This window comes from Rhodosalinus sp. 5P4 (assembly GCF_041365695.1).
GTDB lineage: Bacteria > Pseudomonadota > Alphaproteobacteria > Rhodobacterales > Rhodobacteraceae > Rhodosalinus.
In genome coordinates, this window is sequence record NZ_JBGFSJ010000001.1 from 165,814 (window position 1) to 254,223 (window position 88,410).

General features: G+C 70.0%; 86 protein-coding genes, 3 tRNA genes, 1 pseudogene and 1 riboswitch (1 of these 91 only partly in view). Of the genes and pseudogenes, 51 read left to right on the forward strand and 39 right to left on the reverse strand.

Annotated features, from left to right (window positions below):
* Together AB6A69_RS00795 and AB6A69_RS00800 are read left to right on the forward strand one after the other, a co-directional pair.
* Window positions 1-135, forward strand: partial view of an adenylosuccinate synthase gene (locus tag AB6A69_RS00795; protein ID WP_371054768.1) — the 3' portion only. It extends 1,158 nt beyond the left edge of the window; 135 of the gene's 1,293 nt are visible here — the last part of the coding sequence; its start codon lies beyond the left edge, outside the window; it ends in the stop codon at window positions 133-135.
* Window positions 135-371, forward strand: coding sequence for a DUF2842 domain-containing protein (locus tag AB6A69_RS00800; protein WP_371036626.1), 237 nt, complete (start codon window positions 135-137; stop codon window positions 369-371). Before AB6A69_RS00795 ends, AB6A69_RS00800 begins: the two co-directional genes overlap by 1 nt.
* Window positions 372-378: 7 nt before the next feature.
* On the opposite strand, the gene AB6A69_RS00805 is transcribed toward AB6A69_RS00800, so the two are convergent.
* The gene (locus tag AB6A69_RS00805; RefSeq protein WP_371059264.1) at window positions 379-2,898 is read right to left on the reverse strand and encodes a hypothetical protein; all 2,520 of its coding nucleotides are present in this window, start codon (window positions 2,896-2,898) and stop codon (window positions 379-381) included.
* 141 nt (window positions 2,899-3,039) lie between these two features.
* On the opposite strand from AB6A69_RS00805, the gene AB6A69_RS00810 reads away from it, so the two are divergent.
* Complete coding sequence (locus tag AB6A69_RS00810) at window positions 3,040-3,738, forward strand: thiamine diphosphokinase (protein WP_371059265.1); 699 nt, start codon at window positions 3,040-3,042, stop codon at window positions 3,736-3,738.
* On the opposite strand, the gene AB6A69_RS00815 is transcribed toward AB6A69_RS00810, so the two are convergent.
* From AB6A69_RS00815 to AB6A69_RS00830, 4 genes are read right to left on the reverse strand one after another with little or no spacing between them, the layout of a single operon-like run.
* The gene (locus AB6A69_RS00815) at window positions 3,659-4,600 is read right to left on the reverse strand and encodes a DMT family transporter (RefSeq protein WP_371059266.1); all 942 of its coding nucleotides are present in this window, start codon (window positions 4,598-4,600) and stop codon (window positions 3,659-3,661) included. The two genes, AB6A69_RS00810 and AB6A69_RS00815, sit on opposite strands and share 80 nt — an antisense overlap.
* A 40-nt stretch (window positions 4,601-4,640) precedes the next feature.
* Window positions 4,641-5,579, reverse strand: coding sequence for a DMT family transporter (locus AB6A69_RS00820; protein ID WP_371059267.1), 939 nt, complete (start codon window positions 5,577-5,579; stop codon window positions 4,641-4,643).
* Window positions 5,580-5,586: 7 nt separating this feature from the next.
* Entirely contained in the window at window positions 5,587-6,960 is a 1,374-nt protein-coding gene (locus AB6A69_RS00825; RefSeq protein WP_371059268.1) for an L-serine ammonia-lyase, read from the reverse strand.
* Complete coding sequence (locus AB6A69_RS00830) at window positions 6,960-7,664, reverse strand: glutathione S-transferase family protein (protein ID WP_371059269.1); 705 nt, start codon at window positions 7,662-7,664, stop codon at window positions 6,960-6,962. Before AB6A69_RS00830 ends, AB6A69_RS00825 begins: the two co-directional genes overlap by 1 nt.
* 176 nt (window positions 7,665-7,840) lie before the next feature.
* On the opposite strand from AB6A69_RS00830, the gene rpiA reads away from it, so the two are divergent.
* The 7 genes from rpiA (at window position 7,841) to AB6A69_RS00865 (ending at window position 15,688) form a co-directional block, all read left to right on the forward strand.
* Window positions 7,841-8,629 (forward strand): ribose-5-phosphate isomerase RpiA, encoded by a 789-nt coding sequence (rpiA, locus tag AB6A69_RS00835; protein ID WP_371054775.1) that lies wholly within the window; start codon window positions 7,841-7,843, stop codon window positions 8,627-8,629.
* Between the two features lie 25 nt (window positions 8,630-8,654).
* Entirely contained in the window at window positions 8,655-10,013 is a 1,359-nt protein-coding gene (gor, locus tag AB6A69_RS00840; protein WP_371036618.1) for a glutathione-disulfide reductase, read from the forward strand.
* 78 nt (window positions 10,014-10,091) lie between these two features.
* Window positions 10,092-11,252, forward strand: coding sequence for an FtsH protease activity modulator HflK (gene hflK / locus AB6A69_RS00845; protein WP_371036617.1), 1,161 nt, complete (start codon window positions 10,092-10,094; stop codon window positions 11,250-11,252).
* A complete protein-coding gene (gene hflC, locus AB6A69_RS00850) occupies window positions 11,252-12,280 on the forward strand; it encodes a protease modulator HflC (RefSeq protein ID WP_371059270.1) in 1,029 nt (342 codons plus the stop codon). The genes hflK and hflC overlap by 1 nt, the downstream gene beginning before the upstream one ends.
* Before the next feature lie 28 nt (window positions 12,281-12,308).
* Window positions 12,309-12,503, forward strand: coding sequence for a DUF2065 domain-containing protein (locus AB6A69_RS00855; protein ID WP_371059271.1), 195 nt, complete (start codon window positions 12,309-12,311; stop codon window positions 12,501-12,503).
* Window positions 12,504-12,706: 203 nt separating this feature from the next.
* Window positions 12,707-14,146, forward strand: coding sequence for a Do family serine endopeptidase (locus AB6A69_RS00860; RefSeq protein WP_371059615.1), 1,440 nt, complete (start codon window positions 12,707-12,709; stop codon window positions 14,144-14,146).
* Window positions 14,147-14,284: 138 nt separating this feature from the next.
* Entirely contained in the window at window positions 14,285-15,688 is a 1,404-nt protein-coding gene (locus AB6A69_RS00865) for a magnesium transporter (protein ID WP_371059272.1), read from the forward strand.
* Here the strand turns inward: AB6A69_RS00865 and AB6A69_RS00870 are convergent.
* Window positions 15,685-16,146: an OB-fold nucleic acid binding domain-containing protein gene (locus AB6A69_RS00870; protein ID WP_371059273.1), complete on the reverse strand. Its 462-nt coding sequence runs from the start codon at window positions 16,144-16,146 to the stop codon at window positions 15,685-15,687. The genes AB6A69_RS00865 and AB6A69_RS00870 overlap by 4 nt on opposite strands.
* A 150-nt stretch (window positions 16,147-16,296) precedes the next feature.
* Between AB6A69_RS00870 and AB6A69_RS00875 the strand changes: the two genes are divergently transcribed.
* On the forward strand, window positions 16,297-16,620 hold the full coding sequence (locus AB6A69_RS00875) for a 2Fe-2S iron-sulfur cluster-binding protein (protein WP_371036612.1): 324 nt from the start codon (window positions 16,297-16,299) through the stop codon (window positions 16,618-16,620).
* Window positions 16,620-17,360, forward strand: coding sequence for an FG-GAP-like repeat-containing protein (locus tag AB6A69_RS00880; RefSeq protein WP_371059274.1), 741 nt, complete (start codon window positions 16,620-16,622; stop codon window positions 17,358-17,360). The genes AB6A69_RS00875 and AB6A69_RS00880 overlap by 1 nt, the downstream gene beginning before the upstream one ends.
* A 115-nt stretch (window positions 17,361-17,475) precedes the next feature.
* On the opposite strand, the gene purD is transcribed toward AB6A69_RS00880, so the two are convergent.
* The gene (gene purD / locus AB6A69_RS00885; protein WP_371059275.1) at window positions 17,476-18,756 is read right to left on the reverse strand and encodes a phosphoribosylamine--glycine ligase; all 1,281 of its coding nucleotides are present in this window, start codon (window positions 18,754-18,756) and stop codon (window positions 17,476-17,478) included.
* 125 nt (window positions 18,757-18,881) lie between these two features.
* Here purD and AB6A69_RS00890 point away from each other — a divergent pair, with 125 nt between their 5' ends.
* On the forward strand, window positions 18,882-19,442 hold the full coding sequence (locus AB6A69_RS00890) for a type 1 glutamine amidotransferase domain-containing protein (protein WP_371059276.1): 561 nt from the start codon (window positions 18,882-18,884) through the stop codon (window positions 19,440-19,442).
* A 37-nt stretch (window positions 19,443-19,479) separates the two neighbouring features.
* Window positions 19,480-21,045: an exodeoxyribonuclease VII large subunit gene (xseA, locus tag AB6A69_RS00895; protein ID WP_371059277.1), complete on the forward strand. Its 1,566-nt coding sequence runs from the start codon at window positions 19,480-19,482 to the stop codon at window positions 21,043-21,045.
* A gap of 6 nt (window positions 21,046-21,051) precedes the next feature.
* Here the strand turns inward: xseA and AB6A69_RS00900 are convergent, their stop codons facing one another.
* The 3 genes from AB6A69_RS00900 to AB6A69_RS00910 form a co-directional block, all read right to left on the reverse strand.
* On the reverse strand, window positions 21,052-22,287 hold the full coding sequence (locus AB6A69_RS00900; RefSeq protein WP_371059278.1) for an META domain-containing protein: 1,236 nt from the start codon (window positions 22,285-22,287) through the stop codon (window positions 21,052-21,054).
* Window positions 22,288-22,382: 95 nt separating this feature from the next.
* Window positions 22,383-22,796 (reverse strand): hypothetical protein, encoded by a 414-nt coding sequence (locus AB6A69_RS00905; RefSeq protein WP_371059279.1) that lies wholly within the window; start codon window positions 22,794-22,796, stop codon window positions 22,383-22,385.
* 73 nt (window positions 22,797-22,869) lie between these two features.
* Entirely contained in the window at window positions 22,870-23,433 is a 564-nt protein-coding gene (locus AB6A69_RS00910; protein WP_371059280.1) for a GNAT family N-acetyltransferase, read from the reverse strand.
* Between the two features lie 122 nt (window positions 23,434-23,555).
* Here AB6A69_RS00910 and ftsY point away from each other — a divergent pair, with 122 nt between their 5' ends.
* The 3 genes from ftsY (at window position 23,556) to AB6A69_RS00925 (ending at window position 26,581) form a co-directional block, all read left to right on the forward strand.
* Complete coding sequence (gene ftsY, locus AB6A69_RS00915; RefSeq protein WP_371059281.1) at window positions 23,556-24,872, forward strand: signal recognition particle-docking protein FtsY; 1,317 nt, start codon at window positions 23,556-23,558, stop codon at window positions 24,870-24,872.
* Window positions 24,873-25,059: 187 nt separating this feature from the next.
* Entirely contained in the window at window positions 25,060-25,962 is a 903-nt protein-coding gene (locus AB6A69_RS00920) for an EamA family transporter (RefSeq protein ID WP_371059282.1), read from the forward strand.
* Window positions 25,955-26,581 carry an inner membrane-spanning protein YciB gene (locus AB6A69_RS00925; RefSeq protein WP_371059283.1) on the forward strand — a complete coding sequence of 209 codons (627 nt, stop codon included), beginning with the start codon at window positions 25,955-25,957 and terminating at the stop codon, window positions 26,579-26,581. Before AB6A69_RS00920 ends, AB6A69_RS00925 begins: the two co-directional genes overlap by 8 nt.
* Before the next feature lie 85 nt (window positions 26,582-26,666).
* Here the strand turns inward: AB6A69_RS00925 and AB6A69_RS00930 are convergent, their stop codons facing one another.
* Window positions 26,667-27,374: a glutathione S-transferase N-terminal domain-containing protein gene (locus AB6A69_RS00930; RefSeq protein WP_371059284.1), complete on the reverse strand. Its 708-nt coding sequence runs from the start codon at window positions 27,372-27,374 to the stop codon at window positions 26,667-26,669.
* 21 nt (window positions 27,375-27,395) lie between these two features.
* Window positions 27,396-28,340 carry a DUF726 domain-containing protein gene (locus AB6A69_RS00935; protein WP_371059285.1) on the reverse strand — a complete coding sequence of 315 codons (945 nt, stop codon included), beginning with the start codon at window positions 28,338-28,340 and terminating at the stop codon, window positions 27,396-27,398.
* A gap of 114 nt (window positions 28,341-28,454) precedes the next feature.
* A riboswitch (SAM riboswitch) is annotated at window positions 28,455-28,533 on the forward strand.
* 62 nt (window positions 28,534-28,595) lie between these two features.
* Between AB6A69_RS00935 and metZ the strand changes: the two genes are divergently transcribed.
* Window positions 28,596-29,777, forward strand: a complete 1,182-nt coding sequence (gene metZ / locus AB6A69_RS00940; RefSeq protein WP_371059286.1) for an O-succinylhomoserine sulfhydrylase — start codon at window positions 28,596-28,598, stop codon at window positions 29,775-29,777.
* 122 nt (window positions 29,778-29,899) lie between these two features.
* On the forward strand, window positions 29,900-30,994 hold the full coding sequence (gene folE2 / locus AB6A69_RS00945; RefSeq protein WP_371054791.1) for a GTP cyclohydrolase FolE2: 1,095 nt from the start codon (window positions 29,900-29,902) through the stop codon (window positions 30,992-30,994).
* Between the two features lie 7 nt (window positions 30,995-31,001).
* On the opposite strand, the gene AB6A69_RS00950 is transcribed toward folE2, so the two are convergent.
* A complete protein-coding gene (locus AB6A69_RS00950) occupies window positions 31,002-31,370 on the reverse strand; it encodes a VOC family protein (protein WP_371059287.1) in 369 nt (122 codons plus the stop codon).
* 96 nt (window positions 31,371-31,466) lie between these two features.
* On the opposite strand from AB6A69_RS00950, the gene AB6A69_RS00955 reads away from it, so the two are divergent.
* A complete protein-coding gene (locus AB6A69_RS00955; protein ID WP_371059288.1) occupies window positions 31,467-32,915 on the forward strand; it encodes a TrkH family potassium uptake protein in 1,449 nt (482 codons plus the stop codon).
* A gap of 22 nt (window positions 32,916-32,937) precedes the next feature.
* On the opposite strand, the gene AB6A69_RS00960 is transcribed toward AB6A69_RS00955, so the two are convergent.
* Window positions 32,938-34,683, reverse strand: coding sequence for a trypsin-like peptidase domain-containing protein (locus AB6A69_RS00960; protein WP_371059289.1), 1,746 nt, complete (start codon window positions 34,681-34,683; stop codon window positions 32,938-32,940).
* Between the two features lie 160 nt (window positions 34,684-34,843).
* On the opposite strand from AB6A69_RS00960, the gene AB6A69_RS00965 reads away from it, so the two are divergent.
* The 8 genes from AB6A69_RS00965 (at window position 34,844) to glmM (ending at window position 45,497) form a co-directional block, all read left to right on the forward strand.
* A complete protein-coding gene (locus AB6A69_RS00965; protein WP_371059290.1) occupies window positions 34,844-35,785 on the forward strand; it encodes a glycine--tRNA ligase subunit alpha in 942 nt (313 codons plus the stop codon).
* Between the two features lie 93 nt (window positions 35,786-35,878).
* Complete coding sequence (locus tag AB6A69_RS00970) at window positions 35,879-36,409, forward strand: DUF6446 family protein (RefSeq protein ID WP_371059291.1); 531 nt, start codon at window positions 35,879-35,881, stop codon at window positions 36,407-36,409.
* Window positions 36,409-38,664 carry a glycine--tRNA ligase subunit beta gene (gene glyS / locus AB6A69_RS00975; RefSeq protein WP_371059292.1) on the forward strand — a complete coding sequence of 752 codons (2,256 nt, stop codon included), beginning with the start codon at window positions 36,409-36,411 and terminating at the stop codon, window positions 38,662-38,664. Before AB6A69_RS00970 ends, glyS begins: the two co-directional genes overlap by 1 nt.
* A gap of 31 nt (window positions 38,665-38,695) precedes the next feature.
* Window positions 38,696-41,302: a putative PEP-binding protein gene (locus tag AB6A69_RS00980; RefSeq protein WP_371059293.1), complete on the forward strand. Its 2,607-nt coding sequence runs from the start codon at window positions 38,696-38,698 to the stop codon at window positions 41,300-41,302.
* 127 nt (window positions 41,303-41,429) lie between these two features.
* On the forward strand, window positions 41,430-42,068 hold the full coding sequence (locus tag AB6A69_RS00985) for a cell wall hydrolase (RefSeq protein ID WP_371059294.1): 639 nt from the start codon (window positions 41,430-41,432) through the stop codon (window positions 42,066-42,068).
* A 100-nt stretch (window positions 42,069-42,168) separates the two neighbouring features.
* Entirely contained in the window at window positions 42,169-43,098 is a 930-nt protein-coding gene (locus AB6A69_RS00990) for a dihydroneopterin aldolase (RefSeq protein ID WP_371059295.1), read from the forward strand.
* Between the two features lie 43 nt (window positions 43,099-43,141).
* On the forward strand, window positions 43,142-44,158 hold the full coding sequence (gene folP, locus AB6A69_RS00995) for a dihydropteroate synthase (RefSeq protein ID WP_371059296.1): 1,017 nt from the start codon (window positions 43,142-43,144) through the stop codon (window positions 44,156-44,158).
* Window positions 44,148-45,497 carry a phosphoglucosamine mutase gene (gene glmM / locus AB6A69_RS01000; protein ID WP_371054801.1) on the forward strand — a complete coding sequence of 450 codons (1,350 nt, stop codon included), beginning with the start codon at window positions 44,148-44,150 and terminating at the stop codon, window positions 45,495-45,497. The genes folP and glmM overlap by 11 nt, the downstream gene beginning before the upstream one ends.
* 3 nt (window positions 45,498-45,500) lie before the next feature.
* Here glmM and AB6A69_RS01005 read toward each other — a convergent pair whose 3' ends face one another.
* Both AB6A69_RS01005 and AB6A69_RS01010 read right to left on the reverse strand, forming a co-directional pair.
* Entirely contained in the window at window positions 45,501-46,046 is a 546-nt protein-coding gene (locus tag AB6A69_RS01005) for a hypothetical protein (protein WP_371059297.1), read from the reverse strand.
* A 56-nt stretch (window positions 46,047-46,102) separates the two neighbouring features.
* Complete coding sequence (locus tag AB6A69_RS01010; RefSeq protein ID WP_371054803.1) at window positions 46,103-47,041, reverse strand: DMT family transporter; 939 nt, start codon at window positions 47,039-47,041, stop codon at window positions 46,103-46,105.
* A 102-nt stretch (window positions 47,042-47,143) separates the two neighbouring features.
* Between AB6A69_RS01010 and AB6A69_RS01015 the strand changes: the two genes are divergently transcribed.
* On the forward strand, window positions 47,144-47,305 hold the full coding sequence (locus tag AB6A69_RS01015; protein WP_371036584.1) for a hypothetical protein: 162 nt from the start codon (window positions 47,144-47,146) through the stop codon (window positions 47,303-47,305).
* A 43-nt stretch (window positions 47,306-47,348) separates the two neighbouring features.
* Here AB6A69_RS01015 and ilvC read toward each other — a convergent pair whose 3' ends face one another.
* Window positions 47,349-48,371: a ketol-acid reductoisomerase gene (gene ilvC, locus AB6A69_RS01020; RefSeq protein WP_371059298.1), complete on the reverse strand. Its 1,023-nt coding sequence runs from the start codon at window positions 48,369-48,371 to the stop codon at window positions 47,349-47,351.
* A 130-nt stretch (window positions 48,372-48,501) separates the two neighbouring features.
* Between ilvC and AB6A69_RS01025 the strand changes: the two genes are divergently transcribed.
* Together AB6A69_RS01025 and AB6A69_RS01030 are read left to right on the forward strand one after the other, a co-directional pair.
* Window positions 48,502-48,957 carry an Lrp/AsnC family transcriptional regulator gene (locus tag AB6A69_RS01025; RefSeq protein ID WP_371059299.1) on the forward strand — a complete coding sequence of 152 codons (456 nt, stop codon included), beginning with the start codon at window positions 48,502-48,504 and terminating at the stop codon, window positions 48,955-48,957.
* The gene (locus tag AB6A69_RS01030) at window positions 48,954-49,409 is read left to right on the forward strand and encodes an Lrp/AsnC family transcriptional regulator (protein WP_371059300.1); all 456 of its coding nucleotides are present in this window, start codon (window positions 48,954-48,956) and stop codon (window positions 49,407-49,409) included. Before AB6A69_RS01025 ends, AB6A69_RS01030 begins: the two co-directional genes overlap by 4 nt.
* Here the strand turns inward: AB6A69_RS01030 and AB6A69_RS01035 are convergent.
* The 3 genes from AB6A69_RS01035 to AB6A69_RS01045 all read right to left on the reverse strand — a co-directional run bounded on the left by AB6A69_RS01035 (window position 49,406) and on the right by AB6A69_RS01045 (window position 51,669).
* The gene (locus AB6A69_RS01035; RefSeq protein WP_371059301.1) at window positions 49,406-50,620 is read right to left on the reverse strand and encodes a UbiH/UbiF family hydroxylase; all 1,215 of its coding nucleotides are present in this window, start codon (window positions 50,618-50,620) and stop codon (window positions 49,406-49,408) included. The two genes, AB6A69_RS01030 and AB6A69_RS01035, sit on opposite strands and share 4 nt — an antisense overlap.
* A 61-nt stretch (window positions 50,621-50,681) precedes the next feature.
* Window positions 50,682-50,930, reverse strand: a complete 249-nt coding sequence (locus AB6A69_RS01040) for a hypothetical protein (RefSeq protein ID WP_371036579.1) — start codon at window positions 50,928-50,930, stop codon at window positions 50,682-50,684.
* Window positions 50,931-51,024: 94 nt separating this feature from the next.
* The gene (locus tag AB6A69_RS01045; RefSeq protein ID WP_371059302.1) at window positions 51,025-51,669 is read right to left on the reverse strand and encodes a pyrimidine 5'-nucleotidase; all 645 of its coding nucleotides are present in this window, start codon (window positions 51,667-51,669) and stop codon (window positions 51,025-51,027) included.
* Between the two features lie 117 nt (window positions 51,670-51,786).
* Here AB6A69_RS01045 and AB6A69_RS01050 point away from each other — a divergent pair, with 117 nt between their 5' ends.
* A complete protein-coding gene (locus tag AB6A69_RS01050; RefSeq protein WP_371054809.1) occupies window positions 51,787-52,434 on the forward strand; it encodes a GntR family transcriptional regulator in 648 nt (215 codons plus the stop codon).
* A gap of 4 nt (window positions 52,435-52,438) precedes the next feature.
* On the opposite strand, the gene AB6A69_RS01055 is transcribed toward AB6A69_RS01050, so the two are convergent.
* Both AB6A69_RS01055 and carA read right to left on the reverse strand, forming a co-directional pair.
* Entirely contained in the window at window positions 52,439-54,358 is a 1,920-nt protein-coding gene (locus tag AB6A69_RS01055; protein ID WP_371059303.1) for a glycosyltransferase family 2 protein, read from the reverse strand.
* An 85-nt stretch (window positions 54,359-54,443) separates the two neighbouring features.
* Complete coding sequence (gene carA / locus AB6A69_RS01060; RefSeq protein WP_371059304.1) at window positions 54,444-55,589, reverse strand: glutamine-hydrolyzing carbamoyl-phosphate synthase small subunit; 1,146 nt, start codon at window positions 55,587-55,589, stop codon at window positions 54,444-54,446.
* Between the two features lie 194 nt (window positions 55,590-55,783).
* Between carA and AB6A69_RS01065 the strand changes: the two genes are divergently transcribed.
* Window positions 55,784-56,242 (forward strand): GatB/YqeY domain-containing protein, encoded by a 459-nt coding sequence (locus AB6A69_RS01065; protein WP_371059305.1) that lies wholly within the window; start codon window positions 55,784-55,786, stop codon window positions 56,240-56,242.
* Window positions 56,243-56,249: 7 nt separating this feature from the next.
* On the opposite strand, the gene AB6A69_RS01070 is transcribed toward AB6A69_RS01065, so the two are convergent.
* Both AB6A69_RS01070 and ctaD read right to left on the reverse strand, forming a co-directional pair.
* Window positions 56,250-56,756 (reverse strand): DUF2244 domain-containing protein, encoded by a 507-nt coding sequence (locus AB6A69_RS01070; protein ID WP_371059306.1) that lies wholly within the window; start codon window positions 56,754-56,756, stop codon window positions 56,250-56,252.
* 117 nt (window positions 56,757-56,873) lie between these two features.
* Entirely contained in the window at window positions 56,874-58,547 is a 1,674-nt protein-coding gene (gene ctaD, locus AB6A69_RS01075) for a cytochrome c oxidase subunit I (RefSeq protein WP_371036572.1), read from the reverse strand.
* 260 nt (window positions 58,548-58,807) lie between these two features.
* On the opposite strand from ctaD, the gene AB6A69_RS01080 reads away from it, so the two are divergent.
* Complete coding sequence (locus AB6A69_RS01080) at window positions 58,808-59,023, forward strand: hypothetical protein (RefSeq protein ID WP_371036571.1); 216 nt, start codon at window positions 58,808-58,810, stop codon at window positions 59,021-59,023.
* Window positions 59,024-59,028: 5 nt separating this feature from the next.
* Here the strand turns inward: AB6A69_RS01080 and lipB are convergent, their stop codons facing one another.
* Complete coding sequence (gene lipB / locus AB6A69_RS01085) at window positions 59,029-59,709, reverse strand: lipoyl(octanoyl) transferase LipB (protein WP_371059616.1); 681 nt, start codon at window positions 59,707-59,709, stop codon at window positions 59,029-59,031.
* 58 nt (window positions 59,710-59,767) lie between these two features.
* Between lipB and AB6A69_RS01090 the strand changes: the two genes are divergently transcribed.
* From AB6A69_RS01090 to AB6A69_RS01105, 4 genes and pseudogenes are all read left to right on the forward strand, one after another.
* Window positions 59,768-59,854, forward strand: a tRNA-Leu gene (locus tag AB6A69_RS01090).
* Between the two features lie 736 nt (window positions 59,855-60,590).
* Window positions 60,591-61,562, forward strand: coding sequence for a Hint domain-containing protein (locus tag AB6A69_RS01095; RefSeq protein ID WP_371059307.1), 972 nt, complete (start codon window positions 60,591-60,593; stop codon window positions 61,560-61,562).
* A gap of 80 nt (window positions 61,563-61,642) precedes the next feature.
* Window positions 61,643-61,882: pseudogene (locus tag AB6A69_RS01100) on the forward strand (toxin-activating lysine-acyltransferase); the annotation flags it as partial.
* A 29-nt stretch (window positions 61,883-61,911) separates the two neighbouring features.
* Window positions 61,912-62,382: a hypothetical protein gene (locus AB6A69_RS01105; protein ID WP_371059622.1), complete on the forward strand. Its 471-nt coding sequence runs from the start codon at window positions 61,912-61,914 to the stop codon at window positions 62,380-62,382.
* Here the strand turns inward: AB6A69_RS01105 and AB6A69_RS01110 are convergent.
* The 5 genes from AB6A69_RS01110 to AB6A69_RS01130 form a co-directional block, all read right to left on the reverse strand.
* On the reverse strand, window positions 62,297-62,917 hold the full coding sequence (locus tag AB6A69_RS01110; RefSeq protein ID WP_371059308.1) for a hypothetical protein: 621 nt from the start codon (window positions 62,915-62,917) through the stop codon (window positions 62,297-62,299). The genes AB6A69_RS01105 and AB6A69_RS01110 overlap by 86 nt on opposite strands.
* Window positions 62,918-63,032: 115 nt before the next feature.
* Entirely contained in the window at window positions 63,033-64,025 is a 993-nt protein-coding gene (locus AB6A69_RS01115) for a fatty acid desaturase (RefSeq protein ID WP_371059309.1), read from the reverse strand.
* Between the two features lie 75 nt (window positions 64,026-64,100).
* Entirely contained in the window at window positions 64,101-64,307 is a 207-nt protein-coding gene (locus AB6A69_RS01120; protein WP_371059310.1) for a cold-shock protein, read from the reverse strand.
* 296 nt (window positions 64,308-64,603) lie between these two features.
* Complete coding sequence (locus tag AB6A69_RS01125; RefSeq protein ID WP_371059311.1) at window positions 64,604-65,410, reverse strand: lipo-like protein; 807 nt, start codon at window positions 65,408-65,410, stop codon at window positions 64,604-64,606.
* Window positions 65,411-65,709: 299 nt separating this feature from the next.
* Entirely contained in the window at window positions 65,710-66,261 is a 552-nt protein-coding gene (locus AB6A69_RS01130; protein ID WP_371036563.1) for a hypothetical protein, read from the reverse strand.
* Window positions 66,262-66,348: 87 nt separating this feature from the next.
* Here AB6A69_RS01130 and AB6A69_RS01135 point away from each other — a divergent pair, with 87 nt between their 5' ends.
* Window positions 66,349-66,765 (forward strand): hypothetical protein, encoded by a 417-nt coding sequence (locus AB6A69_RS01135; protein WP_371059312.1) that lies wholly within the window; start codon window positions 66,349-66,351, stop codon window positions 66,763-66,765.
* A gap of 369 nt (window positions 66,766-67,134) precedes the next feature.
* Here AB6A69_RS01135 and AB6A69_RS01140 read toward each other — a convergent pair whose 3' ends face one another.
* Window positions 67,135-67,752 (reverse strand): class I SAM-dependent methyltransferase, encoded by a 618-nt coding sequence (locus tag AB6A69_RS01140; protein ID WP_371059313.1) that lies wholly within the window; start codon window positions 67,750-67,752, stop codon window positions 67,135-67,137.
* A 296-nt stretch (window positions 67,753-68,048) separates the two neighbouring features.
* Here AB6A69_RS01140 and AB6A69_RS01145 point away from each other — a divergent pair.
* The 3 genes from AB6A69_RS01145 to AB6A69_RS01155 all read left to right on the forward strand — a co-directional run bounded on the left by AB6A69_RS01145 (window position 68,049) and on the right by AB6A69_RS01155 (window position 68,514).
* A tRNA-Asp gene (locus AB6A69_RS01145) sits at window positions 68,049-68,125 on the forward strand.
* 52 nt (window positions 68,126-68,177) lie between these two features.
* A tRNA-Asp gene (locus tag AB6A69_RS01150) sits at window positions 68,178-68,254 on the forward strand.
* A gap of 35 nt (window positions 68,255-68,289) precedes the next feature.
* Complete coding sequence (locus tag AB6A69_RS01155; protein ID WP_371054822.1) at window positions 68,290-68,514, forward strand: RND transporter; 225 nt, start codon at window positions 68,290-68,292, stop codon at window positions 68,512-68,514.
* Here AB6A69_RS01155 and AB6A69_RS01160 read toward each other — a convergent pair.
* The gene (locus AB6A69_RS01160) at window positions 68,498-69,379 is read right to left on the reverse strand and encodes an alpha/beta fold hydrolase (RefSeq protein ID WP_371059314.1); all 882 of its coding nucleotides are present in this window, start codon (window positions 69,377-69,379) and stop codon (window positions 68,498-68,500) included. The two genes, AB6A69_RS01155 and AB6A69_RS01160, sit on opposite strands and share 17 nt — an antisense overlap.
* The gene (locus AB6A69_RS01165; protein ID WP_371059315.1) at window positions 69,376-70,770 is read right to left on the reverse strand and encodes a M20/M25/M40 family metallo-hydrolase; all 1,395 of its coding nucleotides are present in this window, start codon (window positions 70,768-70,770) and stop codon (window positions 69,376-69,378) included. Before AB6A69_RS01165 ends, AB6A69_RS01160 begins: the two co-directional genes overlap by 4 nt.
* 198 nt (window positions 70,771-70,968) lie before the next feature.
* On the opposite strand from AB6A69_RS01165, the gene hemA reads away from it, so the two are divergent.
* The 3 genes from hemA (at window position 70,969) to ispG (ending at window position 74,710) form a co-directional block, all read left to right on the forward strand.
* Window positions 70,969-72,192, forward strand: coding sequence for a 5-aminolevulinate synthase (gene hemA / locus AB6A69_RS01170; RefSeq protein WP_371054825.1), 1,224 nt, complete (start codon window positions 70,969-70,971; stop codon window positions 72,190-72,192).
* A gap of 144 nt (window positions 72,193-72,336) precedes the next feature.
* Complete coding sequence (locus tag AB6A69_RS01175) at window positions 72,337-73,512, forward strand: helix-turn-helix domain-containing protein (RefSeq protein ID WP_371059316.1); 1,176 nt, start codon at window positions 72,337-72,339, stop codon at window positions 73,510-73,512.
* A 70-nt stretch (window positions 73,513-73,582) separates the two neighbouring features.
* Window positions 73,583-74,710, forward strand: a complete 1,128-nt coding sequence (gene ispG, locus AB6A69_RS01180; RefSeq protein ID WP_371036555.1) for a flavodoxin-dependent (E)-4-hydroxy-3-methylbut-2-enyl-diphosphate synthase — start codon at window positions 73,583-73,585, stop codon at window positions 74,708-74,710.
* 8 nt (window positions 74,711-74,718) lie between these two features.
* Here ispG and AB6A69_RS01185 read toward each other — a convergent pair whose 3' ends face one another.
* The 3 genes from AB6A69_RS01185 to AB6A69_RS01195 are packed head-to-tail and all read right to left on the reverse strand — an operon-like array spanning window position 74,719 to window position 77,565.
* A complete protein-coding gene (locus AB6A69_RS01185) occupies window positions 74,719-75,468 on the reverse strand; it encodes a hypothetical protein (protein WP_371059317.1) in 750 nt (249 codons plus the stop codon).
* A complete protein-coding gene (locus AB6A69_RS01190; RefSeq protein ID WP_371059318.1) occupies window positions 75,449-76,207 on the reverse strand; it encodes a DsbA family protein in 759 nt (252 codons plus the stop codon). Before AB6A69_RS01190 ends, AB6A69_RS01185 begins: the two co-directional genes overlap by 20 nt.
* A 35-nt stretch (window positions 76,208-76,242) precedes the next feature.
* Entirely contained in the window at window positions 76,243-77,565 is a 1,323-nt protein-coding gene (locus tag AB6A69_RS01195; RefSeq protein WP_371059319.1) for a M48 family metalloprotease, read from the reverse strand.
* A gap of 56 nt (window positions 77,566-77,621) precedes the next feature.
* On the opposite strand from AB6A69_RS01195, the gene AB6A69_RS01200 reads away from it, so the two are divergent.
* From AB6A69_RS01200 to AB6A69_RS01225, 6 genes are all read left to right on the forward strand, one after another.
* Window positions 77,622-78,779 (forward strand): pyridoxal phosphate-dependent aminotransferase, encoded by a 1,158-nt coding sequence (locus AB6A69_RS01200; protein ID WP_371059320.1) that lies wholly within the window; start codon window positions 77,622-77,624, stop codon window positions 78,777-78,779.
* Window positions 78,780-78,838: 59 nt separating this feature from the next.
* The gene (locus AB6A69_RS01205) at window positions 78,839-80,059 is read left to right on the forward strand and encodes an N-acetylmuramoyl-L-alanine amidase (protein WP_371059321.1); all 1,221 of its coding nucleotides are present in this window, start codon (window positions 78,839-78,841) and stop codon (window positions 80,057-80,059) included.
* Between the two features lie 140 nt (window positions 80,060-80,199).
* Window positions 80,200-82,722, forward strand: coding sequence for a penicillin-binding protein 1A (locus tag AB6A69_RS01210; protein WP_371059322.1), 2,523 nt, complete (start codon window positions 80,200-80,202; stop codon window positions 82,720-82,722).
* Between the two features lie 67 nt (window positions 82,723-82,789).
* The gene (gene prfB, locus AB6A69_RS01215) at window positions 82,790-83,917 is read left to right on the forward strand and encodes a peptide chain release factor 2 (RefSeq protein ID WP_371059323.1); all 1,128 of its coding nucleotides are present in this window, start codon (window positions 82,790-82,792) and stop codon (window positions 83,915-83,917) included.
* 13 nt (window positions 83,918-83,930) lie between these two features.
* Complete coding sequence (locus tag AB6A69_RS01220; RefSeq protein ID WP_371059324.1) at window positions 83,931-85,340, forward strand: amidase; 1,410 nt, start codon at window positions 83,931-83,933, stop codon at window positions 85,338-85,340.
* Window positions 85,341-85,410: 70 nt separating this feature from the next.
* A complete protein-coding gene (locus AB6A69_RS01225; protein WP_371036546.1) occupies window positions 85,411-86,226 on the forward strand; it encodes a DUF2189 domain-containing protein in 816 nt (271 codons plus the stop codon).
* On the opposite strand, the gene AB6A69_RS01230 is transcribed toward AB6A69_RS01225, so the two are convergent.
* The 3 genes from AB6A69_RS01230 to ilvN all read right to left on the reverse strand — a co-directional run bounded on the left by AB6A69_RS01230 (window position 86,223) and on the right by ilvN (window position 88,269).
* On the reverse strand, window positions 86,223-86,438 hold the full coding sequence (locus AB6A69_RS01230) for a hypothetical protein (protein ID WP_371036545.1): 216 nt from the start codon (window positions 86,436-86,438) through the stop codon (window positions 86,223-86,225). The genes AB6A69_RS01225 and AB6A69_RS01230 overlap by 4 nt on opposite strands.
* Entirely contained in the window at window positions 86,435-87,589 is a 1,155-nt protein-coding gene (locus AB6A69_RS01235) for an SRPBCC family protein (protein ID WP_371059325.1), read from the reverse strand. Before AB6A69_RS01235 ends, AB6A69_RS01230 begins: the two co-directional genes overlap by 4 nt.
* 116 nt (window positions 87,590-87,705) lie before the next feature.
* A complete protein-coding gene (ilvN, locus tag AB6A69_RS01240) occupies window positions 87,706-88,269 on the reverse strand; it encodes an acetolactate synthase small subunit (RefSeq protein WP_371036543.1) in 564 nt (187 codons plus the stop codon).
* Between the last annotated feature and the right edge of the window lie 141 nt (window positions 88,270-88,410).

Here is an 88,410-nt window from a genome sequence, read left to right on the forward strand (position 1 = left end):
TGGGCGGATCTGCCCGCGAACGCGATCAAGTATGTTCGCCGGGTGGAGGAGTTGATCGGCTGCCCGGTGGCCCTACTTTCCACGTCTCCCAGGAGGGAAGACACCATTCTCGTCACGGACCCGTTCGCAGACTGATGGAACTGAGTTACAAGGCCCGACGCCGCTGGTCGCTGGTGATCCTCGTGATCGGCCTGCCGCTTTACATCATGGCCGCCGTGACGGTGGTCGGGTGGTTCGAGCGGCCCGGCATCCTGCTGGAACTGGCGATCTACGTCACGCTCGGCGTGGTCTGGGCATTTCCGCTGAAATTCATCTTCAAGGGGGTGGGGCAGCGCGACCCCGACGCGCCCGCCGAGGACGACGACCGGTGACGGGCTGTCAGCCGGCGGCGCGCGCGCCCGGCTGATACGAAATGTCGTCGGAGACGCCGAAGCGGCCGCCGCCGCGCTTCACGATCTTCCCCTCGCGCAGAAGCTGGCCGAAGTGTCGCAGGCCTTCCTCGCGGCTGAACCCGTCGGCCTGCGCATCGCGCAGCTTCGCCATGAGTTGCGGGCGCGAAAAGCCGCCGTCCTCGGCCCCGTGGGCGAGATACGCCGCCGCGGCTTCCAGCAGATCGGGCAGACCGCTCACGCCGAGCTCTTCCACATAGGCGATGAAGCCATTGGGATCCTCCGCTTCGGCCGCCGGTGCGGTGACGCGGCGGGGCCGAATCGGTCCCGCATCCTCGGCCGGTGCGTCCACGCGCTGCTCCGCCACGAGCTTGAGCGGCGCGGGGCGCGATTCCTCGGGGCGCGGCGTGCGGTGGCCGCCGGCGCCGGGGCGGCGCGGGCGCACCGCGTCGGCGAGGTCGGCACGGTAGGCCTCTTCGGGCTGCTCGCTCGCTTCGGCATCGGCGTGCCGCGGCTCGGCGCGCGTCGCCGCCACGGCGGCGCGAAGATGCGCGATCGCGCTGCGCCGGCGGCTCGCCTCGGGCTTGTCCATCTGGCCTTCGGTCTCGTCGAGCAGACGGGTGACCTCGCCGCGGCGTGCGGTCTCGGGCTCGCGGCTCGCGCGCCGGGCCGCCGCGGCCAGGGCGTCCGAAACGCTGTCCGGATCGGTGTCCGCGTCGTCCGCTGCCGGCTGTGCCGGGGGCGTGGCGTCGGTCACCGGTTCGCCGGCCTCGCGCTCGTCCTCTGCGGTCGCTTCCGTGTCGGGCGCCTCCGTCTCGGCGACCGCGGCGTCCTGCCCGGCGCTCGGATCCTCCGCTTCGATCGTTTCCACGACGAGCGCCTCGGAAACCTCGATCTCCTCCTCGTAGGCGATCTCTTCCTCGGCGTCGCCGAGGGGCGCGGCCGTATCCCATCCGTCGAGGTCGTCCTCGTCAGCGGCCACATCCTCGGCATCGGCGACGGCTGTGGGCTCGACAGCGCCTTCCGCGTCGAGTTCCGCCGCGCCGGCCGGGGCGGCGCCAAGCTCGGCCTCGAGCGCGGCGAAGGCCTGCTGCAGGTCCTCGTCGGCGGCGACATCGGCCTCGCTGTCTTCGGTGCTGGTGCCGGGATCCACGGCCGAGACGGTGTCGGCTTCCGGCTCGGGGCGGCGGACGCGCAGCACGCGTGCGGCAATCTGGCCGGTCTCGCCGCTCTCGGCGCGGCGCCCGTCATCGGTGAAGAGGTTCACCGTGTCCTCGCCATCATCCGCGCCGGCCAGGCTGCCCGCCACGGCAGCGCGGATGCGCTGCAACTTCGCTGCGATGCTCTGCGGGTCGGGATGCGTGATCTCGGGGCGCGGGGCCGGCGCGGCCTCGGTCTCGGCCGCCGGTCGGCGGGGCAGGTCCGCGGCCATCGCGGCCGCCGCGGCGGCGCTGGCGGCAAGCGGCGCGCCCGAAAGACGATCCGCCGCCGGGGCGGGCGCGGCGAGCTCGGCCTCGGTCTCGTCATCGGCCTGAGCCGCGGCCTCTGCCCCAGTCTCTGCCTCTGCCTCAGTCTCTGCCTCGACCTCAGCCTCTGCCTCGGGCGTCTCCTCCTCGGCGATTTCCTCCGACGCGGTTTCTTCCGCACCGTGGTCTTCCGCCGCGACCTCGACCTCGGCGATCTCGTCCTCGGCGATCTCGTCCTGCGATGCCTCGGCGTCGACGGCGTCGTGCTCCGCCGCCTCCGCCTCGATGCCGGTGTCCGCGACCTCGTCTGCGGCGGGTTCGATTGCCGCTTCGGGACTCTCCGGCGCGACGGCGGTGAGCGCGTCCGTCTGGGCGAGCGACCCTGCGATCCCGGTCTCGTCCGCGGCCGGGGTGTCGGCGGCCACGTCTTCGGACCGCTCTTCCGATGCGTCGGTGTGGTCATCGAGCGCCTGGGGCTCGGCCCGCGCGGCTTCCTCCTGCGGTTCGGGACGCTCGTCGCCGATCGGCGCACCGGCCTCTTCGGGAGCGGCAGCGGCCGTGTCGTCCACGTCTTCCGCGCTGGCGGTTTCGGCGGGGGCGGGCGTCTCGGTGGCTGCGGGCGATTCAGTGTCGGGTGCGGGCGCTGGCTCCGGCTTGTGGGCGGGGGGCGTTTCGGTCCTCGCGGTCTTCGCCTCCGGGGCCGGCGCTGCCTTCTCTGCCTGTCCGTCGCCGGTCTGCGCGTCCTCGGGGCGAGACGCCTGGGGCCCGGGTCGCCCCTGCGGCGCGACGAGCGACGGGCGCAGCACGATACCGCCCTGTTCCTGACGCGCCTCGACGCGGCGCGAGATCTCGCGCTCGGCGATGCGGGCCAGCATCTCCGCGTCGGGGGTGGGCGGCTCGGCGCCGAAGTAACGGTCGTCAGCGGCAAGGTCTCGGAAATACTCCGCGATCGCCTTCATCGTGTCGAAGGAATCGTCGAACCCTTCGAGCGTGCACGAGAAGGTGCCGTAGGAGACGGTGAGGATCTTGTTACTGTTGACCATGGGATACGCACCCGCTTCATTGCACCAACAACAGACTGTTTACCAAAGGATACCAGTCTATTTTGGCCCGAATCTGTGCCTTGGAGGGTATCATTTCGTGGTCCAAATGTGGCCATTTCAGCGACAGGGGCAGGTCGTCGCGTGAATTCTCTACCGGAGGTTGAAATTCTGCGCTCCGACGGCGCTGTCACGCTTGTGGGCGCGGGCGTTGCGCCCCCCGCGGATATCGCGGCGGCGCTGACGCTGGCGCCCTGCCTCGTGGCCGCGGATGGCGGGGCGGCGCGGGCGCTGGCCGCCGGGGCGGTGCCCGAGGCGGTGATCGGCGATCTGGACAGCCTTGACCCCGCCACGCGCGCCGCGATTCCCCCCGAGCGGCTGCATTGCGTTTCCGAACAGGAAACAACCGACTTCGACAAGGCGCTGCGCCGCATCGCCGCGCCGCTGGTGATCGGCGTGGGTTTCCTCGGCGAGCGGCTGGATCACCTGCTGGCCGCGCAGTCGGTTCTGCTGCGCCGGGCGGACCGGCCCTGCCTTCTTCTGGGCGAGCGCGACGTCGCGTTCCTCTGCCCGCCGCGGCTCGGCCTCGATCTGGCGGCGGACACGCGTGTCTCGCTCTATCCGCTCGCGCCCGTGCGCGGAGAGTCGGACGGTCTTTTCTGGCCGATCGACGGGATCGACTTCGCGCCGGGGGGCATGATCGGCACTTCCAATCGCGCCACGGGCCCGGTCTCGATCCGGATCGAGGCGCCGCACATGCTGGTCATCCTGCCCCGGCGCTGCCTTGCCGTCGCGGCGGCGGCGCTGCAAGCGCCGCTCGCGCGATGGCCCGCTCCCGCATGAGGACGTAAAGCCCGGCCGCCATCGTCACGAGGATGCCCGCCGCCGCCATGCCATCGGGCAGGTCGCGGAAGATCGTCCAGCCGAAGAGCGTGGCGAAGGGGATCTCGATGTACTGCATCGGCGCGAGCGTGGCCGAGGGCGCGAAGCGCAGCGCCCAGGTCATGCACAGATGGGCGAGGGTGCCGAGCACGCCGAGCAGGAGCAGAAGCGACAGCGCCTCGGAGGGCGGCACGACGAGGCCCAGCGCGGGCACGCCCCGCCCGTCCACGAGCGCGAGCGCGGGCAGGAGGAGCGCCGTCGCCATCACGCCCGAGACCGCCTGGAGGCCGAGGGGATCGGTCTGCCGCGCGATCGCGCGGGTCACCAGCATGAAGAGCGCGAAGCCCACCGCGACGCTCACCGGCAGGAGCGCGGGCCAGCCCACCTCCTGGAAGCTGGGGCGGATCACGAGGAGCGTGCCCGCGAAGCCCGCGACGCAGGCGGCGAGGCGGCGCCAGCCGACCCCCTCTCCCATCACGGCCCAGCCGAGAAGGAGCAGGATGAAGGGCATGACGTAGGCGATGGCGATGGCGTCGGCGAGCGGCAGGTGGCGCAACGCCGAGAACATCATGGCGATGCCCGCGATGTGCAGAAGGGTGCGCGCCCAGGCGAGCGCCAGCACCCGGCCCCGCATCCGCCAGGGCCGCCGCCCGACGGCCACGATGGGCAGGAGGATCGCCGCCTGGATCCCGAAGCGCGCCAGCAGCAGCATCCCGAGCGGCACGACGCCGCCGAGGATCTTCGCCACCGCGTCCCCGAGCGGCGCGAGGGCGCAGAAACCGAGCATCAGCAGGATGCCGAGAAGCGGGCGATCGGGCTGCATCCGGCGAGGCTAGGCCGCGCGCCGGGCGCGGGCAAGCGGCTCAGACCGGGGGCAGGGGGCGGCGGCGCAGGCTGAGCGCGCGCTCGCGGGCGAAGACGTAGAGCCCCGAGCCCACGATCACCGCGATGCCCGCCCAGGTGAGCAGCCCGGGGAAATCGCCGAAGATCCAGTAGCCGAGGGCCGTGGCGGCCACGATCTCGAGATACTGGAGCGGCGCGATCGTCGCCGCCGGGGCGAGGCGCAGCGCGAAGCTGATGAAGAGATGCGAGACGGTGGCCGCGACGCCCACGCCGAGCAGCGTCCAGACGGCGAGGCCGTCGATCCGCACCGGGTCGAGCGCGGCGACGCCCGAGCCTTCGAAAAGCAGGAGAACCGGCAGGACCACCGCGCTCGCCGCGACGGCGGTCCTCGCCTGCAGGTCGATCGGGTGGGTGCGCCGCGCCATCGACCGCGTCATCACCATGTAGAAGGCGAAGCAGAAGGCCGTCCCGAGGGGCAGAAGCGCCACGGGCCCGAGATCGGCGAAGCTGGGCTGGATCACGAGAAGCGCGCCCGCGAACCCCACCGCGCAGGCCGCGATCCGCCGCCGTCCCACCTCCTCGCCCAGAAGAAGCCCGCCGAGCAGCGTGAGGATGAAGGGTTCCACGAAGAAGATGGCGATCGCGTTGGCGATGGGCATGTGGCGCAGCGCCTCGAAGAACATGCCCGTGGCCGCCAGCAGGAGGAGCGCGCGCAGCAGGTGAAGGCCCCAGTCGCGCGGATCCGCCCGTGTCGTGAGCCCGAAGACAATGGCGACGGGCACCAGCACCAGCACCTGGAGGCCGAAGCGCGCGGCCAGGATCTGCAGGATCGGCACATGCGACGGCGTCGCCTTGGCGAAGGCGTCCATCATCGGCGCGACGACGGTGAAGCCCACCATGCAGAGGATCCCCGCCAGCGTGCGGTCGGGGCGGATGGCGGGGATGGCGGGACCGGTCATCAGGCCGTCAGCAGTTGGGAACGTTGACGGCGAGCCCGCCGAGCGAGGTTTCCTTGTACTTCTCGCTCATGTCGGCGCCGGTCTGCCGCATGGTCTCGATGCAGGCGTCGAGCGGCACGAGATGCGTGCCGTCGCCCCGAAGCGCGAGGGACGCCGCCGAGACCGCCTTGATCGCGCCGAGACCGTTGCGCTCGATGCAGGGCACCTGCACAAGGCCCTTCACCGGGTCGCAGGTCATGCCGAGGTGATGCTCGAGCGCGATCTCGGCGGCGTTCTCCACCTGCGCGGGGGTGCCGCCCATCACCGCGCAAAGACCGGCCGCGGCCATGGCGGCGGCAGAGCCGACCTCGGCCTGGCAGCCCGCCTCGGCCCCGCTGATCGAGGCGTTGTATTTCACCAGCCCGCCGATCGCGGCGGCGGTCAGCAGGAAGTCCTCCACCCGGCGCTCCGAGGCGCCCGGCACATGGTCGAGCCAGTAGCGGATCACCGCGGGCACCACGCCCGCCGCGCCGTTGGTGGGCGCGGTCACGACCTGGCCGCCGGCGGCGTTCTCCTCGTTCACCGCCATGGCGTAGACGCTCATCCAGTCGTTGATGGTGTGGGGCGGGGTCAGGTTCATGCCCCGCTCGTCCAGCAGTTTTTCGTGGATCGCCTGGGCGCGCCGCCGGACCCCCAGCCCGCCCGGAAGCGTGCCGTCCGCGGCAAGGCCGCGGTCGATGCAGTCGGACATCACCTGCCAGAGCCGCCGCGTCCCGGCGCGCAGATCCTCCGGCCCGCGCCGGGTAAGCTCGTTCTCGCGCTTCATCTGCGCGATGGACTTGCCCGAGGTTTCGGCCATCCGCAGCATCTCGGCGGCGGACTTGAACGGGTAGGGCACGGGCGCGCCCTCGTCGCTGTCCTTGCCTTGCGCCAGTTCGGCCTCGGTGAGCACGAAGCCGCCGCCCACCGAGTAGTAGGTCTCCTGCAGGATCACGTCGCCTTGCGCGTCGGTGGCCATCAGGATCATCCCGTTGGCGTGGCCCGGAAGCGGCGGTCCGAAGTCGAAGCGCAGATCCTCGCGCGGATCGAAGGCGAGCGGCGGCAGGCCCTCGGGCGCGAGCGTGTTGGTTTCGCGGATGCGCTCGAGCGCCGCGTCGGCGGTCTCGCGGTCGTAGCTTTCGGGATCGAAGCCCGCGAGGCCGAGGATCGTCGCGCGGTCGGTCGCGTGGCCCACGCCGGTGTGGGCGAGCGAGCCGTGCAGGCTCCCCTTCACCCCCGCGACGGCGAAGGGCGCCCCGCGGATCAGGTCCAGGAAACGGGCTGCGGCGACCATCGGCCCCATGGTGTGGGAGGACGAGGGCCCGATGCCCACCTTGAACATCTCGAAGACGGAAAGAAACATCAGGTGGCCGATCCTTCCGGTGGCGTTGCGATGCGGGGCGCGGTGAAGGGCAGGGGCCCGAGCCCTTCCGCGGCGATGGCGGCGGCAGCGGCCGGGCGGGCCTCGATCCCGGAGGCCATCGCCCGCAGATGCGGGTAGTCCGCCGGCCGGAACCACCCCGTGCCGCCCACGGGGTAAAGCGCCGACCAGCGTAGCAGCGGCGCCAGATAGAAGTCGAGCGCCGAGGGCGACGCGGCCCCGAGCCAGGGCGGCCGCGTCGCGGCGGCGGCCTCGAGGTGGCCCCAGTGCGCCGCGAGCGCTGCGCCCATATGGTCGCGAAGCGCCTGTCCCGCGGCCGCGTCCTCACCCACGAAGGGCGCCGGGTGGAACAGCATCCTGAGCCCCGCGTGAAGCGTGTTGGACGCGAAGAAGAGCCATTTCAGGAAATCCCCGCGCTCCGGCGCGTCCGGCGCGGGGGCGAGGGCGCCGTGCCGGTCCGCGAGCCACAGCAGGATCGCGGCCGTCTCGAAGATCGCGCCTTGGGGCGTTTCCAGCACCGGGATGAGGCCCGAGGGGTTGAGCGCGCGGTAGGCGGGGCTTTTCTGCGCGCCGCGCGCGCGGTCCACGAGCGCCGTCTCGTAGGGCTGGCCAAGCTCCTCCAGCGCCAGCCGGACGACCAGCGAGGCGTTGTCGGGAGCGTAATGCAGGCGATAGGGCGCGGCCATGGCGGCACCCCTAGAGCATCGCGCGCGGCACGCCTGCCCGAAAACGACCTTTCGGGCCGGAATCCGCGCGCCCTCGCCCGGCGGAAGGCCACCGCGCGGCGGCGCGGCGGCGAAAACCCGCTCGCACCCCGCGGCCGATCCCCCTATAACGGCCGCGCATCTGCACGGAGCCGCCCATGACCGGAGAGCTGTCGCCCATCGACAAGGCCAAGTTCGCCGCCGCGAGACGCGCCGCGGAGCTGGTGGAGGACGGGATGCGCGTGGGGCTCGGCACCGGCTCGACCGCGGCGTGGCTGGTGCGCTGCCTGGGCGACGCGATGCGCGAGGACGGGCTGCGCATCCGCGGCGTTCCCACCTCGACGCGCACCGCCGAGCTTGCCCGGCAGGCGGGCATCCCGGTGATCGGCCTCGACGAGGCGCGCTGGCTCGACATCACCATCGACGGCGCGGACGAGTTCGACGGCGACCTCAACCTCATCAAGGGCGGCGGCGGCGCGCTCCTGCACGAAAAGGTCGTGGCCACCGCCTCGGACCGAATGGTGGTGATCGCGGATATCGGCAAGGAGGTGGAGACGCTGGGCGCCTTCCCGCTGCCGGTGGAGGTGATCCCCTTCGCCTGGCAGACGACCCGGGCGCTCGTCGAGGAGACCCTGATCTCCATGGACGTGCTCGGCCGCGACGTGTCGCTTCGGATGGACGGCGAGGCGGCCTTCGTCACCGACGAGGGTAATCACATCCTCGATCTGCACCTCAAGCGCATCGGCGAACCGCGCCAGCTTGCCATGGTGCTGAACCAGATCCCGGGCGTGGTCGAGAACGGCCTCTTCATCGACATCTGCGACACCGTCGTGATCGGGTTCGGCGACGGGCGCGTGGAGGTGCGCGACCTCGGTTCCGGCACCGTGGAGAGAGAAAGCTTCGATCCGGGCGAGCCCGACAACCTCTTCCGCGACATCAACGACTGAGCCTGACGACCTTTCTGGGGGAACGATGGATTTCGACTACGACCTTTTCGTGATCGGCGGCGGATCGGGCGGGGTGCGCGCGGCCCGCGTGGCCGCGGGCGGAGCCGGCGCGAAGGTGGCTCTCGCCGAGGAAAGCCGCTACGGCGGCACCTGCGTGATCCGCGGCTGCGTGCCCAAGAAGCTGATGGTCTTCGCCTCCGAATTCGCGCCGATGGTCGAGGACGCGCGCGCCTATGGCTGGGACATCCGCGAGAACGGTCTCGACTGGGGCCAGTTCCGCGGAAAGCTCGAGGCGGAGCTCGACCGGCTCGAAGGCGTCTACCGCAAGCTTCTCGCCGGCTCGGGGGTGGAGACCTTCGATCAGCGCGCGCGGCTGGCCGACCCGCACACGGTGGAGCTGGCCGACGGCACCCGCAAGACCGCGCGGCACATCCTGCTGGCCACGGGCGGGCGCCCGCTGCGGCCGGAGATGGAGAACGCCGCGCTGGGCATCACCTCGGACGACATCTTCCACCTCGACCGGCTGCCGCGCTCGATCCTGATCGTCGGCGGCGGCTACATCGCCTGCGAGTTCGCCTGCATCCTGAACGGCATGGGCGTCGAGGTGACCCAGTACTACCGCGGCGCGCAGATCCTGCGCGGTTTCGACGACGAGGCCCGCGGCCTCATTTCCGAAGAGATGCGCCAGAACGGGGTCGATCTGCACATCGGTACCAACATCATCGGGATGGAGGAGGCCGACGGCGGCGTGCGCGTGAAGGCCACCAACGGCACCGAGCGCGTGTTCGAGAAGGTGATGTTCGCCACCGGACGCGTGCCCAACACCGACGATCTGGGGTTGTCCGGGCTCGGGGTGGATCTCGGCCGCCGGGGCGAGGTGCTGGTGGACGCCTACTCGCAAAGCTCGGTGCCGTCGATCTACGCGATCGGCGACGTGACCGACCGGCTGAACCTGACGCCGGTGGCGATCCGCGAGGGCATGGCCTTCGTCGAGACGGTGTTCAGGGGCAACCCGACGCCGGTCGATCACGATCGCGTGGCCACGGCGATCTTCACCCAGCCGGAAATGGGCACGGTGGGGCTGTCCGAGGAGGCCGCCGCGGAGCAGGGGCCGATCGAGGTCTACTGCACGTCGTTCCGCCCCATGCGCACGGCGTTCGCGGGCCGGCCCGACCGTGTGCTCATGAAACTCGTCGTGTGCGCCGACACCCGGCGGGTGCTGGGGTGCCATATCGTCGCGCCGGGCGCGGGCGAGATGATCCAGCTGGCGGCGGTCGCGGTGAAGCTCGGCGCCACGAAGGAGCAGTTCGACCAGACCGTTGCGGTGCACCCCACCGTTTCGGAAGAGCTGGTGACCATGCGGGACCCGGTCCGGAAGGTCTGACGCTCCGGCTTGAAATCCCGCCCGACATGCACAGTTTACACCCAAGACGTCACGGACGCGCAAGCGAGGAAGAAACGTATGGCAGGACATAGCGGCGGCCCCTGGGGGGGCGGCGGTCAAGGAGGCGGCGATCGCGGTGATCGCGGCGAACGCGACAGGAACCAGGGCGGCGGACGCCGCCCCGGAGGACCCGACGACAGACCGCCGATCCCCGAGATCGACGATCTGGTCCGCAAGGGGCAGGAGCAGCTCCGCGTGCTGATGGGTGGCCGCGGTGGCGGCGGCAAGGGCGACGGAAGCGGTGGCGGGGGCGGCCCGGCCTTCAACCGCTCCACGATCATCGTGGGCGCGCTGGCGGCCGTGGGTCTTTGGACGTTTTCCAGCCTCTACACCGTCAAACCGGAAGAACAGTCCGTCGAGCTCTTCCTCGGGCAGTTCCACAAGATCGGCAATCCGGGTCTGAACTTCGCGCCCTGGCCGCTGGTCACTGCGGAGGTCGTCAACGTGACCTCCGAGCGGACCGAGACCATCGGGGCGAGCACGCGGGCCCGCGACGAGGGCCTGATGCTGACCACCGACGCGAACATCGTCGACATCGAGTTCCAGGTGGTGTGGAACATCAACGACCCCGCAAAGCTGCTGTTCAACATCCGCGATCCGCAACTCACGGTTCAGGCGGTCTCCGAGGCTGCGATGCGCGAGATCATCGCGGCCTCGAACCTGGCGCCGATTCTGAACCGCGACCGTGGCGTGATCGCGGACCAGGCCGTGCAGCGGATCCAGAGCGCGCTCGACGACTACGACGCGGGGATCAACATCGTCCGCCTCAACCTCGACCAGGCGGACCCGCCGGCCGAGGTGATCGACGCGTTCCGCGAGGTCCAGGCGGCCGAGCAGGAGCGTGACAGGCTTCAGCGTCAGGCCGACGCCTACGCCAACCGCGTCATCGCCGAGGCGCGCGGCGAGGCGGCGCAGTCGCTCGAACAGGCCGAGGGCTACCGCGCCCGGGTCGTGAACGAAGCCATCGGTGAAGCCAGCCGCTTCCTCGCCGTGGCACAGGAATTCGAGGCCGCGCCGGAGGTTACCCAGCGGCGTCTCTACCTCGAAACGATCGAGCGGACGCTCGGCGCCGTGGACAAGTACCTGATCGACAGCGCGCAGGGCGAGGGAGTGCTGCCCTACCTGCCGCTCGACGAACTGCGCCGGAACGTGCCGGCGAACACCGGGAGGACCAACTGATGCGGAAATCTGCCTTCATCCTTCCGATCCTCGCCGTGGTGCTGGTGGGAATCTGGTCCACGCTCTTCATCGTGGACGAGCGCCAGAAGGCGCTGGTTCTCCAGTTCGGCCAGATCAAGCAGGTGCGCGAGGAGCCGGGGCTCGGCTTCAAGGTGCCGCTGATCCAGGAGGTCGTGCGCTACGACGACCGGATCCTGTCGCTGGATACCGACACCATCGAGGTCACGCCGGCGGACGACCGCCGCCTCGTCGTGGACGCGTTCGCGCGGTACCGGATCAACGACGTGGTCCAGTTCCGCCAGGCCGTCGGCGTGGGGGGGCTTCGCGTCGCCGAGGATCGCCTGTCGTCGATCCTGAACGCCCAGATCCGGGAGGTGCTCGGTGCCGATCAGGTGACGTCGGACCGGATTCTTTCGGTCGAGCGCGCCGAACTCGCGCGTCGGATCCGCGACAACGCGCGCGCCTCCGCCCTCAGCCTTGGTCTCGACGTGATCGACGTCCGGCTGAAGCAGACGAACCTGCCGCAGCAGAACCTCGAAGCGACCTATGCCCGGATGCGTGCCGAGCGTGAGCGGGAAGCCGCCGACGAGATCGCCCGCGGTAATGAGGCCGCCCAGCGCGTGCGCGCCATCGCCGACCGGACCGTGGTCGAGACGTTGTCGGATGCCGGACGCGAAGCGGAGATCATCCGAGGCGAGGCGGACGCCGAGCGTAACCGCATCTACGCCGAAGCGTTCGGCGACAGCCCGGAGTTCTTCAGCTTCTACCGCTCTCTCGCGGCGCTCGAAAGCTCGCTGCAGACGGAAACCTCGACGCTCGTCGTCTCGCCCGACAGCGAATTCATCCAGCCGCTGTTCGACGCGATCCGGGCGGAGGGCATCGTCGGCACGGGCGCACAACTGACCTCGCCGGACGAGCTGCGCGAGCTGGCGCCCGAACGGACGCCGTCCGAGGAGCTGCCGCCCGAGGTGCGCGAACGCCTCGAAGAGGATGCGCAGGCGGCCGAGGAGGAGGGCACCGGCGGCTGATCCGTCGGCCGGCCCGCCGGGGGAAGACATGGAATATCTTCTTTTCGGCCTCGGATTCGCCCTCGCGCTGGAGGGGCTTGTCTACGCGCTGGCCCCCCGCATCGTCGAGGACCTGCTCGCGGCGCTGCGCGCGCTGCCTCCCGAGACCCGGCGGCTGCTGGGTCTCGTTGCCATTTCGATCGGCGCGGTCTTTCTGTGGGTGGCCAGCGCGCTGGGGATGTGACGGCCGCCGCCCACCGGCCCGCAGCGTTCACATCACGGCGAGGGCGGGCTTGAAGGTTTGCGCGCGCGCTTCGCTGCCATACATTAGCTCCAGCAACACGCCTGCCGGTCCGTCGCGCCCCGCGACGGGGCGCTTGCGGCTCACAGGATACCGAACACCAGAAAAGGAGTGCTCCGGTGCAATCAAAGGCAATCCAGACGACGATGCCGGCCGCGCCCGGCATCCTGCGCGGTTTCTGGCTTTTCGTGCTGGCGCTGGCCTTCGCGCTCGCGCAGGCTGTGTCCGCCCAGGCGCGCGGCACGCCCGAAAGTTTCGCCGACCTCGCCGACCAGGTCAGCCCGGCCGTGGTCAACATCACCACGACGACGACCGTCGCCGGAAGCGACGCGCCCCGCATGTTCCCCGAAGGCTCGCCCTTCGAGGATTTCTTCCGCGAATTCCAGGGACCCGGCGAGCCGGCCCCGCGGCGCAGCTCCTCCCTCGGCTCGGGGTTCGTCATCTCCGAGGACGGCTTCGTGGTCACCAACAACCACGTGATCGAGGGCGCGGACGAGATCCTCGTCGAATTCTTCGAAGGTTTCGAGCTTCAGGCCGAGGTGGTCGGCACCGACCCCAATACCGATATCGCGCTTCTCAAGGTCGCGCCGGACGAGCCGCTGCGGCACGTGCCTTTCGGCGACAGCGATGCGGCGCGCGTCGGCGAGTGGGTGATGGCGATGGGCAACCCGCTCGGACAGGGCTTCTCGGTGTCCGCCGGCATCGTGTCGGCGCGCAATCGGGCGCTTTCGGGCACCTATGACGACTACATCCAGACCGACGCCGCCATCAACCGCGGCAATTCGGGCGGGCCGCTGTTCAACATGGACGGCGAGGTGATCGGGGTGAACACCGCCATCCTCAGCCCCGACGGCGGCTCCATCGGCATCGGTTTCGCCATGGCGTCGAATGTCGTGATCGGTGTCGTCGATCAGCTGAAGGAGTTCGGCGAAACGCGGCGCGGCTGGCTCGGCGTGCGCATCCAGGATGTCACCCCCGACATTGCCGAGAGCATCGACGGGCTCGAAGAGGCGCGTGGCGCGCTCGTCACCGACGTGCCCGAGGGTCCCGCCCGCGAGGCCGGGATGGAATCGGGCGACGTGATCCTCGGCTTCGACGGCATAGAGGTGATGGACACGCGGCAACTCGTGCGCGTGGTCGCCAATACCGCCGTCGGCAAGTCGGTGCGGGTCACCGTGCTGCGCGACGGCAAGAGCCAGACGCTCAGGGTGACGCTCGGCCGCCGCGAGACGGCGGAGGGGTCGGTGCCCGCGGCCCAGCCCGGTCCCGAGGAAGAGCCAGCCGAATCGCAGATGCTCGGCATGACGGTGTCGCCGCTGACCGAGGAGCTGCGCGCCCAGCTGGAGCTTTCGTCCGATGCCGAGGGCCTCGTCGTGACGGACGTGGACGTCGAGTCCGAAGCCTACGACAAGGGCCTGCGCGCGGGTGACCTGATCACCGAGGCGGGGCAGGAGCGTCTGACCTCGGCCGAGGAACTCGAGGCGCGGATCGAGGACGCCCGTGACGCGGGCCGCAAATCCCTGCTCCTCCTCGTTCGCCGGGGGAGCGATCCGCGGTTCGTGGCGCTCGGCATCGGTGAAGGTTGACGCCGTCGCCGGATTGACCATGAAAGGGCGCTCCGACGGGGCGCCCTTTTTTCGTTCGGGCGCGGTCGCGGGGCTTGTCATGCGGCGCGCCTTTGCCCCTTCTGGCAGGCAGGGGTGAAGGTGGAGCGCGGGCGCGCGATGGCCGAGAATGGGACGTCTCTGGAATGGCGGCGCGGCGACAGCGCCGAGGTCGCGGCCGCCAACGCGGCCACCGCGCGCAGGCTCGATGAGCTGATCTCGGCCGGCGAGCGCGAGCGCGTGGTCGCCGCGCTCGAGACCTGGGCGCCCTCCGACATCCTCGACTGTTTTCTCGCGCTCCGCACGAAGAACGCGCAGAAGATGCTGCGCTGGCTGTCCGACGATCTCAGCCTGCGGGTCCTGTCGGAGGTCGATCCGCGCTTCAACCATGCGCTTTTCGCGGAGGCCACGCGGGCGAAGTTCGCCAAGCTGCTCGGCCGGCTCACGCTCGACCGGGCCAAGCGCCTTCTCGTGACGCTGCCCACGCGCCTCGCGCTCGAACTCGCCGACAGCCACCCGCAGGCAGAGCGGCTGCGCGAAATCCTCGTGGACAACGACAGCGCCGAAGCGGCGATGAAGCACGGCGCGGTGGTGGCGCGCGACACCGAGACGGTCCACGACGTGATCGAGGACATCCGACGCCGCTCGGACCGGATCGAACGGATCGACAGCCTGCATGTCGTGGACGCGGAAGGCCGGCTTGTCGGTTACATGAAGCTTCGGGACCTGATCCTCAACCACGGCCGCACGCCGGTGTCGGAGGTGATGCGGCGCGATCCGCCCGCGGTCGCGCGGGACACCGACCAGGAGGATGTGCTCGACCTCGCCAAGGCGCAGGGCGAGACGGTAATCGCCGTGGTGGACGAGGCGCACCGGCTGCTCGGCGTCATCGCGCCGCGCGAACTGACCGAGATCGCCCGGCGCGAAGCGCGCGAGGACATCATGCTGATGGGCAGCGTCTCGCCCGAATCGACGGGGTTCGACAGCCCGGGACAGATCGTGCGGCGGCGCCTTCCGTGGCTTCTGACCGGTCTCGCCGGGGCGCTCGTCACCGCGCTCGTGGTGGGCGCCTACGAGGAGACGCTGACCCAGGCCGCCATCCTCGCGAGCTTCATCCCCGTGGTCAGCGCCACGGCCGGCAACGCCAGCATGCAGGCCTCGACGGTGACGATCCAGGCGCTGTCGGAGCACGGCAAGCTCACCGGCGGCTTCGCCGCGCGCCTCGGCCGCGAGGTGGCGGGCGCGGCGATGAACGGCGTGGCGATGGGGCTTGCCGTCGGGCTGCTGCTTTTCGCGGTGTCCTTCGCGGTCCCGATCGAGCGCGCGCCCGCGCTGGTGGCCACGGTCGCCATGTCGCAGGTCCTGGTGATCCTCGTGGCGGGAACGGTGGGCACCATCGTGCCGGTGGCGCTTGCGCGGGCGAAGGTGGATCCGGCCGTGGCGATGGGGATCTTCATCCTCACCCTGAACGACGTGGCCGGGGTGCTCATCCTCTTCGCGATCGCCACGCAGCTCTACCTCTAGCCGGGCCCGCCGTGCGGGCCGCGCCGCGCCGGCGGTGTGCGCGGATCGGCATGGGTGGTGCCGGGCTGGTCGGCCGCGCGGCAGGGCTCCGGCGCGAGAAGCGCGTCGAGCATGTCCGAGATGTCCTCGATCCGTTCGGCGACGACATGGGTGACGCCATGCTCGCGCTGAAGCCGCCCGGTCACCCTCAGAAGCCGCGCCGCGATCACCGCGCGGCGGAAACGCTCGTAGAGCGCGCGCCAGACCACGACGTTCACCACCCCGGTCTCGTCCTCCAGCGTGACGAAGATCACCCCCTTTGCGGTGCCGGGCCGCTGGCGCAGGATCACGAGCCCTGCCACCGTCACCCGCGCGCCCGCGGGCGGCTCGCCAAGCCGCGCCGCCGGCAGCGCCGCGGGGGGGCGCGGCCAGGGCCCGGAAAAGGCGGGCCCGCGCGGGGCAGGGCGCAGCGTCAACATGAGAACGAAAATAGAACATTTGCGCGCCTGCGCAAGCCTGCGCGGTGTCCTGGCCGCGATGCCCCGGCAACGGGGTCGCAAATCGCTCTGGCGTGTCCTAGATCGCTTGGCTAGGAACCCCCGGAGGAATGAGCAAGGGAACGACGCGGCATGGCGAAGATCACCTATATCGAGCACAACGGCACCGAGCACGTCGTCGAGGTCCCGAACGGCCTGACCGTGATGGAAGGGGCGCGCGACAACAACATCCCCGGCATCGAGGCCGATTGCGGCGGCGCCTGCGCCTGCTCCACCTGCCATGTCTACGTCCACCCCGACTGGGTCGGCAAGCTGCCGCCCAGGGAGGACATGGAAGCCGACATGCTCGATTTCGCCTACGAGCCCGATCCCGAGCGGTCGCGGCTGACCTGCCAGCTCAAGGTCTCCGACGCGCTCGACGGCCTCGTGGTGCAGATGCCCGAAAAGCAGATCTGATGCGGCTCGCCGCGGCGCTCGCCTGTCTCGTCGCGGCCGGCTGCGCCGCGGCCGACGGCGGCCCTGCCGGCGATATCGAGTCCGCCCGGTACGAGGGGCCGCTCGATACCTATCCCCATCGCATCATGGGATCGATCCGCGAGAAGGCCGTGCTCGCCGTGACCACGACCGACGGGCATGTGTTGCGGATCGACCTGCGTGACGGGCCCGAACCCGACCATGTGTTCGAGGACACCGCCCCCCGCGTCGCCGATGCCGATGGCGACGGCGCGGCCGATGTGATCGTCGTCGAGACCGACCCGCAACTGGGCGCACAGCTTGCCGTCTATTCGCTGCGGCAGGGGGCGCTCGTGAAGGCGCACGCAACGCCGCATATCGGCACGCGCTTTCGCTGGCTCGCACCGGCGGGCATCGCGGATCTGAACGGCGACGGCGTGGCCGACATCGCCTATGTGGACCGGCCGCACCTCGCCCGCACCCTGCGCGTGTGGAGCTGGGCCGCCGGCGGCCTGACCGAGATCGCCGCGCTTGAAGGGCTCACGAACCACCGTATCGGCGACGAGGTGATCGCGGGCGGCATCCGCGACTGCGGGCAGGGCCCCGAGATCGTGCTGGCCGACGCCGGCTGGCGCCGCCTTCGCGCCGTGACGCTCGCGGATGGGCGTCTCGCCGCCCGCGACATCGGCCCGCTCGCCGATGGCATGAGCTTCGCCGCGGCCCTCGCCTGCGAGACCGGCTAGCCGCGCAACCTCCCCCCGCTCCCGTGCGCGGACGGTTCCCTGCTTCTTCTTGGCAGAAATACTCCGGGGGAGGCGCGCCGGCAGGCGCGGCGGGGGCGGAGCCCCCCGCGCCCTCTCAGCCCGCGCGGCCGCCGCTGAGCGCGCGCCAGCCGATGTCGGATCGCCAGACACCGCCCGGCCAGTCCACGGCGCGCACCATGGCGTAGGCACGCTCGGCCGCCTTGGCGAGTGTCGCGCCGCGCGCGGTCAGGGTCAGGACCCGCCCGCCGGCCGAGACGATGCGCCCGTCGGCGCGCGCTGTGCCGGCGTGAAAGCACTGGTGGAAACTGTCCTCGGGCAGCGCGTCCAGCCCGCCGATGGGCTCGCCCTTCGCGTAGTCGCCGGGATAGCCCTTCGCGGCCATCACCACGGTCATGGCGTGATCGCCCGCCCAGTTGACGCGGGCCGCGCCCAGCCGGCCCTCCGCGGTCGCCTGCATGAGATCGAGCGCCTGCGCGCCGAGGCGCAGCATCAGCACCTGCGCCTCCGGATCGCCGAAGCGGACGTTGAATTCCACGAGGCGCGGCCGGCCCTCCGCGATCATGAGCCCGGCGTAAAGGACCCCGGAATAGGGGGTGCCGCGCCGCGCCATCTCGGCCACCACCGGCTTCACGATCTCCTCGAGGGCGCGGGCCTCCACCTCCGGCGTCACCACGGGCGCGGGCGAATAGGCGCCCATGCCGCCGGTGTTGGGGCCGGTGTCGCCCTCGCCGATGCGCTTGTGGTCCTGCGCGGTGCCGACGGGCAGCACCTCCTCGCCGTCCACCAGCACGAAGAAGGAGGCCTCCTCGCCGGTCATGAACTCCTCGATCACCACCTCGGCGCCCGCCTGCCCGAAAGCGCCCGCGAACATCTCGTCCACCGCCGCGCGGGCCTCGTCGAGCGTCTCGGCAACCACCACGCCCTTCCCGGCGGCGAGCCCGTCGGCCTTTACCACGACGGGCGCGCCGGTGGTCTCGAGGTGCGCCCTGGCGGCGCGGGCGTCGGTGAAGCGCGCCCAGGCGGCGGTGGGCGCGCCGCAGGCATCGCAGATCTCCTTCGTGAAGGCCTTCGAGGCTTCGAGCCGTGCCGCCGCCGCCGACGGACCGAAGACGGCGACGCCCGCGTCGCGCAGCCGGTCGGCGATCCCTGCGGCGAGCGGCGCTTCGGGTCCCACGATCGCGAGGTCGATCGCCTCGCTTTCGCAGAAATTCGCCACCGCTGCGCCGTCGAGAATGTCGAGCGACGCGCAGGTCGCGATCGCCGCGATGCCGGCGTTGCCGGGTGCCACGATCAGCTTGTCGCATTTCGGGTTCTGCATCGCCGCCCAGGCGAGCGCGTGCTCGCGGCCCCCGCCGCCGAGAATCAGGATGTTCATGCGTCGTGCCTCCGCTCGGGTCGCGCCTGATTAGGGGCGCGGCGGGCGCGGAGCAAGCTTGGGCCCGGTTTGCGTGGCGTGTTATCGTATGCTCGACTTCACACCGAACCGAGAGGAGAGACGCCATGTCCGCACTCGACGGCAAGACCATCGCCATTCTCGCCACCAACGGCTTCGAGCAATCCGAACTGGAGGTGCCCCGGGACCGTCTCGCCGCGGCGGGCGCCACCGTGCATGTGGTCTCGCCCGAAAGCGGCGAGATCACCGGCTGGGACGGCGACAACTGGGGCCGCCCCGTCCGCGTGGACCGCGACCTCGCCGGGGCCGACGCCGCGGACTACGACGCGCTGGTGTTGCCCGGCGGCCAGATCAACCCCGACCTTCTGCGGGTCGAGCCGGCGGCGGTGGCCCTCGTCTCGGCGTTCTGGGCGGCCGGCAAGCCCATCGGCGCGATCTGCCACGCGCCCTGGCTTCTGGTGGAGGCGGATGTCGTGCGCGGCCGCCGCGTGACCTCCTACCCTTCGATCCGCACCGACCTGCGTAACGCCGGCGGCGAATGGGAGGAGTCCGAGGTCGTCATCGACCAGGGCCTCATCACCAGTCGCCACCCGGGCGACCTCGACGCGTTCTGCGACAAGCTCGTCGAGGAGATCGGCGAGGGGCGCCACCACGACCGCGCGGCATGAGCTTCCCTTCGCCGGCCGGATCGGGCATGCAGGCGGCATGTCCGATCTGATCGAAGATGACGGGCCCGGAGCGGGGCCGCGCGGCAACGCCCCCGAATTCACGGTGTCGGAGCTTTCCGGCGCCGTGAAGCGTGTCGTGGAAGGGGAGTTTCCCCATGTCCGCGTGCGCGGCGAGGTGGGGCGCGTCTCGCGGCCGCGCTCGGGGCATGTCTATCTCGACCTCAAGGACGAGCGCGCGGTGCTTTCGGGCGTGATCTGGAAGGGCGCTGCGGCGCGGCTCGCCACCCAGCCCGAGGAAGGGCTCGAGGTGGTAGCCACCGGGCGGCTGACGACGTTCCCCGGCCAGTCGCGCTACCAGATCGTGATCGAGGACATCCGGCCCGCCGGGCAGGGCGCGCTCATGGCGCTGCTCGAGCAGCGCAAGAAGCAGCTCGCCGCCGAGGGGCTTTTCGACGAGGCGCGCAAGAGGCGCCTGCCCTACCTGCCCGAGGTGATCGGGGTCGTGACCTCGCCCTCGGGCGCGGTGATCCGCGACATCCTCCATCGCCTGCGCGACCGCTTCCCGCGCCACGTGCTGATCTGGCCCGTGGCGGTGCAGGGCGAGCGCTGCGCGCCCGAGGTGGCGAACGCCATCCGGGGCTTCAACGCGCTGCCCAGGCGCGGGCCGATCCCGCGGCCAGACCTCCTGATCGTGGCCCGTGGCGGCGGCTCCATCGAGGATCTTTGGGGCTTCAACGAAGAGATCGTGGCCCGCGCCGCCGCGGCCTCCGGGATCCCGCTCGTCTCGGCGGTGGGCCACGAGACCGACACCACGCTCATCGATTTCGTCTCCGACCGCCGCGCCCCAACGCCCACTGCCGCGGCGGAGCTTGCGGTGCCGGTGCGGCTCGACCTCGTCGTGTGGCTCGACGGGCAGGGCGGGCGGCTCACCCATGCGCTGACCGCGGGCCTCGCGCGGCGCGGCGAGCGGCTGCGCGACCTCGGCCGCGGCCTGCCGCGCCCCGAAACGCTGGTGGAATATCCCCGCCAGCGGCTCGATACGCTGTCGGACCGGCTGCCCGCGGCGCTCTCGCGCGGGGTGCAGGCCCGGCGTGTGACGCTTTCCGAGGCCGCGGGAAGCCTCAGGCCGGCATTGCTGGCCTCGCGCCTCGACTTCCGCCGGGACGCCTTCGCGGCGCTTGGCCCGCGCCTCGCCCCCGCGCTTGCGCGCCTTGTCGCGGCGCGGCGCGAGGCACTGGGCCGCCGCGCGGACCGGCTGGACCTGCGCCCGGTGCGCGACGACCTCGCCCGGCGGCGCGAGGCGCTGGACAGGGTTGCCCGCCGGCTTTCCGAGGCGGGCGCGGCGGGACTCGCGGCGCGCCGCGAGCGGCTCGCCGCCCTCGACCGGCTGCGCGAGACGCTGGGCTACCGCGCCACGCTGGAGCGCGGCTATGCCGTGGTCCGCGGCGACGGCGCCGTGGTCACGCGCAAGGCGGCGGCCGAGGCCGCGAGCGCGCTGGAGGTTGAGTTCGCCGATGGCCGGCTGCGCCTCGGGCAGGGCCCGAAGCGCGGCGGCGGGAGCAAGGCGAGCGACCCGCCGCCCGAGCAGGGCTCCCTGTTCTAGGCGCGGTCAGCGCCGGGCGAGAATGAGCGTCTCGCCCCCCCCGCGCAACAGCAGCGCGCCGGTTTCGTCGATGTCGAAGCCGTCCACTTTCCCCAGCGCGTCGTAGAATCGCTGTTCCTGGTTCATGACCGCCTCCGCGCAGGCCATCATGGTCCCCGCGACCGGCCCGACGGTCAGCCGCTCTCCGGTCAGTTCGAACTGGCCGGTATAGCGGTTGCAGCCGCCGGTGCCGCTGACGCGGCCCTCCCGGCCGACATGGACGGTCACGCGCGACGAATCGATCAGCCCTTCGCCGGAGATGTCCTCGACCACCCACTCGCGTCCGGTCAGAAGCTCGATCGGCGCACCGCCGCAGCCGCGAAGCGTCTGCTCGCGCGTCTCGACGGTCACGGTTTCGGGATAGGGCATTCCGGTCATGCTGTCGCGGCAGATCGTCTCGGCCACGGTCAGGCGGATGTCGGCCTCGGGCATCGCGTAGCCGAAGGCCCCGTCCGCGATCACGGGATCGGGAAGCTGGGCGGTCACCGATTCGGCGCCCATGCCGGTGGTCAGGGTGACCTGTCCGCCCTGCATCTCCAGCGTCCAGAACGGCTCGTTGCCGCGCGCGGTCCATGCGGGCGCGGCGTCGGGGGGCACGAGCCGGCACTCCGGCAGCGCCTCGCCATCGATTTCGACCATTGCGCTGTCGCCCTTCGTCCAGACCATGGCCGAACCGTCGGCGGCCTCGAACTTCGCGCCGGACGCCGCGCGCACCTGATCGAGCTCGATCACGGCGGTCCCGGTGTCCAGAAGCGCCTTTTCGCCGGCGAAGCCGAGCCGCAGACGCCGGTCGCCGCAGACCATCTCGCTGGTGAATCCCATCGGCGTGTAGGGCCGCAGCATGACCTCGCCCACGTCCACCGGCTCTGCGCCGGGTTCCACGGCCACGGGCGCGCTCAGCCAGCGCGGCGCGCCGTCCACGAAGATCGCCACCCGCAGATCGGCGCGCAGGCCTTGCGGGATGTCCACCGAGAAGGGCAGGGGCACCTGCGCGCCCTCGGTGGCTTCGCGGACGAAGCCCAGGCTTTCGTCGTTGAAGCCGCGCGCCTCCACCGCGATCTCGGCGTCGGGCGGCAGGGCGATGCGCGCCATGTAGGACGCGCGGCCCTCGATCGGGCGGCTGTCCTGCGCCGAGACGGCCGGCGCGAGCGCCGTCAGGGCGAGCGTCAGGCCAAGCGCCGCGACGCGATGAAAAACGGGCATGGAACGTCTCCTTGCGGGGTGATGTGTCATCGGAACGGTGTCCGCCGGGCGCGAGCGTGCCGGCATTCTGTAACGGGCGCGCGACCCCGCGGCCATCAGACGCCCACCTCGGGGCCGAGGCACTGCATCGGCTCGTCGCTTTCCCCCGCCTCGTAGAGCGGCACCGCGGTGTCATCCTCGAAGATCGCGGTCAGCCCGCCGCCCGGTGCGCGGAAGAACTGCCAGCATTGCGGCCCGAGACGGTCATCCTCGTAGACGAAGCAGATGTAGCCGCGCGCGTCCTCGTACCAGCGCCCCTCGATGCACTCGCCGTCGAGGAAGGACCAGACCACCTCGCGGTCGTCCTTGTATTCCTCGACCCCGTAGGCCTGCCCGGACTGACCGTAATAGAGCGTCTTTCCGCGCGTGTAGGCGTCGAACTCCTCGGCGTTCATGGGCTGGGCGGCCGCAAGCGGCGTTGCGGCCAGAAGCGCGGCGCAGATCAGGGCGTGAAGGGTGCGGTACGACATTTTTCGAACCTGCCATGGCGGCGCGGCGATGTTAACCGCTCATTGCAGCCGAGGGCCCGGCATGCGCGGTCCATCAGGGCAGGCGCCGCAGCATGTAGGCCACGCGCTTGCCCGGCAGGAACGCGCCTTCGCCCACCGCGTCGAAGCCTTCGCGCGCGTGAAATGCCAGCGAGGCCGGGTTCGGCGGGGCCACGTTCACCTCGCATGCGATCAGGCTGCGCCCGCTCGCCCGCGTCGCGTCGTAAAGCGCGGCGTAGAGCCGCCGTGCGAAACCGCGCCCGCGCGCGTCCGGATCCACGATCACCCGGTCCACGTAGACGAAAGCGGGATAACGCGCCTTGAACCAGCGGAAATTCGGGCTGTCATAGGCCGCGCCCTCGTCGAAGGCGATCAGGAAGCCCGTGCCGTCCCCGAACGCCGGCGCGGCGAAGGCGGCGGCGCACATCGCCTCGAGGTCCTCGGCGCGAAGCGGCGATGTCTCGGCCTCGTGCATCCGGTTGAGCCGCAGCGCTCTGGCGCGAAGGTCGGGGCCTGCGCCGCGCAGGTCCGACATCGCGGCGGGGGCGGCGGGCGTCTTGCCCGTTGCGGGGGCAGGCGGGTCATCGCGGCGCGGCGCGGTCTTTCCGGTCCTGGTCATCGGTCGTTTCCTCCGTGCTGCGCCGGAACGCTGCCATCCTCGAGGATCATAGGCGGGGCGGCTCTGCCCTTCCATCCCGTCGCGCCAGTGGTTAGGTGAAGAAAAACCGAAAGCGTGCGCGAATGGCCTTTTTCAGAAAGCTCAAGGACCGTCTTTTCAAGTCCTCGTCGAAGATCGACGAGGGGCTCGAGGCCATTGTCGAGGAGGGCGGCGCCGTCGAGCCGGACGCGCCCAAGCCCGCGCCCGAGCATCCGGCCGAGCCCGAGCCGTCGCCCGAGCGCGAACCGACACCGATCCCCTCGCCCGCGCCCGAACCGGAGCCGGAACCGGAGCCCGCGCCGCGGCCCGCGCCCGAAGAGGAGCCCGCGCGCCCGCCCGAGGAGGAGCCCGCCCCGGCCCCGTTCGAGCCGCCCGAAGAGCCGCGCCCGGCGGACCCCGAGCCCGCGACCCCGCCGCGCGAGCGCCCGCAACCGGGCGAGCCGGGGCCCGGGCCGATGCCCGTGGAGATCCCCGGCGACGCGCCGCAGGAAGAGCCGCCGCAGGAAGGCCGCGGTCTTCTGGGACGGCTTCTGGGGCGCCGCGGCGATGCGCCCGTCATGCGGCGCAGCCTCGACGACGAGATGCTGGAGCGCCTCGAGGAATTGCTGATCGCGGCCGACATGGGGGTGGATACGGCCCTGCGCGTCACGGCGAACATGGCCGAGGGCCGGTTCGGCCGGAAACTCTCTGTGGAGGAGATCAAGCGCCTGCTCGCGCAGGAGATCGCCCGCATCCTGGAGCCGGTGGCGAAGCCGCTGCCGATCTACGCCAGGCGCCCGCAGGTGGTTCTGGTGGTGGGCGTCAACGGGTCCGGAAAGACGACGACCATCGGCAAGCTCGCAAGCCAGTTCCGCGCCGCGGGCAAGCAGGTCGTGATCGCCGCGGGCGACACGTTTCGCGCCGCCGCGGTGGAGCAGTTGCAGATCTGGGGCGAGCGCGCCGGCGTGCCGGTGCTGACCGCGCCGGAGGGGTCGGACCCCGCGAGCCTCGCCTTCGACGCGATGACGAAGGCCGAGGCCGAGGGCGCGGACCTTCTGCTGATCGACACCGCCGGGCGGTTGCAGAACCGCCAGGACCTGATGGAGGAGCTTGCCAAGATCGTGCGGGTGATCCGCAAGAAGGACCCCGACGCGCCGCACAACACGCTTCTGGTGCTGGACGCCACCACGGGCCAGAACGCGCTCAACCAGGTCGACGTGTTCCGCAAGATCGCCGACGTGACCGGTCTTGTCATGACGAAGCTCGACGGCACCGCGAAAGGCGGGGTGCTGGTGGCGCTCGCCGACCGCTTCGGTCTGCCGATCCACGCCATCGGCGTGGGAGAGCAGATCGACGACCTCGCCCCCTTCGATCCCGAGGAGTTCGCCGCCGCGCTGACCGGGCTGGACAACTCGGCATGAATGGACGCGCCCGCGGGGGCGCCGCCCCCGCGGCAGGGGCCGCGCAGCCGTCGCCGTCGGCCCCAGACACCTGCCATGCCCGCATGGCCTCTTCGAGTCGCTGCCCCGCACCGCGAACCGGCCCGCCCGCGCCACCGCGCCCGGTGCGCGCCCGGGCAGGGCGGGCGCCCGAAACAGCGCGGCGGGCATGAGCGCGTGGCTCGTCTCGCTCGAGGGCACGGCGGCGGGCGAGACGCTCGCCGCGGCGCTCGCGCTTTTCGCGGCCTTCCTGCACGCGGTCTTCGGGGCGCTTCAGAAGGGCCGGCACGACCCCTGGCTCAGCCGCGGCGCGATCGACGCCGCCTATGCGGCGATGGCCGCGCCCTTCGCCCTTTTCGTCGTGCCCTGGCCCGAGCCGCACATGTGGCCGATCTTCGCCGGCGCCATGGCGATCCACCTGGGCTACAAGATTCTGCAGGCCCTGGCCTACACGCGGGGGGCCTATACGGTGGTCTACCCGGTGGTGCGCGGGACCGGGCCGCTCTTCGCGGTGCTGGGCGCGCTCGTGATCTTCGGCGAGGCGTTCACGCCGATGCAGTGGCTGGGCCTCGCGGTCCTTCTGGCGGGGATCTTCGGCCTCGCCGCCTACAACCTCGCCACCTGGCCCACAGCGCGCGAGACGCTGCCCGCGGCGCTGGGCCTTGCCGTCGCGACCGGGCTCTTCGTGGCGCTCTACACCACCTGGGACGCCTACGGGATCCGCGCCACCGCCGATCCCTTCACCTTCCTCGCCTGGTTCTTCCTGCTCGACGGGATCATGCTGCCGGGCTTCGTCTACCTCTACTGGCGGCGGATGCCGGCGCGGCCCGCGGCCGCGGGCCTGATGCTGCGCGGCGTGATCGGCGGCCTCGTGGCCTTCGGCAGCTTCGGCTCGGTGATGCTGGCCACCCGGCTCGACGACGTGGGCGAGGCGGCGGTGCTGCGCGAGACATCGACGGTCTTCGCCGCCCTCATCGGCTGGCTCGCGCTCAAGGAGACGGTTGGGCCGCGCCGGATCACGCTGATGGCCTTGATCGCGGCGGGGGCCGTGATAGTGGAAGCCAATGGCTGACAACCGCCCCACCGACCCGAAGCCCGTGGCCCCCTGGCTCAAGCAGACGCTGGAACTGGGCCCGCCGCTTCTGTTCTTCGTGATCTACCTGCGGCTCAGGGACGAGGTCTTCACCATCGCCGGCACGGAGTATTCCGGCTTCATCGTGGCGACGGTGGCCTTCGTGCCGATTCTGCTTGCCTCGATTGGGGTGCTCTGGTGGCTGACCGGACGGATGAGCCGGATGCAGGTCTTCACCGCGATCATGGTGGTCTTCTTCGGCGCGCTCACCGCCTGGTTCAACGACGAGCGCTTCTTCAAGATGAAGACGACGATCGTCTACGGCTTCTTCGCGGCGCTGCTCGGGCTCGGGCTTCTGCGGGGGCGGAGCCTGCTGGCCTACGTGCTCTCGGAGGCGCTGCCGATGCGCGAGGAGGGCTGGATGATCCTCACGCGGCGGCTGACGGCGATGTTCGCCGCGCTCGCCGTGGGCAACGAGTTCGTCTGGCGCACCATGTCCACCGACGCCTGGGTCAAGATCGAGACCTTCGGCTTCCCGATCCTGCTTTTCGTCTTCCTCTGGTGGCAGATCATGGCGCTCCAGCATCACATCGAGGACGGGGACGAGGGCGGGCGCTGAAAAAGGGGGGCTGTCCGCCCCCCTCGGGGCGTCGCCCCTCACCCCCCGAGAGTATTTGCGCCAAGAAGAAGGGGCGGGCGCGGCCCTAGCCCTTCTGTCCGAACAGGATCTTCTGCGCCTCGCGGTCGTCGGCGGCGGAGCTGCGCATCTCGGCGGCGAGGTCGCGGCCCGTCCGCACGGCGGGGCGCGCGCCCACCTCCTCGAGCCAGCGCTTCATGTGGGGCTTGTCGTCCAGCGTCTGCTCCTGGCCTTCCCAGAGCGAGGCCCAGGGCCAGATCGCCATGTCGGCGATGGAGTAGAACTCCCCGGCCGCGTAACGGGTCTCGGCGAGCCGGGTGTCGAGCACGCGGTAGAGCCGCGCGGTCTCGTTGCGGTAGCGATCCTTGGCATAGGACAGGTCCTGCGGCGGATCCATGGCGGGCGCGTATTTCAGGAAGTGATGCGCCTGGCCCGCCATCGGGCCGAGCCCGCCCATCTGCCACATGAGCCACTCTTCCACCGCCACGCGCTCGCGCTCGGTGCTTCCGTGGAAGCGCCCGGTCTTGCGGGCGAGATATTGCAGGATCGCCCCCGATTCGAAGACGGAGATGGGCCGGCCGTCGGGGCCTTCGGGGTCCACGATCGCGGGCATGCGATTGTTGGGTGCGATTTTCAGGAACGCGGGGTCGAACTGGTCGCCCTTGCCGATGTTCACGAGCTTGACCTCGTAGGGCAGCTCCATCTCCTCCAGCGCGATGGCGATCTTCCAGCCATTGGGCGTGGGCCAGTAATGCAACTCTATCGGTCGGGTCATCCGGGCCTCCTGTGCTGGCCGTCAGGATGACGTGTTCGGCAGCAATGACAAGGCCGCGTCCCCGTGCGCCGGCGCAAGAAGCCGTGACCATCGGGGTTGCGGGCGTTGGGGCAGCTGGGCGCGGAGCGCTGCGAGCGGCAGGGTCTCGGGGCGGCGGAGAAGTGCGCGGTAGAGGTCGAAGACGCCCGGGCGGAGATAGGCCGACCAGTGGCAGACGCGCCGCGCCGGGGCCGCGACGGGGAAGCCGCGCGCGCGCAGCACGGCGAGGGTGGCCGGGTCGTCGAGCTGGAGCGTGAGCGCGCCGGGCCGGTCACCGAGACCGTGGCCGAGCGTGAGGTCGCCCCGCCGCGGCGGGCCGATCAGCCGCTCGAGCAGGAAATCGAAGAGATCGTTCTCGCGGCTCGTGACGTTGACGATCTCCGCCGCGCGGCCCGCGGGCGTGGCGAGCGCCGCCTCGGCACGGCTGGCGAACTCGGCGCCCGCGAGCAGGATGGCGCGGGTCACGGCCCGCTCGGGCAGCCGGGCAAGGGCTTGCAGCACCACCCGCGCGCCCAGCGAATGGGCGAGCGCGTGGATCGGACGGTGCGGCGCGGTGGCGTGCAGCACCTCGATCGCCTGGGCAAGCGCCGCCCCCGCCCCCGCCGCGCGGTCGTAGGCCTGCCAGATCGTGCCGCGCGCGTTCCAGCCCAGCGCGATGCCGAGCCCTTCCTCGGGACCGCCGGCGCCGAAGCCGAGGCCGCGCGGCCAGCTGAGCGCCTTCCAGCAGTCTCCGCGCTCTTCGAGCGAGAGGATGTGGCCGTGCGGGCAGCGCGCGGGGTGGCCGGGACGGAACTTGTAGCCATGCACCATCACGATGATCGGCCCGCTGCCCGTGCGCGCCGCCTCGGCGAGCAGCGGCCCGGGCGCATCGGCACTCCCGTGCAGGTGCGGCGTCTCGCCCAGTGCATCCAGTCGCAGAAGCGGCATCGCCCATGCCCCACTACATGTTGTGGGCAACGCTTAGGGCGGCCATACGAAACTGGCGTGACGGCGGAGTTACGGATTCGTGACGGTGTTGACGTGCAACAGCGCCGCGGGTAACCGCGGTCCCGTGGCGATTTGTTCACCGGATTGCGGGCCACGCGAAAGATACCGCTAAAGAGGTCAGGACGAAGGGGCCCCCGTTCGCTTGACCGCGCGTGGGGGCTTTTTCGTCCGGGCGAGCCCCGGGGGAGGTGCAGGATGTCGGAGGGCTGGAAGCCGCGCACGCGGCTGGTGCATGGCGGCGCGCGGCGCTCGCAATACGGGGAGGTGAGCGAGGCGCTCTTCCTCACCCAGGGTTTCGCCTACGACAGTGCCGAGGCCGCCGAGGCGCGGTTCCGCGCCGCCGGCCCCGACGAGTTCATCTACGCCCGCTACGGCAATCCGACGGTGGCGATGTTCGAGGATCGCATCGCGGGCCTCGAGAGAACCGAGGACGCCTTCGCGACCGCGAGCGGCATGGCGGCGGTGTCGGGCGCGCTCATGTCGATGCTGCGGGCGGGCGATCATGTCGTGGCCGCCCGCGCGCTCTTCGGTTCCTGCCTTTACGTGCTGGAGGAGGTGCTCGCCCGCTACGGGGTCGAGGTGAGCTTCGTGGACGGCACCGACCTCGATCAGTGGCGCGCGGCGCTGCGCCCCGGCACGCGCGCGGCGTTCTTCGAATCCGTCTCTAACCCCACGCTGGACGTCATCGACATCGCCGCCGTTTCGGACATCGCCCATGTCGCCGGCGCGACGGTCGTCGTGGACAACGTCTTCGCCACCCCCGTCCATTCGCGGGCCGCGCTGCAGGGCGCGGACGTGGTGATCTATTCCGCCACGAAGCACATCGACGGGCAGGGCCGGGTGCTTGGCGGCGTCATCCTCGGAACGCGGGAGTTCATCCGCGGGACCGTGGAGCCCTACATGAAGCATACGGGCGGTGCGCTTTCGCCCTTCAACGCCTGGGTTCTCCTGAAGGGCCTGGAAACCATGGATCTGCGGGTGCGGGCGCAGACCGAGACGGCCGCGCGGCTGGCCGCGGCGCTGGAGGGTCACCCGAAGCTGTCGCGCGTCCTCTATCCCGGCCTCGTCTCGCATCCGCAGCACGCGCTGGCGCAGCGGCAGATGGGCGCAGGGGGCACGATGCTCGCGCTGGAGCTCGCCGGCGGGCAGGAGGCGGCGTTCCGCTTCCTCAATGCCCTCGATCTTGTCGTCATCTCGAACAATCTGGGCGATGCGAAGTCGATCGTCACCCATCCTGCCACGACGACCCATCAGCGCCTGCCCGAGGCGCAGAAGGCCGTGCTGGGGATCACGCCGGGGCTCGTGCGGCTCTCTTGCGGGCTCGAGGACGGCGACGATCTGCTGGCCGATCTGACCCGCGCGCTCGACGCGGCATGAGCGGTCCGGGGGCGGCGTGAGCGCCGGGCGCGGGCCGGAAAATGCCGCGTCGCCGTTGGATTTCCGCCCGCGCCCGTCCTATGTCTTCAGCCGATAGAGGATCTGCCGAAGGGGCGAGCCCGATGAATGTGCATGTGAGCGAGATGGAAACGGCGCCCGACCGCAAGGAGGCCGAGATGGCGCTGGCCCGGCTGCGGCGCTGGATCGAGGACGCGAGCGAGGAAGAGATCGCCGCGCTCGACCCGGCTGTCCTGCGCCTGCTGCCGAACTCCGGCGCCTACCCCGAACTCGCGCGCGACTATCCGGAAGATTTCCGCGCCGACGCGGCCTACAAGGCCACCTTGCCCGATCTTCAGAACGGCCCGGCCGCACTGATCCGCGGCGCGCGGCGGCCGATCCAGCATGTGGGCATCTCCAACTTCCGCCTGCCGATCCGCTTCCATACCCGCGACAACGGCGACCTGACGCTCGAGACGTCCGTCACCGGCACGGTGAGCCTGGAAGCCGAGAAGAAGGGCATCAACATGAGCCGCATCATGCGGAGCTTCTACGCCCACGCCGAGCGGGTGTTCAGCTTCGACGTGATCGAGGCGGCGCTCGACGACTACAAGAGCGATCTCGACAGCCTCGACGCGCGCATCATGATGCGCTTTTCCTTCCCCGTACGGGTGGAGAGCCTGCGCTCGGGCCTGTCGGGCTACCAGTATTACGACATCGCGCTCGAACTGGTGGAAACGGCGGGCCAGCGTCGCCGCATCATGCATCTGGACTACGTGTATTCGTCCACCTGCCCCTGCTCGCTGGAGCTGTCGGAACATGCGCGGCGGGAGCGGAGCCAGCTCGCCACGCCCCATTCGCAGCGGTCGGTGGCGCGGGTCTCCGTCGAACTGACGGGCGAGGGGTGCCTGTGGTTCGAGGATCTCGTGGAACTCTGCCGCCGCGCGGTGCCCACCGAGACCCAGGTGATGGTCAAGCGCGAGGACGAGCAGGCCTTCGCCGAGCTCAACGCCGCGAACCCTATCTTCGTGGAGGACGCGGCGCGGCTTTTCGCCGCCGAGCTGGAGCAGGACGCGCGGGTGGGCGACTTTCGCGTGGTGGCCAGCCACCAGGAGAGCCTGCACAGCCACGACGCGATCTCGGTGCTGACCGAGGGTGACACCTTCGCCGCCGAAAGCCTGGATCCGAAGCTCTTCGCCACGCTGATCCACGCGCGCTGACGCGCGCTCAGCCGCGGTGCCGGCTCATCCACCAGGTGATGCCGCCAACGCGGACGCCGGCGCGGCTGTCGCCCTCGGCCGTGTCCTGCGGCGGTTGCACCTCCTCGGCCCCTGCGGCGAGCGCGGTGCGGTGCGCGGCGGCCGGGTCGGCGACCCAGACATGCACATGCGCCTCGGGCCCGTCCGGGGCCTGGCCGATCATCACCGTGCCGTCGTCGAGGCGCAGCGTCATGTGTCTGATCCCGCCGCCTTCGTGGCGGTGCGCCTCCAGCACCTCCGCGCCGAACACGGCCTTCAGGAAGTCGGCCTGCGCCGCCGCATCGGAGACGATGAGGTAGGGGGCCACACTCGTCTGCCCCTCGGGTTTCCAGTCCATCGCGTGCCCTCCACGGTCCGAGCGTCTCACGAAGACGCGGTGCAGGGCAAGGCGCGCGCTTGACAGCCGCGCGACGGCCCGCCAACGCTCCGCCTCATGTTCGATCTGCGCCCGGTTGGATACGTCATCGGCCTGCTCGTCGCCGTGCTCGGCGCGGCGATGCTTCTGCCGATGCTGGTGGACATCGCCGAGGGGCGCGGCCACTGGCCCGTCTTCGCCCAGAGCGCCTTCGTCACCGGGCTTTCGGGCGGGCTCATCGCGCTGGGCTGCGCCAACGGCGCGCAGGAGCGGCTCTCGATCCAGCAGACCTTCCTTCTGACCACGGGCGTGTGGCTGGCCTTGCCGGTCTTCGGCGCGATCCCCTTCGTCCTGGGCGCCACGGAGGCGCGTGTGGTGGACGCCTTCTTCGAGGCCATGTCGGGGCTTACCACGACGGGCTCGACCGTGTTCTCGGGCCTCGACGGGATGCCCAAGGGCCTGTTGCTGTGGCGCGGCATCCTGCAATGGCTGGGCGGCATCGGCATCATCGTCGTCGCCATGGTCTTCCTGCCCGAGCTTCGGGTGGGCGGAATGCAGATCTTCCGCGCCGAGGCGTTCGACACGATGGGCAAGATCCTTCCCCGTGCCACCGAGATCGCGATGCGCATCTCGACGATCTACCTCGCGCTGACCCTGGTTTGCGCGCTCGCCTACATCGCGAGCGGGCTGAGCGCCTTCGATGCGACCGTTCATGCCATGACCACGATCGCCACGGGGGGCTTCGCCAACTACGATTCGAGTTTCGCCGCGTTCGGCGCGTCGACGCAGTATGTCGCGGTGATCTTCATGCTGCTCGCCGCGTTGCCGTTCGTGCGCTTCGTGCAGTTGACGGCCGGAACCGCGCGGCCGCTCCTTCAGGACAGCCAGGTGCACGCATTCCTCGCCGTCGCGGCGGGCGTCGCGGCGATCCTCGCGTTCGGTCAGGCCCTCGCGGCGGGCAGCCTCTCCGAAGCAACGATCCGTGCCTCGCTGTTCAACGGCGTGTCGCTCCTGACCGGCACGGGATACGCCTCGGCGAACTACATGATCTGGGGAAGCTTCGCGGTGGCGGTGCTGTTCTTCACGGGTCTCGTCGGGGGCTGCGCGGGATCGACCTCCTGTTCGATCAAGGTGTTCCGCTACCAGCTTCTTTTCGCCTCGATCCGGTCGCAGCTCGCGCGCATCCACGCGCCCCATGGCATGTTCACCCCGCGCTACGACGGCCGGCCGGTGGGCGAGGACGTGATCGGTTCGGTGATCGCCTTCTTCGTCTTCTTCATCGTGACCCTCGGGCTGCTTTCCGTCGCGCTGGGGATGACAGGTCTCGACATCACCACCTCGGTCTCGGGCGCGGCGGCGGCGCTGGCCAATATCGGCCCCGGCCTCGGAGACGAGATCGGCCCGGCCGGGAACTTCGCGGGGCTCAACGACGTGGCGAAATGGCTGCTGGCCTTCGCGATGCTGATCGGGCGGCTGGAACTGCTGGCCGTCTACGCGATCCTGACCGTGGGCTTCTGGCGCGCCTGAGGGCGCGCGCGCCGGCCGGCGGTCACTCCCAGCAGCTCACCAGCACGGTCATGTCCATCGCGCGCCGCGTCAGGTCCTCGGGCGCGATCGCCGCCGCCGGCTGCGCCGTGCGCGCCGGGACGCCCGCCGCCTCGATCAGGGGACGCAGGGCGTCCGACCTGGCGGCGAAGCGGACGTCGCCGGGCAGCTGCCGGTCGCCCTCGGCCCGGGGCAGCAGGAGGCCCATCACCGCGCCGGTCTCGTCGAAGACAGGCCCGCCCGCGTCGCCCGGCAGCGCGTCGAGGTCGAGGCGCTTGATCTCCGTCTCGCCCTGAAGCCCGTTCAGCGCCGCGAGCCGGCCGAAGGTCAGCGTGGGCGCGGTGAGTTGGCCGCCGAAGGAGTAGCCCGAGACCGCAACCTCGGAGCGCAGGCGCGCCGACCCGTCGGAGAAGGCCGCGACCTCGGCGGGGGCGAGCGCGGAGACAGGCCGCAGCACCGCCACGCCGAGCGCCTCGTCGAGCGTGACCACCCGCGCGTCGAACTCGCCCTCCAGCGTGATCCGGCCGCAGCCCCGAACGGCCTCGGCGGTGGTGAGCACCGTGCCGCGATCGTCGATGTAGAAGCCCGAGCGCGAGAGCCTCGGCACCCGCACCGCGAGCCCCGAGACAAGGTCCACGGCCTGCGCGTCGTCGCTGCCCGCGCTGGGCGGCAGAACGCCGGCGAGGCGGGTGAAGCTTTCGCGCATCTCCTCGAGCAGGCGCGCGCGGCGCGTCTCGTCGTCCGCCGGCCAGACCAGGGTGAAACCCTTGATCCGTCCGCCCTCGAGCGATGCCTCCGTGTAGGAGACGATCCCGGCGTTCCGGCCTTCGAGCGTGAAGCGGTCGCCCGTCCGCGTGCGCGGCCCTTCGGGCGGCACGATTTCCAGCGTCTGCATGATGTCGAAGAGCCCCGCGAGCGTGTCGCGGTCGCCGGCCTGGCTGATCAGCAGGACGCGCGCGTCCTGCACCTCTCCTGTCGCTTCGTAGTGGGCGAACGGGTATTCATGGCGGTCGAAGGTGACCGCGGCCGTGGGCATCAGCATCTCGATCCCCGCCGTGGCGTCGGCCACGCTTGCAAGGCCCAGCTCCTCGAAGATCGCGTTGTACTGGCCCAGCAGCGCGGCGCGCTGGCGGGTCGTCAGGATGCCCGTGACCTCGTGGCCGTTGGCCGCCTGCCAGTCGGCCATGGCGCCGCGCGTGCCGCGCCCGAAGGCGGCGTCGATCGCACCGCCGTAGAATCCCGCCCAGCGCAACGCCTCCTGCAGTTCCGCGCGCTCCCGGCGGGTGAGCGCGGCCTCGCTCCGGCGTGCCTCGGCCGGGGTTTCCCCGGCGGGCTCCGGCTCCGGCAAGGGCGCGGGCGCTTCAAGGGTGCCCACCCCGTCCGCGCGGGGCAGGGCGGTGGCGGGGGGGTCGCGTTGGATCGCGCCCACGGGCCAGAAGCGCTGCCCGTAATCGGAGCTTCGCGCGATATAGCTGTCGCCGGGGATCAGCCCCGCGTTGCGATAGCGGAAGAGAAGCGTGGAGGCGTCGTCGCGCGGGTAGGGGCCGAGCGTGACCGCGTACCATCCCGCGCCGAGCGCGAAGCCATTCACGTCGGGCAGGCGCGCGGCGTAGGCCCGCGCGCGGGTCTGCGCCTCCTGGAGGCTGGGCAGCGCCTCCACCTGCACGAAGACCCTCTCGGCCTGCTGCGCGGCGGCGGGCCGCAGAAGTCCGATCACGACGAGCGAGAAAACGACGAATACCCTGACCATTACTGCTCTTTTCCGTTGGCTTGCCTGCGATGGAGAGTTTACCGCAACACGAGGCGGTTGCGAGCGGGAATTTCCCGGGCCGGGGCGCGTTTCGCGGGCGCGATTGACCGCGATGCCGCACCGGCATAGGTAAGGCGCGTTCCCGAGGCGCGAGGCAGGCATGGCAGAGGCAACGACGAAGCCGCGCAGCTTCCAGGAGGTGCTCCTGCGGCTGCAGATCTACTGGGCCGAGAAGGGCTGCGCCGTGCTTCAGCCCTACGACATGGAGGTGGGCGCGGGCACCTTCCACCCCGCGACCACGCTGCGCGCGCTGGGGCCCAAACCGTGGGCCGCGGCCTATGTCCAGCCCTCGCGCCGGCCCACCGACGGGCGCTACGGCGAGAACCCGAACCGGTTGCAGCACTATTACCAGTTCCAGGTGCTCATCAAGCCGTCGCCGCCCGACCTTCAGGAGCTCTACCTCGGCTCGCTCGCCGCCATCGGCATCGACATGGAGCTTCACGACATCCGCTTCGTCGAGGACGACTGGGAAAGCCCGACGCTGGGCGCCTGGGGGCTGGGCTGGGAGGTCTGGTGCGACGGGATGGAGGTGAGCCAGTTCACCTATTTCCAGCAGGTGGGCGGGCATGACTGCCACCCCGTCTCGGGCGAACTCACCTACGGGCTGGAGCGGCTGGCGATGTATGTGCTCGGCATCGATCACGTCATGGAGATGCCCTACAACGCCCCCGACGCGACCTTCCCGCTCAGCTACGGCGACGTGTTCCGCCAGACCGAGCAGGAATACAGCCGCTTCAACTTCGACGTGGCCGAGACGGAGATGCTGCTGCGCCATTTCGAGGACGCCGAGACCGAATGCGAGGCGATCCTCGCCCATCCGCAGGAGGATCCGAAAACCGGCAGGCGGATCGTCATGGCGCATCCCGCCTACGATCAGTGCATCAAGGCGAGCCACATCTTCAACCTGCTGGACGCGCGCGGCGTGATCTCGCCCACGGAGCGGCAGGCCTACATCGCGCGGGTGCGCGCGCTGGCGAAGAAATGCGCCGACGCCTTCGTCGCAAGCCCCGCCGGCGGCTGGAGCGCGCCCGATGCCGCGTAACCCCGGGCGGTCACACGGACGGTCCGCTTGCATGGCGCATCCGTCACGCCGTTGCGCCACGGCCGCGTTGTCCTGCCACAGGGAGGTGACCCGGTGACCGGGAAGCTCGTCAGCCTGCTGATCCTCGCAAGCGGCCTGATCGGGGGCGCGGCGCTCTGGTATCTCCAGATTCACGCCTTCTACGACGAGGTGCCGCCCTCGGGACCGGAGGACGTGCGCCTGACTGCCCGGGCAAGCGGCGCGCCAGAGCCCGTGGCCCACGGCGATTTCCGCGCCATCGACTCCGACAGCTCGCCGATCCGCTACCGCGCCTGCTTCACCGTCTCGACGCCGCGCGCGGACCTCGCGGAGACCTACGTCACGATCGAGGACGCCGTGCCGCTCGTCGCCCCGGGCTGGTTCGACTGCTTCGACGCGGGCGCCGTGGGCGCGGCGCTCGAGAATGGCAGCGCCACGGCCTTCCTCGGGGTGGAGAACATCGAATACGGCGTGGATCGCGTGGTGGCCATCTTCGAGGACGGTCGCGGCGTCGCGTGGCACCGACTGAACCGCTGCGGCGAGGAGGTCTTCGACGGCAAGCCCGCCCCCGAAGGCTGCCCGCCCCCACCGCAAGGCGAGACCTGATGCCCGATCTTCTCATCGAACTCTTTTCCGAGGAAATCCCCGCCCGGATGCAGGCCCGCGCGGCCGAGGACCTGAAGGCGCGCGTGACCGACGGGCTGGTGGAAGCGGGGCTCACCTACGCCTCGGCCGGCGCGTTCCGCACGCCGCGCCGCCTCGCGCTTGCCGTGGAGGGGCTGTCCGCGCGCTCGCCGGCCGTCACCGAGACGCGGCGCGGCCCGCGCGTGGACGCGCCCGAGAAGGCGGTGGAGGGCTTCCTGCGCTCCACCGGCCTCTCGCGCGAGGATCTCTCGGTCCAGGAGGACAAGAAGGGGTCCGTCTACGTCGCCCGGATCACCACGCCGGGCCGCGAGGCGGCCGAGATCGTGGCCGAGGTGCTCGAGAGCGTGATCCGCAACTTTCCCTGGCCCAAATCCATGCGCTGGGGCGCGGGCACGCTGCGCTGGGTGCGGCCGTTGCACGCGATCCTGTGCATCCTTTCGGACGAGGCGGGCGCGCAGGCGGTGCCGCTCACGGTGGACGGCATCGCCGCGCGCGACACGACGCGGGGTCACCGCGTGCACGCGCCGGACCCGTTTCCTGTCGTGAATTTCGATGATTACGCGGCGAAGCTGAAGCGCGCGAACGTGATGCTCGACGCCCAGGAGCGCGCCGGGCACATCCGCCACGACGCCGCCAACCTCGCCTTCGCGGCCGGGCTCGAACTGGTGGAGGACCGCGGCCTGCTGGACGAGGTGGCGGGGCTTGTCGAATGGCCCGTCGTCCTGATGGGAGAGATCGGGGCGGAGTTCCTCGACCTGCCGCCCGAGGTTCTGCGCACCTCGATGAAGGAACATCAGAAATTCTTCTCGGTTCGGAACCCGGCAACGGGCCGGATCGAGCGCTTCGTCACCGTGGCCAATGTAGAGGCGCCCGACGGCGGCGCCACGATCCTCGCCGGCAACCGCAAGGTGCTTTCCGCCCGGCTCTCGGACGCGAAGTTCTTCTGGGAGAACGACCTGCGCGTGGCGGAAGAAGAGCACATGCACCCCTGGCTCGACCGGCTCTCCACGGTCACCTTCCATGGCAAGCTGGGCTCCCAGGCCGACCGGGTCGCGCGCATCGCCGCGCTCGCCCGCGAGATCGCCCCGGCGGTGGGCGCCGCGCCCGACCGCGCGGGGGAAGCGGGCGGCATCTGCAAGGCCGATCTCATGTCCGAGATGGTCTTCGAGTTTCCCGAGCTTCAGGGCCACATGGGCCGGCTCTACGCCGAGGCGGCGGGTTTCGATCCCGACGTGGCCGCGGCGGTGGAGGAGCATTACGCGCCGCTCGGCCCCTCGGACGCGGTGCCCGAGGCGCCCGTGTCGGTGGCCGTGGCGCTGGCCGACAAGATCGACCTGCTGACGGGGTTCTGGGCGATCGACGAGCGGCCCACCGGCTCCAAGGATCCCTTCGCGCTCCGGCGCGCGGCGCTCGGCGTCATCCGCATCGTGCTGGCGAACGGTCTTCGATTGAACCTCGACCGCTTCGTCGACGCGCAGCTTCTGCGCCACAAGATCGCGCTCAACCGGGACGACGCGGAGGAAAAGGAGATCGAGGCGCTCGAGGGCATCCTGGACGAGGTCGCCCGTCACGGCGTCTTCGGCGCGGCCTTCCGCACTGTCCTGGGCCGGTTCGACGGGCAGGAGGACGCGCCCTCGACGGAGGACGGATCGCTCCTGCGCACGGTGGGCGATCTCGTGCCCGATCTTTCGACCGACCTGCTGGCCTTCCTTCACGACCGGCTGAAGGTGCATCTGCGGGGCGAGGGGCTGCGCCACGACGTGATCGACGCCACGCTCGCCATGCCGGGTTCGGACGACCTCGCGCTCGTGGTGGCGCGGGCCGAGGCGCTGGGCGCGCTGCTTGAAACCGAGGAGGGCGAGAACCTGCTTCAGGGGTTCCGCCGCGCCAACAACATCCTGACCCAGGCCGAGGACGCGGATGGCGTGGAATACAGCTTCGGCGCCGACCGCAGGCTGGCCGAGGCGCCCGAGGAGACGGCGCTCTTCGACGCGCTCGACGCCGCCGAGGCGGAGATCGGGCGCGCGCTCGCGGCCGAGGATCACGGCGCGGCGATGCGCGCGATGGCGGCGATGCGCCCCGCCGTGGACGCCTTCTTCGAGGCGGTGCAGGTCAACACCTCGAACTCGGTGGTGCGACGCAACCGGCTGAACCTGCTCTCGCGCATCCGCGACGTGTGCCTGCAGGTCGCGGACCTGCGCCGCATCGAAGGCTGAGCGGGCCCTTGCCAGCGCGCGCGCCGGGCGTATGCTGCGCGAGCTACCGGGAGGTGCCGCAGTGCAGCAAGACGAGGCCCGCATCACGGCCGTGACGGCCGACGCGCCGATCAGCGCCCCCACCCACGGGGGGCGCGCGAAATGCCTGCAGCGTCTCGTCCGGCTGGACCTGCCGGTGCCGCACACCGTCGCGCTGGGCTTTGCCGCGGTGCGCGACATCGCCCGTGGCGTGCCGCCCGATACCGCGACCATCCTCGGCCATTTCCCCGAGGACGCGCTGCTCTGCGTGCGTCCCTCGTCGGAGGATCCGGACTGGGGCGGGCCGGGGGCGATCCTCAATATCGGGATGAACGGCGCGCGCCACGCCGCCTTTTCGGAAACGCTTGGCGAGGAGGCCGCGACCTCGCTCTATTTCCGGTTCGTGCAGGCCTATGCGGTGCATGTCGCGCGGCTCGACCCGGACATGTTCGACGAGATCGAAGGCGCGGGCCAGCAGGCGCTGGGCGAGGCGCTGCGGGCCTACGAGGACGAGACCGAGGAGCCTTTCCCGCAGGATCGCGCCGTGCAACTGTCGGCGGTGCTGCGGTCCATGGCACGCGCCTGGGAGGGCACGACCGCGCGGCTTCTGCGCCGCGCGAAGGGGGCGCCCGACGATGCCGGGCTCGGCCTCGTCGTGCAGGAGATGGCCTTCGGCCTCGGCGCGGGCGAGTGCGGCTCGGGCGTGCTGCAGCTCGTGGACAGCACCACCGGCGAGGCCCGCGTCACCGGGCGCTATCTCAGCCAGAGCCAGGGCCGCGAGGCGCTGCGCGAAAGCGACGCCGCGCTCTACCTCGAGCGCGATCCGCGCGGCCCGTCTCTCGAAGAGCGCGCGCCCGAGGTCTTCGCCGAGCTTCTCGCCCATGGCCGGCTGATGCGCGAGAAGCTTCGCGACGAGATGCAGGTGGAATTCACGCTGGAGAACGGGCGGCTCTACATCCTCGACGGCGTGCGGGTCGCGCGCGCACCGCGCGCGGCGCTGCGCATCGCGGTGCAGCTTGCCGAGGAGGGGATCATCTCCCGTCACGAGGCGCTGATGCGCATCGAGCCGCGCGCGCTTTCGGAACTCCTGCACCGCCAGGTGGCGCCCGGCGCGCGCCGCAACCGGCTCGCCCGCGGGGTGGCGGCGAGCCCGGGCGCGGCCTCGGGCCGTGTGGTCTTTTCGGCGGAAGCCGCGCAGGCCGCGGCGGCCCGAGGCGAGGCCGCGGTTCTGGTCCGCCGCGAGACCTCGCCCTCGGACATCCGCGGGATGCACGCGGCGGTCGCGGTGCTGACCGAGCGGGGCGGCATGACGAGCCACGCGGCGGTGATCGGGCGCGGCCTCGGGCTGCCCTGCGTGGTGGGCGCGTCGGAGTTGCGCTTCCAGATGGGCAAGAAGCAGCTCACGGCGCCGGATGGCCGGACGCTGCGCGAGGGCGACATCATCACCGTGGACGGGACGTCGGGCGATGTCCTCGCCGGGGCGCCCGCGATGGTGGAGGCCGCGCTCGACGACGCGTTCCAGACCTTTCTGGGCTGGGCCGACGAGGCGCGCGACATCGGCGTGCGCGCCAATGCCGACACGCCCGCCGACGCGCAGACCGCGCGGAACTTCATGGCGCAGGGCATCGGGCTGTGCCGGACGGAGCACATGTTCTTCGAGGCCGACCGCCTGACGCCGATGCGCGAGATGATCTTCGCCGACACGCCCGAGGACCGGCGTGCGGCGCTCGACCGCCTGCTGCCGATGCAGCGGGGCGATTTCATAGAGCTTTTCCGCATCATGCAGGGTCAGCCGGTCTGCATCCGGCTTTTCGATCCGCCGCTGCATGAATTCCTGCCCTCCGACCGCGCCGGGTTGCGGGATCTCGCCGACGCGCTGGACCTGCCGCTGTCGGACGTCACACGGCGTGTGGAGGCGATGGGAGAATACAACCCCATGCTGGGGATGCGCGGGGTGCGGCTCGGCATCGCCGTGCCCGAGATCTACGAGATGCAGGCGCGCGCCATCTTCGAGGCGACGGTGGAAGCCAGCCGCGAGGGCGCGCCGGTCGTGCCCGAGATCATGATCCCGCTGGTTTCGGCCAAGCGCGAGGTGGAACTCGTCAAGACCCGGGTGGATTCGGTGGCCGCGGCGGTCTCCACGGAAAAGGCGGCGCGGTTTAGCTACCGCCTCGGCGTCATGGTCGAGACGCCGCGCGCCTGCCTGCGGGCGGGCGACATCGCGCAGCACGCGGCCTTCCTGAGTTTCGGGACGAACGACCTCACGCAGATGACCTACGGGCTGTCGCGCGACGATGCCGGGCGCTTCATGTCGGCCTATGTCGAACAGCGCGTCTTCGCGGAGGATCCGTTCCACGTGCTCGACGTGGATGGCGTGGGCGAGCTTCTGAGCATCGGCGCCGAGCGGGGCCGCGCCGCGCGGCCCGACGTCACGCTGTCGCTCTGCGGCGAGCATGGCGGCCATCCCGAATCGATTGCCTTCTGTCGGAAAGCCGGTTTCGATTACGTTTCCTGCTCTCCCTTCCGTGTTCCGATCGCGCGTCTTGCCGCAGCGCAGCTTGCGATCGCCGACAAGATCGCGCAGCCGGAGCGGCTTGTGGCGCCAATATCTGGTGCCTGACACTATCCGGTCGGCGGTGAGGCACCGACGCCGGGGCCCCCCGGGTGGACGTTTGCGACATCCTTGCGCTATAGAGCGGCGAAATTGAGACGACCTGTGGGGGCCGCCGAACGTCGGCGGAAAGAACATGCGTATCATTCTCGCTGCCCTGACCGGGCTAGCGGTGTCGGTCACCGCGGCCCAGGCGGAGCTTTCACTCGATCCGATGGGACACATCGTGCGGCAGGAGCAGGCCGCGCTGGGCGCGGTGCCGCGCGAGCGGCTGAAAAGCCTCGCCTCCGGCGATCCCGCGGCCGACACGCCGCTCGAGATCGACTATTCGCGCTCCTGGCTTTCGACGCGATCGGCCGCCGAGGGCGGAGAGGAGTGGCGCTGCCTGTCCGAGGCGCTTTATTTCGAGGCCCGCGGGGAAAGCGTGAAGGGCCAGTTCGCCGTCGCGGAGGTGATCCTGAACCGCGTGGACAGCGCGATCTTTCCCGACAGTGTCTGCGGCGTCGTGAAGCAGGGCACCGGCCAGCGGTATCAATGCCAGTTCACCTACACCTGCGACGGCCAGCCCGAGGTGATCCACGAAAAGACGGCATGGTCACAGGTTGGAAAGGTCGCCCGCGCGATGATCGACGGCGCGCCGCGCGATCTGACCAAGGGCGCCACGCATTACCACACCAAGGCGGTGAACCCGCGCTGGGCGCGCGTCTACCCGCGCACGGCGACGATCGGGGTGCATCACTTCTACCGCAAGCCGACGCAGCTCTCCTCGAACTGAGCGCGCTGCCGCAAACGGACGCCGGGATGCCGCGGACCGCCCTGTTCGCCGGCGGGCGGCGGCTGTAGGGTCCGCGGCGTTGCCGCTGCCGGAGCCCATGATGACACAGGACATCCGCCTTGCCTTCGCGCATCCCGCCGAGCGCGCGATCGCCACGGCCGACGATCGCCCGCGCGACCGGATCTCGTTGCGCGATCACGTGGTCGAGGTCGAGATCGGGGCCTTTCAGGCCGAGCGGGGCACGACGCAGCGCATCTGCTTCAACGTGGTGGTGGAGGTGCGCCAGGCCTCCGAGCCGCTGGACGACGACGTGGACCGGATTCTGAGCTACGACCGCGTGACGGAGGCCATCGCCCACGAGCTGGCCGCGGAACGTGTCAACCTTCTGGAAACGCTCGCCGAGCGCGTCGCCGAGCGCATCCTGCTCGATCCGCAGGCGATGCGGGCCTTCGTCCGCATCGAGAAACTGGACCGCGGGCCCGGCGCGCTCGGTGTCGAGATCGTGCGCACGCGGCGCGACCTGCCGCGCGAGCTGCACCTGGTGGGCGACGACGATCGCCCGCACCCGGCGATCGTCTACCTGTCGAACGCCGCCATCGCCTCGCCCCGCCTCGCGGGCTGGCTGGACCAGCTGGAGGCGGCGGGCCGGCCGGCCATCCTTTGCGTGGGCGTGCCGGAGCTTCCCGCGCCACGGACGCGGGCGCGGCTGGCCCAGCGCCGGATCGACCTGCTCGCCATCGAGCAGAACGCCTGGGTGCTGGCCGGCCGGGACGCGCGCTGCGTCGTGGTCGAAAGCCGGACGGAACTGGACTGGGCGATGAAGCACGGCCAGATCAGCGTCTGGGCGCCGTCGAAGATCGTTCTCGACGCCGCCGCCTCCCCGGAGGCGGAGCCGGGCGACGCTGTGGCGCTGGCCGCGTGGCTCGGCCAGCAGATGGACGCCGCGGAACTGCTGTTCATCGGCGAAACGCCGCCGGACGGGTCGGGCCTGCCGGTGCGCCGCGTGCCCGAGGCGGCCGAACGGCTCTGAGGCGCTTGCCAATCGAGGCGCTTTCGCCCATGCACCGGGCCAGATGATCTATTTCAGACCGCTCTTGCAGTCCGGTCCGGCGCGGCCGGCCGATGCGTTGTCCCTCGCCGGCGGCGCGCTTTGGTTCAGCCGGGTCGAGCGGCTGGAACGTGGCGCGCCCGCCCGGGTGATCGGCGCCTCGGAGATGCCGGATGACTGGCGCCATGCGCTGACCGTGCCGCGCCCGCCGGTGGCCGGCGTCGCGATGGACGCCCCGCGCCTGATGGGCATCCTCAACGTCACGCCCGACAGCTTCTCGGATGGCGGGCAGCATTTCGAGGCGGGCGTCGCGATCGCCCGGGCGCAGGCCATGGCGCGGGACGGGGCCGACATCCTCGACGTTGGCGGGGAATCCACCCGCCCCGGCGCGCAGCCCTTGCCGGAGGAAGAGGAGATCGCGCGCACCGCGCCGGTGATCGCGGCCCTGCACGGCACGGTGGCGGCGCCCGTCTCCATCGACACCCGCAAGACCGCGGTGGCACGCGCGGCCGTCGAGGCCGGCGCGCGCATGCTCAACGACGTCTCGGCGCTGACGCACGATCCCGCGCTTGCCGGCTATTGCGCCGAGGCCGGGCTTCCCGTCTGCCTCATGCACATGCAGGGCACGCCGGAGACGATGCAGGATGATCCGCGCTACGACGACGTGCTTCTGGATGTCTTCGACGGGCTTGCGGCGCGCATCGCCGCGGCGGAGGCCGCGGGCATCGCCCGCGCGCGGATCGTGGCCGACCCGGGCATAGGCTTCGGCAAGACCGTGGCGCACAACCTCGCGCTCATCCGCGGGCTGGCGCTCTTTCACGGGCTGGGCGTGCCGGTGCTGCTGGGGGCCTCGCGCAAGGGCTTCATCGGCAAGCTGGGCGGCGCGCCCGAGGCCGCCCGCCGCGCCCCGGGATCGATCGCCGTGGCGCTCGCGGGCGTGGCGCAAGGCGCGCAGATCCTGCGCGTGCACGATGTGGCCGAGACCGCGCAGGCGCTGCGGCTCTGGCAGGCGGTGCATCACGGAGAAGACCATGACGCGTAAGTTCTTCGGCACGGACGGGGTGCGCGGCACCGCGAACAGCTACCCCATGACGGCCGACGTGGCGCTGCGGCTGGGGCAGGCGGCGGGCCGCTACTTCCGCCGCGACACGGTCGCGGGCGCGGTGCATCGCGTGGTGATCGGAAAGGACACGCGGCTGTCGGGCTACATGTTCGAGAATGCGCTGACCGCGGGGCTGACCTCCACGGGCATGAACGTGCTGCTGCTCGGCCCGGTGCCGACACCCGCCGTGGGGCTTCTGACGCCCTCGATGCGCGCCGACCTGGGCATCATGATCTCCGCCTCGCACAACCCCGCGCACGACAACGGCATCAAGTTCTTCGGCCCCGACGGCTTCAAGCTGTCCGACGAGGCCGAACTGGAGATCGAGGCGCTGCTGGAGACGGGAGTCGATGCCGCCCCGGCGGGCGAGATCGGGCGCGCGCGGCGGATCGACGATGGGCGCTTCCGGTACGTGGAGCGGGTGAAATCCACCTTTCCGCAGGGCATGCGCCTCGACGGGATGAAGGTCGTGGTGGATTGCGCCAACGGCGCCGCCTATCGGGCCGCGCCCGAGGTGCTATGGGAACTGGGCGCCGACGTGGTGGCGGTGGGTGTTCGCCCGAACGGTTTCAACATCAATGACGGTGTCGGCTCCACCGCGCCGCAGGTGGCCGCGGAAACCGTGGTGGCCCACGGCGCCGATGTGGGCATCTGCCTCGACGGCGACGCCGACCGGGCGGTTCTGATCGACGAGACCGGCCAGATCGCGGACGGCGACCAGATCATGGCGCTCATGGCGACGCGCTGGGCGGGCGAGGGGCGTCTGCGCGACGGCACCCTGGTCGCCACGGTGATGTCCAATCTCGGGCTCGAGCGGCACCTCGAAGCGGCGGGCCTGCGCCTGGAGCGGACCCGCGTGGGCGACCGCTACGTGGTGGAGGCGATGCGCCGGGGCGGCTGGAACCTCGGCGGCGAGCAGTCGGGGCACATCGTGATGACCGACCACGCCACCACGGGCGACGGGCTGATGGCGGGCTTGCAGTTCCTCGCCGAGATGGTGCGCACGGGCCAGCCTGCCAGCCGCCTCGCGCGGCAGTTCGAGCCGGTGCCGCAGCTCCTGAAGAACGTGCGCTACGCCGCCGGACAGGCGCCGCTGGAGGCAGCCTCGGTGCAGGAGGCGATCCGTGCGGCCGAAGGCCGGCTCGGGGCGCGCGGGCGGCTTCTGATCCGGAAGTCGGGAACCGAACCGCTGATCCGCGTCATGGCCGAGGCCGAGGACGAGGCGCTGATGGCCGCGATCGTGGACGAGGTCGTGGCCGCGGTCGAGCGCGCGGTCTGAGGCTCAGTCGCGCCGCCAGTCCAGGCGGATCAGGACCGGCTGGGGGCCGTCGCCGGGCCGGCGAAGCACTTGCCCCACCACCGGCAGCCCCTCGGGCAGGCGTGGCAGGCGGGCGCGCGGCCGGCGGAGCGGCAGCCAGTAGCTCACCGGACCCGCGAGGATCACGACCTGGCGCGCGGGCCCGGCCCCGGCGATGTCGGCAAAAAGCGCGGGGCCGGGTCCGAGGCGCACGCGCCCGACCTCTTCCGCGCCGGCGAACCGCTGCGGGACGGTGGGCGTGATCAGGCCGAAGCGGTGCTCGTTCTGCGCCACGGCCGGCAGGTCGAGCGAGAAGACCTCGGCCGTCGCGTCCCCGAGCAGCAGAAGGCGGCGCACGCGCCCCGTGCCCCGCGGCGCGCCGGCCAGGTCGCGCCCCGAGATGTCGGGCACTTGCAGGAGTTCGAGGTTCGGACCGACCTCGATGTCCTCGTCGTCATCGAACTGCGCGAGGGCGGCGCGCCCCGTCGCGAGGGCGAGCGCCGTACCGAGAATGAGATTGCGCCGTCGCATGGACCCCCCTTGCCGGTCTTGCCGTCGGCCCGATCCTACACCATCGCCGGCGCGTGTCACGGGGTCCGTCGGAAGAGCGCGCCCAGCGCCCGCCACTGGCTGAGGACCAGCCCGGCAAGGATCAGCGCGAGCGCGGTCAGCAGCGAGGGCGGCAACGGCTCGTTCAGCAGCGCCCAGCCGAACATGACGGACCAGACCGGCACCTGGTAGTTCACGAGGTTCATGAAGACCGGGCCCGCGCTGCGGATCACGACGATGCGCAGAAGCGCCGCCGCCGCCGTCGGCACGAGCGCCAGCGTCACCAGCGCGAGGAGCGCGGCGCGCGGCGGCGCGACGGGCAGACCGTCCACGGCCAGCGCGACGGGCAGGGCGATCGCCGCGCCCACCAGAAGCGTGAGGCTCGCCAGCGCCACGGGGTCGATCGGCGGACAGCGCCGGGTGAGGATCGAGCTGACCGCGTAGCAGGCGGCCGCCGCGAGGCAGGCCAGCCGGCCAAGCGCCTCGCCCGCGACGCCGGTCGAGGCGAAGGCGCCCGGGCCGATGAGCACGGCAACCCCCGCGAACCCCACCAGGAAGCCCGCCACCCGGCGCCAGCCGAGCCGCTCGCCCGGGACGAAGACATGCGCGAGCGGCAGCACCATCAGCGGGACCGCCGCCATGCAGACCCCGGCGAAGCCGCTGGTGACGTAGGTCTGCCCCCAGGAGAGCGCCATGAAGGGCAGCATCGTGCCGGTCAGCCCGACGGTCAGAACATAGGGCCAGCGCGCCCGATCGTCGCGGACCAGCCGCACGGGCCCGCCCCGGAAGGCCCAGACCGCACACAAGAGCGCGGCGGCGAGCGTGAGCCGCCCGGTCGCGACCCAGAGCGGCGTGAACCCCTGAAGCGCGAGCTCGATTCCCATGAAGGTCGCGCCCCAGACGAGGCCGAGCGTGGCGACCATGCCCCAGCTGCGGGCGGTGATCACGGGCAGGTCGTGGGGAAGGGCGGTTTTCAAATCGGTTCCGTGACCTACATCAACTAGTAACGAGGCGGGACGGCCCGTGTTCGGCGGGCCTTGCTCTGCGCCTCGCAACCGCGACCGAAAGGAGGTTTCCTGATGGACGCGTACATCATTCCGACACTGGCGATCCTGACGCTTGCCGTCGTCGCCGTGATCGCCTGGGACAGCAAGCGCCGCACGGAGCGCCGCAAGCAGGACCCCGACGCGCCGAAAAGCGCGCTGGCCCGCGACGGCGATTCCAAGACGAAGGACGAGTAATCGCGTGACGCCCGGGCCGTCGCCGGCCCGGGCGCCGCGGCGCTCAGTTCTTCGAGCGATCCACCATCTTGCCGGCCGTGATCCAGGGCATCATGCCGCGCAACGTCTCGCCCACCTGTTCGATCTGGTGCCCGTCATTGATGCGCCGCGTGGCCTTGAACATCGGCTGACCGACCGAACATTCCTGCATCCAGTCGCGGGTGAAACGGCCCGTCTGGATATCGGTCAGGATGGCCTTCATCCTTGCCTTCGTTTCGTCATAGGGCAGCACGCGCGGGCCGGAGACGTATTCGCCGAACTCCGCCGTGTTGGATATCGAGTAATTCATGTTGGCGATGCCGCCCTCGTAGATCAGGTCCACGATCAGCTTCACCTCGTGCAGGCACTCGAAATAGGCCATCTCGGGCGCGTAGCCCGCTTCCACCAGCGTCTCGAAGCCGCAGCGGATAAGCTCCACCAGGCCGCCGCACAGCACCGCCTGCTCGCCGAAAAGATCGGTCTCGCACTCTTCCTGAAAGCTCGTCTCGATGATGCCCGACCGGCCGCCGCCGATGGCCGAGCAGTAGGAGAGCGCGGTTTCCAGCGCCTTGCCGGAGGCGTCGTTGTCGACCGCCACCAGGCACGGCACGCCGCCGCCCTTGGTATATTCGCCGCGCACCGTGTGGCCCGGGCCCTTGGGGGCCATCATGATGACATCCACGCCGGGCTTCGGCTCGATCAGGCCGAAATGCACGTTGAGGCCATGCGCGAAGGCGATGGCCGCGCCGTCCCTCAGGTTGTCGTGGACGTGCTTGTAGTAGGTCTCCGCCTGAAGCTCGTCGGGCATGGTGAACATCATCAGGTCGCACCACGCCGCCGCCTCGGCGATGCCCATGACCTGCAGCCCTTCGCCCTCCGCCTTCTTCGCGCTCGCCGACCCCTCGCGCAGTGCCACGGCCAGGTGCTGCGCACCCGAGTCGCGCAGGTTCAGCGCATGGGCGTGGCCCTGGCTGCCGTAGCCCAGGATGGCGATCTTCTTGTCCTTGATGAGATTGATGTCGCAATCGCGGTCGTAATAAACGCGCATGTCCTTGGGTTCCCTTGTGTTCCGATGCGGCGACACTACCCATCTTGCGGCGAAAAGGATTTCATTTTCGCAAGCATTCCGGCATGATGCGCAAACTTCATTCGTAAGTAGTTCGATAAGGCGTGTCATCATGCTCGACGACCTTGACCGGCGCCTGCTGCGCCATCTTCAGGCCGACCCGGCGCTGGGGCCCAGCGCACTTGCCGAAAGGGCGGCGACCACGCCGGCGGTGGCCTCGCGCCGGCTTGCCCGGTTGCGCAGCGCGGGCGTGCTGAAGGGCCGCGAGGCCATCGTCGACTGGCGTGCGCTGGGCTTCGCGGTGGAGGTCTCGCTGCGCTTCACGCTCGACAAGACGCAGCCGCGCGCCTTCGACGAATTCCTGGAGGAGGCGCGGAAGGTGCCCGAGGTTCTGGAAATCCAGACATTTCTCGGCCGCGTGGACGTGCGCCTGTCGGTGATCGCGCGCGATCTCGCGCATTACCAGGACATCTATCGCCGCCGCATCCTGAGCTTGCCGCACATCGCCGACATCGAGGCGCTGATGCATGTGGCGCGGATCAAGGAGGGAGAGGCGGTGCCGCTGTGACCGCGCTCGACGAGACCGACCGGGCGCTGTTGCGTGCCCTGGCCCGGGATGCGGAGCAAAGCGCCGGCGCGCTCGGCCGGGCGCTGGGGCTCAGCCAGCCCGCGGCCTGGCGCCGGCTGAAGCGCCTGGAAGAAGCGGGCGCGATCCGCGGGCGCCGGGTGGTGCTCGACATGGCGGCGCTGGGATATGGGGTGACCGTCTTCCTCGGCGTGAAGCTCGCCACCAAGGGCCGCGCGAGCCTCGAGGATTTCGAGCGCGCGGTCACCGCCATCCCCGAGGTCCAGACGGTGGAGCATGTGCTCGGTCTTTACGACTACCGGCTGCGCGTGGTCGCGCGCGACATCTCGGATTTCGAGCGGATCCTGCGCCGGCGCATCATGACGCTGCCGGGCGCGGGCGCGGTGGAGGCGAACGTGCTGCTGTCGGAAGAGCGGCGCCCGGGCCCGCTCTAGGCAGTGCCGGAACCGCGCGTCCCGCGCGCGCCGAGGCCAAGCTGCATCAGCGCCTTACGCACGGGCGCCGCCGAGTAAAGCGCCTGGATCCCGGCGGCGCGTGCGTCCCGCAGCGGCCGCGCCGACTGCATCGAGACCCGGTTCAGCATCGACACGCCCGCAACCCGCGCGGCCACCTCCGCGTAGCGCCGGCGGTGATAGGCCTGCAGGAGATCGGCCTCGCCCAGCCGGTCGGGCGCGCCTTCGGCAAGCTCCAGCAGAACGCGCAGGTCGGCGAGGGACATGTTCAACCCCTGTGCCCCGATGGGCGGCACCACATGCGCCGCCTCGGCCATCAGCGCCAGCCGCTCCGACCAGAACCGCTCGGCGATCTGCGAGATGATGGGCCAGATCGTGCGCCGCGAGGCGAGCGTCAGCGGCCCCAGAAGATGCGTCGAGCGCGCCGACATCTCGGCCTCGAACGCCTCGACCGGCAGGTTCAGCAGGCGCATCGCCTCGGGCCCTTCCTCCATCCAGACCACGGCGGAGGAGGGACGACCGTCCCAGTCCGGAAGCGGGACCAGCGTGAACGGGCCGCCCGTGCGGTGGATCTCGGTGGAGACGTTCTCGTGCGGGATCGGGTGGGTGACCGCAAAGGCCAAGGCCTTCTGCCCGAACCGCGTGGTGCGCGCACCGATCCCGGCGGCGTTGCGCATGGCCGAATTCCGCCCGTCGGCGGCCACGACAAGGCGCGCACGGGCGGTGGTTCCGTCGCTCAACCGCACCCGGGCCTCAGAGCTGCGGGTGAAGAGGCCGGTGGCGGCGACGCCGGGGCGAAAGACCACGTTGGGCAGCTCGTCGAGCCGGCCGGTCATCTCGCGCCGCAGGAGCCAGTTGGGAAGGTTCCACCCGAAAGGCGCGTCCGAGAGGTCGGCCGCGTCGAAATCCCGTGTCACGCGCGGCTCGGCCACCTCTCCGCCCGCGTCCATGATCCGCATGACCTGAAGCGGCATGGCGTGGGGCGCGAGGCGCTCCCACAGGCCCGCGCGGTCCAGCAATGCGCGGGCCGGTTGCAGGAAGGCGGTGGTGCGCAGGTCGGAGCCTTCGGCGTCACGCACCGTCACCGGGGGGGCGGGATCGACGCAGAGGACCGAGAAGCCTGCCGTGCCGAATGCGGCGGCGGCGGTGAGCCCCGCGATCCCGCCGCCCGTGACGATGATGTCGTGATCCATGGCGCGCCCTCTTGTTTGCATCGAACCTAGCGCGGCCGCGATGGGCCGGCCAGCGGCCGCGTCACTTTCCGACGGTGATCGTCACCAGCGTGATCATGATGACGGGCACCATGACGAGGGCCGGAAGCGTCAGCGCGGGCAGACCCCAGGTCGCCACGGCCATGATCCAGAGCGTGACGAGCGCGACCAGCAGATAATAGAAATTCTCGCGCCCGCCCATCATCAGGTCGCGGGCGATCCAGCCGATCACGGGAACGGCGAAAAGCGCGCGCAGGGCGCGGCTCGGGCGGGGGCGTTCGGCAAGGCTCATCGGGTGTCTCCTTTTCGTTCACCCGCGAGATATGCGCCCGCGGCTCTTCGCGGAAGACAGGCAAATTGCCGCAATCTGGCATCATTCCGAGGGTTCAGAGAAGCCGCCCCAGGAAGCTGCCGAGATCGTCGGTGTGGTGATGGATGTGGTCCGCGGCATGCGGCTCGGGCGCGACGTGGACGGTGCGCATGCCCATCGCGTGGGGCTCTGCCAGGTTGCGCGGGTCGTCCTCGAACATCGCGGCCCGGGTGGCGTCCGTTCCGTCGCGGGCGAAGACCGCCTCGAAGGCGGCGCGCCGGGGCTTGGGCTGGAAGCCCGCGTGCTCCACGCCGTAGACCGCGTCGAAAAGCCCTTCGAGCCCCCGCGCGGCAAGCACCCGCTCGGCGTAGGGGGCGCTGCCGTTGGTGTAGACGATGCGCCGCCCGGGCAGGGCGCGGATCCGCGCGGCAAGCGTCGCGTCCGCCTCCAGATGGCCGAGGTCGATGTCGTGGACCGTCTCGAGGTAGGGACCGGGCTCGACCCCGTGGATTTCCATCAGCCCGGCCAGGGTGGTTCCGTGCTCGCGCCAGTATTGCGTGCGCAGCCGGTCAGCCTCGGCCCGGTCGACCTTGAGCGCGTCCATCACGAAGGCGGTCATGCGCGTCTCGATCTGGTCGAAGAGGCGCGCCTGGGGCGGGTAGAGCGTGTTGTCGAGGTCGAAGACCCAGTGGGCCACGCTGGAAAAATGCTCCTTGGGCATGACGCAGAGATAGAGCGCGCCGCGGGCGTGCGCAATGCCGCGGACGGGCGCGGGCGGCGGGCCTTGTTGCCCCGCCGCGCGGCCGATATCCTTGCCCGATCACGCAAGGACATGTCGATGGACCAGATCAAGACCCCGCAGAAGGACGCCTACGGCCTCATCCTCGAGGCGATCGACAGCGGGCTTTACAAGCCGGGCGACCGTCTTGTGGAATCCGAGTTGGCCGAACGTTTCGGCGTGTCGCGCACGCCGATCCGCGAGGCGCTTCAGCGGCTCGAGACGCAATCGCTGCTGACCCGGGACGGGAGGTCGCTGATCGTGGCGTCGCTCGACCACAACCAGATGGCCGAGCTTTACGTCGTGCGCTGCGAACTCGAAGGGCTTGCCGCGAGCCTCGCGGCGCGCCACGCCACCGCCGAAGAGATCCAGGTGCTGCGCGACATGGTGGCCGACGACCGCGCGCTCCTGGCCGACCCGTCCGCGCTTGCGCGCGCGAACCGCCGGTTTCACAAGCAGATCCACCTGGCGTCGCACAACCGCTACCTGGTGCAGCAGCTCGACCTCGTGCACCGGTCGATGGCGTTGATGGCGACCACCTCGCTCGCCGCGGAGGGGCGGGGCGAAAAGGCGCTGGCCGAGCATGCGGCGATCGTGGACGCGATCGCCCGGCGGGACGAGCAGGCCGCCTACAAGGCGCTTCGCGACCACATCTCGGTGGCTTTCGTGACCCGGCTGAAGCTCGACTCTGCGGCCGAGAAGGCCTGAGGGGTCAGCCCTCGCGCCCCGGCGGCGGGTGCGAAGGCGCCTCCGGCGCCTCCGGCGGCTCGGGCAGCGAATGACCGTGCGTGGTCTTGTCCCAGTAGAAGGGCCGCCCGGCAAGCTCGAACAGCGCCTTGTAGGCCGCGAAGGCGCCGAGCGGGAAGTAGAGGTGCATCGTGGGCGTCCAGCGCCGGAGACCCCGGTGGGAGGTGACGCCCACCGCCGCAACCGCCACCGTGAGCGCCACCGCCTCGCTCGCAAGGAAGACAGTGCCGGCCCGGGTGAGCGTCTCGGACCCTATAGTCGCTTCGAGCGGGTGGACGAGGCCGAGGGGCACCAGCCAGAAGCTCCACAACAGCGGAGCCATCAGGAACTGCGTGGTCGCCGTGACGAGCAGAAGCTGGACGCCCCAGAACTGCCGCGGCCCCAGCTCGCGCAGAAGCGTGCGCGGGCGCCGCATGTGCACCGCGTAGGTGAGCATGAACCCCTTGAGCCAGCGGGAGCGCTGGCGCACCCAGGGCACGACCCGGTTGCTCGCCTCCTCCCGCGTGACCGTGTCGAGCATTTCCGTGCGCCAGCCGCGCCGCGCGAGACGGATCCCGAGGTCGCAGTCCTCGGTGACGTTATGAGTGTCCCAGCCGCCCAGCGCCTCCAGCGCGTCGCGGCGGAAGAAGAGCGTCGTGCCGCCGAGCGGGATGGCGAGACCGAGGCGCGCGAGCCCGGGAAGCACCATCCGGAACCAGGTCGCGTATTCGATCGTGAAGCAGCGCGCGATCCAGGTGGAATGCGGGTTGTAATAGTCGAGCGCGCCCTGAAGGCAGACCACGTCTGGCGGCCGTGTGGCGAAACGGGCGGCCACGCGGCGAAGCTGGTCCGGCTCCGGCGCGTCCTCCGCGTCGTAGATCCCCACGATCTCCCCCCGCGCGAAGCCCAGCGCGTAGTTCATCGCCCGCGGCTTGGTGCGCAAGGATCCGTGCGGCACCTCGATCCGGCGCATGTGCGCGGGCAGCAGCACGCGGGACAGCGCCTCTCGCGTGGCGGCGTCCCGCTCCTCCACGATGAGAAGCACCTCCAGCGCCTCGCGCGGATAATCCAGTGCGTCGAGGCGGCGCAGGAGCGTGGGCAGGATACGGCTTTCGTCGTAAAGCGGCACGAGGATGGTGATGGTCGGCACGCGGCGGGGCAGGGGCGGGGCGAGCGCGCGCGGTGCGGGCCGCCGCGCGAGAAGCTGCGCGGCGAAGGCCATCGCCTTCATCCCCGTGGCGAGCAGAAGCGTCACGAGCGCCCAGAAGAAGAGCACCGAGAAGAACAGCCCCGGCGCGAACAGCACGGCCGCGCCACCCGTGGCGGCCAGCACGAGGCTCGCGATCCGGCGCGCCGGCTTGGGTTCGAGCCAGTCGCGGCAGCTCAGGTCGGACGGTAGGCGCGTCTCCGCCCGGCGGACGAGTTCCGGCCCGTGCCGCGCGGCGATGGCGGCGTCGATGTCGCGCTCGGTGACGAGCGCCATCTGCACCGGGCCGAGCCGGGCCTCGAGCGCGCGCGACTGCCGCGCGAAGTCCTGCGGGCGGGCGGTGGCGACCAGCGTCGCGTCGCGCCGCCGCCCCCAGGGCAGCAGCCGCTCGGCGAGGCAGGTTTCGGGATCGAGCGCGTCGGAGAGCGCGGGATCGGGCGCGTGGCGGCCGAGCGCCACGGTCGGCGCGCCGAACTGCTGCGCGAGCGCGTCGCGCAGCTGCGTGTCCGAAAGCTTGCCCCGCGCGAGCAGGATCTCGCCCAGGGGGCGGCCGCAGCGTTTCTGCGCGCGCAGCGCGTCGAGAAGCGTCTCCGCGTCGATCCAGCCCAGATCGCACAGCAGGCGCCCCAGCGGCCGGCTGTCGCTTCTCGGCGACCGGAGGAAATCGATCTCGGCGGGGGCGGTGTGCAAGACGTCCATCGCTGTTCCATCCGCGCGGCAGCCGCGCGGCTCCAGATCAGCGAAGCAAGGTTAAGATGCGGTTAAGGACGCCCGGCGGCGCGGGTCAGCGCCGCGCGGCCATGGCCGCGGCGAACCGCTCGAAGAGGTAGTAGCTGTCCTGGGGCCCGGGGCTCGCCTCGGGGTGATACTGCACCGAGAAGACCGGCCGGTCGGCCACCCGGATGCCGCAGTTCGACCCGTCGAAGAGCGACACGTGGCTTTCCACCACGCCCTCGGGCAGGGTCTGGCTGTCCACCGTGAAGCCGTGGTTCATCGACGTGATTTCCACCTTGCCGGTCTCGAGATCCTTCACCGGGTGGTTCGCGCCGTGATGACCGTGGTTCATCTTGATCGTGCGTGCGCCAAGCGCGAGGGCGAGCATCTGGTGGCCGAGGCAGATGCCGAAAAGCGGCATGTCGCGCTCCAGCACCTCGCGGATCATCGGCACGGCATAGTCGCCCGTCGCTGCCGGGTCGCCCGGGCCGTTCGACAGGAAGACGCCGTCGGGCTCGTGGGCCAGCACCTCTTCGGCGGTGGCGGTGGCGGGCAGCACCGTCACCTCGCAGCCCGCCGAGGCAAGGCAGCGCAGGATGTTGCGCTTCGCGCCGTAATCCACCGCGACCACGCGAAAGCGCGGGTCGGTCTGGCGGACATAGCCCTCGGGCCAAGCCCAGCGCATCTCGTCCCAGCGATAGGATTGCGGGCAGGTCACGTCGCGCGCGAGGTCGATTCCTTCGAGACCAGGGAAGGCGCGCGCGGCCTCGACCAGCGCGCCCACGTCGAACCGCCCCTCGGGGTCATGGGCCAGCGCGACATGCGGCGCGCCCTGCTGGCGGATCGCCCGGGTGAGGCGCCGGGTGTCGACGCTCCCGATGGCGATGCGACCGCGCCGGGTGAGCCAGTCCGAAAGCGACTCGGCGGCGCGCCAGTTCGACGGATCGGTCGGATCCCACTTGACCACCATGCCGGCCGCGACCGGTTCCGCGGTCTCGTCGTCCTCGGGGTTCACGCCGACATTGCCGATATGCGGGAAGGTGAAGGTGACCACCTGCCCGGCATAGGAGGGATCGGTCATGATCTCCTGGTAGCCGGTCATCGCGGTATTGAAGCAGAGTTCCGCCTGCGCCTGCCCGGTGGCACCGAACCCCTGCCCGAAGAAAACCGTCCCGTCCGCGAGGGCGAGGCAGGCTGTGGGGCGCTGCTGGGCCATGATCGACTCTCCGGGCTGAATTGCGCGCGGACGCTATGGTGTGCCCGTGCCGGGGTCAAGGGCGATCCATGCGGTGCGAAAGAGGCGCCGAAACCGGATCTTGTCGGGGCGTGCCGGCCGCGGCGTCACTGTTGCGCGGGATATGGGGTTCGACTAGGGTCGCTGCCTTGATGGAGCTTGGGGATGAACCGCTCATGGATCTGCGCGCGCGCATCAACGCCGCCTTGAAACAGGCGATGAAGGACAAGAACGCGACCCGGCTTTCGACGTTGCGCCTCATCAACGCGGCGATCAAGGACCGCGAGATCGCGCTTCGCGGGGAAGAGGGCGAGACGGCGCTGGACGAGTCCGACGTGCTCGCGATCCTGGGCAAGATGGTCAAGCAGCGCCAGGAAAGCGTGCGCGCCTACGAGGAGGGCGGGCGCCTCGATCTGGCCGCGGCCGAGCAGGAAGAGATCGAGGTGATCCAGGATTTCCTGCCCCGCCAGCTCGGCCCGTCCGAGATCGACCAGGCCATCGATGCCGCCATCGCGGAACTCGGCGCGGACTCGATCCGTGACATGGGCCGGGTGATGGGCGCGCTGAAGTCGAAATACACCGGACAGATGGATTTCGGCACGGTCGGCCCCAAGGTGAAGGACCGCCTCGGCTGAGCGCCGCTCAGTTGGCTTTCCGCAGTCTGCCCAGCGTTTCCATCAGGTCCGCGTAGAGCGCCTTTCGCTCCGGCTCGCTCAGGAAGGCGCCGATCTCGACCGCGCGGCCATTGCCGGTGAGCGTGACGTAGTTCGGCACGGGGCCGCCGGTTTCATGCAGTTCGACCCGTGCCCAGTAGGTGTTGCAGGCCCAGTCCCTGACCGGGCCGCGCGGGTCGTGCCGCTCGAGGCGCAGGTCGGTGTCGTCGAGGGTCAGTTCCTCGAAAAGCGATCCGTCGCGGTAACTGCGCCGCAGCCCCCACCAGACCCCCGCCACCGCAAGCAGCACGAAGGGCAGAACGCCCCATAGCACGACCGTGCCCAGCACTGTGAAGAGCGGAACGCAGATCAAGGCGAAGGTGACGAGGATGAAGGCCGCGAACCCCTCGGGCGGAAGCGACCGGTGTGGCCATAGACGCATCTGCGCGACATGGTCCGGCTGCGGGGTGGGCGGTGTCGTCCAGGCGTATGGCATGCGACTAGGATATGTCTGTCGCGGCGTCGGGCAAGGGCCGAAGGGAGCCCTGACGCGAAACGGGCCCCGGCTTTCGCGCGGGGCCCGTGGCGTTGGTTCGACGGATTGCCGTCACGCTCAGTGGGCGCGGGCGTGATCCCAGTCCTCACGCTTGGGCAGCTGCTCGAACGTGTGCTCGGGCGGCGGCGAGGGCAGGGTCCATTCCAGCGTGTCGGCGTACTCGTTCCAGTAGTTGTTCTCCGTCACGCGGGCCCCGCGGACCAGCGCCCAGGCGATCATGCCAAGGAAGAACACGAAGCTCGCGAAGGCGAGGAACGCGCCCCAGCTCGACACCCAGTTCCAGTAGGCGAAGGCCTCGGGGTAGTCGATGTAGCGCCGCGGCATGCCCTGACGCCCGAGGAAGTGCTGCGGGAAGAAGGTCAGGTTGGCGCCGATGAAGAAGAGCCAGAAGTGCAGCTTGCCGGCCCACTCGGGGTAATGCCGGCCGGTCATCTTCCCGAAGTAGAAGTAGATGCCGGCGAAGATGCCGAACACGGCCCCGAGGCTCATGACGTAGTGGAAGTGCGCCACGACGTAGTAGGTGTCGTGATAGGCGCGGTCCACGCCCGCCTGGCTCAGCACGATGCCCGTCACGCCGCCCAGCGTGAAGAGGAACACGAAGCCGATGGCGAAGAGCATCGGCGTCTTGAACTCAAGCGAGCCGCCCCACATCGTCGCGATCCAGCTGAACACCTTCACGCCGGTGGGCACCGCGATCACCATCGTGGCGAGCATGAAGTAGCTTTGCTGCGTCACGCTCATGCCCACGGTGTACATGTGGTGCGCCCACACGACGAAGCCGAGCGCGCCGATCGCGATGATGGCCCAGACCATTGGCAGGTAGCCGAAGATCGGCTTGTGCGAGAAGGTGGAGATCACGTGGCTGATGATGCCGAAGGCGGGCAGGATCAGGATATAGACCTCGGGGTGCCCGAAGAACCAGAAGATGTGCTGGTAGAGCACCGGGTCGCCGCCGCCGGCCGGGTCGAAGAAGGTCGTGCCGAAGTTGCGGTCGGTCAGCAGCATGGTGATCGCGCCTGCCAGAACCGGCAGCGACAGCACCAGCAGCCAGGCGGTCACGAAGATCGACCACGCGAAGAGCGGCACCTTGAAAAGGGACATGCCTGGCGCGCGCATGTTGAGGAAGGTGGTGATCATGTTGATCGAGCCCAGGATCGAACTCGCCCCCGCGGTGTGGATCGCGAAGATGGCGAGGTCCGTGGACATGCCCATCTCGTTGGTCGAGAGCGGCGGGTAGAAGACCCAGCCCACGCCGGAGCCCGCCTGTCCGTTGCCGCCCGGCGCGAAGAGCGAGGCGATCGCGAGCAGGGTGCCCGAGACGTAAAGCCAGTAGGACAGGTTGTTCATCCGCGGGAACGCCATGTCCGGCGCGCCGATCTGAAGCGGCAGCAGGTAGTTGCCGAAGCCCCCGAAGAGCGCCGGGATGACCACGAAGAACATCATCAAGACGCCGTGGCCCGTGATCAGCACGTTCCAAAGATGGCCATTGGGCGTGCATTCGCCCGCGGCAGCCGGGAAGAGGCGCGCGCCTTCGAGGCACATGTACTGAACGCCCGGATCCATCAGTTCCATGCGCATGTAGACGGTGAACGCCACCGCGATGAAACCCACCACCGCCGAGGTGACGAGGTAGAGGATTCCGATATCCTTGTGGTTCGTTGACATGAACCAGCGGGTGAAGAAGCCGCGCTGGTCCTCGTGCTCGTGGCTGTGAATGGCCGCGTCTGCCATGATGCCTCCTGATGGTCGTGCCGAAGTGCGCGCGAGTCGCACTCCTCCCCTTATTCCATTCGTGTTCTAGAATGGGTCACCCCCGTGGGCAATGGATCGATTTGACACAGATCAAGAAAAGCGTGCCAAGCCGCCGCCTCGGGTCAGGTTTCCCCGACTAGGTCGATACGCGCCGCTCGCGTAACTTTCCTGATGCCGGGGGCACCCCCGGAGTTCCGCGCCACCTGGGGGGTGGCGCCCCGGACGACAGGATCGACCAAATGGCCTACCGAGACGCTGCCACGTCCCGCACCGCGACCGGATCCCCGCGCATCGCCGCGCTCCGGCGCATATTCGACACGCCCTTCGATGCGCGCACCCGCGAGCTCGCCGCCCGCGTCGCCCGCCTTCGCGCGCTCAGCGACGCGGAGCTTGCGGAAATCGGGCTTCATCGCGACGACATCCTGCGCCACGTCTTCTCGCGGACGTGGAACTGACGTCCTCAGGTGGCGTCCATCGTCTCCGCGAAGCTTTCGGCCAGCGCCGCGTCGAGGTCCGCCATGGTGACGGGCCGCCCTAGGTCCACGAGGCTCGTGACCCCGTGGCCGTCGATCCCGCAGGGCACGATGCCGTCGAAATGCGAGAGCTCGGGGTCCACGTTGATCGAGATGCCGTGGAAGCTGATCCAGCGCCGCAGCCGGATGCCGATGGCGGCGATCTTGTCGTCGCGGGGCGTGCCGTCGGGCAGGGCCGGCTTGTCGGGGCGCGGCACCCAGACACCCACGCGGCCCTCTCGAATCATCCCCTCCACGTTGAAACGGCCGAGCGTGGCGATCACCCACGCCTCGAGCGCGGCCACGAAGCGGCGCACGTCGCGCCCGCGCCGGCCGACATCCAGCATCACGTAGACCACCCGCTGCCCCGGCCCGTGATAGGTGTACTGCCCGCCGCGCCGCGTGGGGTGGACGGGGAAGCGGTCGGGCGCGCGCAGATCGTCCGGCCGCGCGCTCGTGCCGGCGGTGTAGAGCGGGGGATGCTCGAGCAGCCAGATGGCCTCGGCCGCGCGGCCCTCGGCGATCGCGGTGGCGCGCGCTTCCATCTCCGCCTCTGCCCGGCGGTAGTCGACAAGCCCGTCGGAGGTGATCCATTCGACCATGTGCGCTCCCGTTGCGGCAGCCGGAATTTGCTCTTCACATCCCCGGCGGCCTGTTCTATACGCCGCTCCACCTGCTGGGTCACGTGCGGTCGTGGCGGAATTGGTAGACGCGCAGCGTTGAGGTCGCTGTGGGGTAAAACCCGTGGAAGTTCGAGTCTTCTCGACCGCACCAAGACCCGGAGGTTCGAGGCGATGGTCTCTCAACGGCAAGAGAGACCCGAACGCCCCCCACTTCTCACCGAACATAGCTGAACATGCGGCGCGATCCATGCGCGAACCGTGACCGCGCCGGCAGGTCCACGGCCCGTTCGCGGCGCACACGACACCTCTCGCTCAACCGGTAGCTTCGCCATGGACCCGGGTGTCGGCGAGCCGCGTAGAGGTGCCGGAAAGGATCGGGGCTGGCCCGTGCCTGCCGGGCGCGCCCGAGGAGGAGAGCGCCGGGCTGAAGACGCTGCACGCGGTATCGGAGCGCCATGCTCGTCATGGCGGCGGCATCGATCCGGGCGACAATGGCGACACTCTGCCCGGCACGTTCCGCACGAAGCTCCGAGGATCAAGCTGTTCGTGACCGCCGGACGTATCGGAGACCACGGCGGCGCCCGGGCTTCGCCGGGCGGTCCGACCGTCGTCGACTGGTTTCTCGAGAGCGCCGCGCATCGAACGCGGATCACTGAAAAGGGCGCAAGGCAGATCGGGTCGCTCCGGGCGAGACCGAGGGCAGGGCGCGGTCGTGGTTGTGGACAGCCCGGTCCGCTTCGAGCGCCTCCGCTTCGCGGCGCTGCCCCAATGTCACGTTTTCCGCTGAAGAACGGCGTGTCGTCCACGAACCATCGACACAGGCCTGGGTGCTGGCTTCTAATAACGCGGGCCGGAAAGAGCCCGAGGGCAAGACGCGGGACGGAGCAGTGGGCTATAACCTCAGCGAGGTCACGGGCTCCACCGGCGGCGGGATCGGCGGGCTGGACACGTGGACCTTCGACGTCACGCTCAACGGGACCGGGATCACCACGGTTTCCGGCGATTTCGACGAGGTGCCGATCGGGGGCGGGCCCTCCAGCGAGCCCTCCGACGGGTACAGTTTCACCGTCAACAGCGGCGGAGCGTTCGGCAACCTGAGCTTCGATGCCGTCACCGGCGAATTCACCTTCACCATCGACCGCGCCACGGTTTTCGCATCTGGGTCGGACCAGACCGTGGCCATTTCGGTCACCGGCACCGACACCGCGGGCACCGACACCGATACCCTTTTCCTCAACCTGCTGATCTGCGTCGCGCGCGGCACCCTGATCGAAACCGAGGCCGGTCCGGTCGCCGTCGAGGCACTGCGTGTCGGTGACATGGTGCGGACGGTGGACGGTCCCTTCCGGCCGGTGCGCTGGCTTGGATGCCGCCGCTTCTCCCCAGCCGAACTGCGCGCCCACCGATCCCTTCGTCCGGTCCGCATCTCCGCGGGCGCATTCGGAAACGATCGTCCAGCGCGGGAGTTGCGCGTTTCCCCCCAGCACCGGGTGCTCGTGACCGGCTGGCGTGCGGAGCTTTTCTTCGGCGCGCAGGAGGTTCTCGTGCCCGCCAAGGGGCTGATCAACGACACGACGATCCGCGTGGAGGACGAGGCCGGATGGGTCGAGTACCATCACGTTCTCTTCGATCGCCACGAGATCATGCTGACCGAGGGGCTTGCGACCGAAAGCTTCCTCCCGGGCGACTACGCGCTTTGCGGGATCGAGGGCAAGGCGCGCGAGGAACTGTTCAAGCTCTTCCCCGAACTCGCCGAAGGCAACACCGCGATCGCGACCGCGCGCATGACCCTGCGCCCGTGGGAAGGCGCGCTACTGCAGGCGCGTGGCGGCGTCATGGATGAAAAGGGCGCCCCGTGATCGCGCGGCGCGATTCCCTCGGTCGCACCCTGCCGGATGTCGAGAGCCCCGGGCCCGAACGCCTGCGCGCCTACGGGGACATGATCTTCCTCGCCTTTCGAAGTGCGCGGCATGCGAGGATGCCGGTCGCGCAACTGCGCAGCTATATAGAGCCGCCACTTCTGCTTGGCCAGTTCCGGCTGTTCCGTTTCGACGGCGTGGCACGCGGGCTCTACACCTGGGCGTGGCTCGGCGCCGGAGGCGAACGCCGCCTCATAAGCGGCGAGCAACTGACGCCCGAGGACTGGAACGCGGGCGACCGCCTCTGGATCGTGGACATCATGGCACCCTACAGGGGACGACCGCCAGCATGGTCCGCTGGATCATGCGCAAGGGGCATTTCACCGACGAGGAATTCTTCTATCGCCGGGTCGGCGACGACAATCGCACGCGCCGTATCGTCCATATCGATTTCCGGCGGCAGGACCTGGCCAAGGTGTATTCCGAAACCGCCTTCCCGAAGCGCTTCGACCGAGCCATGCGCGGTGCAATGCTCTTCCGCAGCTTTTCCACGCCCGACCTGCGCCCCCCCCCGGCCCGGCTGCCATTTTCGCCTGCCATGCGCCGGGGCTGCCACGCCGACCTGACGGCACTCACCTCCGCGCCGCGCGGCGCCATCCCACCCGGGATGCAAGTCTTTTCGGTCCGCGGCGCGGCATTCGACCTCGCGGGCACCCGCGCGGCGGTCGATGGCGTCAAAGCGTCATCCGGATCGCCTCGCGCAACTCCTCGTGCAGAATCCAGTTCCCGGTGCCGCCGTCGGTTTCCGTTTCACCCTTGAACCCGAGCAGGGCAGCCCCTTCCGAAGCGCCGGACCTCTGGTCGGGGTCGGCTTTCACCGAAAGGTATTCCGCGATCAGCAGGCCCGCCGCCAGAAAGGATCTGTTGGCCGACGCTTGCGATTTGTACCCCGCAACGCGTGCCATGCGCCCATCCGTCAGCCCGTCTTCGCCGGCCAGCGACAAGGCCGCGAGCATCGCGTGTTGCGGTCGTGAGAGCGCGACCTGCCGGATCGCCTCGACGTATTCTTCCGTGCCGGGCACGGCGATGCCTGTTCTGGGATCCTCGCGGCGCTCGCCTGTCCTGCGATCTTCCCGTGCGTCGAGGATGTCTTGCAACGCGGCGATGGCCGCCTCTTCCGTCGCGCCGGTCGCTTCGGCGATCATGCCGCGTGCCTTCGTCGGAGGCTTCGGGAACGCGCGTGCGACGAATTTGCCCGCAAGCCAACCCGACTTGACCTGATACCGGCTGTGCTCTCCGAGCAGGATCTCGTGCGGCGCGCTCGGCTTGGCGTCTTTTTTCTTGGTCTTCGTCATGCCCTTGAAGGGATCGGGGGCCTGGCCTGTGCGGCCCGCGGAACTGAACTGTGCCATCGGGTGTCGTCTCCTTGTTTCGGGTCGGTCACGGACCGGCGCATCCGTTTCGGTGTCGTCACGGACGTCGCCGGGCCTCGGCGAAGGAAATCAGCTTTCGGTCGTTTTCGTCCCAGAGCGCCAGGCTTGCGCAACGCAGGCTTTCCCGCAGGGTGAGGCGGCGCGTCTCGACGAGGTCGTCGTGGTCGCGAAGGACCTCGGGCAGGCGATAGAACGGTATCCGGCTGGCCAGGTGGTGCACGTGATGCGCTCCGATATTCCCGGTGAGCCAGTTCAGGACCGGCGGCAGTATGTAATTGGACGACCCGTGCAGCGCCGCCTCGTGCACGTTCCAATCCTCTTGGCGTTCCCAGACCGTGTCCTCGAACTGGTGCTGCACGTAGAACATCCACATGCCCAGGCTCGCAGCCAGCGACATCGTCGGCACGAAGATGAACAGCACGACCTCCAGACCGCCAAACCAGATCAGAAGTGCCAGCAGCCCGCCGATCCCGGCATTCGTGGCCTGGGAGCTGAGCCAGTAGCGCCATCCCGATCGCATCAACCCGACCGGCAGGCGGTTTTGCAGGAAGAAGGTGTAGAAGGGCACGATCCCGAACAGAACCAGGGGATGCCGAAGAAGACGATAAAGCACGCGGCCGAGCCGGGATTTGCTTCGGTATTCGGTCACGGTCAGAACCGGGACGTCTCCGGTGCCGCGCTGGTCGAGGTTGCCCGTGGTGGCGTGGTGGATCGCGTGCGTCTTGCGCCAGACGTCATAGGGGGTGAGCGTCAGAACCCCGAGGGCCCTTCCGATCCAGTCACCGAGTTTCCGGTTTCGGAAAAACGACCCATGGCCGCAATCGTGCTGGATCATGAAGGTTCGGACGAGAAAGCCGGCGTTCACCATGGCCAGCGCGACGGAGAGAACGGGACTGATCGACAGGGCCCACCAGGCGAGTGCCCAGATCGCCAGGAAGGGCAGAAGCGTCACGGACAACTCGAGAAGGCTGCGGGCGGGGATGGGTTCGCGATACTTCGTGAGGACACGGGTCCACTGTTGCGGCTTCAAACCGGCGTACTCCTGGTGCTTGTGCGAGGATGATGACGAGACCGGGCGCCCATCGGGGCGCCCGGGACCACCGGGTCAGGCAAGCGCGATGTTGGTCGCGCTCTCGCGGCCATCGCGGCCGGTTTCGACGTCGAAGGTCACCTTCTGGGCGTCCGCGAGACCGGTGAGGCCGGCGCGTTCGACGGCAGAGATGTGGACGAAGACGTCCTTGCCGCCGGACTCCGGTTCGATGAATCCGAAGCCTTTGGTGGCGTTGAACCATTTCACGGTGCCATTGGCCATATCCGTTGTCTCCTGTTCAAGTGCTGCCCGCGGAATGCGGCAGCCCGGCAGAGTCAGACTGAATCGATCGACTGAGAGCCGGATGAACGGAAGCAGCGGTTCGAAGCGAAAAACACAGGCTCCACACAGCTGGGCATTCGCAGCATCGCATACAAGGGCTGTCGCTCTTCGCCGAGGTTTCGGTTTTCGGCATGAAGGAGGCCGGCCGCCCTTGCCGCCCGGAACATTCACCATCGAAGCTCGACCTCGAGGCGCGGGTGGAAGACGCGAGTTCGGCGCGCGCGGGTCTTCCACGTTCACGAGCGAGGCGCCTCGTCCCGGGTATCGGCCGTCGGCAGATCGGCCCAGTCGAGACTGCGATGGTCGAATCCGGAAACGAGGTGCGGCTTCACGATCTCGAAGTAGGGCGAGAGATCGAAATCCCGCGGCGCGAAGAGCGAATGATGCCGCACGTGGAGGATCTCCTGCCGCGCGTATCGAGAGCCCGAGCGTGCCTCGACCGTCCGGATGTCGGGCAGGATCGGGTAGCGCACCGATTGGAAAGCCTGGGCGATCAGAGATGAGCAGATCGCGCGGGTCGGATCGCCGGAGCCGAGCGCCAGCATGCGCCGCCGCCAGCGCACGGGCACGGGCGGCGTGGGCAGCAGGTACCGCGCGAGATCCACGATGTTGCGCATGTCGTAGCGCAGGCCGATCCGGCATGTCATGAAGTCGACCACCGCGCAGGCCTCGCCTTCACTCAGGCCGACAGGCCGGCATATCCGGGTGTTGAACGTGGCGTACTTGCTCAGCGGAGAAGAGACACAGCCCTCCCCCAGATTGACCTCGACCAGGCGATGGGATTCCTCGGAGCCGGATCCTCCAACGGTGCGATCCCCGACGAACATCGCGGCGTGGGACCAGGTTGACTGCGTCAGGTACTTTATCGCGGCCGAGACACGCTGCCGTCCCTCGATCAGGAGAATGTCGGCGGGCCGCAGCGTGTTTTGCAGGGTCTCGAAATCCGAGGGCGTGAAGGGCACGTAACCGGAACTGGGCTGCTCCAGCCGTCGGGCGATGCCGCGACCGGCACGATCGAGCAACGCGTCGAACCACGCGGTCACCTGCATCTCCGTGGCGCCGGCTCAACCGGCAGTCCGGCCGTCGCGCGGCCGCTTTCAGCGATGTGCACGGGCCGGATGGTTTGCATCAGTCATCCTCCGCCGACCGGGATCGGGCCCCGGGACGGGACCTTCCAGCGGGGGAACGCGACCGGGGTGGAGATACGGCACCCTGTCTTGCCCAAGCGTGCGGGGGGCGGTCCGCCCCCGGCGCATGACATCTTCGCACCTCTGTCACGCCTGCCCGTCGCGGAAGTCCCGTTTCACGGTCACGCGAGGCCGCGGACGAGGACCACCGGGTCTCAGTCGGAGCCCAGATGATCTGTCGTGAAAAGCATGTCGTCGCCAGCGCCGGAATGGCACGCGATGCAGCCGGCGTTCGTGCCCTTCGCGACCCTGCCCGCGAGGCGCATGCCCTTCGGGTTCCTGTCGAGCGATCCGTCGGGCAGGTACTTCGCCCAGAACCAGTCGGCGTTGTCCGGATCATATCCCGCCTCGCGGCGGAACATCACCGTGACCGCGGCGAGATGCGTGTCGGGATCGCTCAGCACGTCGGCGATCCCGACGCCTTCTGGACCGTAATTGCGCTTGATCACCAGATCGCCGGAATGTCCGTCGATCGTGGCTGTGGTATAGAGCGTCTCCAGCATCATGCCATGCGGTGCGACGCCCTGGTAAGGGAAGCTGCGCAGCATGCCTTCCCCGGCGAGGTTCATGTCCTCCATCGCGGCCCACAATTCGGCCGCGTAACCGGTATCCGCGTCGGTTCCGAAAGGCGCCTCCTGGGCGGTCGCGCTGCCCGCGCTCAACGCCAGAGCGGCCAGGCCGCCTTTCGCGGTATGTCCTAGGGTCATCTGAAATCTCCTCCCGTTTCACCCATAGGTTAACCCGGATCCCGGGATCGCAGGGTCACGATCGACTGATCCGACCGTGGGGAGAACGTGATCATTCAGGAATTGACCGAGCCGGTGGTGCGGGGACACACTTGCGCTGTGTTCCGTAAGTCTATCGCCATACTGAGCCTTGTCGCTGGGCCGGGTCTGGCGGCCTCGAGTCAGTCGACGGCGGACCACGGCACCTTGTGTGTCCGCAATGCCAGCGCGCAGCCCCATGTCTTCGCGGTAGAAGCGCCGGAGGCCGGACGGCGCGTTCGGAAACTGGCGCCCGGCGAACAGCTTTGCGTTCACGGCGCCCTTGCAGACCGGACCGGTGTGGTGTCCGCGTTCGAAGATTTCGACGCGATGGAGGGCTGCTCGCGTATCGTCGCGGTGGGAAGAACCGAAGACATGCTGAAATATGTCGATTTCGACCGATGTTTCTGGAGTTCGAACAGCCCGTCGAGCATCCAGCAACAGTGACATGCCGGGACCTCGATGGCCGTGCGGACGGCCTTCATGGATTTCTCCGCCCGCTGATCCTGCGGGCCTGCCTTCCTCGTCCTGCTTTCGGGGGACCGCCTCCCGCGCGCGGGGCCCTTCGATGCTCCATGCGTGTCGCCGCCTTTCCAGCCAGCAACGCGTCGTGGGTAAGGCGCGCTTGAAGCCGTCCCGAGATCGGGGATCGGCACGGACGAGAAGACGGACGACGCAGCGATCGGGGGTTCAGCGCCTCCGGCTACCGAAGGGATCGGTCGCGACACGCTTGGAAAGATGAAGGTCCCAGGTGGTGTGCCGCCACTGTCCGCGACGCAGGCCGAGGCGCCTGCCCGCAACATGCGGGAAGCGCTGTCACCGTTTCCGGGCGACCACGAAGCGCGAGGGAAGCGAGGGCGGAAGCAGGTCGGTCTCGAGGATCTCGAACCCGGCCTCCGAGATGGCCCGGTCGATTTGCGCCACCTTCAGCAGGCTCATGGCAGGGAGCTTGCCCAACGCCCGCATCGCCGCGACCACGGGGCGATAGCGCCATTTCTCGCCGATCGCCGGGGTCTTGGAGATGAAGACCCCGCCCGGGCGCAAGACGTCGCGCATGGAGCCCAGCCCTTTGGCCAGGTCCGGCAGCAGGTGCAGCAGGTTGAAGGCGAGCACCGCATCGACGTCTTCCCCGGGGGTGGCCGCGCGGGCGACCCCGGCCTGGCGGAAACTCAGGTTGCCCTGGGCCGCGGTCCGGCGTTTCTCCTCGGCGATCGCGATCATCGCGCCGGAGAGGTCGGTGCCGACATAGGTGGCCACGCAGGGGGCAAGGCGAAGCGCGGTCGAGCCTGTGCCGCAGCCCAACTCGAGCACCCGGTCTTCCGGCCGGAGGCGGGATTTCACGCGCGCGAGGGCGGCTTCGTAGGCGCCGGGGTCGGAGATCCGGCGGCGGGCGTAGGCCTCGGCGGCGCGGTCCCAGAAGGCGGCTGCGTCCACGGGATGTCCTTTCGCGGTTTGGTGTGCTCTGCGCGATCTATGCCCCATACCGCGCGCCGGGGAAATCGCCGACATTCGCGGGCGCCTTTCGCGCCCGACCGGCCCCGCCGCAATGCCGCGATGCGAGGCCCGGCGCAGGATGCCGCGCTTGCGGCGCCGAGGGCGGCGGTCTCGGCAGAGGGGCGATCGCGTCGCCGCCGCGATGTCTCGGCCTCAAACTGCGCCAAATGCGCTTGACGCGACCGAGGGCCGCGCATAGAACCCGCCCCACGCCCGGGCAACCGGGCAGGCGGCATGCGGTTGTAGCTCAGTTGGTTAGAGTACCGGCCTGTCACGCCGGGGGTCGCGGGTTCGAGCCCCGTCAACCGCGCCATCGCCGCCGAACCGGCCCGGAGGGCATCCCGGTGGATCCGTCCACCCCATGCGCGGTTGTAGCTCAGTTGGTTAGAGTACCGGCCTGTCACGCCGGGGGTCGCGGGTTCGAGCCCCGTCAACCGCGCCACACCTTCCCCAAGCACGGGACGCTCCGGAATACCGATGCGCGCGCTTCTCGATCAGGTGCCATGGAGCGTCGCGGTGATCCTGGCGCTGACGCTCGGCCTCGCGCCCTTTACGCCGGAACCCCATCTCGTCGAAAAGCTTCGCATGCTGGGCGCGGGCACGCTCACCCGGCCCATCGATATCCTGGACCTCGCGCTGCACGGGGCGCCCTGGGTCCTCTTGATGGCAAAGGGCTGGACGGCCGTCAGGCCGAAAGGCTGAGCGACGCGAGGAATGCGCCAAGCGCCTCGGCGGTCGCGTCAGGGTGCTGGTCGGGGAAGAAGTGCCCGCCCGGCATCGGCCGGGCCTCCATCCGCGCCAGCCGGCCGGCCCAGGTGCCGGGCACGTCGTAGACCGCCGCCATGGCGCCCTGCGCGCCCCAGAGCACGAGGGCGGGGCAGGCGACCCGCCGGTCCAGATCGGCGTCGTCGAGGGCGAGATCGTGATCGAGCGCGGCGCGGTAGTCGTCGCACATCGCGCGGATGGCCTCCGGGTCGCGCCAGGCCGCGCGGTAGGCCGCAAGCTGGTCCGGCGCGAAATCGGAAAGCGCGGCCTTGCCGAAGCCCAGCAGACACCGCTCGTAGAAGGCGTCCGGGTCGGCCTCGATCATCCGCTCGGGGAAGGGGTGCGGCTGGGCGAGGAAGAACCAGTGATAATAGGCCCGCGCCACCTCGTGCGTGAGGCATGTGAGCAGGTGATGCGTGGGCACGATGTCCATGAGCGCGAGGCTCGCCACCCGCTCCGGCGCGTCGAGCGCCATGCGGTGCGCCGTGCGCCCGCCCCGGTCATGGCCGGCGAGGTGGAAGCGGTGGAAGCCCAGATGCGCCATCAGCGAGAGCTGGTCCGCCCCCATCGCCCGGAAGCTGTAGTTCTCCGCGCCCCGCGGTTTCGAGGAGGCGCCGTAGCCGCGAAGGTCGGGGCAGACCACCGTGTGGGTCTCGGCAAGCCGCGGCGCGATCCGTGCCCACATGGCGCGGGTCTGCGGGAAGCCGTGCAGGAGCAGAAGCGGCGGGCCGTCGCCGCCCGTCTCGCAGGCGATGTCCACGCCGTCCCGCGTGAATACATGCGCGGCGAAGCCCGGGATCATGCGCCAGTGTCGGCCAGCGCGTGCAGGATGCGCGCCCAGCTTCGCGCGCCCTTGTGAAAGCTTTCGAGGTCGTATTTCTCGTTGGGCGAGTGGATCCGGTCGTCGTCATGGGCGAAGCCGACGAGCATCGCGTCCATGCCGAGGATCTCCTTGAAGTAGCCGGCGACCGGGATCGAGCCGCCCATGCCGGCGAAGACCGCGGGCTGCGGCCACTCGTCCGACAGCGCGGCGCGCGCGGCCTCGAATTCGGGGCGGGTGGTGTCCATGCGGCAGGCGGGCGCGCCGTCGCCCATGGGGAACTCCGCGGTGCAGTCCGGCGGCAGCAGGCTTTCCACATAGGCCACGAAGCTTTCGTGGATCGCCTCGGGATCCTGGGTTCCGACGAGGCGGAAGCTGACCTTGGCGCGCGCCTCCGCGGGCAGCACGGTCTTGAATCCCGCGCCGGCGTAGCCGCCGGAGATGCCGTTCACCTCGGCCGTGGGGCGCGCCCAGAGCCGCTCGATCGGGGTGCGGTCCTGCTCGCCGGCGCCGTGCGACAGGCCCACCTTGCCGAGGAACGCGGCGGTGTCGAAGCCGAGCCCGGCCCACTGCTCCATCACCTCGGGGGGCGTTTCGGGCACGCCATCGTAGAAGCCCGGCAGGGTGACGCGCCCGGTTTCGTCGTGCAGCCCGGCAAGGACGCGCGACAGCACGTGGATCGGGTTGACGGCCAGCCCGCCGTAGAGGCCCGAGTGCAGATCGCGCGAGGCGCCGCGGATCACGACCTCTTCGCGCAACATGCCCCGCAATTGCGTGGCGATCGACGGCGTCTCGCGGTCATACATGCCGGTGTCGCAGATCAGCGCGAGGTCCGCGGTCAGTTCCGCGGCGTTCTCCCGCAGGAACGGGATCAGCGAGGGCGAGCCCGATTCCTCCTCGCCCTCGAAGAAGAAGGTCACGCGGCAGGGCAGGGCCCCGTTCTCGGCGATCCAGGCGCGGCACGCCTCCACGAAGGTCATGAGCTGGCCCTTGTCGTCCGAGGCGCCGCGCCCGCGGATGACCCGGCCCTGACCGGTCTCCTCGATCGCCGGATCGAAGGGGTCGCGGTCCCACAGGTCGAGGGGATCGACGGGCTGCACGTCGTAATGGCCATAGAAGAGAAGGTGCGGGGCGCCCTCGCCGATGTGTCCCACCACCATCGGATGACCCGGCGTCTCGGCAAGCCGGGCCTCGGCGCCGAGCCCTTGCAGATCCGCGACAAGCCATTGCGCAGCCTCGCGGCACCGCGCCGCGTAGTCCGGATCGGTGGAGATCGACTGTATCCGCATCAGCGCCATCAGCCGTTCCAGCGATGCGTCGAGCCCCGCGTCGAGGCGGTTCAGAACCGGGTCCAGCGTCGTGGTGTCGCGCATGTCTGGGATCTCCTGTCGAGCGTCAGGGCGCACACTATCATTGCGTCATGCGCTGTCCAGCAAGGCGGTTGATCTGGATCAATGAGCCCCAAGGACCGCGCCGCGTAACGTGTTGCAAGACGCCGTTCACGGTTATATCCGTGAATTGTTGAATATGTCGGGGCCGACCCCGCTGCCAGCAAACCGGGGGGAGTGACGTTGGACTACACCGCCAAACTCGACCAAGCGATCCAGCGCCTGCATGACGAGGGCCGCTACAGGACCTTCATCGACATCGAGCGCAGGCGCGGTTCGTTTCCGCATGCCACCTGGCGCCGCCCGGACGGCGAGACGTGTCCGATCACGGTCTGGTGCGGCAACGACTATCTCGGCATGGGCCAGCACCCGGCGGTGCTCGCCGCCATGCACGAGGCGATCGAGTGCACCGGCGCGGGCTCGGGCGGAACGCGCAACATCTCCGGTACCACGGTCTATCACAAGCGGCTCGAGGCCGAACTGGCGGATCTGCATGGCAAGGAAGCGGCGCTTCTCTTCACCTCGGCCTACATCGCGAACGACGCCACGCTGTCCACCCTGCCGAAGCTGTTCCCCGGGCTCATCATCTATTCCGACGAACTCAATCATGCCTCGATGATCGAGGGGATCCGGCGCAACGGCGGCGCCAAGCGCGTTTTCCGGCACAACGACGTGGCGCATCTGCGCGAGTTGCTCGAGGCCGACGATCCGGACGCGCCCAAGCTTATCGCGTTCGAATCGATCTATTCCATGGATGGCGATTTCGGCCCGATCGCGGCGCTTTGCGATCTGGCCGACGAGTTCAACGCGCTGACCTATATCGACGAGGTGCACGCGGTGGGCATGTATGGCCCGCGCGGGGCCGGCGTGGCAGAGCGCGACGGGCTCATGCACCGGATCGACATCATCAACGGCACGCTGGCGAAGGCCTACGGCGTGATGGGCGGCTACGTCGCGGCGAGCGCGAAGATGTGCGACGCCATAAGGTCTTACGCGCCGGGGTTCATCTTCACGACCTCGCTGCCGCCGGCCGTCGCGGCCGGCGCCGCGGCCAGTGTCGCGCATCTGAAGACGGACCGGGCGCGGCGCGAGAAGCACCAGACCCAGGCACGAATTCTCAAGACGCGGCTCAAGGCGCTCGGGCTGCCGATCATCGATCATGGAAGCCACATCGTGCCCGTGATCGTGGGCGACCCGGTCCACTGCAAGCGCATCTCCGACATGCTGCTCGAGGATTACGGGATCTACTGCCAGCCGATCAACTTCCCCACCGTGCCGCGCGGAACCGAGCGGCTGCGCTTCACGCCCTCGCCGGTGCACGGCCCGGACGAGATGGACCGGCTGGTAAGCGCGATGGACGATTTGTGGTCGCATTGTGCGCTGAATCGCGCCGAGAAGTCCGCCTGAACGGGTTTCGTCTGTCCGGCTGTTTCCTCTGTGGTAACCTTCTGCAATCAAAGAAGGGTCCGAATCGCGGCAGGCCCGTGACCCAACGGAGCAGAGGCAGCAGGCATGATCCGGCGCAAGCCATCCCGAGCTGACGCGCAGCCCGTGGCGAAGCCCAAGCGCTTCGACGATTTCGATCTGCGTCTTGGCGACGTGATGCGCGGGGAGCGCGCCACCCTCGGCAAGTCGCTTCTCGACGTGCAGCGCGAATTGCGCATCCGGGCGAGCTACATCGCCGCGATCGAGAATTCCGACCCGTCCGCCTTCGACACGCCCGGGTTCATCGCGGGCTATGTGCGCTCCTATGCCCGCTATCTCGGCATGGACCCCGACCGGGCCTTCGCCGAGTTCTGTGCGGAAAGCGGGTTCTCTCCCGCCCATGGCATGTCGAAGGACGCCTCGAGCGTTCGGAAACCGGCCCGCCGCGGCAAGCCCGCGACGACGTCGGGCGGGGCGCGCGACCCCTTCGTGCAACCCGCCACGCCCTTCATCCCGCGCAGCGAAAGCCTGTTTTCAAGGGTGGAGCCCGGGGCCGTCGGCTCGCTCGTGGTGCTTGCCGCACTGGTCGGCGCGATCGGGTTCGGGGGCTGGTCGGTCCTGCGCGAGATCCAGCGCGTGCAGCTGTCGCCGGTGGACCAGACGCCGGTGGTGCTCGCCGAGCTCGACCCGCTCGACGGGGCGGGATCATCCGAGCCGGACGGCCCGTCGCTGTCCAGCGAGGCAATGGAGCGCCTTTACCGGCCCCAGGCGCTCGACGTGCCGGTGATGATCGCGCGCGACGCGCCGATCTCGACGCTCGATCCCGAGACCACGGGGGCCTTCGCGCGCGCGGACCGGCCCGCCGCGCCGTCGGGCCTCGACCTGGCCTCGCCGGCCGTTCCCGAACGCGCGGCCACCACCGCCGCCGAGATGCCCCAGGTGGTGGAGGCCGAGGCGCCCGAGGTGAAGATCCTCGCCGTGCGTCCGGCGTGGATCCGCGTGCGCGGCGCCGACGGCTCGGTCATCTTCGAGAAGATCCTCGATGCGGGCGAAGCCTACACGCTGCCGCGCACCGAAGGCGCGCCGACGCTGCGCGCCGGGATGTCGGGGTCGCTCTACTTCGAGGTGAACGGAGAGCTTTACGGCCCGGCGGGGCAGGGCACGTCGACGATCCGCGACGTGGCGCTGTCCGTGGACGCGCTGACGCAAGGCTACGCGCTTGCCGATTTCGGCGAAGACCCCGAGCTTGCCAAGGTCGTCGCGATGGCGGAGGCGCGCGAAATCTCCGGCGCGTCGGAGTAGCGCACGCATTGCGCCGAGGGGCGCTGCGGCCTATTTTCAGGGCGAGAAGGCACGCGACGGAAAGGCCGCCATGACCCTCAATCACGTCCGCCCGTGGCGCAACATCTACCGCAGGGACTGCCGCAAGATCCATGTGGGATCGGTGCCGGTGGGCGGCGATGCGCCGATTTCGGTGCAAAGCATGACGAACACGGCCACCACGGATGTCGCCGCCACCGTCGCGCAGATTCAGGCCTGCGCGGAGGCCGGCGCCGATATCATGCGCGTTTCGGTGCCCGACGAAGCGTCGGCCCGCGCGCTGCGGGAGATCGTGCGCGAAAGCCCGGTGCCGATCGTTGCCGATATCCATTTCCACTACAAGCGCGGGATCGAGGCGGCCGAGGCGGGCGCCGCCTGCCTGCGCATCAACCCCGGCAACATCGGATCCGAGGCGCGGGTGCGCGAGGTCATCAGCGCCGCCCGCGACCACGGCTGTGCGATCCGCATCGGCGTGAATGCCGGAAGCCTGGAAAAGCACCTGCTCGACAAATACGCGGAACCCTGCCCGGAGGCGATGGTCGAGTCGGGCCTCGACCATATCCGGATCCTGCAGGACAACGACTTTCACGAATTCAAGATCAGCGTTAAGGCCTCGGACGTGTTCCTTGCCGCCGCAGCCTACCAGGGCATCGCGGAGGCCACGGACGCGCCGATCCACCTCGGCATCACCGAGGCGGGGGGGCTCATGTCCGGCACGATCAAGTCCGCGATCGGCCTTGGCAACCTGCTCTGGATGGGGATCGGCGACACGATCCGCGTGTCGCTCTCGGCCGATCCCGTGGAAGAGATCCGCGTGGGCTACGAGATCCTGAAATCGCTGGGCCTGCGACACCGGGGCGTCAACGTCATCTCCTGCCCGTCCTGCGCGCGGCAGGGCTTCGACGTGATCCGGACGGTGGAGATCCTCGAGAAGCGGCTCGAGCACATCAAGACGCCGATGAGCCTGTCGATCATCGGCTGCGTGGTCAACGGCCCGGGCGAGGCGCTGATGACGGATGTGGGCTTCACCGGCGGAGGGGCCGGCCACGGCATGGTCTACCTTGCCGGCAAGCAGAGCCACCGGATGTCGAACGACGAGATGATCGAGCACATCGTCGAGCAGGTGGAGAAGAAAGCCGCCGAACTCGAGGCCGACGCGGCGACACAGGCGGCCGAGTAGCGCAGGCCTCAGTCGGCGCTGCGGTCGAGATAGCGCTCCAATACGGCCGCGGGCATGTTTCCGCGCACGAGAATGCCGCCCACCACGAAGGACGGGGCGATGTCGATGCCCAGGCGGCCGGCCAGGTCGCGGACCCGGTCTAGCCGCGCGGTGGTGGTGGGGGCGTGCATTTTCTGCACGACCTTCCCGGCGGGCCAGGCCATGGTCTGGGCGAAAAGTTCGAGCATCGCGGGATTGGCGGGCTCGGGCAGCGCGGCAAGGCCCTCGCGCGCCTCGAGCCAGGCGTCGGGGCCGACCTCGTCGAGGACGGCGGTCAGGAACCGCGCGGCCGACTGCCCGCCGTCTTCGGTGCCCGGCATGTCCTTCACGACAAGCCGCGTGTCGCCACGCCGTGCCCCGAGCGCGCGAAGCTCGGCCAGCAGCGGCTGGCACTCCGTGCAGGCCGGCGGCAGGAAGACGACAAGGGGGGTGCCGTCCTCCGGGCCCTCGCTCCAGTCGCCCGAATCCGCGGCAAGCGCGTCGCGCTCTGCGTCCAGAAGCGCGGTGTCACGGGCGATCTCGTCGGCGTAGTCCGGCGCCGGCGAAAGCGCGCCCAGGGCGCGGTCCACGATGTCCGGTTCCCCGAGCAGCAGTGCACGGACCTCGGCGCCGAAGGCCGCGCGCTCGTCCGGGGTCAGGTCGAGGCCCGCGGCCTGGGCGCCGCCCGCAAGGCCGAGCGCCGCTGCGAGGAGCGCCGCGCTAGCCCGCGTCGCGCACATCGGCCACCATCTCGCGCATGCCCTCCAGCGGGACGTAGCCGCGCAGCATGCGATCGGGCAGCACGAAGGTGGGTGTCCCGTTGATGCCGAGGCGCTGGGCGAGGGCGCGGGTCTCGGCCAGAACCGCCGTCACCTCTTCGCTTTCCATCTGCACGAGGATCGCGTCGGCATCGAGGCCCAGCGTCTCGGCCAGCCGGGCGAGCGTGGTTTCGTTGGCCTCGCCCGTCATCTCGATCAGCGCCTCCTTGGCCAGGTGGTAGGCGTCGTCGCCGGCCACCTGCTTGACCGCCACCGCGAAACGCGACGAGGCGAGCGAGTCCGGCCCGAGGATCGGGAACTCCTTGATCACGAGCCGGATGTTGCCGTCGGTTTCGACCAGTTCGTTCACGTCCTCATGGGCGCGGCGGCAATAGCTGCAGCGGTAGTCGATGAACTCCACCAGCGTCACGTCCCCGTCGGGATTGCCACCCACCCAGGAATAGCCGTCGTCGAAGATCTCCTCGGCGTAGGTCTGCACCAGCTCGGTGTCGGCAGCGGCCTGCGCGGCGGCGTCACGCTCTTCCAGCACGGCCACCGCTTCCATGATCACCTCGGGGTTCTCGAGCAGGTAGGCGCGCACCTCGGCGCGGAACGCCTCGCGCTCCGCGTCGGTCATCTGAGTGACGTCGAGCGCGCCGGCCGGCGCGGCGAAGGCGAGCGTTGCGGCGAGCGCCGCGGAAACGAGGCGGGGGGCGGTCATGGTGGCGGTCTCCCGTGTTGGCTGTCCGGCTATCGTCAGAGGGCGCGCTCGGCGGCACTGAACACATCCTGCGCGCGCTGCCAACCCCCGCTCCCGCGGGGCAGGCGGGCGAGCGCGCGCTCGGCGTGCAGTTTCGCGTCCTCCATGCGCCCTTGCAGCGCGTAGCGTTCCGCCGTGGCCACCGAGGCCATGGCGACCTGTCCGGTCTGGGCGTAGGCCTGTGCGAGATCGCGGAGCATCCGACCATTGCGAAAATCGATCGTGCGGGCGCGTTCGAGCGCGGTCAGCGCCTCGCCGGGCCGGCCCGCGGCCAGAAGCGCGCGGCCGTAGCCTGCGAGGATCAGCGCGTCGCCGGGCGCCGCGTTGGCTGCCGCACCGTAGGCTTGCACCGCGGCGGCGAAATTCCGGCTTTCGAGCAGGATCTGCCCCTTGAGGTCCATGTAGCCCGCGTCGCCGGGCCGCAGGGCGAGCGCGGCGTCGATGGCGCGCACCGCGCGCCCCGTGTCCGAGCGGCGGTGATGGGCCACCGCCTCGCGCATCAGCCGGATGTCCTGCGACACGCTGTCCGGGGCGCGGCGCATCGTCCATTTCGGGGCGCGCAGGAACGCCGAGAGCTTGCCGCGCGCGCGGTCGTGCCAGTAGATCGCCGCAGGGTCGGGGGCGGTCTTGCTGCCATGGGCGGCGGCGTAGGAGTCGAGCGCGCGCAGCCTGTCGCGCGACAGCGGATGCGTGCGCGCGTAGGGATCCTGCCGCGCGGTGGTGAGAACCTCCTGCCCGGAAAAGAGCTTCATCACCTCCACCGCCCCGCGCGGATCGACGCCCGCGCGCACGAGATACCGGATGGAGGAGCGGTCGGCCGAGGCTTCCTCGGCCTGCGTATGGGTCAGGAAGCGCCGCATGGCCGAGCTTGCCGCGCCCATCGCCACGCCGGCGGCGGCCGATCCGTCGGCGCCCGCCGCGGCCGCCATCGCGGCGAGCGCGGTGCCGAGCCCCGCCGCCGTCGTCATCGCCCGCATGTTCGTCATCCGCCGGGTGATGTGCCCGTTGGCGATATGCGCGGCCTCGTGCGCGATCACCGCCTGAAGCTGCGCGGGGCTGTCGAGCTTCAGGATCAGCCCGTAATTGATGAATATGTGGCGGTTATCCACGATGAAGGCGTTGAGCGATCCGTCATCCACCACCAGCACACGCACCTGCGACGGGCTCAGCCCCGCGGCCTGGATCACGGGCGCCGCCAGCTGGGAGAGCGAGCGTTCGACGTCGCTGTCGCGCAGAAGCCCGAGCGCGGCGGCCGGGCCGGGCAGGGCCACGAGGGCGAGTGCGGCGAGCGCGGCAGCGAACTGGTGGGCGCGGTGCATTGACGGGCCTTCCCGGGCTTGTGAAAAGCGGCTTAACCCAGAGTAGGAGCGGAGCGATGCGGAACTCAAGGCGCGGCGAGGTCGATCCCTTCATTGTGATGGACGTGATGGAAGCCGCGCGTGCGGCGGAGGCCGCGGGCCGCCACGTCATCCACATGGAGGTGGGCCAGCCCGGAACGCCCGCGCCCGCCGCCGCGCGCGAGGCGCTCGTGCGGGAGATGGAGGCGGGCCCGCTGGGCTACACCGTCGCGCTCGGCCGCCCCGAACTGCGCGCGCGCATCGCGCGGCTTTACCGCGAGTGGTACGGCGTCGATCTCGATCCCGCCCGGGTGGTCGTGACCTCGGGCTCCTCGGGCGCGTTCGTCCTCGCCTTCACCGCGCTCTTCGACGCGGGCGAAGCGGTCGGCATCGGCGCGCCGGGCTACCCGAGCTACCGCCAGATCCTGCGCGCGCTCGACCTGCGGCCGGTGGACATCCCGACGCGCCCGGAAAACCGCTACCAGCCCGTGCCGGAGGAGCTTTCGGGGCAGGGGCTTTCGGGGCTCATGGTCGCCTCGCCCGCGAACCCCACCGGAACGATGCTGGGCCGCGAGGCGCTGGGCGCGCTCATCGGCTGGGCCGAGGCGGAAGGCGCGGCCTTCATCAGCGACGAGATCTATCACGGCATCGAGTACGAGGCGAAGGCGGTCACCGCGCTCGAGCTTTCCGACGATGTCTACGTCATCAACTCCTTCTCGAAGTATTTCTCCATGACCGGCTGGCGCGTGGGCTGGATGGTCGTGCCCGAGGACCATGTCCGCCGGGTGGAGCGACTGGCGCAGAATCTCTTCATCTGCCCCTCGCACGCCGCGCAGGTGGCCGCGCTCGCCGCGCTCGACGCACAGGACGAACTCGCGGCCAACCTGGCCGTCTATGCCGAGAACCGCCAGCTGATGCTGGAAGGGCTGCCGGCGGCGGGGTTCGACCGCATCGCGCCGCCGGACGGGGCGTTCTACGTCTACGCGGATGTGAGCCACATCACCTCCCACAGCCTCGGCTTCGCGCGGGAGATCCTCGACGAGGCGGGCGTGGCGGTCACGCCGGGGCTCGATTTCGACCCGGTCCGGGGCGGCGGCACGCTGCGCTTTTCCTACGCGGCCTCCATGGCCGACATCCGGGAGGGGCTGTCCCGCCTCGCGGAGTTCATGCGCGCCCGGGGCCATCTTCCGGCGTGACGCGGTTTTCGCGCCGTCCGCTTTGGGATAGAGTCCGCGCAAAAGGCGGGGCGGATCACATGAGCAGGCTTGTCGCGGCATTCGCGCTTCTCGTGGCGCTGGCGGCGCCCGCCGGGGCGCAGGACATGGGTGGCCTCGCGCGGCTCGACCCGGCGCGCAGCGGCGCCGAGGCGACCGCCGCGGGCGGCGTCCGGATCGACCTTCTGCTGAGCCAGGGCGTGCCCTGGCGGGTCTTCACCCTGTCCGACCCGGACCGGCTGGTGCTCGATTTCCGCGAGGTGGAGTGGACGGGCCTCGACACCGACCGCTTCGCGACGTCCGGCCTTGGCGCGTTGCGGGCGGGCACGTTCCGGCCCGGATGGTCGCGGCTCGTCGCCGACCTCGAGCGGCCTCTCGCGGTGCGGGAGGCGGGGCTGTCGGTCAGCGACCTGACAGGGCAGGCCGCGCTGCGCCTACTGCTCGCCCCGGTGGACGAGGCCACCTTCGACGCGGAGGCCGGCGCGCCCGGGGACCCGCGCTGGGACCTGCCCGAGCCCGCCGAGACGGACCCCGCGCGCCGCGAAGGCCGGGGCGATCGGGGGCTCGTCGTGGTGCTCGATCCCGGCCATGGCGGCATCGACCCGGGCGCCGAGGTGGGAGAGGTGAGAGAGGCCGATCTGATGCTCGCGCTGGCCTTCGAGCTGCGCGAGGCGCTGCGCCGGGCGGGGCGCTACGAGGTGGTGCTGACGCGCGAGGACGACGTCTTCGTCTCCCTGGAGCGGCGCGTGCAGATCGCGCACCGGTCCGGCGCGGATCTCTTCATCTCGCTCCATGCCGATTCGCTCGCGTCGGGGCGCGCGCGGGGCGCGACGGCCTACACGCTCTCCGACAGCGCCACGGACGAGGCGAGCGCCGCGCTCGCCGAGCGTCACAACCGCGCCGACCTGCTCGCCGGCGTCGACCTGACGGGCACCGACGACGTGGTGGCCAACGTGCTGATGGAGATCGCAAGGCTGGAGACGGCGCCGCGATCCGAAAAGCTTGCCCGCGCGCTGATCGTCGGGATCGACGCCCGGACGAGCCACGTCAACTCGCGCCCGCTGCGCAGCGCCGGGTTCTCGGTGCTCAAGGCCGCCGACATCCCCTCGGTCCTGCTCGAGGCGGGGTTCCTGTCCACGCCGGAGGATCTGGAGAACCTGACCGACCCGGACTGGCGCGCGCGTCTCGTCGCGGGAATTCGCGATGGCATCGCCGCCTGGGAAGCCGCGGACGCGGCGGAGGCGCCGCTGCGCCGCAGGTAGGCAGGGGCCCGCCGATCGGGCCTTTGCAGGGCTGGCGCGGGGTCCCGGCCGGCCCCATCTGCAACACAGGCACGCGGCGTTGTGTTTTGACCCGGCGCGGCGCCGCGCGTATAGAGACGCCAAACCGGCAGGAGCCACGATTGCTCAGATTTTTCCTCTCCGTCCTCGGCGGACTGTTCAGCCTGATCACGCTGGGCGTGGTGATGGTCGCGCTCACCATCGGCGGCGTCTTCTGGGTCTACGGGCGCGATCTGCCCAGCCATGAAAGCCTCGCACAGTATCGCCCGCCCACGATCAGCCGGGTCTATTCGGCCGAGGGCCGGATCATCGACGAGTTCGCGCAGGAACGCCGCCTCTTCGCGCCGGCCGAAGAGATCCCGCCGCTCGTGAAGCAAGCGTTCATCTCGGCGGAGGACAAGAACTTCTACCAGCACCAGGGCTTCGACGCGCGCGGCATCGCCGCGGCGCTGGTGGAGGCGGTGCGGACCCGCGGCGAGACGCTGCGCGGGGCCTCGACGATCACCCAGCAGGTGATGAAGAACTTCCTGCTGGGCGGCGAACGCCGGGTGGAGCGCAAGATAAAGGAAATCATTCTCGCCACCCGTCTCGAACAGACGCTCAGCAAGGAGGAGATCCTTGAGCTTTACCTGAACGAGATCTATCTCGGCCAGAATTCCTATGGCGTGGCGGCGGCCGCGCAGACCTTCTTCAACAAGACCCTGCGGGAGCTGGCGCCGCACGAGGCGGCCTTCCTCGCCTCGATGCCGAAGGCGCCGTCGGACTTCCATCCCGTGCGCAACGCCGACCGGCTTCTGGCGCGGCGCAACTACGTCCTGACGGAGATGCACGAGAACGGCTATCTCGACCGCGCCACCTACGAGCGCGAGCGCGCGATGCCGCTGCGCTCGGTGCAGGCGGGCGATTTCGAGAGCTTCCGCTCCGCCCTGCCGCCGCGCGACTACTTCACCGACGAGATCCGCCGCCAGTTGTCGCGCGATTTCGGCGAGGCCGAATTCTTCTCGGCGGGCTTCACGGTGCGCGCGACACTGGATCCCGAGATGCAGGTCGTCGCGGCCGAGGCGTTCCGGACCCAGCTCGAACAGTACGACCGCAACGCCGGGGTCTGGCGCGGCACGGGCGAGACGCTTCCGCAGGAGGCCCTCGCAAGCGAGGAGGCATGGCGCGCGGCCCTTGCCGAGGCCGATGTCGCCCGCGACGTCGACCTGGTGCAGCCCTGGCACCCGGCGGTGGTGCTCGAGGTGGCCGAGAACCGGCTGCGCCTCGGCATCGAGGGCGTGGAAGAGACGGAGGCCGAGCCTTTCGTGGTGCCGCGCGAGGATATCCGCTGGATGCGTGGCGACTTCTTCGCGAATTTCGAGGTGGGCGACGTGGTCCATGTCCGGCGCATGGTGTCGGACGACGACGGCAGCTTCATCCGCTGGTCGCTCCGGCAGGTGCCCGAGGTGCAGGGCGGCTTCATGGCGATGGACGTGAACAACGGCCGCGTGATCGCCATGCAGGGCGGGTTCTCCTACCAGGACTCGGTTTTCAACCGCACGACGCAGGCCCAGCGTCAGCCCGGCTCGTCGTTCAAGCCTTTCGTCTACGCCGCCGCGCTCGATTCCGGCTACTCGCCCGCGACGATCATCGTGGACGCGCCCATCGAGGTGGACACGCCCCAGGGCGTCTGGCGGCCCAAGAACGCGTCGAACGCGTTCTACGGACCGACGCCGCTGCGCACGGGCATCGAGCAGTCGCGGAACCTGATGACGGTGCGCCTTGCGCAGGAAGTGAGCATGCAGACGGTCGCGGCCTATGCCGAGCGCTTCGGCGTCTACGACCGGCTGGAACCCTATCTCGCCAATGCGCTCGGCTCTCAGGAGACCACGCTTTACGACATGGTGGCGGCCTACGCGATGTTCGCCAATGGCGGCGAGCGGGTGGAGCCCACGCTGGTGGACCGCGTGCAGGACCGCTACGGGCGCACAATCTACCGCCACGATGAGCGCATCTGCACCGATTGCGGCGATCCGAACATCGCGCCGGGCCGCAGCCCGCGGCTCGTCTCCGAGCGCGAGCGGGTGATGGACGCGATCACCGCCTACCAGCTGACCTCCATGATGCAGGGCGTGGTCGATCGCGGCACGGCGAGCGGTGCGATCGACCTGCCCGTGCCAATCGCGGGCAAGACCGGGACGACCAACGACGCCCGCGACGTCTGGTTCATCGGCTTCTCGTCCAATATCGTGGCAGGCTGCTATATCGGCCACGACCAGCCGCGCTCGCTCGGCCAGGGCGCCTACGGCTCCACGCTGTGCGGGCCGGTTTTCCAGCGCTTCATGTCCGAGGCGATCAAGAAATATGGCGGCGGCGCGTTCGAGGTTCCCCCGGGCGGCACCTTCATCAAGATCGACCGCTATACCGGCGCGCGCCTGCCCGACGACGCCTCGGGCCCCAACGTCGTCGCGGAGTATTTCCGCGAGGGGGAGGAGCCGATTTTCGGCATCACCTATGACGGCGGATTCGCGATGGGGAGCGACTTCATGCGCATCGCACCCGAGGAGGGCGGCGTGTCGCGCGAGGTGACGACCTCGACCGGCCAGCGCGGTGTGGTGGGGCCGCGCGCCAGCTTCGGGTCCATGAGTTCCGGCGGCCTCTACTGAGCCGCTTGCCGCGCCCCGGCGGCTGGTTTATCACACCGATCCAACCCCCCGTTCCCCGGAGATATCCATGCGTGCCGACGCCGAATCCGCCGTTGCAGAGATCAGGAAGTCTCTCGACCTGCTGCGCCAGCGCATGGATTGGGAAACCGCGCAGCACCGGCTCGAGGAATTCAATGCCCGGGTGGAGGATCCCGATCTCTGGAACGACCCTGAAAAGGCGCAGAAGCTCATGCGCGAGCGCCAGGCGCTTGTCGACGCGATCGAAACCGTGGGCGCCATCGAGCAGCAGCTTTCCGACAATGTCGAACTGATCGGGATGGGCGAGGCCGAGGGCGACGAGGAGGTGGTCGCCGAGGCGGAGGGCGCGCTGAAGGACCTCGTCGAGGTCGCGCGCGCGCGCGAGCTCGAGGCGCTGCTCGACGGCGAGGCGGACGGCAACGACACCTATCTGGAGATCCATGCCGGCGCGGGCGGCACCGAATCCTGCGACTGGGCCTCGATGCTGGCGCGGATGTATGTGCGCTGGGCCGAGAAGCGCGGCTTCAAGGTCGAGCTTCAGGACGAGACGCCGGGCGACGAGGCGGGCATCAAGTCCGCCACCTACAAGATCACCGGCCAGAACGCCTATGGCTGGCTGAAATCGGAATCCGGCGTGCACCGCCTCGTGCGGATCTCGCCCTATGACAGTTCGGCGCGGCGGCACACCTCGTTCAGTTCCGTCTGGGTCTACCCGGTGGTCGACGAGAACATCGAGATCGAGGTCAACCCGGCCGACATCCGCGTGGATACCTATCGCTCTTCCGGGGCGGGCGGGCAGCACGTAAACACCACCGACTCGGCGGTGCGGATCACCCATGTGCCCACCGGCATCGTGGTGACGAGCTCGGAGAAGTCGCAGCACCAGAACCGTGACATCGCCATGAAGGCCCTGAAATCGCGGCTTTACCAGATGGAGCTGGAGAAGCGGACCGCCTCCATCCAGGAGGCACATGAGGCCAAGGGCGATGCAGGCTGGGGGAACCAGATCCGCTCTTACGTTCTCCAGCCCTACCAGATGGTGAAGGACCTGCGCACCAATTACGAGACCTCCGACACCAAGGGCGTGCTCGACGGGGACATCGATGGCTTCATGGCCGCCGTGCTCGCGCTCGACGCCGCGGGCAAGAGCCGCGCCGAGGCGCAGGCCGACGCCTGAGGCCGGCCTGCCGGTGGCCGATCCGCTCGACCTCGATGCGCTCGACCTCGCGGCGGCCCTCTCCCGGCGGGAGTTCTCCGCCGAAGAGGTGATGCGCGCGACCCTCGCGCGCATCGAGGCGCTCAACCCCGCCGTTAACGCCATCGTCTCGCCGCGCGATCCCGAAACGCTGCTCGCGGAGGCGCGCGCGGCCGACGCCGCGCCACGCGCGGGCTGGCTTCATGGCATCCCCCTTGCGGTCAAGGATCTTGCCAACGCCGCCGGGCTGCCGACCAGCCAGGGCTCCCCGCTCTTCGCCGGCCGCGTGGCGGAGCGGGACGACATCGCGATCGGCCGCCTGCGCGCCGCCGGCGCCATCGTGATCGGAAAGTCCAACACGCCCGAATTCGGCCTCGGCAGCCACACCTTCAACGAGGTGTTCGGTGCGACGCGCAACCCTTACGATCTCTCGCGCTCGGCCGGCGGCTCCTCGGGCGGGGCGGCGGCGGCGCTGGCCACGCGGATGCTGGCGGTGGCCGACGGCTCGGACATGATGGGCTCGTTGCGCAACCCGGCGGCCTGGAACAACGTCTATGGCCTGCGCCCGAGCTGGGGCCGCGTGCCCGCCGAGCCCGAGGGCGACAGCTTCCTCCACCAGCTTTCGACACCCGGGCCGATGGCGCGAAGCCCCGCCGACCTGGCCGCGTTGCTCGAGGTGATGGCCGGCCCCGATCCGCGCCAGCCCCACGGCATGCCCGCCGAAGCCTTCCTCTCGGGGATAAGGCGTGGCGCCGCGGGCGCGCGCATCGCCTGGCTTGGCGACTGGGGCGGGAGCCTTCCCTGCGAAGCCGGTATCCTGGAGACCTGCGAGGCGGCGCTTGCCGCGTTCGAGGCGCTGGGCGCGCGGGTGGAGCCGCTCGCGCCGCCCTTTCCGGCGGAAGCCCTCTGGGAAAGCTGGACGACGCTGCGCTCCTGGGCGGTGGCGGCATCGCTCGGGCCCCTGGCCGAGCGTCCGGAGGCCCGCGACAGGCTCAAGCCCGAGGCGCTCTGGGAAATCGAGCGTGGCCGCGCGCTCTCGGCGATGGAGGTGCATCGGGCCTCGGTTCTCCGCTCGCGCTGGTTCGCCCGCGCGGCCGAGATCTTCGCGCGATACGATGCGCTCGCGCTGCCGGCCGCGCAGGTCTGGCCCTTCCCGGTCGAGCTCCGTTGGCCGAAAGAGATCGCCGGGCGCGCCATGGACAGCTACCACCGCTGGATGGAGGTGGTCGTCCCGGCAAGCCTGGCGGGTCTGCCCGCGCTCGCGTGTCCCGCAGGCTTCGGCCCGGCCGGGCTGCCCGCGGGCCTGCAGCTCATGGGCCGGCGCGGGGGCGATGCAGGCCTTCTCCGGCTCGGCCATGCCTACCATGACGCCACGCGATGGCCCCAGATGCGCCCGGCCGTGTGACGGCCCTTGAAACGCGCGGGCTTTCCCGGTCTCATCGGGAAAGCGCTCCATGGCAGGGGAGGGGAGGCCCATGCAGGACGACGCACCGCCCCTTGGGGTGCCGCCGCTCGGCGCCGTCACGCGCGACATGCTGCGCCGCGCGCTCGCGCGAGGTTGGGCGGACATGCGCAGCGCGCCGCTTTTCGGGCTTTTCTTCGCGGGCGTCTACGTCGCCGTCGGCTGGATCATGGTCGCGGTGACGCAATTGACCGGCCAGACCTACTGGCTGATCTTCGCGGCCACGGCCTTTCCGCTCGTCGGGCCCTTCGCCGCGGTCGGCCTCTACGAGGTGAGCCGGCGGCTGGAACTGGGGCGCCCGCTCGTCTGGGGCGAGGTGCTGGGCGTCGTCGCTCACCAGACCGGCCGGCAGCTCCCGACCATGTGCGCGATCATCCTCTTCATGGTGCTGTTCTGGTTCTTCCTCGCGCACATGATCTTCGCGCTCTTCCTGGGCTTCTCGACGCTCACCAACATCTCCACCTCCTACGAGGTCTACACCACGCCCGAGGGTGTTTCGATGATCGCGGTCGAGATCGCCGTGGGCGCGGCCTTCGCCCTTCTGCTCTACGCGGTCACGGTGATCGCGCTGCCGCTTCTGCTCGACCGCGAGGTGGATTTCGTCACCGCCATGATCGCGAGCGTCCAGACCGTGACGGGCAGCCCCGGCCCGATGCTGGGCTGGGCGCTTTTCATCGCGGTCGTCACCTTCCTCGCGCTAGTGCCGGGATTCCTCGGGCTCTTTCTGGTGCTGCCGCTTCTCGGCCACACGACCTGGCATCTCTACCGCCTCGCCGTCGCGGCGGGCGCGGCCGAAGCGGCGGGCGAGGGCGAGACGCAGTCGGCCTAGGCCTCGCGCCCCCGGGCCTTCAGCCGCCCGTGCAGGGCCGTTGCCGCGGGGTGGCCGGTTTCAAGCGCGAAGACGTAGGCATGCGTCAGGAAGAAGCAGGCCGCGTCCACGTCGTTCTGCCGGTCCGCGGCGCGGGCATAGAGATCCACCAGCCCCGCGCGGTCGGCGCGCGCATGCGCCTCGAGCAGCGCCTCGTGCAGGCCCGCGCTCATTCCGCGGCGCGCGCCCGCCCGCGGTGCGCCTCCATTCGCGCTGCGACCCAGTCGTGGAAGCAATGCGTGGGCCCGTCCATCGCCGGAGAGAAACGCCCGCCGTCGAAGCCCGCCGCGTGGCGCCCGCGCTGCATGCCCTCCACGACGAAGATGTCCTCCTCGAACACCGTCTTCCAGAGCTGCACGTTGCGCATCCGCAACCCCTCGTCGGTGTCGGGGCGGGTATAGTAGAGGTGGATGTGCTCCACCGTCCGCTCCTGCCCGTCGGGCACGAGCAGGATGGCGAAGGCGTGGTCCCGGTGCACGCCCAGAAGCACGTTGGGATAGACCGCGATGTATTCCGCGGCCGTGTCCCATCTCGGCGACAGACCCTCGAAATCGGGGAAGACCTGCCCGAACTCGTTGGTGAGCTGCCGGTAGACCAGGGTTCCCTGGCCCGAGAAACGGCCCGGCGCCTCGATGTGGTAGTGGTCCTCGAGCCGCGAATAGCTGTTGAGACCGGGATGCACCCAAGGCAGGTGATAGCTCTCGCAGTAGTTCTCCACCGCGAGCTTCCAGTTGGCGTTCACGGCCAGCTGCCAGCGGCTGTCCGGGCCGCCGTGATGGATCGGCCGGTCGAACTCGCGCCAGCGCTCCAGAAGCTCCGCATGAGCCTCCTCGAAGGGCGGGGCGTCGCCCGAGACATTGATCCACACCACGTCGAACCAGACATGGCTGCGCACCTCGACGAGGCCGAGCTCGTCCCGGCGGATCGCGTCATGGGTGTTGTGGCCCGGCCCGCCGACATGGGGCGTGGCCACGAGCCGTCCGTCGGTGGCGTAGCACCAGGAATGGTAGGGACAGCGGATCGCCCCCTCGATCTTGCGCGCACTCTCGACAAGGATCATGCCCCGATGGCGGCAGGTATTGAGAAACACCCGGACTTCGTCCTCGCGGTCGCGGAGCAGCAGAAGCGGCATGCCGAGAAAATCGATCGGCACCGCGTCGCCCGGCTCGGGCACGTCCGCCGCCACGGCAAGACCGGCCCACTGTCCGAAAAGCAGCGCGTCGCGTTCCTCGGCGTGAACGCGCGGGTCGACATAATGCGCGTTGGGCAGTCCCTGCGCCGCGGCGACGGGCTGGCGGACGGCGGAAAGATCGGTGGCGGTCATGGGCGGCGGTCCTCCTCGCAAGCCCCGCGAGGATACCGCGGCCACCGCCCGGCGCGCGCCTGTCCGCGACCCGGTTTTGCCCGGGGCGACATGCCGCGCGGGCTGTGTCGCGCCGTTCAGCCTGCGCCGCGCGAAAGCGCCGCGATGCCCGTGCGCGCCATCTCCGTCAGGCCCAGCGGGCGCATGAGCTCGGCGAAGGCGTCGATCTTCTCGGACGTGCCGGTAAGCTGGAAGACGAAGCTTTCCAGCGTGCTGTCCACGACGTTCGCCCTGAAGATGTCGGCCAGGCGCAGCGCCTCGACCCGCTTGTCGCCCTGGCCCGCCACCTTGAAAAGCGCAAGCTCCCGCTCCACGGCGCGGCCCTCCACGGTGAGGTCGTGCACCTCGTGGACCGGTACGATGCGCCCCAGCTGGGCCTTGATCTGCACGATCACCTGCGGCGTGCCGGTGGTGACGATGGTGATCCGGCTCAGGTGACCGGTGTGGTCCACCTCCGCCACGGTGAGGCTTTCGATATTGTAGCCCCGTCCCGAGAAAAGCCCGATGACCCGCGCAAGCACGCCGGGCTCGTTGTCGACCAGAACGGCCAGCGTGTGCCGCTCCTGCACGTCCGAGAATGTCGGGCGCAGGTTGTAGGCCGAATGCTTGTTCGAGCCCTTCTTGATCTTCAGTGCGGACATCCGCCACCTTCCCCTCTCTCAGCCGCGGCCCGCGGCCGCCATCGTCCAATCCGCCACCGCCTTCTTCTTGGCGGAAATACTCCCGGGGGTGAATTCGCCGCAGGCGAAGAGGGGGGGGGGGGGGGGGGGGGGGGGGGGGGG

Excerpts from the sequence above, each read along its gene's own strand:
- AB6A69_RS01045 (WP_371059302.1), bottom strand. The coding sequence starts at position 51,669 with ATGCCCAAGGAGCATTTTTCCAGCGTGGCCCACTGGGTCTTCGACCTC.
- AB6A69_RS00920 (WP_371059282.1), top strand. The coding sequence starts at position 25,060 with ATGAGCGCGTGGCTCGTCTCGCTCGAGGGCACGGCGGCGGGCGAGACG.
- AB6A69_RS00870 (WP_371059273.1), bottom strand. The coding sequence starts at position 16,146 with ATGTTGACGCTGCGCCCTGCCCCGCGCGGGCCCGCCTTTTCCGGGCCC.
- AB6A69_RS00925 (WP_371059283.1), top strand. The coding sequence starts at position 25,955 with ATGGCTGACAACCGCCCCACCGACCCGAAGCCCGTGGCCCCCTGGCTC.
- AB6A69_RS01165 (WP_371059315.1), bottom strand. The coding sequence starts at position 70,770 with ATGCGCGACACCACGACGCTGGACCCGGTTCTGAACCGCCTCGACGCG.
- AB6A69_RS01130 (WP_371036563.1), bottom strand. The coding sequence starts at position 66,261 with ATGACCCTAGGACATACCGCGAAAGGCGGCCTGGCCGCTCTGGCGTTG.
- glyS (WP_371059292.1), top strand. The coding sequence starts at position 36,409 with ATGCCCGATCTTCTCATCGAACTCTTTTCCGAGGAAATCCCCGCCCGG.
- ctaD (WP_371036572.1), bottom strand. The coding sequence starts at position 58,547 with ATGGCAGACGCGGCCATTCACAGCCACGAGCACGAGGACCAGCGCGGC.
- prfB (WP_371059323.1), top strand. The coding sequence starts at position 82,790 with ATGCGTGCCGACGCCGAATCCGCCGTTGCAGAGATCAGGAAGTCTCTC.
- AB6A69_RS00955 (WP_371059288.1), top strand. The coding sequence starts at position 31,467 with ATGTTCGATCTGCGCCCGGTTGGATACGTCATCGGCCTGCTCGTCGCC.
- rpiA (WP_371054775.1), top strand. The coding sequence starts at position 7,841 with ATGACCGGAGAGCTGTCGCCCATCGACAAGGCCAAGTTCGCCGCCGCG.
- AB6A69_RS01230 (WP_371036545.1), bottom strand. The coding sequence starts at position 86,438 with ATGAGCGCGGGCCTGCACGAGGCGCTGCTCGAGGCGCATGCGCGCGCC.
- AB6A69_RS01120 (WP_371059310.1), bottom strand. The coding sequence starts at position 64,307 with ATGGCCAATGGCACCGTGAAATGGTTCAACGCCACCAAAGGCTTCGGA.
- AB6A69_RS00905 (WP_371059279.1), bottom strand. The coding sequence starts at position 22,796 with ATGTCGTACCGCACCCTTCACGCCCTGATCTGCGCCGCGCTTCTGGCC.
- glmM (WP_371054801.1), top strand. The coding sequence starts at position 44,148 with ATGACGCGTAAGTTCTTCGGCACGGACGGGGTGCGCGGCACCGCGAAC.
- AB6A69_RS01160 (WP_371059314.1), bottom strand. The coding sequence starts at position 69,379 with ATGATCCCGGGCTTCGCCGCGCATGTATTCACGCGGGACGGCGTGGAC.
- ilvC (WP_371059298.1), bottom strand. The coding sequence starts at position 48,371 with ATGCGCGTTTATTACGACCGCGATTGCGACATCAATCTCATCAAGGAC.
- AB6A69_RS01155 (WP_371054822.1), top strand. The coding sequence starts at position 68,290 with ATGCGCGCGCTTCTCGATCAGGTGCCATGGAGCGTCGCGGTGATCCTG.
- metZ (WP_371059286.1), top strand. The coding sequence starts at position 28,596 with ATGTCGGAGGGCTGGAAGCCGCGCACGCGGCTGGTGCATGGCGGCGCG.
- AB6A69_RS00910 (WP_371059280.1), bottom strand. The coding sequence starts at position 23,433 with ATGACCAGGACCGGAAAGACCGCGCCGCGCCGCGATGACCCGCCTGCC.
- AB6A69_RS00965 (WP_371059290.1), top strand. The coding sequence starts at position 34,844 with ATGGCAGAGGCAACGACGAAGCCGCGCAGCTTCCAGGAGGTGCTCCTG.
- AB6A69_RS01105 (WP_371059622.1), top strand. The coding sequence starts at position 61,912 with ATGGTCCGCTGGATCATGCGCAAGGGGCATTTCACCGACGAGGAATTC.
- AB6A69_RS00815 (WP_371059266.1), bottom strand. The coding sequence starts at position 4,600 with ATGCAGCCCGATCGCCCGCTTCTCGGCATCCTGCTGATGCTCGGTTTC.
- gor (WP_371036618.1), top strand. The coding sequence starts at position 8,655 with ATGGATTTCGACTACGACCTTTTCGTGATCGGCGGCGGATCGGGCGGG.
- hflC (WP_371059270.1), top strand. The coding sequence starts at position 11,252 with ATGCGGAAATCTGCCTTCATCCTTCCGATCCTCGCCGTGGTGCTGGTG.
- AB6A69_RS01055 (WP_371059303.1), bottom strand. The coding sequence starts at position 54,358 with ATGGACGTCTTGCACACCGCCCCCGCCGAGATCGATTTCCTCCGGTCG.
- ispG (WP_371036555.1), top strand. The coding sequence starts at position 73,583 with ATGACCCTCAATCACGTCCGCCCGTGGCGCAACATCTACCGCAGGGAC.
- AB6A69_RS01070 (WP_371059306.1), bottom strand. The coding sequence starts at position 56,756 with ATGCCATACGCCTGGACGACACCGCCCACCCCGCAGCCGGACCATGTC.
- hflK (WP_371036617.1), top strand. The coding sequence starts at position 10,092 with ATGGCAGGACATAGCGGCGGCCCCTGGGGGGGCGGCGGTCAAGGAGGC.
- AB6A69_RS00930 (WP_371059284.1), bottom strand. The coding sequence starts at position 27,374 with ATGACCCGACCGATAGAGTTGCATTACTGGCCCACGCCCAATGGCTGG.
- AB6A69_RS00890 (WP_371059276.1), top strand. The coding sequence starts at position 18,882 with ATGTCCGCACTCGACGGCAAGACCATCGCCATTCTCGCCACCAACGGC.
- AB6A69_RS00875 (WP_371036612.1), top strand. The coding sequence starts at position 16,297 with ATGGCGAAGATCACCTATATCGAGCACAACGGCACCGAGCACGTCGTC.
- AB6A69_RS01205 (WP_371059321.1), top strand. The coding sequence starts at position 78,839 with ATGAGCAGGCTTGTCGCGGCATTCGCGCTTCTCGTGGCGCTGGCGGCG.
- AB6A69_RS00800 (WP_371036626.1), top strand. The coding sequence starts at position 135 with ATGGAACTGAGTTACAAGGCCCGACGCCGCTGGTCGCTGGTGATCCTC.
- AB6A69_RS00935 (WP_371059285.1), bottom strand. The coding sequence starts at position 28,340 with ATGCCGCTTCTGCGACTGGATGCACTGGGCGAGACGCCGCACCTGCAC.
- ftsY (WP_371059281.1), top strand. The coding sequence starts at position 23,556 with ATGGCCTTTTTCAGAAAGCTCAAGGACCGTCTTTTCAAGTCCTCGTCG.
- AB6A69_RS01040 (WP_371036579.1), bottom strand. The coding sequence starts at position 50,930 with ATGAGCCTTGCCGAACGCCCCCGCCCGAGCCGCGCCCTGCGCGCGCTT.
- AB6A69_RS00950 (WP_371059287.1), bottom strand. The coding sequence starts at position 31,370 with ATGGACTGGAAACCCGAGGGGCAGACGAGTGTGGCCCCCTACCTCATC.
- AB6A69_RS00880 (WP_371059274.1), top strand. The coding sequence starts at position 16,620 with ATGCGGCTCGCCGCGGCGCTCGCCTGTCTCGTCGCGGCCGGCTGCGCC.
- AB6A69_RS01110 (WP_371059308.1), bottom strand. The coding sequence starts at position 62,917 with ATGACGAAGACCAAGAAAAAAGACGCCAAGCCGAGCGCGCCGCACGAG.
- ilvN (WP_371036543.1), bottom strand. The coding sequence starts at position 88,269 with ATGTCCGCACTGAAGATCAAGAAGGGCTCGAACAAGCATTCGGCCTAC.
- AB6A69_RS00855 (WP_371059271.1), top strand. The coding sequence starts at position 12,309 with ATGGAATATCTTCTTTTCGGCCTCGGATTCGCCCTCGCGCTGGAGGGG.
- AB6A69_RS01025 (WP_371059299.1), top strand. The coding sequence starts at position 48,502 with ATGCTCGACGACCTTGACCGGCGCCTGCTGCGCCATCTTCAGGCCGAC.
- AB6A69_RS01185 (WP_371059317.1), bottom strand. The coding sequence starts at position 75,468 with ATGTGCGCGACGCGGGCTAGCGCGGCGCTCCTCGCAGCGGCGCTCGGC.
- folP (WP_371059296.1), top strand. The coding sequence starts at position 43,142 with ATGATCTATTTCAGACCGCTCTTGCAGTCCGGTCCGGCGCGGCCGGCC.
- AB6A69_RS01195 (WP_371059319.1), bottom strand. The coding sequence starts at position 77,565 with ATGCACCGCGCCCACCAGTTCGCTGCCGCGCTCGCCGCACTCGCCCTC.
- AB6A69_RS01065 (WP_371059305.1), top strand. The coding sequence starts at position 55,784 with ATGGATCTGCGCGCGCGCATCAACGCCGCCTTGAAACAGGCGATGAAG.
- AB6A69_RS00820 (WP_371059267.1), bottom strand. The coding sequence starts at position 5,579 with ATGACCGGTCCCGCCATCCCCGCCATCCGCCCCGACCGCACGCTGGCG.
- AB6A69_RS00990 (WP_371059295.1), top strand. The coding sequence starts at position 42,169 with ATGACACAGGACATCCGCCTTGCCTTCGCGCATCCCGCCGAGCGCGCG.
- AB6A69_RS01080 (WP_371036571.1), top strand. The coding sequence starts at position 58,808 with ATGGCCTACCGAGACGCTGCCACGTCCCGCACCGCGACCGGATCCCCG.
- AB6A69_RS00805 (WP_371059264.1), bottom strand. The coding sequence starts at position 2,898 with ATGGTCAACAGTAACAAGATCCTCACCGTCTCCTACGGCACCTTCTCG.
- AB6A69_RS01005 (WP_371059297.1), bottom strand. The coding sequence starts at position 46,046 with ATGCGACGGCGCAATCTCATTCTCGGTACGGCGCTCGCCCTCGCGACG.
- AB6A69_RS00985 (WP_371059294.1), top strand. The coding sequence starts at position 41,430 with ATGCGTATCATTCTCGCTGCCCTGACCGGGCTAGCGGTGTCGGTCACC.
- AB6A69_RS01035 (WP_371059301.1), bottom strand. The coding sequence starts at position 50,620 with ATGGATCACGACATCATCGTCACGGGCGGCGGGATCGCGGGGCTCACC.
- AB6A69_RS01200 (WP_371059320.1), top strand. The coding sequence starts at position 77,622 with ATGCGGAACTCAAGGCGCGGCGAGGTCGATCCCTTCATTGTGATGGAC.
- folE2 (WP_371054791.1), top strand. The coding sequence starts at position 29,900 with ATGAATGTGCATGTGAGCGAGATGGAAACGGCGCCCGACCGCAAGGAG.
- AB6A69_RS01190 (WP_371059318.1), bottom strand. The coding sequence starts at position 76,207 with ATGACCGCCCCCCGCCTCGTTTCCGCGGCGCTCGCCGCAACGCTCGCC.
- AB6A69_RS01050 (WP_371054809.1), top strand. The coding sequence starts at position 51,787 with ATGGACCAGATCAAGACCCCGCAGAAGGACGCCTACGGCCTCATCCTC.
- xseA (WP_371059277.1), top strand. The coding sequence starts at position 19,480 with ATGTCCGATCTGATCGAAGATGACGGGCCCGGAGCGGGGCCGCGCGGC.
- purD (WP_371059275.1), bottom strand. The coding sequence starts at position 18,756 with ATGAACATCCTGATTCTCGGCGGCGGGGGCCGCGAGCACGCGCTCGCC.
- AB6A69_RS00825 (WP_371059268.1), bottom strand. The coding sequence starts at position 6,960 with ATGTTTCTTTCCGTCTTCGAGATGTTCAAGGTGGGCATCGGGCCCTCG.
- AB6A69_RS00960 (WP_371059289.1), bottom strand. The coding sequence starts at position 34,683 with ATGGTCAGGGTATTCGTCGTTTTCTCGCTCGTCGTGATCGGACTTCTG.
- AB6A69_RS00865 (WP_371059272.1), top strand. The coding sequence starts at position 14,285 with ATGGCCGAGAATGGGACGTCTCTGGAATGGCGGCGCGGCGACAGCGCC.
- carA (WP_371059304.1), bottom strand. The coding sequence starts at position 55,589 with ATGGCCCAGCAGCGCCCCACAGCCTGCCTCGCCCTCGCGGACGGGACG.
- AB6A69_RS00980 (WP_371059293.1), top strand. The coding sequence starts at position 38,696 with ATGCTGCGCGAGCTACCGGGAGGTGCCGCAGTGCAGCAAGACGAGGCC.
- AB6A69_RS00830 (WP_371059269.1), bottom strand. The coding sequence starts at position 7,664 with ATGGCCGCGCCCTATCGCCTGCATTACGCTCCCGACAACGCCTCGCTG.
- AB6A69_RS01225 (WP_371036546.1), top strand. The coding sequence starts at position 85,411 with ATGCAGGACGACGCACCGCCCCTTGGGGTGCCGCCGCTCGGCGCCGTC.
- AB6A69_RS01015 (WP_371036584.1), top strand. The coding sequence starts at position 47,144 with ATGGACGCGTACATCATTCCGACACTGGCGATCCTGACGCTTGCCGTC.
- AB6A69_RS00900 (WP_371059278.1), bottom strand. The coding sequence starts at position 22,287 with ATGCCCGTTTTTCATCGCGTCGCGGCGCTTGGCCTGACGCTCGCCCTG.
- AB6A69_RS01235 (WP_371059325.1), bottom strand. The coding sequence starts at position 87,589 with ATGACCGCCACCGATCTTTCCGCCGTCCGCCAGCCCGTCGCCGCGGCG.
- AB6A69_RS00860 (WP_371059615.1), top strand. The coding sequence starts at position 12,707 with ATGCCGGCCGCGCCCGGCATCCTGCGCGGTTTCTGGCTTTTCGTGCTG.